101 protein-coding genes and 1 tRNA gene (2 of these 102 only partly in view) are annotated in these 115343 nt (G+C 51.7%); 52 read left to right on the plus strand and 50 right to left on the minus strand.

All coding sequences use genetic code 11. The features are described 5' to 3' along the window. A protein-coding gene (locus GOB58_RS05880; protein ID WP_173559582.1) for a S46 family peptidase crosses the window boundary here: on the minus strand, positions 1-65 show its start. It extends 2023 nt beyond the left edge of the window; the window shows 65 of its 2088 coding nt (coding positions 1-65); it begins with the start codon at positions 63-65; its stop codon lies off the left edge, out of view. A gap of 273 nt (positions 66-338) precedes the next feature. After that, positions 339-1079 (minus strand): P-loop NTPase family protein, encoded by a 741-nt coding sequence (locus GOB58_RS05885; RefSeq protein WP_173559707.1) that lies wholly within the window; start codon positions 1077-1079, stop codon positions 339-341. A gap of 205 nt (positions 1080-1284) precedes the next feature. On the opposite strand from GOB58_RS05885, the gene purM reads away from it, so the two are divergent. Genes purM through GOB58_RS05915 form a run of 6 tightly spaced genes read left to right on the plus strand, consistent with a single transcriptional unit; the run spans position 1285 to position 8327 of the window. Then, positions 1285-2364, plus strand: coding sequence for a phosphoribosylformylglycinamidine cyclo-ligase (purM, locus tag GOB58_RS05890; RefSeq protein WP_173559583.1), 1080 nt, complete (start codon positions 1285-1287; stop codon positions 2362-2364). Between the two features lie 2 nt (positions 2365-2366). After that, on the plus strand, positions 2367-2984 hold the full coding sequence (purN, locus tag GOB58_RS05895) for a phosphoribosylglycinamide formyltransferase (protein ID WP_173559584.1): 618 nt from the start codon (positions 2367-2369) through the stop codon (positions 2982-2984). 52 nt (positions 2985-3036) lie between these two features. After that, a complete protein-coding gene (locus tag GOB58_RS05900; RefSeq protein WP_173559585.1) occupies positions 3037-4371 on the plus strand; it encodes an RsmB/NOP family class I SAM-dependent RNA methyltransferase in 1335 nt (444 codons plus the stop codon). A 54-nt stretch (positions 4372-4425) separates the two neighbouring features. Next, positions 4426-5085 carry a ribulose-phosphate 3-epimerase gene (rpe, locus tag GOB58_RS05905; protein ID WP_086554441.1) on the plus strand — a complete coding sequence of 220 codons (660 nt, stop codon included), beginning with the start codon at positions 4426-4428 and terminating at the stop codon, positions 5083-5085. Positions 5086-5135: 50 nt separating this feature from the next. Further along, complete coding sequence (locus GOB58_RS05910) at positions 5136-7208, plus strand: heparinase II/III family protein (protein WP_173559586.1); 2073 nt, start codon at positions 5136-5138, stop codon at positions 7206-7208. Between the two features lie 3 nt (positions 7209-7211). Continuing rightward, positions 7212-8327: a glycosyltransferase family 4 protein gene (locus GOB58_RS05915; protein ID WP_173559587.1), complete on the plus strand. Its 1116-nt coding sequence runs from the start codon at positions 7212-7214 to the stop codon at positions 8325-8327. Between the two features lie 13 nt (positions 8328-8340). Here the strand turns inward: GOB58_RS05915 and GOB58_RS05920 are convergent, their stop codons facing one another. The 5 genes from GOB58_RS05920 to GOB58_RS05940 all read right to left on the minus strand — a co-directional run bounded on the left by GOB58_RS05920 (position 8341) and on the right by GOB58_RS05940 (position 12006). Next, complete coding sequence (locus GOB58_RS05920; protein WP_233127753.1) at positions 8341-8877, minus strand: hypothetical protein; 537 nt, start codon at positions 8875-8877, stop codon at positions 8341-8343. Positions 8878-9056: 179 nt separating this feature from the next. Next, complete coding sequence (gene dnaQ, locus GOB58_RS05925; protein WP_086635916.1) at positions 9057-9734, minus strand: DNA polymerase III subunit epsilon; 678 nt, start codon at positions 9732-9734, stop codon at positions 9057-9059. Beyond that, positions 9731-10318 (minus strand): dephospho-CoA kinase, encoded by a 588-nt coding sequence (coaE, locus tag GOB58_RS05930; protein ID WP_173559588.1) that lies wholly within the window; start codon positions 10316-10318, stop codon positions 9731-9733. Before coaE ends, dnaQ begins: the two co-directional genes overlap by 4 nt. Before the next feature lie 21 nt (positions 10319-10339). Continuing rightward, on the minus strand, positions 10340-11203 hold the full coding sequence (locus tag GOB58_RS05935) for a shikimate dehydrogenase (RefSeq protein ID WP_086554446.1): 864 nt from the start codon (positions 11201-11203) through the stop codon (positions 10340-10342). Next, positions 11203-12006, minus strand: coding sequence for an N-formylglutamate amidohydrolase (locus tag GOB58_RS05940; protein ID WP_173559589.1), 804 nt, complete (start codon positions 12004-12006; stop codon positions 11203-11205). The genes GOB58_RS05935 and GOB58_RS05940 overlap by 1 nt, the downstream gene beginning before the upstream one ends. A gap of 430 nt (positions 12007-12436) precedes the next feature. On the opposite strand from GOB58_RS05940, the gene GOB58_RS05945 reads away from it, so the two are divergent. The 6 genes from GOB58_RS05945 (at position 12437) to GOB58_RS05965 (ending at position 19937) form a co-directional block, all read left to right on the plus strand. Next, entirely contained in the window at positions 12437-13018 is a 582-nt protein-coding gene (locus GOB58_RS05945) for a GTPase family protein (RefSeq protein WP_265793000.1), read from the plus strand. Positions 13019-13336: 318 nt separating this feature from the next. Continuing rightward, positions 13337-14773 (plus strand): argininosuccinate lyase, encoded by a 1437-nt coding sequence (gene argH / locus GOB58_RS05950; RefSeq protein WP_173559590.1) that lies wholly within the window; start codon positions 13337-13339, stop codon positions 14771-14773. Beyond that, positions 14770-14910: an LPS translocon maturation chaperone LptM gene (gene lptM / locus GOB58_RS13330; protein ID WP_408736584.1), complete on the plus strand. Its 141-nt coding sequence runs from the start codon at positions 14770-14772 to the stop codon at positions 14908-14910. Before argH ends, lptM begins: the two co-directional genes overlap by 4 nt. An 81-nt stretch (positions 14911-14991) precedes the next feature. Next, positions 14992-16326, plus strand: coding sequence for a diaminopimelate decarboxylase (gene lysA / locus GOB58_RS05955; RefSeq protein ID WP_173559591.1), 1335 nt, complete (start codon positions 14992-14994; stop codon positions 16324-16326). Beyond that, entirely contained in the window at positions 16326-19091 is a 2766-nt protein-coding gene (locus GOB58_RS05960) for a DUF4175 domain-containing protein (protein ID WP_173559592.1), read from the plus strand. Before lysA ends, GOB58_RS05960 begins: the two co-directional genes overlap by 1 nt. Before the next feature lie 57 nt (positions 19092-19148). Next, positions 19149-19937, plus strand: a complete 789-nt coding sequence (locus tag GOB58_RS05965) for a trypsin-like serine peptidase (protein ID WP_242005240.1) — start codon at positions 19149-19151, stop codon at positions 19935-19937. On the opposite strand, the gene GOB58_RS13275 is transcribed toward GOB58_RS05965, so the two are convergent. Beyond that, positions 19928-20548, minus strand: a complete 621-nt coding sequence (locus tag GOB58_RS13275; RefSeq protein WP_173559593.1) for a potassium channel family protein — start codon at positions 20546-20548, stop codon at positions 19928-19930. The genes GOB58_RS05965 and GOB58_RS13275 overlap by 10 nt on opposite strands. Positions 20549-20728: 180 nt before the next feature. Then, entirely contained in the window at positions 20729-21559 is an 831-nt protein-coding gene (gene panB, locus GOB58_RS05975; RefSeq protein ID WP_212381278.1) for a 3-methyl-2-oxobutanoate hydroxymethyltransferase, read from the minus strand. A 167-nt stretch (positions 21560-21726) separates the two neighbouring features. Between panB and GOB58_RS05980 the strand changes: the two genes are divergently transcribed. The 6 genes from GOB58_RS05980 (at position 21727) to GOB58_RS13205 (ending at position 27498) form a co-directional block, all read left to right on the plus strand. Beyond that, positions 21727-21812, plus strand: a tRNA-Tyr gene (locus tag GOB58_RS05980). Between the two features lie 365 nt (positions 21813-22177). Then, positions 22178-23659 (plus strand): hypothetical protein, encoded by a 1482-nt coding sequence (locus tag GOB58_RS05985; RefSeq protein ID WP_173559595.1) that lies wholly within the window; start codon positions 22178-22180, stop codon positions 23657-23659. 213 nt (positions 23660-23872) lie between these two features. Then, positions 23873-25219, plus strand: coding sequence for an MFS transporter (gene tcuC, locus GOB58_RS05990; RefSeq protein WP_173559596.1), 1347 nt, complete (start codon positions 23873-23875; stop codon positions 25217-25219). After that, positions 25216-26901, plus strand: coding sequence for an OprO/OprP family phosphate-selective porin (locus GOB58_RS05995; RefSeq protein WP_173559597.1), 1686 nt, complete (start codon positions 25216-25218; stop codon positions 26899-26901). Before tcuC ends, GOB58_RS05995 begins: the two co-directional genes overlap by 4 nt. Before the next feature lie 181 nt (positions 26902-27082). Further along, positions 27083-27214 (plus strand): hypothetical protein, encoded by a 132-nt coding sequence (locus tag GOB58_RS13200; protein WP_265792948.1) that lies wholly within the window; start codon positions 27083-27085, stop codon positions 27212-27214. A gap of 152 nt (positions 27215-27366) precedes the next feature. After that, positions 27367-27498, plus strand: a complete 132-nt coding sequence (locus GOB58_RS13205; protein ID WP_255375970.1) for a hypothetical protein — start codon at positions 27367-27369, stop codon at positions 27496-27498. Positions 27499-27598: 100 nt separating this feature from the next. Here the strand turns inward: GOB58_RS13205 and GOB58_RS06000 are convergent, their stop codons facing one another. The 4 genes from GOB58_RS06000 to GOB58_RS06015 form a co-directional block, all read right to left on the minus strand. Further along, positions 27599-28411, minus strand: a complete 813-nt coding sequence (locus GOB58_RS06000) for an SDR family NAD(P)-dependent oxidoreductase (protein ID WP_242005241.1) — start codon at positions 28409-28411, stop codon at positions 27599-27601. A 79-nt stretch (positions 28412-28490) separates the two neighbouring features. Continuing rightward, entirely contained in the window at positions 28491-29381 is an 891-nt protein-coding gene (locus GOB58_RS06005; RefSeq protein ID WP_173559598.1) for an S-methyl-5'-thioadenosine phosphorylase, read from the minus strand. Next, on the minus strand, positions 29368-30144 hold the full coding sequence (locus GOB58_RS06010; RefSeq protein WP_265792945.1) for a cytochrome c1: 777 nt from the start codon (positions 30142-30144) through the stop codon (positions 29368-29370). The genes GOB58_RS06005 and GOB58_RS06010 overlap by 14 nt, the downstream gene beginning before the upstream one ends. Positions 30145-30153: 9 nt before the next feature. Continuing rightward, complete coding sequence (locus tag GOB58_RS06015; RefSeq protein ID WP_173559600.1) at positions 30154-31356, minus strand: cytochrome b; 1203 nt, start codon at positions 31354-31356, stop codon at positions 30154-30156. A gap of 324 nt (positions 31357-31680) precedes the next feature. Here GOB58_RS06015 and hemF point away from each other — a divergent pair, with 324 nt between their 5' ends. Both hemF and GOB58_RS06025 read left to right on the plus strand, forming a co-directional pair. Continuing rightward, entirely contained in the window at positions 31681-32595 is a 915-nt protein-coding gene (gene hemF / locus GOB58_RS06020) for an oxygen-dependent coproporphyrinogen oxidase (RefSeq protein WP_086635980.1), read from the plus strand. 108 nt (positions 32596-32703) lie between these two features. Beyond that, positions 32704-33849: a hypothetical protein gene (locus GOB58_RS06025; RefSeq protein ID WP_173559601.1), complete on the plus strand. Its 1146-nt coding sequence runs from the start codon at positions 32704-32706 to the stop codon at positions 33847-33849. Here GOB58_RS06025 and GOB58_RS06030 read toward each other — a convergent pair. From GOB58_RS06030 to GOB58_RS06040, 3 genes are all read right to left on the minus strand, one after another. Then, positions 33826-34392: a Smr/MutS family protein gene (locus GOB58_RS06030; RefSeq protein WP_173559711.1), complete on the minus strand. Its 567-nt coding sequence runs from the start codon at positions 34390-34392 to the stop codon at positions 33826-33828. The two genes, GOB58_RS06025 and GOB58_RS06030, sit on opposite strands and share 24 nt — an antisense overlap. A 117-nt stretch (positions 34393-34509) precedes the next feature. Continuing rightward, positions 34510-35931: a cytochrome-c peroxidase gene (locus GOB58_RS06035; protein ID WP_173559602.1), complete on the minus strand. Its 1422-nt coding sequence runs from the start codon at positions 35929-35931 to the stop codon at positions 34510-34512. A 240-nt stretch (positions 35932-36171) separates the two neighbouring features. After that, on the minus strand, positions 36172-36852 hold the full coding sequence (locus tag GOB58_RS06040; RefSeq protein ID WP_086635982.1) for a Tim44/TimA family putative adaptor protein: 681 nt from the start codon (positions 36850-36852) through the stop codon (positions 36172-36174). 158 nt (positions 36853-37010) lie between these two features. Between GOB58_RS06040 and GOB58_RS06045 the strand changes: the two genes are divergently transcribed. Together GOB58_RS06045 and secB are read left to right on the plus strand one after the other, a co-directional pair. Beyond that, positions 37011-37526, plus strand: coding sequence for a histidine phosphatase family protein (locus tag GOB58_RS06045; protein ID WP_173559603.1), 516 nt, complete (start codon positions 37011-37013; stop codon positions 37524-37526). A gap of 215 nt (positions 37527-37741) precedes the next feature. Continuing rightward, the gene (secB, locus tag GOB58_RS06050; RefSeq protein WP_086554464.1) at positions 37742-38239 is read left to right on the plus strand and encodes a protein-export chaperone SecB; all 498 of its coding nucleotides are present in this window, start codon (positions 37742-37744) and stop codon (positions 38237-38239) included. A 62-nt stretch (positions 38240-38301) separates the two neighbouring features. On the opposite strand, the gene GOB58_RS06055 is transcribed toward secB, so the two are convergent. Next, positions 38302-39021: a uroporphyrinogen-III synthase gene (locus GOB58_RS06055; RefSeq protein WP_194299646.1), complete on the minus strand. Its 720-nt coding sequence runs from the start codon at positions 39019-39021 to the stop codon at positions 38302-38304. Beyond that, positions 39018-40088 carry a hydroxymethylbilane synthase gene (hemC, locus tag GOB58_RS06060; protein ID WP_086554465.1) on the minus strand — a complete coding sequence of 357 codons (1071 nt, stop codon included), beginning with the start codon at positions 40086-40088 and terminating at the stop codon, positions 39018-39020. Before hemC ends, GOB58_RS06055 begins: the two co-directional genes overlap by 4 nt. A 45-nt stretch (positions 40089-40133) precedes the next feature. Here hemC and GOB58_RS06065 point away from each other — a divergent pair, with 45 nt between their 5' ends. The 4 genes from GOB58_RS06065 to GOB58_RS06080 all read left to right on the plus strand — a co-directional run bounded on the left by GOB58_RS06065 (position 40134) and on the right by GOB58_RS06080 (position 43123). Next, positions 40134-40301 carry a hypothetical protein gene (locus tag GOB58_RS06065; RefSeq protein ID WP_158092788.1) on the plus strand — a complete coding sequence of 56 codons (168 nt, stop codon included), beginning with the start codon at positions 40134-40136 and terminating at the stop codon, positions 40299-40301. A 66-nt stretch (positions 40302-40367) separates the two neighbouring features. Continuing rightward, positions 40368-41468 (plus strand): tRNA (adenosine(37)-N6)-threonylcarbamoyltransferase complex transferase subunit TsaD, encoded by a 1101-nt coding sequence (gene tsaD, locus GOB58_RS06070; RefSeq protein ID WP_173559604.1) that lies wholly within the window; start codon positions 40368-40370, stop codon positions 41466-41468. A 6-nt stretch (positions 41469-41474) separates the two neighbouring features. Continuing rightward, on the plus strand, positions 41475-42200 hold the full coding sequence (locus GOB58_RS06075; protein WP_173559605.1) for a hypothetical protein: 726 nt from the start codon (positions 41475-41477) through the stop codon (positions 42198-42200). A gap of 101 nt (positions 42201-42301) precedes the next feature. Further along, positions 42302-43123 (plus strand): 23S rRNA (adenine(2030)-N(6))-methyltransferase RlmJ, encoded by an 822-nt coding sequence (locus GOB58_RS06080; RefSeq protein ID WP_173559606.1) that lies wholly within the window; start codon positions 42302-42304, stop codon positions 43121-43123. 9 nt (positions 43124-43132) lie between these two features. On the opposite strand, the gene GOB58_RS06085 is transcribed toward GOB58_RS06080, so the two are convergent. From GOB58_RS06085 to GOB58_RS06095, 3 genes are read right to left on the minus strand one after another with little or no spacing between them, the layout of a single operon-like run. After that, on the minus strand, positions 43133-43861 hold the full coding sequence (locus tag GOB58_RS06085) for a MarC family protein (protein WP_086554469.1): 729 nt from the start codon (positions 43859-43861) through the stop codon (positions 43133-43135). 45 nt (positions 43862-43906) lie between these two features. Further along, positions 43907-45982 carry a lysylphosphatidylglycerol synthase domain-containing protein gene (locus GOB58_RS06090; protein ID WP_086635987.1) on the minus strand — a complete coding sequence of 692 codons (2076 nt, stop codon included), beginning with the start codon at positions 45980-45982 and terminating at the stop codon, positions 43907-43909. A gap of 17 nt (positions 45983-45999) precedes the next feature. Beyond that, a complete protein-coding gene (locus tag GOB58_RS06095; protein WP_173559607.1) occupies positions 46000-47628 on the minus strand; it encodes a lysine--tRNA ligase in 1629 nt (542 codons plus the stop codon). A gap of 166 nt (positions 47629-47794) precedes the next feature. On the opposite strand from GOB58_RS06095, the gene GOB58_RS06100 reads away from it, so the two are divergent. Then, positions 47795-48547: a competence/damage-inducible protein A gene (locus GOB58_RS06100; protein WP_173559608.1), complete on the plus strand. Its 753-nt coding sequence runs from the start codon at positions 47795-47797 to the stop codon at positions 48545-48547. Positions 48548-48578: 31 nt separating this feature from the next. Here GOB58_RS06100 and GOB58_RS06105 read toward each other — a convergent pair whose 3' ends face one another. From GOB58_RS06105 to GOB58_RS06115, 3 genes are all read right to left on the minus strand, one after another. Then, positions 48579-49538 (minus strand): acetyl-CoA carboxylase carboxyltransferase subunit alpha, encoded by a 960-nt coding sequence (locus tag GOB58_RS06105; RefSeq protein WP_173559609.1) that lies wholly within the window; start codon positions 49536-49538, stop codon positions 48579-48581. Positions 49539-49619: 81 nt separating this feature from the next. Continuing rightward, positions 49620-50549: a tyrosine recombinase gene (locus GOB58_RS06110; RefSeq protein WP_086554474.1), complete on the minus strand. Its 930-nt coding sequence runs from the start codon at positions 50547-50549 to the stop codon at positions 49620-49622. Then, positions 50549-50800, minus strand: coding sequence for a hypothetical protein (locus GOB58_RS06115; RefSeq protein WP_086554518.1), 252 nt, complete (start codon positions 50798-50800; stop codon positions 50549-50551). The genes GOB58_RS06110 and GOB58_RS06115 overlap by 1 nt, the downstream gene beginning before the upstream one ends. A gap of 68 nt (positions 50801-50868) precedes the next feature. On the opposite strand from GOB58_RS06115, the gene aroB reads away from it, so the two are divergent. The 6 genes from aroB to GOB58_RS06145 all read left to right on the plus strand — a co-directional run bounded on the left by aroB (position 50869) and on the right by GOB58_RS06145 (position 59357). After that, on the plus strand, positions 50869-52599 hold the full coding sequence (gene aroB, locus GOB58_RS06120) for a 3-dehydroquinate synthase (protein WP_173559610.1): 1731 nt from the start codon (positions 50869-50871) through the stop codon (positions 52597-52599). Positions 52600-52945: 346 nt separating this feature from the next. Further along, positions 52946-54088 (plus strand): OmpA family protein, encoded by a 1143-nt coding sequence (locus GOB58_RS06125; RefSeq protein ID WP_086635990.1) that lies wholly within the window; start codon positions 52946-52948, stop codon positions 54086-54088. 96 nt (positions 54089-54184) lie between these two features. After that, positions 54185-54709 carry a GtrA family protein gene (locus GOB58_RS06130; RefSeq protein ID WP_407651729.1) on the plus strand — a complete coding sequence of 175 codons (525 nt, stop codon included), beginning with the start codon at positions 54185-54187 and terminating at the stop codon, positions 54707-54709. Positions 54710-54900: 191 nt separating this feature from the next. Beyond that, positions 54901-57546, plus strand: coding sequence for an alanine--tRNA ligase (alaS, locus tag GOB58_RS06135; RefSeq protein ID WP_173559714.1), 2646 nt, complete (start codon positions 54901-54903; stop codon positions 57544-57546). A 95-nt stretch (positions 57547-57641) separates the two neighbouring features. Further along, entirely contained in the window at positions 57642-58343 is a 702-nt protein-coding gene (locus GOB58_RS06140) for a phosphatidylserine decarboxylase (RefSeq protein ID WP_086554478.1), read from the plus strand. 129 nt (positions 58344-58472) lie between these two features. Then, positions 58473-59357, plus strand: a complete 885-nt coding sequence (locus GOB58_RS06145; RefSeq protein ID WP_086554479.1) for a CDP-alcohol phosphatidyltransferase family protein — start codon at positions 58473-58475, stop codon at positions 59355-59357. Here GOB58_RS06145 and GOB58_RS06150 read toward each other — a convergent pair. From GOB58_RS06150 to GOB58_RS06180, 7 genes are all read right to left on the minus strand, one after another. Beyond that, the gene (locus GOB58_RS06150) at positions 59349-59828 is read right to left on the minus strand and encodes an NADH-quinone oxidoreductase subunit B family protein (RefSeq protein ID WP_086635993.1); all 480 of its coding nucleotides are present in this window, start codon (positions 59826-59828) and stop codon (positions 59349-59351) included. The genes GOB58_RS06145 and GOB58_RS06150 overlap by 9 nt on opposite strands. An 18-nt stretch (positions 59829-59846) precedes the next feature. Next, a complete protein-coding gene (locus GOB58_RS06155; protein WP_173559611.1) occupies positions 59847-61352 on the minus strand; it encodes an NADH-quinone oxidoreductase subunit D-related protein in 1506 nt (501 codons plus the stop codon). Beyond that, entirely contained in the window at positions 61352-62470 is a 1119-nt protein-coding gene (locus GOB58_RS06160) for a hypothetical protein (protein ID WP_086635995.1), read from the minus strand. The genes GOB58_RS06155 and GOB58_RS06160 overlap by 1 nt, the downstream gene beginning before the upstream one ends. Continuing rightward, entirely contained in the window at positions 62470-63144 is a 675-nt protein-coding gene (locus GOB58_RS06165; RefSeq protein WP_242005243.1) for a hypothetical protein, read from the minus strand. The genes GOB58_RS06160 and GOB58_RS06165 overlap by 1 nt, the downstream gene beginning before the upstream one ends. Next, positions 63141-64172, minus strand: coding sequence for a hypothetical protein (locus tag GOB58_RS06170; RefSeq protein WP_173559612.1), 1032 nt, complete (start codon positions 64170-64172; stop codon positions 63141-63143). Before GOB58_RS06170 ends, GOB58_RS06165 begins: the two co-directional genes overlap by 4 nt. After that, positions 64172-65941: a hypothetical protein gene (locus GOB58_RS06175; RefSeq protein ID WP_173559613.1), complete on the minus strand. Its 1770-nt coding sequence runs from the start codon at positions 65939-65941 to the stop codon at positions 64172-64174. Before GOB58_RS06175 ends, GOB58_RS06170 begins: the two co-directional genes overlap by 1 nt. Before the next feature lie 94 nt (positions 65942-66035). After that, the gene (locus tag GOB58_RS06180) at positions 66036-66734 is read right to left on the minus strand and encodes a class I SAM-dependent methyltransferase (protein ID WP_158092789.1); all 699 of its coding nucleotides are present in this window, start codon (positions 66732-66734) and stop codon (positions 66036-66038) included. A gap of 149 nt (positions 66735-66883) precedes the next feature. Here GOB58_RS06180 and gloB point away from each other — a divergent pair, with 149 nt between their 5' ends. Next, positions 66884-67612: a hydroxyacylglutathione hydrolase gene (gloB, locus tag GOB58_RS06185; RefSeq protein ID WP_086554486.1), complete on the plus strand. Its 729-nt coding sequence runs from the start codon at positions 66884-66886 to the stop codon at positions 67610-67612. A 10-nt stretch (positions 67613-67622) separates the two neighbouring features. On the opposite strand, the gene GOB58_RS06190 is transcribed toward gloB, so the two are convergent. Further along, positions 67623-68777: a DUF2125 domain-containing protein gene (locus tag GOB58_RS06190; protein WP_173559614.1), complete on the minus strand. Its 1155-nt coding sequence runs from the start codon at positions 68775-68777 to the stop codon at positions 67623-67625. A gap of 18 nt (positions 68778-68795) precedes the next feature. Beyond that, positions 68796-69449: a lysophospholipid acyltransferase family protein gene (locus GOB58_RS06195; RefSeq protein ID WP_173559715.1), complete on the minus strand. Its 654-nt coding sequence runs from the start codon at positions 69447-69449 to the stop codon at positions 68796-68798. A 249-nt stretch (positions 69450-69698) separates the two neighbouring features. On the opposite strand from GOB58_RS06195, the gene ahcY reads away from it, so the two are divergent. Both ahcY and GOB58_RS06205 read left to right on the plus strand, forming a co-directional pair. Continuing rightward, positions 69699-70988, plus strand: a complete 1290-nt coding sequence (ahcY, locus tag GOB58_RS06200; RefSeq protein ID WP_086554488.1) for an adenosylhomocysteinase — start codon at positions 69699-69701, stop codon at positions 70986-70988. Between the two features lie 78 nt (positions 70989-71066). Next, complete coding sequence (locus GOB58_RS06205; RefSeq protein ID WP_173559615.1) at positions 71067-71453, plus strand: DUF3597 domain-containing protein; 387 nt, start codon at positions 71067-71069, stop codon at positions 71451-71453. Positions 71454-71654: 201 nt separating this feature from the next. Here the strand turns inward: GOB58_RS06205 and dld are convergent, their stop codons facing one another. The 7 genes from dld to GOB58_RS06240 all read right to left on the minus strand — a co-directional run bounded on the left by dld (position 71655) and on the right by GOB58_RS06240 (position 84365). After that, positions 71655-73373 carry a D-lactate dehydrogenase gene (gene dld, locus GOB58_RS06210; RefSeq protein WP_086554490.1) on the minus strand — a complete coding sequence of 573 codons (1719 nt, stop codon included), beginning with the start codon at positions 73371-73373 and terminating at the stop codon, positions 71655-71657. Between the two features lie 121 nt (positions 73374-73494). Beyond that, entirely contained in the window at positions 73495-74469 is a 975-nt protein-coding gene (locus GOB58_RS13070) for a L,D-transpeptidase (RefSeq protein ID WP_407651736.1), read from the minus strand. 90 nt (positions 74470-74559) lie between these two features. Continuing rightward, positions 74560-76290 carry a dihydrolipoyl dehydrogenase gene (gene lpdA / locus GOB58_RS06220; RefSeq protein WP_173559616.1) on the minus strand — a complete coding sequence of 577 codons (1731 nt, stop codon included), beginning with the start codon at positions 76288-76290 and terminating at the stop codon, positions 74560-74562. Between the two features lie 67 nt (positions 76291-76357). Next, positions 76358-77578 carry a 2-oxoglutarate dehydrogenase complex dihydrolipoyllysine-residue succinyltransferase gene (gene odhB, locus GOB58_RS06225; RefSeq protein ID WP_173559617.1) on the minus strand — a complete coding sequence of 407 codons (1221 nt, stop codon included), beginning with the start codon at positions 77576-77578 and terminating at the stop codon, positions 76358-76360. 111 nt (positions 77579-77689) lie between these two features. Next, positions 77690-80551 carry a 2-oxoglutarate dehydrogenase E1 component gene (locus tag GOB58_RS06230; RefSeq protein WP_173559618.1) on the minus strand — a complete coding sequence of 954 codons (2862 nt, stop codon included), beginning with the start codon at positions 80549-80551 and terminating at the stop codon, positions 77690-77692. A gap of 288 nt (positions 80552-80839) precedes the next feature. Further along, the gene (gene zapE / locus GOB58_RS06235; RefSeq protein ID WP_086554028.1) at positions 80840-82030 is read right to left on the minus strand and encodes a cell division protein ZapE; all 1191 of its coding nucleotides are present in this window, start codon (positions 82028-82030) and stop codon (positions 80840-80842) included. Between the two features lie 109 nt (positions 82031-82139). Continuing rightward, on the minus strand, positions 82140-84365 hold the full coding sequence (locus GOB58_RS06240; RefSeq protein ID WP_265792929.1) for a ComEC/Rec2 family competence protein: 2226 nt from the start codon (positions 84363-84365) through the stop codon (positions 82140-82142). Positions 84366-84404: 39 nt separating this feature from the next. Between GOB58_RS06240 and gltX the strand changes: the two genes are divergently transcribed. The 11 genes from gltX (at position 84405) to GOB58_RS06295 (ending at position 99248) form a co-directional block, all read left to right on the plus strand. Next, the gene (gene gltX, locus GOB58_RS06245; RefSeq protein WP_173559619.1) at positions 84405-85811 is read left to right on the plus strand and encodes a glutamate--tRNA ligase; all 1407 of its coding nucleotides are present in this window, start codon (positions 84405-84407) and stop codon (positions 85809-85811) included. Continuing rightward, positions 85804-86745: an aspartate carbamoyltransferase catalytic subunit gene (locus tag GOB58_RS06250; protein ID WP_086554027.1), complete on the plus strand. Its 942-nt coding sequence runs from the start codon at positions 85804-85806 to the stop codon at positions 86743-86745. The genes gltX and GOB58_RS06250 overlap by 8 nt, the downstream gene beginning before the upstream one ends. Beyond that, positions 86742-88034 carry a dihydroorotase gene (locus GOB58_RS06255; RefSeq protein WP_173559620.1) on the plus strand — a complete coding sequence of 431 codons (1293 nt, stop codon included), beginning with the start codon at positions 86742-86744 and terminating at the stop codon, positions 88032-88034. The genes GOB58_RS06250 and GOB58_RS06255 overlap by 4 nt, the downstream gene beginning before the upstream one ends. Then, positions 88034-88675, plus strand: a complete 642-nt coding sequence (gene plsY, locus GOB58_RS06260; RefSeq protein WP_086554025.1) for a glycerol-3-phosphate 1-O-acyltransferase PlsY — start codon at positions 88034-88036, stop codon at positions 88673-88675. The genes GOB58_RS06255 and plsY overlap by 1 nt, the downstream gene beginning before the upstream one ends. Before the next feature lie 9 nt (positions 88676-88684). Further along, entirely contained in the window at positions 88685-89863 is a 1179-nt protein-coding gene (gene dprA, locus GOB58_RS06265) for a DNA-processing protein DprA (RefSeq protein ID WP_173559621.1), read from the plus strand. Positions 89864-89920: 57 nt separating this feature from the next. Further along, positions 89921-92590 (plus strand): type I DNA topoisomerase, encoded by a 2670-nt coding sequence (topA, locus tag GOB58_RS06270; RefSeq protein WP_173559622.1) that lies wholly within the window; start codon positions 89921-89923, stop codon positions 92588-92590. A gap of 5 nt (positions 92591-92595) precedes the next feature. Next, a complete protein-coding gene (locus GOB58_RS06275; protein WP_086554022.1) occupies positions 92596-94647 on the plus strand; it encodes an RNB domain-containing ribonuclease in 2052 nt (683 codons plus the stop codon). Positions 94648-94732: 85 nt separating this feature from the next. Further along, positions 94733-96415: a S41 family peptidase gene (locus GOB58_RS06280; RefSeq protein WP_242005245.1), complete on the plus strand. Its 1683-nt coding sequence runs from the start codon at positions 94733-94735 to the stop codon at positions 96413-96415. Continuing rightward, a complete protein-coding gene (locus GOB58_RS06285; protein WP_086636099.1) occupies positions 96415-96753 on the plus strand; it encodes a DUF1491 family protein in 339 nt (112 codons plus the stop codon). The genes GOB58_RS06280 and GOB58_RS06285 overlap by 1 nt, the downstream gene beginning before the upstream one ends. Positions 96754-96956: 203 nt before the next feature. After that, positions 96957-98114 carry an OmpA family protein gene (locus GOB58_RS06290; protein WP_086554019.1) on the plus strand — a complete coding sequence of 386 codons (1158 nt, stop codon included), beginning with the start codon at positions 96957-96959 and terminating at the stop codon, positions 98112-98114. A gap of 15 nt (positions 98115-98129) precedes the next feature. Continuing rightward, complete coding sequence (locus tag GOB58_RS06295) at positions 98130-99248, plus strand: THUMP domain-containing class I SAM-dependent RNA methyltransferase (protein WP_173559623.1); 1119 nt, start codon at positions 98130-98132, stop codon at positions 99246-99248. A 27-nt stretch (positions 99249-99275) separates the two neighbouring features. Here GOB58_RS06295 and cysK read toward each other — a convergent pair whose 3' ends face one another. Continuing rightward, a complete protein-coding gene (cysK, locus tag GOB58_RS06300; RefSeq protein ID WP_086636101.1) occupies positions 99276-100262 on the minus strand; it encodes a cysteine synthase A in 987 nt (328 codons plus the stop codon). A 153-nt stretch (positions 100263-100415) separates the two neighbouring features. Here cysK and GOB58_RS06305 point away from each other — a divergent pair, with 153 nt between their 5' ends. Beyond that, on the plus strand, positions 100416-100865 hold the full coding sequence (locus tag GOB58_RS06305; RefSeq protein WP_173559624.1) for an RrF2 family transcriptional regulator: 450 nt from the start codon (positions 100416-100418) through the stop codon (positions 100863-100865). A gap of 93 nt (positions 100866-100958) precedes the next feature. Here the strand turns inward: GOB58_RS06305 and GOB58_RS06310 are convergent, their stop codons facing one another. Beyond that, a complete protein-coding gene (locus GOB58_RS06310; protein WP_173559625.1) occupies positions 100959-101495 on the minus strand; it encodes an Ig-like domain-containing protein in 537 nt (178 codons plus the stop codon). A 457-nt stretch (positions 101496-101952) separates the two neighbouring features. Here GOB58_RS06310 and GOB58_RS06315 point away from each other — a divergent pair, with 457 nt between their 5' ends. The 3 genes from GOB58_RS06315 to GOB58_RS06325 all read left to right on the plus strand — a co-directional run bounded on the left by GOB58_RS06315 (position 101953) and on the right by GOB58_RS06325 (position 105681). After that, positions 101953-102483, plus strand: a complete 531-nt coding sequence (locus tag GOB58_RS06315) for a hypothetical protein (protein ID WP_086554014.1) — start codon at positions 101953-101955, stop codon at positions 102481-102483. 207 nt (positions 102484-102690) lie between these two features. After that, the gene (parE, locus tag GOB58_RS06320) at positions 102691-104733 is read left to right on the plus strand and encodes a DNA topoisomerase IV subunit B (RefSeq protein WP_173559626.1); all 2043 of its coding nucleotides are present in this window, start codon (positions 102691-102693) and stop codon (positions 104731-104733) included. A gap of 51 nt (positions 104734-104784) precedes the next feature. Then, on the plus strand, positions 104785-105681 hold the full coding sequence (locus GOB58_RS06325; RefSeq protein WP_086554012.1) for an EamA family transporter: 897 nt from the start codon (positions 104785-104787) through the stop codon (positions 105679-105681). 54 nt (positions 105682-105735) lie between these two features. Here the strand turns inward: GOB58_RS06325 and GOB58_RS06330 are convergent, their stop codons facing one another. From GOB58_RS06330 to ileS, 5 genes are all read right to left on the minus strand, one after another. Further along, positions 105736-107265 (minus strand): complex I subunit 4 family protein, encoded by a 1530-nt coding sequence (locus GOB58_RS06330; protein WP_086554011.1) that lies wholly within the window; start codon positions 107263-107265, stop codon positions 105736-105738. A 129-nt stretch (positions 107266-107394) separates the two neighbouring features. Continuing rightward, complete coding sequence (gene mutL / locus GOB58_RS06335; RefSeq protein ID WP_173559627.1) at positions 107395-109290, minus strand: DNA mismatch repair endonuclease MutL; 1896 nt, start codon at positions 109288-109290, stop codon at positions 107395-107397. 16 nt (positions 109291-109306) lie between these two features. After that, positions 109307-109843 (minus strand): DUF3035 domain-containing protein, encoded by a 537-nt coding sequence (locus tag GOB58_RS06340; protein WP_086554010.1) that lies wholly within the window; start codon positions 109841-109843, stop codon positions 109307-109309. A gap of 56 nt (positions 109844-109899) precedes the next feature. Next, entirely contained in the window at positions 109900-110346 is a 447-nt protein-coding gene (gene lspA, locus GOB58_RS06345; RefSeq protein ID WP_233133298.1) for a signal peptidase II, read from the minus strand. A gap of 44 nt (positions 110347-110390) precedes the next feature. Next, positions 110391-113303: an isoleucine--tRNA ligase gene (gene ileS, locus GOB58_RS06350; RefSeq protein ID WP_173559628.1), complete on the minus strand. Its 2913-nt coding sequence runs from the start codon at positions 113301-113303 to the stop codon at positions 110391-110393. On the opposite strand from ileS, the gene GOB58_RS06355 reads away from it, so the two are divergent. Beyond that, on the plus strand, positions 113302-113631 hold the full coding sequence (locus tag GOB58_RS06355; RefSeq protein ID WP_173559629.1) for a hypothetical protein: 330 nt from the start codon (positions 113302-113304) through the stop codon (positions 113629-113631). The two genes, ileS and GOB58_RS06355, sit on opposite strands and share 2 nt — an antisense overlap. A gap of 20 nt (positions 113632-113651) precedes the next feature. Here GOB58_RS06355 and GOB58_RS06360 read toward each other — a convergent pair whose 3' ends face one another. The 3 genes in view from GOB58_RS06360 to GOB58_RS06370 are tightly spaced (at most 2 nt apart) and all read right to left on the minus strand, a layout consistent with a single transcriptional unit that may run on beyond the window. Continuing rightward, complete coding sequence (locus GOB58_RS06360) at positions 113652-114596, minus strand: bifunctional riboflavin kinase/FAD synthetase (protein WP_086554007.1); 945 nt, start codon at positions 114594-114596, stop codon at positions 113652-113654. 2 nt (positions 114597-114598) lie between these two features. Next, positions 114599-115312: an acireductone synthase gene (gene mtnC, locus GOB58_RS06365; RefSeq protein ID WP_173559630.1), complete on the minus strand. Its 714-nt coding sequence runs from the start codon at positions 115310-115312 to the stop codon at positions 114599-114601. Continuing rightward, positions 115309-115343, minus strand: the final stretch of a protein-coding gene (locus tag GOB58_RS06370) for a 1,2-dihydroxy-3-keto-5-methylthiopentene dioxygenase (RefSeq protein WP_173559631.1). Its footprint extends 511 nt past the window's final position; only the last 35 of its 546 coding nucleotides appear in the window; its start codon lies off the right edge, out of view — the gene reads right to left on this strand; the stop codon is at positions 115309-115311. Before GOB58_RS06370 ends, mtnC begins: the two co-directional genes overlap by 4 nt.

Consider the following 115343-nt stretch of genomic DNA (forward strand, 5'->3'; position numbering starts at 1 on the left):
GACAGCATCACAGACCCGCAGGCCAGAATGCCGAATAACGACGCGTATTTTACAATTCCTGCCATATGCTCACCCGATTATCCTGTTTTGTACAAAATACGTTACAATATTACATTCGCGGCTATCCTGACCTGAATACCCCCTCAGAGCAAGACTACAGGCAAACCATAAAACCCCTGATTTTCACCTACAAAAGCTCCGTCCCAAAGGTGGTTTTTGCACTTCATGCGTAAAAACAGGCCGGGCTTTTACGTTTATTTCGCATTCGTAAAATTTACTGATATCTTCATTACGCAAACAGCATTACGGTCGAAGAAACCAGAAAATAAAAAAAATTCTCAGAATGTATCTGAGTGGCCATTTATCTGCTCAAGAACCTCCTGAGCCAGCTTACGGGTCACCTTCCCTCCGGATTCCAGAGCCAGATTATCCAGCCGCTCTGTCATATCTCTGATCACACCGGCATTGCGTGGCAGGCGCCTGAGCAGCCAGTCTGTAACTGACTGCCCCACCACAATTTGACGTTCAGCCAGCAAACGCAAAAATAAACGCCGCAGCAAAGCCTCTTCTGCCGGACCAATGGGCACAGAAGTCGTGGCACGCAAACGACTCACCAGGTCTGGCAGAGCGACAGACCAGCGTGCAGGAGGTGTACGGGCAGTCATTAAAAGAGAAATGCGCCGCTCACGTGACATATTAATAAGGTGCAGCAGGTCACGCTCCTGCGACACACAATCTGCATTATCAAGTGCCAGAGCACTCAGCTTTTCATGCGAAAGAGCAGCAACATCTGCATTACAGAGACTGGTTCCATCGATAACGGGTGCACCGTGCCGCCCTGACCAGACCGAAAGCAGATGCGTTTTGCCTGTACCCTCATCACCCCACAGCACCAGACGACCCTCTGGCCACTGCCACCGGGCCTCCGGATCCAGAACCCAGATACGCGCCGCTGCATTAGAGGGAGCCGCAACAAAATCAGATCGTTCGAATCGGGAATGACGCATAAATGGCAACGCTGTCTGCCCGTTTCCTCTTACTGACGATGCTGTCTGAAAAACTTCCTGAGCTGATTTCACCCCGCCTTCTTTGGCCAGTTTTTCCTTCTGATCGAAGGTTTTTCCCTGCCTTTTCAGAAATTCGGGGTTATCATGCACTGATTTTTATTCCGTTATTCCGTTTCAAGCCGCTTTGCGTGTCGCGCGACCTGCCGTAAAGACTTCCTCACAAATCTGTACACTCTGTACCATCACATCGATTCCTTAGCAAAGTAAGTGTGCCATTATGACGTCTTCTTCCAGTTCATCCTCCGGTCTGACATATCGTGACTCTGGTGTGGATATTGAAGCAGGAGAAGCCCTGATCGATGCCATCCGCCCGGCTGCCAGCGCGACCGATCGTCCTGGCACCATGGGTGGTCTTGGCGGCTTTGGTGCATTATTCGACCTGAAGGCTGCCGGCTTTAAAGACCCTGTTCTCGTTTCATGCACCGATGGTGTCGGCACGAAGCTGACCCTCGCCATTGAAACCGACCTGCATGAAACAATCGGCATTGACCTGGTTGCTATGTGCGTCAACGACCTGATTGTACAGGGTGCTGAACCTCTGTTCTTCCTTGACTATTTTGCAACAGGCCGCCTCTCCGTTGATAACGCAACACGCATTGTCAGGGGCATTGCCCAGGGCTGTAAAGATTCCGGCTGTGCGCTGGTTGGTGGCGAAACTGCTGAAATGCCAGGGATGTATGCTGATGGTCATTACGATCTCGCGGGTTTCTCAGTCGGTGCGGCAGAGCGTGATAACCTGCTGCCCCGTAGCATCGCAGCAGGCGACACACTGATTGCCCTGCCTTCATCAGGCATTCACTCCAACGGCTACTCACTTGCACGCCGTATAGTTGCTGATGCACATCTGACCTGGACAGACCCGGCGGCCTTCGCTCCCGGCCAGTCACTGGGTGAGGCACTGCTCACACCAACACGCCTGTATGTAAAACCTGTTCTGGCTTTACATCGTGCAGGCCTTCTCCACGCGGCTGCCCACATTACCGGCGGCGGCCTGCCTGGCAATCTGCCTCGTGTTCTGCCCAATGGCCTTGACGCCGTTATTACTGCAGAGTGGCCGGTTCCTGGTGTATTCAGCTGGCTTGCCCGCACAGGCAATGTCGAAAATGAAGAGATGCTGCGCGTCTTTAACTGTGGCATTGGTATGGTGCTGATTACCGACAAACCTGATGACGTTCTGGCCATGCTCAGAGAGGCAGGAGAGCCTGCCACGGTAATCGGTCATATTGAGCAGGCCGCCGACAGCACCGCTAAAGCAGGTCTGAAAATGCAGGCCTGCCCTGATTTTCACCAGGTTTAAAAATGACTAAAACACCTGTCGCATTACTTATCAGTGGCCGGGGCAGCAATGCCACGGCTCTGATTGAAGCCTGCAAAGCAGAAAATTTTCCTGCGCGGGTCTGCATTGTTATCAGCAACAACCCTGAAGCTCCCGGCCTTGAAGTTGCACGTCAGGCCGGCTTGCGCACCCAGGTTGTTGACCACCGCCCGTTTGGTAAAAACCGTGAAGCACATGAGCAGGCTTTGCATGCCTGCCTGACTGAAGCGGGAGCTGAACTGATATGCCTTGCCGGGTATATGCGTCTGCTCACCCCGTGGCTGACAAGCACCTGGGCCGGCCGGATGCTCAACATCCACCCCAGTCTTCTGCCTTCTTTCCCTGGCCTGCATACACATGAACGTGCTCTTGAAGCTGGTGTACGCTTACATGGCTGCACCGTTCATATCGTAACAGAAGGTATGGATGAAGGACCGGTTCTTGGTCAGGCGGCTGTACCTGTCCTGCCAGGCGACACGGCAGACGCTCTTGCCGCACGTGTTCTGAAGCAGGAGCACCGCCTTTACCCGGCAGTTGTGAAGCATTTTCTGGACAAAACTGCTCCGGCCTGCCAGGGCGGGGAAGCATTACTGGTAGGCTGACCGCCCGCCCTTCGACATACTTCGCGCAGTTGCGCAATCTGATAGTGAGCTGATGACAGCAGAATCCCGCCGCCCTCATGGAAAACGCCCCCCTGCGCGCAAGAAAAATATACAGCCGCAGCCTGACCCGACGCGTGATGTCGCCTTTGATATCCTTTGTGGCGTAGTCGAGCACAGACGCATGCTTGAGGGTTCTCTCTCAAAGTCTGCAACGCAACATAATGCTGAACCCCGTGACAGAGCAGCAGCCCACCGCCTGGCGGCAGCAACCTTACGCCATATGGGTACATTGCGGGCTGTGCTGGAACCCTTTTTACGCAAAGAGCCGCCTGAACCCGTACGTATTGCTCTGATGATGGGCTGCGCACAGCTTCTGTTCCTTGATGCGCCCCCTCATGCTGCTGTTGGCACAACTGTCTCTCTTCTGCGCCGTCGCAAGCTGGCTCCTTTTGCTGGTCTGGCAAATGCCGTACTACGTAAAGTTGCTGACCAGGGCAAAACGCTGCTGGATGGTATTGATCAGGAACGCCAGAACATCCCTGCGTGGCTCTGGACAGCATGGAACAAACTGGGAAAAGGTACCCCGCGTGCTATTGCCCGTGAACTGTGTGATGAGGCACCTCTCGACCTGACATTGCGCCCTGGCATAACCTCCCCGCTGACAGAGATGGGGGTTGTATTGCCAAACGGTTCTGTACGCCTGCCTGCCGGCACGCGCGTCAGCGAACTTCCTGGTTATGATGAGGGCACATTCTGGGTACAGGACGCCGCAGCAACCCTGCCCGCACGGCTGCTTAATGCACAGACCGGCGAACTGGTGGCAGATTTGTGTGCCGCACCGGGTGGTAAAACAGCTCAGCTCGCTTTTACTGGTGCAACAGTTACCGCTGTTGAACAAAACACCAGCCGCCTGAACCGCCTGCACGAAAATATGGAGCGTCTGGCATGCCCGGCAACCGTTATTCAGGCTGATGCCACCACATGGCAGCCTGACGCGTTGCAGGATGCTATTTTACTTGATGCTCCGTGCTCTGCTACCGGCACCATCCGCCGACACCCTGATGTACTGTGGGTCAAACGCCCGCAGGACCTGCCTGCCCTTACCAGGCAACAGGACCAGATGCTCGAAGCAGCCAGAACTATGCTCAAACCTGGCGGTCGCCTGATCTACGCGGTCTGCTCCCTCCAGGAAGAAGAAGGACCAGCAAGAGCACGCGCCGCCGTAGCCATGGGCTGGAAACCATCTCCGTTTACGGCTGAGGAACTCAGCTTTTTACCTGAGGCCCTGACGCCTGAAGGCTGGCTGCGCACCCACCCGGGTCTATGGGCTGATAAGGGTGGTATGGACGGATTCTTTGCCGCACGTTTTATCTGTCCTGAAAGGTAAATTCTTTATCAGCGAGAGTTGCAAGTTGTCGTTTTATTGCCAATACTTCAATGCATGACAGCACTGACACGTACTCTTATCGCACCGAGCATCCTCTCCGCTGACTTTGCCCGCCTGGGTGAGGAAGTACAAGCCGTTGATAAAGCTGGCGCAGACTGGATTCATCTTGACGTGATGGACGGGCACTTTGTGCCCAACCTGTCGTTTGGCCCGCCTGTTGTCAAAGCACTGCGCCCTCACAGCACATTGCCATTTGATGTGCACCTGATGATTGAGCCAGCTGACCCCTACCTTGAGGCCTTTGCAAAAGCCGGAGCCGATCACATTCTTGTGCATGTTGAAGCCGGTCCTCATGCGCATTACCTGCTTCAGCGCATACGAAAAATGGGCGTTAAACCAGGTATTGTTCTCTGCCCTGCGACCCCGCCTGAAGCGGTCAGTGAACTCCTCGATATTACTGATATTATTCTGGTCATGACGGTTAACCCAGGTTTTGGCGGCCAGGAATTTCTTCAGAGCCAGCTTGGGAAAATACGGCGTATACGTGACATGATCACGCACTCAGAGCGTGATATCAGACTATCTGTTGACGGTGGTATAAACCCGGAAACTGCACGACTGGCGGTGAATGCTGGCGCCGATACGCTTATTGCCGGCAGCTCCGTTTATAATCAAAGTGATTATGCTAAGGCCATCGCAGCATTACGCGTATAACTCTTATTTAAGTCTTTCTGTTCTCTAACCTCCGGAGCATATTTCCTCAGATGCCACTGCGCCGCTGGACCCGCGATACCCGCCTTGCTTTTGCCATGCGCAATCCGGTCAGGTGGAGAAAGCCAATGCCGGAGTCCCCGGCTCAGACCCTGCGCGACCCATGGCCGGGAAACCCCGCTACAGGCGAGCGTCTGGTCCATAACCAGACATATTTTGAGGGAGTAACCCGTAAGCTTCACTATGGCATCTGGGATGATTCCTCATGGCCCGAGACCTACCGCAGGTGGCTTCAGAGCTTTGAATGGCTGCGTGACCTGCGTGAACTGGGAGCCGAGTCAGCCCGTATCAAAGCGCGCAGCCTGGTCTCATCATGGATCCATATTCCTGCTGCTGAGCGCCAGGTTTCAGACCCGTCAGTTACCGGCACCCGCCTGACAGCCTGGCTTTCATATTACGATTTTTTTGCAGCGACTGCTGATGAACCTTTCCGTGAGGCTCTTATCAAAGCCCTGATTATGGAAGGGCGTTCTGTTATCGCTCTGATGCCCGAATATGCCAAAGGATGGCATGCACTCACGGCCATGAAAGGGTTACTGGGTGTTGCTATCGCTCTGCCTCAGTTTAAAGAGTTTCTCGCATGTTACCTGAAGCTAAGCCCACACCTTATTACACAACAATTTCTGGCTGATGGCACTCATATTACGCGCAACCCTGACCATCAGCTCAAAGCTGTCAAAGAAATAGCTGAAATTCTGAGCTTTCATCAGACGGCGCGCCTGTCTATCCCCCCCAATCTGACCGCCATGACAGAACGTGCCGTCGCAGCCCTGCGCACTATGCGTCATAATGACGGCGGCCTTATGCTTTTTAATGGTAGTTCAGAGCATGATTCTGCGACAATTGAGCATATTCTGAACCGTGCCTCACGCTCACGTATTATGGCATCAAGCCTGGCTGATGGCGGCTATACCCGCATGGCAAGTGGCCGTGCTTTGCTGATTGCTGATACTGCGACCTGCGCTCCTTCAGGCCATGACAAAACAGCCCATGCCGGTATGCTGTCATTCGAATTTGCATCAGGCCGCAGTCGTATCATCGTCAATTGTGGCTCCAGCACACAGCCCGGGTGGAATAAAGCGCTGCGACAGGCTGCTGCCCACTCTGTTCTTGAATTTCCGGATATCTCACCTGTCGATATCCAAAAAGATGGCAGCATTGCCCATCGCCCTAAAATTACAGCAGCCCAGGCCAGCCAGAGTGGAGCCAGCTGGCTCCACATGACGCATGATGGTTTTGAATCCCGGGGGGGTGGCATTTTTACACGCCTGCTTTATCTCAGCGCTAATGGTCAGAGTCTGCGCGGAGAAGACTCTCTACCTGGCGGCACCAGGACTGATTTCTGCGTGCGCTTTCATCTGCACCCCAATGTTACAGTTGAAAAAACCAGTCATGGGCTCCTGTTACACACAGATGAAGAAAGCTGGCTGTTTCAGTCTGATGCTCTGGCAACAGTGGAAGAAAGCGTCTACCTTGGCACGTCACAACGACAGCCGACCCTCCAGATTGTACTGACTCCTTCTGTTCCTGAAAAAACACAGCCAGAAGAAAAAACAGAAGCTGTAGAAAACAGAGAAATACTTGTCTCTGACAATACAGATCTGGCTCTTACGGAATCTGACGATACGGTCCCTGCCTTCCTGAATATGGCTCCGGTCAGTCCCGCTCCACAGGTTGCAGCAGAACAACAGGTCAGTATTCCTGAGCAGGAAGCACTTCTCTCCTTCGCAGAAAACTCAGTGCCTGAAACCGGGGAAGAGGATGATTACGCACCAATTCCGCGTGATCCACCCCCGGCAGACAGCATCCCGACACTGTTCGAAGGCGTTACACGCCTGCAGTACGACCATACCCGCGCACGCAACCATGCCGCAGCCTCTCAGACCACGCTCAGCCGGGCAGAGGCCACTGCTGCACTCCATGCTCGTCGATTAGAAAAAGAAAGACAGATTACCCCTCAGGACACACCTTTGTCGGCTGAGTTCCTGGCCCGCCGGGGCCAGCAGACACAGCCTGTGCCGTGCCCCCCCATAAAATGGGCTCTCACACTGGTGAGTGAGCCGTAGCAGATGAAAATTCTTGAAGTCACAAATGTTGATTTCGCTCTGAACCACTTTCTCCTGCCATTAATGAGACGCTTAAGAGAAGAAGGACATGAGGTGGTCGGTGTGTGTGCCGATGGGCCCCTGCTCGACAGACCTCGCGCTGAAGGCTTTCGAATTGAAACTCTCCCCTTTGTCCGCTCTTTTTCTCTGCCTGGGCAACTCAAAGCTTTCTGGAGCCTCATTCGCCTCATAAAACGCGAAAAACCCGATATGGTACATGCTCATATGCCCATTAGTGGCATACTTGCGCGACTGGCTGCTGCCATATGCCGTGTTCCTGTCGTCGCCTATACATGTCATGGCTTTCTCTTTAATCAGCCAGGGTCAAAAGCACGCCGCATGCTGGCGGTTATGCTTGAAAAATTATGCGGACATCTGACTGATATCTATCTGACAGTGTCCTCAGAAGAAGCAGAAGATGTCCGACGGCTGCGAATCCATCCGCAGCCACACGCAGTTGGAAACGGGCGGGACAGCAGCGTTTTCAGGCCAGCCCCTGAAGCAAGACAACGCATACGTGACAGTTTAATGACAACGGAAAACACACCGGTTATCATCGCAGTGTCACGCCTGGTACGCCACAAAGGTTACCCCGAGCTGCTGGCAGCTATGGCCTCTGTACCGGATGCAGAGCTCTGGATAGTTGGAGAGCGCCTCCCCTCAGATCACGGTGCTGATTTAGAGGCAAACTTTGAACAGGCACGCAATATTCTGGGAAGCAGGCTGAAATGTCTGGGATACCGCACTGACATTCCCGCTCTTCTGGCTGCAGCGGATATTTTCACACTACCCAGCCATTTTGAAGGCCTGCCAATGTCGGTTATTGAAGCTATGATGACCGGGCTGCCTGTTGTCAGCACAGACATCAGCGGCCCCCGTGAACAGGTTATTCAGAATGTTACTGGTCTTCTTGTTCCGCCAGGCACGGCAGAACCCCTGGCGAAGGCTCTGAAAACACTCTCAGAAAACAGCACGCTGCGTCATCAGATGGGACAGGCCGGCCGACACAGAGCACTGGAATATTTTGAAGAAAAAAATATCATCAGCCACACTGTCAGACTACTGCTCTCAGGAGCCTGACTATAGTGTATTATTACTGCGCAGCAGAGGCCGGCTGAGATTTATCTGTAACCGCAGCTGGTGGCGAAGCGGGTTTCTTATCACCCTCCTGCAGAGCAGGCTGTTTCAGTAATCTGACTGTAAAACGTGAAGGAGACGCCGCCAGACGCGCACCGCTGCGCGCAATATAATCGAGGCGTATTCTGACCCCGTTATCATTTTCCATCAGAAGACCGCTCACCCCGCGCCCCAGGGTTGCCTCTCCGCTCAGAGCCCAGAAGGTGCCGGCAAAATCTTCAATACGCTGAAGGTTATATACCTGCCCGACACTCTGGCCACTCGAGTAACCAACTGCCGCGGCAGAGGCTCCCTTAATACTAAAGGGGTAAGAACGGCCACCATAATTGAGAACGCCCCCACCCCAAGTGTACCCTACGCCAAGATCAGCTGATTTTGTATGAAATGTCACTTCACCCGTTTTAGGGCCAAGAGGTGACTGCGCACACGCAGAAAGAGACCATAAAGCGCAGCAAACTGCAGCAGAAAAAACATGAACAGATGCAACACGCATCAAATGGCTCCTTATATGAAAACCAGCCTGTCCATCGTTCCTGGATCACAGAACAGATTCAGACTATCCGCATTTTAACATGCGCCAACAAAAGAAAAAACTGAACTATTCCAGAGAAAGAGATAATTTATAAAAAAAAGAAAAAATCTTTTTGATTTGAAACCAATAGAATGTTGTTTTTATCTGCTCCACAAAGGATTGTCCAGCTTTTCAAGAAAGGCGTGATGTGCTGTCAGCTCCTGTTCTGACGGCACAATCCTAATCACCCGACGATGAGCAGGTCCGCTGTAGACTGCACCAGCCAGCTGCTGCTCGTCATCTGCTGTGAGCCCCAGACCACGCTGCCGCCCTCCCATAAGCTCAACATAAACATCTGCCAGAAGTTTACAGTCGAGCAGAGCGTTATGTGTTGTTCTGGCAGACAGGTCGACCCCAAAACGACGACACAGAGCATCAAGACTATTGGGCATGCCGGGAAAACGCTCACGGGCCATATCAAGCGTATCGACCATACGGCTCATATCAAGTGTCGGGTACCCTGCCTTTTTCAGCTCTGCATTCATAAACTTAAAGTCAAAGCGGGCATTATGCGCGATGAGCGAAGAATCCTTTACGAACTCAATAAAGCCCTCAGCAACAGCTGCAAATTTTGGCTTTCCGGCAAGGTCTGCCGCTGTAAAACCATGCACCCGGGTTGCTTCCTCGGGCACATCACGCTCAGGGTCAATCAGCACATGAAATGCTTCGCCCGTAGGCATATCATCAATCAGCTCAAGAGCGGCAATCTCAATAACCCGGTCGCCTTTTTCGGGGTCAAATCCTGTTGTTTCTGTATCAAACAGAACTGAGCGCTTCATTGTTTCATCATCCTGATTAACGACTGTACCTGCTGTATAGTCTGCCGCACTGTACCTCCCGTTCTGATAACACGATCAGCACGTCGCCTTTTTTGCCGGTCAGGCATTTGCCTGGCAATGAGCCTGCGGGCCTCAGCTTTAGTTATACTGCGCCGCAGAGCAACTCGCCCGGCCTGAATGCGTGCAGATGCAGAGACAACGACAATATAATCACATAATCTCCAGGCACCGGCTTCAAACAGGAGTGGAATATCTAACACTACCCAGCGGGCTCCCTGCTGCCTGTGCCTGCGCAAAAATTGCGTACGCTCAGCCCATACCATCGGATGAATTATCTTCTCAAGCTGCCGGAGAAGAGCAGGCTGCTGCACAACAGCGCGCCTTAATGCCCCCCGGTCCAGATGACCATCACTCACCGATTCAGGCACCAGCTGCGCGATAAATGGTAATGCCTTACCATGATCAGCCTGCAGGGCGCGTACCGTCGCATCAGCATCAAACACGGGAAAACCTGCACGGGACAGAAAAGCTGCCACCGTAGTTTTTCCCATCCCCATACCACCGGTCAGACCAAGAACGCGCATCGGAACCCTGTATTTTTCCTGCTACAAACTCTGACGCACAAAAGCTTCAAGCTGTTCATCAACCTGCGGGTCCTGACCAAACCACTCACGAAAACCAAGCCGCGCCTGATGAAGGAGCATACCCAGCCCGCCTGCAGTTTTCAGTCCCTGTTTTTGCGCCTGTGCCAGCAAAGGTGTCAGCAAAGGAACATAAACAATATCGGCAACAATCAGAGACGATGATGCCTGAGCCAGAGAGGGACAGAATAACGGGTCAGGCCCACCCTCCATACCAAGAGAGGTGGTGTTAACCAGCAGGTCATATGCTCCAAGCCTGCTCTCCCATTCATCCCATGCCACCCTTTCAAGCCCCGGAAGAGCCTGAGCCAGAGCTTCTGAGCGGGCCTCTGTGCGGTTTGTTACTGCGACATGCAAACCTGCATCCTGCAAAGCTGCTGCAACAGAGCGTGCAGCTCCTCCTGCCCCCAGCAGCAGAGCTTTTCCCTGCGGCGCATGACCCGCGGCTTTCATACTGGCAACGAAACCGCTGCCATCTGTTGACACCCCTCTGATACGCCCGTTCTTTTCAAAAATCAGCGTATTGACCGCCCCTGCACGTTTTGCCGAGTGATCAAGCTCATCCACCAGGGCGTAAGCTGCTTCTTTATGGGGGATAGTAACATTGGCTCCTTTGAATCCGGCGGCCTGAAGCCCCCTCACAGCTAATTCGAACTGACCAGGCTGAACAGGCAGCGGTACATAAGCACCATCAATACCATAACGGCGCAGCCAGTAATTATGCAGCAAAGGAGAGCGTGAATGCTCAACAGGCCAGCCAATGACACCGGCTATACGGCCATGACCTGTAAGGATAGCTGAGGGAATATCTGTTTTAACGCTGGACATTATGAAACCTGTTCGCATGCAGAGGCTGTTTCGCCCCCGTATTTCTGGCAAAAGATGCTCCATGCCTGCGGCAGCAGACGGGCCAGGCGCTGTGCCCATTCGAGCTGCCCCTGCGGACTGGTGATCAGATCCTGACGAATTTCAAGCTCGATATAAGGCAGGCTACGCTGCTCACCATGTTTTGGCACAGTATAGTCAGAGGTATCTGTCAGAGCATAAGGCTCATTATCCCCTACAGTCAGTCCCTCTTCACGCAAAAGCGCGATCATAATATGTGCCAGACGTGAATCGTGATTATGCAGCAAACCAGCATGCCAGGGCCGCTTTACGCCATTCATTTCAGGGGTGAAGCTATGCAGGGCAACAATAACTGAAGGCAGAGCTGCGGCCTGACGTGCATCCAGCTCGCGGGTAATACGATCATGATAAGGATGCAGGATAGTCTCTTCACGCTCTTTGCGCTGCGCGGGCGATAAATTCTGGTTCCCTGGCACCAGCGTACCATCACTAACTGTCACAACAGAAGTACGATGTCCGGGAGCACGATTACAGTCGATCACCAGGCGAGAGCACACCTGTTCTATCAGCACGCACTCTAACAAGCCTGATAAAATACGGCCGACACCATCAATGCCAATATCCCATCCGATATGCCGCGCACGCTCTGCCGCACTCAGCCCCAGATCCTGCAGATGAGACGGAATTACCTGTCCGGCATGGTCACTAAGCAGAACAAACGGTGCCCCCCCTCTTTTACCAGAGACGGCAACCCATTTGCTCTCAGCCTCTGCCGCTTTTGTCATCACCCCATACCCTCTCTGGCTGCTGTCGTGTTCTGCCAGACACTATAATGGACAAATGCAGAGAGAGCACCCTTATGCCAGGAAAAACTTTCATGACATTTGCACTGTCATTAGCATGAAAAGTGAAGAATATTACGATTAATTAAACAACCCTCGCAATCCATCCTTATTTTAACTATCAATTTGAAATATCAGATAATATAAAATATTTTTACATTATTTTATTGCAGAAAGAAACAATATTACTCAGGAGCGTGTAAATAAAGCGATTGATTTTTTAAAGGAAGCGACAGACTATTTAAAAAATCACCCTGAAAAAGTCAAAAATAATAAAGATTCATCATCAGAAACAAAATACAACGATATCGAAAGTAAAATCAAAGATTTTGTAAATTTAAAACCGTCTGAATCTATAAAATACAAACCAAAAATAGGCGTCTTCGGAAAGACCGGTGCAGGAAAATCATCTCTCTGCAATGCTGTTTTTGGTAAAAAAATATCTGAAGTATCTGATATTAAAGCCTGCACCCGGACACTTAATGAAATACCAGTCGGCAACATGACTCTGGTCGACGCGCCTGGCATTGGTGAAACCATAGAGAGACATATAGAATACAGGAATCTCTATAAAGAATTCGCTCAGCAATGTGACCTTATTTTGTGGGTTATGAAAGCTGACGACCGTGCTTATGCCGAAGCTCAGGATATATATGAAAATGATCTGAAGTCTGGGTGTCCGGTATTTATTGTTTTATCTCAGGTAGATAAAATCGCTCCCCATCGGGAGTGGAACTGGGACACATTTGAGCCCGGACCTAATCAGATTAAAAATATTGAAGAAAAAATTAACGAGGTCAAAGATGCCTTTCGCATTGATCCCTCGCACATATCGTATGTCTCGATCGATACCGAGGCGTCGGAAACAGATATCAATTTTAATCTGGAAACGTTACTTGAAAGAATAATATCTACTATACCCAACAAAAAAAAGAATCCATCTTCAGAGAGATAAAAAAAGAAATAAGAACTGAAAAATAGAAAAAAGTAGAAAACGTATTTATAGAATACGCTCTCAATACAGCTAAATAGTTTGCCTACAGGTATTTTCCTGTTCTTAAAACGCCTTTTTTAAAGAACAAATTCGCAAAATGAAAGAATATATAGAAAACGGAGCGAAATCTCTTTTTAAATCGATTTTTGGTTAAACAGACGACACATCTTCGCATCAAATCTTCAGGCATTTACATCTGCGGGAATTTGCACCACAGCCTCTGCATCAGTAAACTACATGTCCGATCAGGACTTCAGGGATACAGGCAGGGGCTGGATAATGTCTGCGGACAAGACAAACAACACAAACACCTCATCACAGGCAAACACCAACGCACAATGGGGCGGGCGGTTTGCTGGTGGTCCATCAGACATTATGCAGGCGATTAATGCCTCTGTCAGTTTTGATAAGGCCTTATGGAAACAGGATATTGAAGGCTCGCTCGCTCATGCGGCCATGCTGGCTCACACCGGCATTATCACCCGTGAGGATGAAGCTGCCATTCGTGATGGCCTGGCTGCCATTCGCGGTGATATTGAAGCGCAGCGCTTTGATTTCTCTGAAGCACTGGAAGATATTCATATGAATATTGAAGTGCGCCTGTCTGAACGTATTGGCGAAGCAGGTAAACGCCTGCACACAGCCCGCTCACGCAATGATCAGGTGGCTACGGACTTCCGCCTTTGGGTGCGCGATGCCATTGACGGTCTCGACCAGCAGGTCGCCTCGCTCATGCGTGCACTGGCAACCCGCGCTGAAGCACATGCAGCTGACCCCATGCCCGGCTTTACGCATCTGCAAACTGCACAGCCCGTTACCTTTGGCCACCATCTGATGGCCTATGTCGAAATGCTGGCCCGTGACCGGGGCCGCCTGAGTGACACACGCAAACGCCTCAACGAGTGTCCACTGGGTTCAGCGGCGCTGGCAGGAACATCCTTTCCGATTGACCGTCAGATGACAGCACGACTGCTTAAGTTTGACCGGCCTACAGCAAATTCACTCGACGCAGTCTCTGATCGCGACTTTGCTCTCGAGTATCTGTCTGCTCTCTCCATCATGGCAATGCATCTCTCACGCCTGGCCGAAGAAATCGTCATCTGGTGCTCGTCTCCCTTCTCATTCATTCGCCTTTCAGATGCTTTTACAACCGGCTCATCCATCATGCCGCAAAAGCGTAACCCTGATGCCGCAGAGCTTATTCGCGCAAAAACCGGGCGGATGACTAGCAGTCTGGTCGGCCTGCTGACCGTGATGAAAGGTCTGCCGCTGGCTTATGCAAAAGACATGCAGGAAGATAAAGAGCCTGTTTTTGCAGCAACTGACGCGGCTGTGCTGTCACTGGCTGCCTGCGATGGCATGATACGTGACATGACGGCCAATACAGAAAAAATGCGCGCACTTGCCGGCTCTGGCTTCTCAACCGCAACAGACATCGCCGACTGGCTGGTACGTGTACTTAAAGTACCTTTCCGCACAGCGCACCACATTACCGGCCGGCTGGTTGCCAGAGCGGAAGCAAAAAATATTGGCCTGTCAGAACTTTCTCTTGCTGAAATGCAGGAAGAAGAAGCCGGGATCACCGATGACATTTTCTCGGTTCTGACGGTTGAAGCCTCCATTGCCTCACGCACCAGCGAAGGCGGAACAGCAGCATCTAACGTCAGTCGTGAAGCAAAGAAATGGCTGGCTGCACTGAACAGAGTCTCAGCATGAAACGTCTCCTCTGCGGCTTAATAGCCGTGACTTTTCTGGCGCTTCCACTTAGCGGGTGCGGTAAAAAAGGTTCACCGCATCCCCCGGGGCCGGCAAAAGATGTTATATACCCCCGCATCTATCCACCCAATGATTAACCAATAATGCGAAAGACATGAGTATATGTTTTTCGCTCTCTGTGATTATATAAATTAAATTTAAGGTTTTAAGACATCTCAATGGCCGACTCTCTTTCTCACGCAGGCACATCACCTTCGGTAGCTGACCTTCTGGCTGCCCGCCCCAACCTGAAAATGGATGGTGTAAGCGGCCTTTTAATGGATGGTGTCTCACTCAGCACTATTGCTGGCAAAGTCGGCACTCCATGCTGGGTGCTTAGCGCAAACACACTGCGTACCCGTATGCAACGCCTGAGTGCAGCAATGCAGCAGATCGGCTCAGAGGTTTCTATTCACTATGCTGTTAAAGCAAATGACCATCTCGCGGTCCTGTCTCTCCTCCGTCAGGAGGGTGCAGGTGCAGACATCGTCAGCGGGGGTGAATTAACCCGCGCACTAAAAGCCGGCATAAAAGCAAGCGACATTGTTTTTTCAGGAGTTGGGAAAACTGATGCTGAGCTCGAGGCCGCTCTTGGCGCTGGTGTCGGCCAGATTAATGTTGAGAGTAAGGAGGAGCTGGAAATTCTGTCAGCTCTTGCCCGAAAAAACGGCAAAACAGCAACCATCACCCTGCGGGTTAACCCCGATGTTGATGCCAGAACGCATGCAAAAATTACGACCGGCCTGGCTGCGAATAAATTCGGCATTGCGTTTGAAGAAGCACAGGCACTTTATGCTCATGCCCTGACACTCCCCGGGCTCGCCCCTGTCGGGTTTTCAACGCATATCGGCAGTCAGATTACTTCTGCAGCGCCCTACCGTGCAGCCTATGCACGTATGGCAACCCTCATTCAGTCAGCCCGCTCTGCCGGCCTTGATGTCTCTGTTATGGACTGTGGCGGTGGCCTGGGAATCTCTTACTGCACGGAAACAGAAGGGCAGCCTGAAGCCCTGGCCGGCGCCATTAAAGCCGAGCTTGGACACCTTAACCTCAAACTGGCCATTGAACCAGGTCGCTGGCTGGCCGGGCCCGCCGGCATATTGCTGTCGACAGTTATTTTGCGCAAAGAGCATGCCTCAGGTGTGCCATTCTGCATTATTGACGCTGCGATGAATGACCTTGCACGCCCCAGCATGTATGATGCCTGGCACGGCATTATACCCCTCAGCGCACATGAAGCCGCTGGCCCGGTTGCCCCGGCTCATGTTGTCGGGCCTGTATGTGAAAGCGGTGACACATTTACACGCGACCGCGACCTTCCCTCCTTACAGCGCGGCTCACGCGTAGCGATCCTTGATGCCGGTGCTTATGGTGCCGTCATGAGCTCAACTTATAACACCCGCCCTCTGGCTGCTGAGGTGATGATTGATAACGGAACCTGGCATATCATACGCGAAAGACAGGAGACTGAAGAGCTGTGGCGTCATGAAATTGTACCCTCAGCCCTGACCTGATGCCTATGACAGGAGAAACGCAACGCCTCTCACTCAATGCTAAACTTGTCGCAGTGCGCAAGCGTGCTGCTCAGATTTTGCAAACGGAAGCATACTGGAGGGCTTTCCTGCCCACTCTGGGCCTGGTTGCGCTTTATATCCTGGCAGCCCTGCTGCGCCTGCCACACTACCTGCCTGACAGCGTAAGACTTATTTTATTAGCCGGATGGGCCATCCTCTGTGGCAGGCGGCTGTATACCGACCTTAAGCGTATCCCTCCGATATCTCCTCATGCTGCAGATCATCGTATTGAAGAGGTATCAGGCCTTAAAAATCGTCCTCTGACGACACTGACAGACAAACCAGCCGGTTTACAGGATGTCCACACCACGGCTTTATGGCATGCACATAAAGCACGGACTCTCTCTGAAATCGTGACACTCAAAGCAGGCTTTCCACGCCTGTGGCCTCACACTTTTTTCAGCCGGTTTGCCACTCTGGGCCTGATTGCCGCTCTGACCGGTGGCTTCGTGCTTGCCGGATACTCCGCTCCCGGGCGCATACTTGCAGCTTTTGTCCCTGACTGGGATGATCCTGATACTCCCATGCCACATGTGGAAGCATGGATTACTCCCCCCTCCTATACCTCAGCCATGCCTGTTTTTCTGGGGAGTGCGGCATCGAACCCCAGCGTGCCACAAAACGCAAAACTTACAGCTATCGTCACAGGCACAGATACCGCTCCGGTTCTGAGAACCGGCTATAACCAGATTAAAAACTACAAAACCACACGCCTTGATTCACAGAGCTGGAAGCTGGAAGCTTCACTTGAACGCTCAGGTCTCATTCGCCTCAGAGGGCGTGGGCGTACACTTCGCCAGTGGGCAGTCACAATTGAACCAGACGGTGTCCCCTCTGCTGAATGGGGTCCTTCTCCCGGTGCTCAGAAAAATGACTGGCGTACACGCCTGCCCTTTCAGGCCGCTCATGCTTTTGGGCTCGACTCTCTGACCGCTGAGCTGCAACTTGCCCATCCTGGCCGTGGTACACAGCGCACCCTGGCCGTTCCTCTCCCTCTGTCTGGCCATCCGAAATCTGTTAAAGGGGCGGTCTCACCTGACCTTTCCGAAGACCCATGGGCCGGAGAAACTGTAACAGGTCGCATTGTTGCGCATTCTGTCAGCGGGCAAAGCGGCACCAGCAAACCTGTTACTTTCCGCCTTGGCGCAAGAGTTTTTCACTCACCGGTAGCCCGTGCCGTTCTTGACCTGCGTAAACGTTATGCGCTCGGACAGGAAAACCGGGAAGATACTGCCAGCGACCTGGCCGTACTGGGAGATGCCCCCGGCCCGGTGCAAAACCATACCGGCATGCTGCTTAACCTTGCCGATATTGTTGCTATTCTGAACAACAGACACACAGACAATGAAACTGCACAAATCAGTGCTGTTAACCTGATGTGGGACCTGGCCCTTGATATAGAAGACAGACAAAAAGATAAAAATGAAGCTTCTGCACAGGCCTCACTGGATGTCAGGGCCGCACAGGCTGCCGTGGCTCAGCAGCTTGAGTATATGAACAAAACGGGACGTGGGGACAAAAACGCCCAGCAGGAGCTGAAAGAGCGGATGGCAACCCTCAATAATGCTCTGGCCCGTAAAATGCAGGCTCTGACAGAGCAGGCTATGCGGGATCATACGATCATCCCGGATATGCAAAATTTCTCGCAGGCTAATCAGAATGCCTTCTCAGGCCTGATGAAGCAGATGCAGAAAGACGCCATGAGTGGCAACCCTGAAGAAGCTATGAAGCGCCTGCAGCAGATGGAAGACGCTGCTGAACGCATGCGCAATGCCACACCAAAAGATATGGCTGCAATGGCGCAGCAAATGATTGCGCAGGCAAAAGCGAAAGAACAGGCCGCTGCCTTGCGTGACATGACCAGTAAACAGGCTGCTTTGCTTGACCATAGCCAGTCACGCATTGATGCTAATTCCGCTGAAGAAGCAGGCGATTCTGAAGATGAGGGGGCGAACGACAACTACCAGTCCATGCCAACCTCTGAACTTTTACGTCAACTCGGCCTGCCCGTCCCTCCTGATGCAGATAACAGCCCTGCGCCACAGACAAATAATAACAACCAGGCGAAACTGCCTGATCCGGCTAAAGCCGAAGCTCAGGCAGCAGCACGCCGTAATGACCGCGCCGTACAGCACGCCCTGCAACGCGCACTTGATGAATTACAAAATGAATTTAAGGACCTGACAGGTAAAACACCACCCGCTTTTGCTGAAGCAAAACAGAGTATGCAGAACGCGATGAAGGCTCTGGGGGATGGAGAGGACACTGTCACCGCCTCTGAACAACAGAAAACCCTTGATGCCCTGCGTAAAGGCCGCCAGCAAATGCAGCAAATCATGAAGGGTGACGGACGAAGTGCTCCCTCCAGCTTTCTGCCATCTTTTGGTATGGGCTCAGGCAAAGGCCAGGGAGACAACAATCAGAACGGAAAAGGTCAGTCCGGCAAGGGTAACGACGGCTCTTCTCCTGTCAGTGATGCAGACGGAAGCGATGGTTCGGACCCAAAACACAGTAAAAACGACCCGCTGGGACGCACAATGGGCAGCGGCAATGACCAGGGACACGATGAAAGCTCAGAAGTGCCTGATAGCGTTGCACGCCAGAGAGCCCGTGATATTGAACAGGAGCTGCGACGCAGAGATTCTGATCGTACCAGATCAAAACAGGAGCTGGACTATCTCGACCGCCTCTTAAAATCTTTTTAACGCATTTGAGGACTGTTCCTATAAGAGCAGTCGATGACATGACAGAAGGCCAGAGTGATGAAGAAGCGTAAATTTTTACCTTTGTTTCACATCATATTTCTGTCCTGTAGTCTTACTATTTCAGGTAAAACACTCTCAGAGGCCCGTGCCGATGGTCCTGATTTTCGCGATCATCTTGCGGGCGTCGGCAATAATGACCCCCGCCAGCGTGTTGATGTACGTCAGATGCCCTGGGCAGCGATAGGACGCGTTCAAACTGAACAGGGGAGCAGATGCACGGGTTTTCTGATTAGCCCGACTGTTGTTGAAACTGCAGCGCACTGCCTGTGGAATTCGGCGACACATCGCTTCGTGCCGGCTTCAATTGTTCATTTCCTTCTGGCCTATAGCGCCGGGCAATACACAGCACACGCCCGGGTTAAAGAATATATCATCCCTCCGGGTTACACTCCCTTACAGGAAGAACAAAAAGCCGGGCTGGATAAAGCCACGCTGCTGCTCGACCATCCGATTGCCCGGCCTGAAACAATTTTTCACGTTGACGCCACCCAAAATGATATCAAAGCCGGGAACCCGGTTGTTCTTGGAGGGTATGAGCAGAACAAACCTGATGTCATTACAGCTGATGTAAACTGCCAGATTACCGGCATAAGCCGGGACCTGAGCGGGCACCCTCTTCTGGCTCATAACTGCGCAGGCACACACGGCAGCAGCGGCGCACCTTTACTGACAAACACCAGAGATGGCTGGCAGGTTCTGGGCATTCAGACTCTGGCGCATGGTAACGAGGCCGGCGGTTTTGCGGTGTCACTCCTTAAAGCGCCGGATATATCCTCTCAGCCCTGAGCAGATTGTTCTGTTTTTTGCTCCAGTTCTTCGGCCACTTCTTTTGCTGCCTGTTTTTTTACGGTGCTGACATAGTCACGCAGGTAAGAAGAACTCGCCGAGAATAAAACCACGGCGTAAAACATACTGATCAAAATCTGAAATAGCACACTCAGCTTGGCAATACCCGTCTCGGGGTAAACGTCACCATAGCCAATTGTCGTTGCTGTAACTACACTAAAAAAAATACCATCAATAATAGAAAGAGGACCACCCGTCGAAAATGAATGATTATCAACATGAGAAAGAAATATATAAAAAACAGAAAATATATAATTAAAAAATATATATGACAAAATCATAGAGATCAGAGCGCCCGGAGCATCAACCCCGAGGCTTTTATCTTTTAATTTTTTTATTTTTATAAGAAATATTTTTATCTGCCTGTTTTTTTCAGCGCCGATAGAATAGAAAGCCTTCGTGCTTTCGACAGCCATGGCAACCGAAACTAAAAATAAAAAGGCCAGTACAAAAATTCCCAGAGAGACCCTGGCAACGCCATATTCATGCGGCGAAATTGCATCAATCAGAGGAAGAATAATCAGATAAAAAAGGAAAAAAACACCTATCACCAAAAGCACAAACCTGACGACATTGTAAAACGTGCTTTTTTGCATTCTTCACCCTAAAGAAAAATCGTTCATTTCATTATTCTTATTGCAGAATGCATAATGTCTTCGTCAGGAACAAGCCCCGCCCGCCACTCAGACTCTCATTGACATGGTGAGAAGCGCCTGCCTGACATGCCGAATTTATGCGCCTTCAGTTTTTGTTCCTGACGCACTGACATAATTCTCCGGCCCGGGAAACTGGCGTGTTCTGACTGCCTCAGCATAAGCAGCAACTGCTTTATCAATATCGGCAGCAAGCGTACCAAACTGTCTTACAAAGCGCGGAGTGAAATCAGTAAACAAGCCCAGCATATCCTCACCCACCAGAATTTGCCCTCCGCAGGCAGGCGATGCCCCGATACCTATAGTTGGCACAGGCAGGCGGTCACTTAACGCACGGGCCAGCGGTTCAACCGTGCTCTCGATAACGACAGCGCCGGCGCCGGCAGCCACAACAGCATCTGCATCTTTTATAATCTGGTCAGCCTCACTGCCCCGTCCTACTGTTCTGAAACCGCCATGCGTATGAACAGCCTGAGGCTTAAGGCCAATATGGCCAATAACAGGAACCCCTCGCTGAGTAAGGAAATAAATTGTCTCAGCCATTTCTTCTCCGCCCTCGAGTTTAACGCATCCGGCTTCGGTCTGCGCCATCACTCTGGCAGCGGTCTCAAACGCCTGCTGCGGGCTCTTCTGGTAGCTTCCGAAAGGTAAATCGACAGCGACACAAGCCCGACTACTCCCTCTGATGACAGCCTGACCATGGGCAATCATCATTTCTGTCGTAACACCCAGCGTGGATGGCATTCCGTAAACAACCATTCCCAGAGAATCACCGACAAGCAGCAAATCACAATGAGGGTCCATTAACCGGGCCATAGGCGTAGTATACGCAGTTAACGCAACAATTGGTGCCTCAAGCCTGGCCAGAGAGCGCAATGTATGACGTTTACCTGCTTTATGCTTACTCAAAAACCGGCTCCTTTTTCTTTTATCTGAAGATGCTCCTGGGGCACTCATACCCATAATGTGCCCTGGCAGACTGCCATATAGAATATTTTATACTAAAAGCATAAAAACCTGCTGCTTAGCCCGTTGACAAGACAGGCTCATCGCTATAGGTCTGTGCTCACCGATACGGAGAGGTGCCCGAGTGGCTAAAGGGGGCGGACTGTAAATCCGCTGGCGTACGCCTACGTTGGTTCGAATCCAACCCTCTCCACCATTTTCCCATAAAAAATAATAGTACTGCAGACATTTGATGCTCTGAATTTATCAGATGATTCTGGCATGAAAAATGCCTGAACCGCTGACTGAGCCAGAAAAATATTCTCCTTATATTTATATCACGATATCAGACTGTTACTCATGAATGGTCTTTTTTAAAAGAGTAAATTAAAATAAAATCCTCTGCTTTTTAAACGTAGCACCTAAGTGCCCCCAATATAGTCACACATAAAAAATGAATTGAAGTTAATCATTAACTAAAATATATTAACTTTAGTTAAGATTAATTCATGAATAAGATTCTGAAAGTTAAGAAAACATCTATTTCTTTCAGAGACGATCTTATAAGGACACTATATTAACATGTCTTTTTTTTCATCTCTCAGACACTCTGCGACCGATGCGGTAAAAAATGCAACGGATAAAATCCATGAAACTGAAAACAAAGCATCAGGTTTTGTCGGTAATTTAGAAGATAAACTTTCAGGAGCTTCAAAACTCAAAGACATTGGTAGCAAAATAGAGAATGAGGTATCTGACACAAAAAAGGGAATTTCTGACGCAATAGAAAATAAGATCTCTGATACAAAAGAGAGAATTTCTGATATCCCGGTAGTGAAAGATATTAACAAAGCTTATCACATCGCCTTAGACATTAAAGATGCAACAAAGTCACCTGTATCTGCCCTGAATAAGATTTTACCTAAGAACAGCGAGTTATTCTCAAAAATAGTAGATTACACCGCTGGTGGTGTGACAGACGCGCAAAATAAACTTAACAATAGTCGCGTTAACAAGGTCTTTAGTTTTCTTGCATCTATAGAGAAAAGTAAGCTTGCAGGCACAACCTATTCTAATTTGAACTATCTTAACGATCAGGTTGCCATTAAAGCACCAGTTGATCAGGATCTTAGCAAAACACCAACAGTGTCGCAGCTCCTCAATGCTGCCAACGCAGAATTTACAATTGACGGCACCCCCAAAGGACTTACCCCTTTCCTCGTTAATGGCAAGCAGCTCTATACAGTTGATGACGCAACGGGCATGTCTTCGCGCGTGTGGCTGACCGGTGATAATCAGGTTATCATCTCATATCAGAGCACCAGCGGCGGTGATAATATGAGTATCAATCCCGTAGCAGGTGTTGCCGGCATGGCTTCAAATGCTCAGATTTTTAATCAGGATGTGTCTGGAGCGCAGAAAAGTGCTCTGAAGTGGGCGAACAAGGTTGTTCAGGAAGCTGAAGCCCGTGGCATAGACACGAACAATATTTTCGTCACAGGCCACTCTCTGGGGGGCATTGAGGCCTCTTACGTAGCGCAGCAGACAGGCTTGGGCGGCATAGCCTTTTCTGCAACCGGTATTCCCTCATCATCCACAGCAAAAGGTGATGGCTCTAACTTCCTCAGCATCATGGCCTACGGTGACCCGATTGCAAGTTATGCCAGTGACACGAATGGGGGAGCCTCTTATGTCTCATGGAAAGACGAAGGTGCATCATCCAGCCTCAACCACTATGGCAAGGTTATTCAGGTTGGCTCTGAATCTGACAATGAAGCCCTTCGTAAGACTGTCGCTGGCTGGACCGATGGCACCTTCATTGATCAGATGAAAACTGTTGGTGACGTCTTTAAAGATTTTGTTAAATTTCATACGCCGATTACACTTGCCTCTGACCTTGGTGTCACACTGACAACCAAGGCAAACTCAAATGGCCTCATGACACTCAATGGTGCAAACGGCACACCGGCTAACATTGGCGGTGATACTATTGGCCAGCTCACAGGCAGCCATTCAGATGCCATGGTAGCCCAGCTGCTCAAAAATAATTCTCTTGCTGCCTGACCATCTCTCCTTATTAACACTACGCACTAACGAAAAGGCCCGAAGTTTTCTTCGGGCCTTTTTTATAAAGACTGCTGGCACTTCATAACAATCTGGTTAGATAATTAAGCATAAAAAATAATTGCTTTATTCCGGTCTATCTTCATATGCTCAAAGATAAAGACGTGTGCATCACCGATGCTGGCTCTCAATAAAATAAAAAAGATATAAATCATGCCCCACACCGGTACCAACTTTGCCCCGCCACTCGCCTCTGCGCCGGAGACTTCTAAAGTCTTACAAACTGTTAGTGCTCAGCCTAAAAGTCGTGCCAAAGCCATTATGCAGGTTGCCAGCGGCAACGTTCTTGAAATGTACGACTTTATGGTTTTCGGCTTTTATGCCGCAGCGATAGGAAAAACTTTCTTTCCTTCATCTGACCCGACAGCAAAACTGATGCTGGCGCTTGCTACATTCGGAGCAGGCTTTCTGATGCGCCCGCTGGGTGCCTTAATCCTGGGTTCATATGTTGATCGTATCGGACGTAAAAAGGGGCTTATCGTTACACTTGGCCTTATGGCAATCGGTACACTTATCGTCACTATAACACCAGGATATGCTGCCATTGGTTTTGCAGCACCACTGCTGATTCTTGCCGGGCGACTGATTCAGGGATTTTCTGCAGGTGTTGAGCTTGGCTCCACCTCAGTTTATTTATCTGAAATCGCGGGACCGCATAATAAAGGCTTTATTGTCTCTTTTCAGTCAGCATCACAGCAGCTTGCTGTTATGGCAGCCGCTGCACTTGGTGTTGGCATGACACACCTTATGTCTCACGAAGAACTCCTCTCATGGGGATGGCGCATCCCCTTTCTTATCGGGTGTCTTATTGTTCCGGTTCTTTTCCTTCTCCGCCGGAACCTGCAGGAAACAGAAGCTTTCTCTTCTGCACATTCACACCCACATTTTGCCGAAATACTACAAACGCTGTCACGTGAATGGCGCATCATTGCCGTTGGCATTCTTATGGTTCTGATGACCACAACTTCGTTTTACATTATCACTGCCTATACGCCTTCTTTTGGCACAGCAGTTTTGCATTTAACCGCTCATGACAGCCTGGTTGTTACGCTGTGTGTTGGCATGACTAACCTCATTCTTCTTCCGGTTTTTGGTGCTTTATCTGACCGTATCGGCCGAAAAAAACTCTTATTAATCGCTACAGTGAGCGGAATAGTCACTGTCTACCCTGCTATGACCTGGCTCGTATCTGATCCTTCTTTTTTCAAACTACTTGGCGTGGAGCTGTGGCTTGCTGTCATTTACAGCATGTATAACGGTGCCGCAGTTGTTTACCTGACAGAAATTGTCCCTCCGCGCATCCGCACTACAGGATTTTCTCTGGCTTACAGCCTGGCAACCTGCGTTGGAGGCTTTACACCTTTCATCTGCACCTCTCTCATTCACGCGACCGGCAACCGCGCCATGCCAGGACTGTGGTTAACTCTGGCAGCATGCAGCGGATTACTGGCCTCACTTCTCGCCCGCCCCTACTCTCATTCACAGTCGAGTTCATCATGACCAGAATTCGCTGTACCACAGATAATTCACAGCCTTTTTCTCTGAAATGCCGGCCGCTCATTACAGGAGCAGGAATCGTCGGCTCTCTTATGCTGCCGCATTATGCACAGGCTGCATCAGGTAACCCTGAAGTGCAGGAACTGATGCGTATTGTAAAAATGCAGTCACAACAGATGAAAATGCAGTCACAGCAGATTCACGAGCTGCAAACGCGCCTCTCAAAGGTTGAGAAAAAATCAGATACAAAAACTGTTAAGGTGACCTCACTGCCTGCTGCATCTCATACTGCGTATGCACATGTTACTTCAGGACCAGTTGAGCCCGTAAAATTTGCCGGAGATACCTCTCCTGGAATTCAGACTACCACTCCGGTATACCCTCTGAAGGCTGCAGCCCCCGGTTCTTATGCAGCTGTTTCGAGCATCCCAAACAATGCATCACCTGTTATGGGTGTGACATCACAAATTCCTTCAAGTGGCAGCACCACGTCTGTCGGCGGGCTTGTACTGAAATGGGGGCAGGGTCTGCCCACGTTTACAACGCCCGATAACGCCTATTCCTTTAGGGTGCGCGGCCGTATTCTCGCTGATTACGGCGGCTCATTTGGCAGCCGTTACAGCAGCCTCAATGTCTCTCGTACACTGATGCGCGCAGCCCGTCTGGGTGTTGAAGGTCACGCAAGGCAGCTTTCATGGGTTTTTGAAGCCGACTTCTCTGATAACAAACCAGAGCTCATGAGTGCTTTTATGATGTGGAGCCAAAAGGTTCAGAAAAAAACCCTGGACCTTGCACTGGGAAATATTTTTAACGAACGAAGCTTTGATGGTACCACAGGCTCAGCACAGACCGTCTTTCTTGATCGTGACCTGGTCGCGACCACTCTGTTGCCGGTGCGTGGATGGTACGGCATGGGGGGCATGTTCAAAACCATTGGTAAAAACTGGCACGTAGCGGCACAGATAGCCGGCAATAACGTCAATTCCTCCAATGCGACCAACAATATTCGTGATGATATGACCTATGAAATACGTTCTCACTATATTCCATGGCGCAACAATAATGCTCTGATTCATCTTGGCATCTGGGGTTTCTATGAAGATGTCAAACCCGCAGCAAACTTCTCACAGTCAGTGCGCCTTCTCGCCCGTACTAACGACGCATTTGCAATGCAGTTTGGCCCTACGACTCCAATTTCCAATTCTTTTGCCGGCGGCCTGGAACTGTTTGGTATTTATAAAACCGGCTGGGCTCTTATTGAATATGGCGCACGACATCTGCAGTTTCGTAATACACTTCCTGTAGCTTCGTCCTATACAGACAAACTCGGCGGTTCAGGCACGATTCAGGCTTTAAGTCTGCAAACAGGCCTGTTCCTCACCGGTGAAACTCCAAACTATTTTGCACGAACAGGCGTATGGTCCTCACCTCGTGTACTGCGTCCCGTCACCGAAGGTGGCTGGGGAGCATGGGAACTTGCAGCAAGATGGGACTGGGCCGATTCCTCCAACATTCCAACCGGTGCACGTGCCTGGACTGCTACAGTTGGTGTGAACTGGTATCTGCTTAATTTTGCACGAATTATGGTCAACTACACTCATGCTGATGTAACAAACAGAGCCGGAAACTATATTGGAACCAATACCGGCAATACATTTGGCGTAAGATCAGGAATTACATTCTGATTTTTATTGTAAAAATATTATTTTTTTAAAAACGATATCCTCATCATCCCTTTGATATGGATATCGTTTGTTTTAACAAAACAAAAAGCAATCTTATAAATGTATTGATTTTAATTTAATTTATAACTATAAGTTAATTTATAGTCTCGAGACTGTTTAGTTAAGAAAGGAGGTCCAGAATATGAAAAAATCTACCATTGCTAAGCTTGCAGTTGCTCTTTTTGCTTACCCGCATCTGACAACCTGCTCTGTTCCAGCTGTTAAAGCAGCACCGGTACAGCACGTCGTCGCTCATTCGACGCACGTAAAATAATAATAGTTTTTATTAAAAAAATATAGAGAAAATATTATTTTATAAACATATATAGTAAGTAATTATTTTATATATGAGTATAGATAAATTAATTTAATTAACGCTATTTATTTAATTTTTAATCAAACTGTTTTCTAAAAAGGAATCAAATCATGAAAAAATCTACCCTGGCTAAACTTGCTGTTGTTCTTTTTGCTTACCCAAACCTGACGACCTGCTCTGTTCCGGCTGTTAAAGCAGCACCGGTACAGCATGTCGTTGCTCACACAACAACGGCACATTGATCGTCAGATCAGTCTGACCTGAAGCCTGGCGATGTCGGGCTTCAGGAGATGGGCTCTGTATTTTAAAAGTAACCCGGAATTATATTATAGTAATTTTTATCTAAACTTTTCCGCGCGCCAGGTATTTCTTTTTTCCTTTCAGTCCTTTTTTCATAAGGACCGGAAGAATCATTCGCCAGACACGCGGCATAATTAACATAAGCTGCGCCAGCACGCCGTCTGAACTCGGACAAAAAATCTCTGCTTTCGGACGCAAAAGAAGGCGCTGAACAATGCAGGCTATTTCATCCGGTGACGAGGGCGCCGTTACAAAATTTAAAGGAGAACCGCCACTATCAATTTCTTTTTGCAGCATCGGTGTATCAACGGCACCAGGAAACACTGAAGATACACGTAAACCGAGTGGCTGCACATCCTGAGCCAGAGCCAGAGCATATCCACGCAAACCAAATTTACTAGCAGTATAAATGCTGCTCCCCGCCAGAGGCACAAGAGCTGCCATAGAGTTAATAAAGATAATGTGCCCGGCTGCTGGCATAAGCGGCAACAAGAGAGTTGTTAAAAAAACCGGTGCTTCGAGATTAACCCGCAGCTGCCAGGAGGCGCTTTCGATATCGTAATCCCCTGCTCTCTGAGGATTAATAACGCCTGCACAGTGAATTAATGCAGCAAGCGTAACACCAGCCTGACGCAAGCCATCAGTCAGTGCTTCTATCTGCTGATTCTGTGCAATATCGCAGGCAACTGGCGTAACGTGATCCCGCGGCTGAAAATCACCGGCACGGTTGACCGCCAGAATGTGATACCCCTGACTGACAAGACGCTGCACAAGGTGGACACCAATCCCACCTGTTGCTCCGGTTAACAAAGCAACAGGGCGATTAATATCAGAAGGTAACTTCATAAAAGACATAGAGAGCAAAGCCAGAGTTGTTCCTTGCTCCTATATGAACGCTCTCTATCTCTTTGTCACGTATGGTAACAATTTATTATCATACTGTAAGGACACGACCTGCAATCGTTTTCAGCCTGGCCAGTAAAGCAGGGTCACGCGCTTCAGGTGCTGTAATCAGTGCGTGCTCAAGTGCACGGTCACACCCGGCAAAACACAGGTCACGCCGCTGACCAAGCGCAGGAATAACGGCTTTAACCAGTGCCTTCGCATTTGCAGAGTTTTTTTGCATAATTTTGATAACGCTATCTACCGTCACATTATCATGCTCTTCATGCCAGCAGTCATAATCTGTAACCATGGCAACCGTCGCGTAGCACATTTCAGCTTCACGCGCTAAAGACGCTTCCGGCATATTGGTCATACCAATGACAGAACACCCCCATGAACGATAAAGTTCACTTTCCGCACGCGTCGAAAACTGCGGGCCTTCCATCACCAGGTAAGTACCGCCACGCACAACATTCAGGTCCAGCGCTCTGGCCTGGGTTTCGAGCACACTGCCTATACGAGGGCAAAGCGGGTCTGCCATAGAGATATGAGCAACACATCCTGTGTCAAAGAAGCTTTTTTCACGCCAGATCGTACGGTCAATAAACTGATCAACAATAACAAAATGACCAGGAGGCAGCTCCTCCTTCAGGGAGCCAACAGCCGACAGAGAAACAATGTCTGTGACCCCGGACATTTTCATCGCAGCGATATTTGCCCGGTAGTTGAGACGTGAAGGCGGGATAGGATGCCCACGCCCGTGACGGGGCAAAAATACACATTTCACGCCGTCGAAACGCCCGAACAGCAGCTGGTCAGATGGTGCTCCCCATGGCGTCTCCACTGTACGCCACTCTTTGTTCTCAAGACCATCAATATCATAGAGGCCTGAACCACCGATAAGACCAATAACAGGCTCTACACTCTTATTTTCTGACATGAGACCAGATTCTCCGCTTCAGGATAACAAATATAATGATGAGAAAACACAGATAGAGCACAACGCCAACACCCAGCCGGCGTTTACTGTCACGATGCGGCTCAGAAACCCACTCCAGAAAGGTCGTCACATCATGCGCCTGCTGCTGTACAGTAGCAGGATGACCGTCCGTGAATGAGACAGCATTGTCATGAAGTGGCGGTGGCATAGCCGTAATATGCCCTATCATATAAGGGTTAGCGTATCGCGGCGCTTTCTCCCCCCCAACAGGCTCACCATAGCTTGTCAACATAGCATAAATACGGTCTGCCCCGCCGGGATGAATCAGACCTATACGTGACAGATCAGGAGGAACAGCCCCTCCGTTCGCTGCACGGGCCGCAGCAGGGCTACTATACGGTGAAGGCAGAAAATCGTCGGGCAACCCTTTACGAAACTTAAAATGTCCTGCTTCATCATGACCCGCAGCGATCTGCCAGGATTCAGCTAAAGCAATTGTCTGCTCAGGTGTCAGACCCATCTGACTCAGGTCGGAGAAGTGAACCTGTTTAAGGCTGTGACAGGCTGAACATACTTTTACAAAAACTGCGTAGCCTCTCTGCACAGCGCTGAGATCGAAATGCCCGACAGGCCCCTCAAACGACCAGTGCTGAGGCGGGGCTTTCTGAGGCAGTAAAGAGGACTGTGCGTCAGCACTCTTTACACAGCCTGCACCCTGTACGGCTGCAAAGAACACAGATGCGATAACGAGATATTTTTTCACAAACATCGCTCAGTCTTCCACTTCATCAGGCAGATCAGCTTTCTGAGAACGAGCTGCCAGAGGCAGAAAAATGAGAAAATAACCATAATACCCGGCCATAGCGATACGCTCGACCAGCAACCAGTCACCCTGCACATGGTGCTTACCGGCAAGGCCAGACACAACAAAACATGCAATAAGCATACACAGGGCAATGCGCGACTGAACATGCATGCGCCCCCACGGCCTTCCGTCAACAGGCGCATCGTCCAGGGACGGAACAAAAAACAAAATCAGTACAGCCCCTGCTGAGAGCACAAGACCGCCAAATTTTGAAGGAATAGCCTGCAACATCCCGTAAAACGGCAGGAAATACCATTCAGGCTCAATGCTGGCAGGAGTGTGCAGCGGGTTAGCAGGGCGATAATTCTCTGGCTCTGTCACCAGACCAGGCCAGAAGCACATTACAGCTACAAAAGCCAGTGCACAGACAAGGATACTTAATACGTCTTTCACAGTGAAATAGGGGTGAAAAGACAGCATACGCTCACGGCCCTGCCCTTTGCTGCCTGACGGGCTGCTACTGCCCTTAAAGTGGACAATAGCGATATGCAAAGCCACAAGACCGGCAATGCTGAATGCGATAGTAAAATGCAGCACAAACATACGGCGCAATGTAGGAGAACCGGGGCTATCCCCTCCCAGAAAAATCGATTCAAGCAATGGCCCGACACCAGGAACCGCCCCTGCGGCCTTACCTGCGATGTCGGCACCCCAGTAGGACATCTGCCCCCATGGCAGCACATAACCAGCAAAAGCTGTCATCATCGCCATGAGCAACAACGTCACACCACTATGCCATATCGCCCGGCGTGGTGCGGCATAAGAGCGATAACACAACCCCCGAAACATATGGATATAGAGAGCTGCCATAAAAAAACTGGCTCCGGTGGTATGAATAGCCCTGAGCAGCCAGCCTGCTGCACCCCGGCGCTCAAGGGCTTCAACCGAACTAAATGCCAGAGACGCATCAGGCGTGTAAGACGTTGCCAGCAATAAACCGCTTGCTATCATCAGTGCCAGCACCACCAGCAGCACAGCACCAAGAGTCCAGAGCAGGTTAAGGTCACCTGGCACAGGAAAACTCATATAATTTCTGATAAAACCAGACAGACTATGCGCGTCTTTGCGCTCTGTATTCTCTGAAGACTGCGCAGATTGTTCGCCGGACATTTTCTTCTCTGCCAGAGTGGTCGGGCTTTTCAGCCCTTATTAATGCCGCAAACAGATACCATGTCTTGCCCTGTTGCGTCAGACCTTTACTTCATCAGGCCTGAAATACCTGCCGTCCTGCTCAGAAATCAGCCTGACATAAAAGCGGATATGACGATAAACTCTGCCAGAAATGAGACATAAAAATATTTTCAAAAATAGCGATACAAAAAACGAAAAGAAAAACAAATCTTTACAAAATGATGACAGACCGCGATGAAACAAACATAACCCTTAGCGGGAAGCTTCTCATCTCTGCACTCAAAAGAGCAAAAGAACACCGGCATGACCTCAGACACACAACATTCAGCCTCCGGGCATATTGCCCTCAAAACGGAAGCCCGACTGTGGTTTGAATCCCTCCGCGATAAAATCTGTACAGCCTTTGAGCAGATCGAACAGGAGAGCTGTGAACGCAAAACACCTGTGCTCAGGGAACGTACAGCAGCCGGGCAGTTCAAAAGAAAAACCTGGCAGCGTCAGAATGAAGATGGCTCGCCCGGCGGCGGTGGCACTATGAGTCTGATGTCAGGGCGTGTGTTTGAAAAAGTAGGCGTGAATGTCTCAACAGTTGAGGGAACATTTACCCCGGCTTTCGCTCAGACTATTCCCGGGGCAGCAGAAGACCCCCGCTTTTTTGCTACCGGCATAAGCCTGGTTGCTCATATGTGCAGCCCGCTGGTGCCGGCTGTGCACTTTAACACCCGTATGATTATTACCACACAGGGCTGGTTTGGCGGTGGTGGCGATATCACTCCGATGTTCCCTGCCTCTGATGAGGCCGCTCATGATGCTGAACTCTTTCACAATGCCCTGAAAAATGCCTGTGAGAAACACGACCCCGGTTATTATCCCCGCTTTAAAAAATGGTGTGATGAATATTTCTTCCTGCCTCACCGCGATGAGCCCAGAGGTCTTGGAGGTATTTTCTATGACCGTCTCAACAGTGGTGATGTCGCGGCAGACTTCGCTTTTACAAAAGACGTTGGCCTTGCCTTCCTTGAGAGTTATCCGGCCATCGTGCAGCAACGCATGACACTCCCATGGAGTGAAGAACAACGCGAGGCACAGCTCATTCGCCGCGGGCGCTATGTCGAATTTAACCTTTTGCATGACCGCGGCACATTATTTGGCCTGAAAACAGGCGGCCACACCGAAGCAATTCTGATGAGCATGCCACCAGAAGTGAAATGGCCATAACCCTAAAAAACGTTCAGAAAAATTATGCTCTTTCATTTAAAAAAAACTTTATAAGAATACATCTCAGGCAGAATTGACGTTCACCCCTGATAAAGGAGAATTGCCCTCGTGCCGTGTAACACTACGCAGCATAATGCACCCCGGACTTTTTCACGCCGACGTTTGCTGAAAAATACCTCGGCCGGTCTCTGTGCTGCATCTGTTAACGCTCTGCTGCCGGAGAAAAGACACACAGCCTATGCCGCAACCACCGGAGCACAATGCCTCGTTGTCGCAGGCATGGCAGATAGCATATGCGGGCAATGGGCTGATCTTCTTGCACCCTCCCTGGCTGAGAGACTACGCTTACCTGCTTTCAAACTCAAAAACACTCTGGGGTGGGACGGCATTACCGCAGCCAACCTGTTTGAAGTTCAGCAGATGCAGATACAACCTCCTGCCGGGCTGGTTGTGCCGGGTACGGTTATTCTTGCTGAGCTTGGAGGCGACTCGCGGGTTCACTATGATTATCAGCGCTGGATTCCGACCTTTCTGAGCTACCAGCCAACCGTTACTGTTGGTCGTATCTCTCTGCACCGCTCTTTCTCTGCTATACTGAAAGAGCACCCTTTGCGTGTTGCAGTTTCAGGATATACCGGCAGAGAACTCCCCTCCCTTCTGGCACTTGAGCTACTTAAGCTCCACCCTTTACCCCTGACAGGGTTTGGCACACCAGAATCAGCTATTGCAGCTCTGCTGTCAGGCGCAGTTGATATCATTCAGTTACCCGTTGATTCTGCTTACGCTGAACGTATCGCCAGCCTGAAAGAAAAAGGCTTCAGGCCTCTTTTTACAAATTGTCTTTATAAAAATAATCTGCCTGACACCGAGCTGCCGCCTGTTTTCGGCAGCATCTGCATGCAGGAACGCCCGCGCGCCTTTACCAGCCCGCTTTATAAAGTCTGGAGCACAGCAACAACGGCAAGTACATTATGCGCCGGTTTAATGATGCCTTTTCTGTCTGCACCGGAAACAGTCGCACACTGGCGACAGGCCTGTCAGGAACTGGCGGCCTTACCTGACATCAGAAATCACGCCAGAGCAGAAAATGAAGTCATTAAAACAGGTGCTGACTGTATGGCACTTTATGCTGCGACAAAAGCCGACACTTTAACAACCATAACTCTGCGACGCTGGCTGGCACTCAATATACCACGCTGGCGCGATGCTCAGGCGAGTAACAAACCTGCACTAAACACGACGACGACGCAGTAATATTTTTACGGCTCCCCGGTTTGCTGCATGGGGATACACCACACCAAGCATACGGGCCCGCAGCTCAGGGCGGTCAAGCCAGAATGGCAGCTCACGCCGCAGGATGCCGCCTTCTCCACCTGAACCAAGCCCGGTAATAATTTCTACACAGCGCAGGCCCTGGCGATAAGAAACATCCATAAACTCAAGCAGGCGATGATAAGCCTCCTGCGCAACCAGACCGTGCAGATCAAGGCGACGCTGAACGCGTGTCTTACCCTGCTCAAAGTTGCGCCAGCTCTGATCATCTATACCAGGACTCCGGCGCCCGATTTTATCAGCCGGGTGTATCTGCCGCTGCACCTGTGCCGAGGCAGGAGAAACAGGTGCAAAAAAAGCCGGGAAAGTATGGTCGCGCGAAAGTACCTCAGATGGAAAATAAGGTGCCCCGGTGTGGCTTTTACCCTGGCGGGCGGGTTTCTTTTCAGGCTCTGAAATCTGCGTGGCAGTACAGTCCTTAACAGCATCATCAGCAGCGTTACGCAAAGGCACAACGTCGCTCATCACGCGGCCCCATAACACTTTTTCTTCTTCAGCTAACTGCCGCCACCTCGCCACAACCTGTTCTCTCCCTTACCTGCTCCCGCACTGACGCGACTGTGCGGGAGACCTCATGCTTTATCAGTTATGGCCCATCCCGGCCAGTGACTTGCCCTGATAACGCCCTGTCAGCGTTTTGAGAAAGGCAACGATATCAGCCACATCCTGATCTGAGATGTGAGTATCTGGTGTCTGATACCGTGCCATCTGACGAACAGCTTCCTCAAGGGTCTTCACACTGCCATCATGGAAATATGGCGCTGTCTGATCAATGTTCCTCAGTGTTGGCACAACGAAACGCGACCGGTCCTCTTCCTTATGCGTTACAGTATAACGCCCCAGATCAGCATCAGTCATCGGGCCGCCTCGATCTTTAAAGTAATCCCCTTCAAGACCCATAATCTCATAGGCACCACCACCAAGTGCAACTCCGTTATGACAGCCGGAACAGCCAACAGACTTAAACTTAGCATACCCACGCCGGGCCTGCTCGCTAATGGCTGACTCATTGCCCTTAAGGTAAGCATCAAAAGGACTATCGGGGGTCAGTAATGTTTTTTCAAATTCAGCAATTGCCCCTGTTATCGTATTCTCATCGACTTCTGCATCAGGGCCATAAGCTTCATGGAACAGATCCATGTAGTGTGGGTCAGCCATTACCTTTGCGGCAACTTCTTTCCAGTCATGCGAACCCATCTCAAGCGGATTCATAACCGGACCGGCGGCCTGTGCCGCGAGGTCTGGCGCACGGCCGTTCCAGAACTGCGCAATTTTGAAATAGGCATTATACACCGTTGGCACATTGATTGGCCCCTTCTGCCCTCCAATGCCGGTTGCTGTAACCAGATTGTCAACCCCGCCATGGTTAAGATCATGGCAGCTTGCACAGCTGATTGTGCCATCACCTGAAAGCTTTTTATCAAAAAAGAGCTGCTGACCCAGAGCAACCTTTGCCTGATCTGTCAGCACTGCAGCCGGAATTGGACGCACAGGCTGCCCTTCAAATTTACTGACAGCACCTGTGTCAGAATAATATTTACGCCGTGTATCTTCGATCCAGCGCAGAATTGACTGACGCTCAACATCAGAAAGGTGGGCATGCCAGTGCATCAGAAGGTAGAGCGTTGGAGGCATACGATTTTGCGTAATAACTTCTTCAATACGCGACAGCTGCTCCTCTGTCGGAGGCTTGCCCTGCTGCATAGCGGCAAGAACCGGCTCTATGCGGAAATGACGCAGCCCCTCTCTGAGGTCTTTGCTCATCAGCTGCTTTGCCACCGGCAGATGAAAATAAAATGGCAGATTGCGATTTGTTGCATGACAATAGTCACAGCGCGCCTCGGCCAGAGCATTAAACGCAGCCTGCGCAACGAGATCTTTCGATGAAGGAGAAGAAGCCGAAAGCTTTGGGGCCGTCTCACGATCAAAATGTGTGAGATATGCGACCGTACCGCCATAAGCCAGCACGCCAACACCCACCAAAACTGCAATAGCTCTACGCAAAACCTGAACTCCTGAAAAATACTACATTCTGTCTGACGTATTTGCGTTCACCGCATGAAAACCGTCAAACAGATTATTTTTGAAATTTTCATTGATAAAAACGATCATACAAAACGATCAGATAACGACCATTAATGTTCTGAACTTTTAAACATTATACTATTTTTTACGCATAAACCACAATAAAAACCACAGGCACAGCCATAAGCGCCTGTGGTTCATTTAAAGTGTTATTAAATATCAGGCGCTACGTGCTGCGGCCAGACGCCACGTGCTGCCAGGAGAGCCAAGCAAACGCTCAAAAGTCCAGAGGTCAGAAAACTCTGTTACGGCATCTGTGCCAGCAACAGGCAAAGCGTCCGCTCCTGTGATCATACTAACCTGATCAGAAATGATCCTTACATCTATCGAAGCCAGCGTCCCGCCGTCCTGGTTATTCAGACGCACATCCTCAATACCCATAGAGAAAATCGCTTTAATCAGGGTTGTCTGCTTCTCCGAAGCGGCGTCACGCGCTGTAATAGCCTTATCAAAAGACGCATAGGCCGCCGGGGTCAGACGCAGCTGTAAAACATCCCGGTTACCTGTAGCATAAGCCTCAACAACCTGCGCAAACACAGCCTGTGCCCCGGTCAAAAACTGCTGAGGGGTGAACTCGCTATCATACTGACGCACATTACCAAGCAACTGGCCGACCCGCGTATTATCTGCCGGAATCTGATAAGCCACACGCGGCACAACAGGCTCAGGCGCAGGCCCGGCTGGTGTATTTTTTACATCGGTCCGTAAAGCAGGTGGTACAGGCGCAGGCTGTATCCCCGTGCGTCGCCCCAGAACACTGCGCAGACGCAACACCAGAAATACCGCTACAAGAGCAAAAAATATGAGATCGACCGGCAAACGATCGAAAGAAAAATTCATTTTTTACACGCCCGTTTCTGTGCACTTACAAACCTGATTAATGCAGCAAGCATAACCAGGGCGATCAATTGACACAATCTTAAAGCATACATCAGCTATACGCTTTTCTCCGACAAGCCCCTTGCAGAGCAGCATCTTATGTTTCTAATCTGACAGCCATGATTGTTTTGCGACATTGTGAAAGCGAATTCAACCAGCTTTACAGCATGACAGGCCGTGACCCCGGAACGCCCGACCCCTCTCTTTCCACTCAGGGCAAAGAGCATGCCCTCAGACTTGTCAGTGAGCTGCAGGGATCTGTCACGCGTATTCTGGTCTCACCCTTTACCCGCACTTTACAAACCGCAGCACCTCTGGCGCAGGCTCTGAACATAACGCCCGAGATTATGCCTCTGCTACGCGAACGCAACCTTTACTCATGCGACGCAGGCTCACCAGCCTCGACGCTTTCAAAAGCCTGGCCCGGTCTTGATTTCAGTCAACTCGATGAAAAATGGTGGTCTGGCCACCCTGAGAGTGACCACCAGCTGCAGGACCGGGTGCGCCAGTTCAAAGCGTTTATGCGCACACAACCCGATACATCACAGACACTGGTTGTATCACACTGGTGGTTTTTACTGGCACTTAGTGGTGACAGCCTTGAAAATGGCGACTGGCAGCATCAGTCTCTGTAAAACAGCCGTTTTCTCAGCTACATTGAAAGGGCTCATGCGGTATATACAGGAAACGAGGCCTGAAGGCTTTTTCTTTGCTCCTCCCCCTTGCAGATGCAGACGGAGCATGTCCTCATAAGCACATAGCCTGAACCGGCTCCGCTTTAAGGAGCGGGAGCGGGTGTTCATTGTGGTCTTAATTTTTATTATAAACTACCAAGAAAGTTGCTTTTTTTATGTCCGACTCTCAACAGGTAACACCTCCTGCACTACCTCTGGCAATTAACCTGCAATACACAAAAGACCTCTCTTTCGAGGTCCCTGCAGGTGCAGAAATTTTTGCAACCCTGAGATCTCAGCCCAACATTTCAGTGAATATTGACGTTCAGGCTAACCGCCTGCAGAACGACCAGGCGATTTACGAAGTTATTCTGACAATTAAAGCTGATGCAAAAGAAGCTCCTGAAGGTGCTAATGCTCCTGCCGGGCGCACAGTCTTCATTGTAGATCTGACATATGCCGCCGTTGTAACCCTGACCGATGCACCTGATGACCTGGTAGAACCTATTCTGCTGGTTGAAGTGCCTCGTCTGATCTTCCCATATGCACGCAACATCATCAGTGATGTAACACGTGATGGTGGCTTCCCGCCTATCGTACTGCAGCCAATCGACTTCGTTGCTCTGTGGCAGAGCAAACGCGCAGAATTCCCACAGACCGCAGGCAACGCCTGAGTCGTGGTATGAATGCCACCTCCGGGACTACGTGTTCCGGAGGTTATTCTGACACTGAGCTTTTACTTATGCTCAAGTAATGACAAAACAGACTGTGCATCAGGCCGCAAAGCGACCCTGACATGCTGCCAGCCGGCAGCCAGAAGCACCTCTGCCGTTTTTTCAGAAATAACCAGAGCCGTTGTTTTTCTTGCCTGCACCAATGCCGCACCGGGAGACAGAGCACGGATCCATCCTCTGGCACTCTCAGCTGAAAAAAACAGAATATTGCTGATCCCCTCTTTTATAAGAGCCAGCTGAACCGCTTCATCTATATTTTCTGCAGGCAGGGCGGCGTATGTCACGTACCTGACCACATCGAAACCCTCCGCCTGCAGGCGTGCAAGCAATGCATTTCCCTGCCCGTCACCGGCCAGTAACAGCAAAGTTCCGGCAGACGGAGCGACCTGTTTTTTTAGCAAAGCCACGAGAGATTCAGCATTACCCTGTGCGCTGTAAACACGATGAAAGCCTGCAGCCTGCGCGCGCTGTGCTGTACGGTCACCAACGGCATAAACCGGCAGCCATCTGTCAGCTGTTATCGCTTGTGCCCCGCAAACAGCCTGACCACTGGTAAGAATAATACCTGCCGGATTAGCAACGGAAGACAATACCGTTTCGTACTGAATAACATGCAGCGCGGGTGAGGCATAAGCGCGCCAGCCGGCCTGCTCAACAGCCCGCATCGTTTCAGACAGACCGGGCTCAGGCCGGGTAACGATAACCCCGCCTGCTTTTATCATTCTTCAAAAATAGAAGCGGGACTATCGGCACGCAGGCTTTTACCAAGCTCCCGCCCCAGACGCTCTGCATCTGCCGGTGCCCCGCTGATATCACGCTTAAGCAGGAAGGTTCCGTCCTCACTGGCGACGAGACCTGTCAGATGCAGCTGGGGCTCCTCACCGGCGACAAGAGGAATCAACTGTGCATATCCACCAATAGGGGTGCGACAGGAACCATCAAGCTCAGCCAGCAAAGCGCGCTCTGCGGTGGAGACTGCACGGGCTTCATAGTCTTCAATCGCAGCCAGCAGCTCGCGCAGCTCAACATTATCCTCACGCACCGTTACACCAACAATACCCTGCCCGGCGGCTGGCACCATAACTGTGGGGTCAAACACTATGTCAGCGCGTTCAGCCATTCCCAGGCGGCGCAGGCCAGCGAGCGCCAGCAGGGTCGCATCACACTGACGACCGGCTAACTTATCGATACGAGTCTGTACGTTGCCACGCAGCAAACCAAATTTAAGATCAGGCCTGGCATGAAGCATCTGCGCCTGACGACGCACTGAAGCACACCCCACGAGTGCGCCATGTGGCAAAGCAGAATAAGGATCCTCCGGGTCAGCCTGACGTAACTCAGGACCAAGGATCAGAGCATCACGAGCATCTTCACGTTTAAGAGTACAGGCCAGCACCAGACCGGGCGGCAGGTCCGTTTCGAGATCTTTAAGGCTGTGAACAGCAAAATCGATACGACCGTCGGACAGAGCTTCGTGAATTTCTTTAGAAAATAATCCCTTACCGCCAATTTCTGCCAGGCGGCGGTTTTGAACCTGGTCACCGGTGGTGTTAATCTGGTGCTCCTGAAATGCGTTCATATCACGCAAAACCGGGCAAAACCGGGTCAGCATCGTAAGGAAAGCCCTCGTCTGCACCAGCGCCAGCGGCGAACCGCGTGTACCAACCCGCAAAGGCAGCTGGCTGCGCGAAGCATGTCCGGTTGTCTTTTTCTGGCGGGCAGCTGCTTCTGCTGCAATTTTCTGCAGAGCGGGCGAAAGGGCTGGTGAGGAGGGTGAGGCTGAATCCATGAGTCCTGTCTATTACCAGAAAGAATGAAAAGACAAGCAGCCATAATGCCCGGCAGGATTGAAAAATTTGTAACCCAGCCAGCCAGCCGCACCGCCACACATCATCTGACCCACGACATGCCCCGGCGTTTGCCTTATACAGGCCACGCCCGCACAATACGAGAGAGCAGAAGGCAGATAATGACAGCTGACAGCTTTTTTTCTGTCGTATAGAAAGCCTGCTATGAACATCTGGCATAACGGGGCACAGACCCGCCCTCACACTAAAGGCGCAGAATAATGTCGATACAGCACACCGGCATTGCTGGCCCGGTTCTGGCCATAGAATCCTCCTGCGATGAAACCGCCTGCGCCATTCTGGCCCCTGACGGTACCTGCCTTGCGCAACGTCTTATCTCGCAGGATGGCCATGCAGATTTTGGCGGAGTTGTGCCCGAAATTGCTGCCCGCGCGCATCTGGCACTCCTGCCCGGCCTTGTCAGCCAGACGCTGAAAGACGCTGCCATGGCCCCTGAGGATATCGGCTTTATTGCAGCCAGCACCGGCCCGGGCCTTATTGGCGGGCTGATTGTTGGTACGGGCTTTGCCAAAGGTCTGGCACTTGCCCTGAATAAGCCCTTCGTTGCAGTGAACCATGTTGAAGCCCATGCCCTGACGGCACGCCTGCCCGGGCTGGTACCTGGTGGTGCGCCATTCCCCTACCTGTTGCTGCTCGTCTCGGGCGGGCACTGCCAGTGCATTGCCGTTGAGGGTGTGGGGCAGTACCGCAAACTGGGCGGCACCATTGACGATGCAGCAGGTGAGGCCTTTGACAAAGTCGCTAAAATGCTTGGCCTGAGCTGGCCCGGCGGCCCTGCACTTGAAAAACTGGCACGTGATGGCAACCCTGACGCTATTGCTCTGCCACGCCCGCTTGCCGGACGTGCGGGATGTGACTTTTCTTTTTCCGGCCTGAAAACTGCCGTGTCACAAAAACTTGCCCCTTATGGGCAGACAGCTCTGCCCTACCGGTTCGCGGCTGATCTCGCGGCATCTTTTCAGCAGGCTGTGGCTGATGTGGTAGCCAACCGCATACAGCAGGCCTTTGATATGATGCCCGAGGCCACATTGCTGGTGTGTGCCGGTGGTGTAGCTGCCAACACTGTGCTGCGCGCACGCCTTGAAGAAGTTGCTGCCAGCCGCGGACTGCGTTTTGCAGCTCCCCCGCTCAAACTCTGCACTGATAATGCCGTTATGGTCGGCTGGGCGGCGCTTGAAACCTGCCAGGAGGCCGCACGCCGTGGCCTGCCCCCCCCTGACGACAGCACAACGCGCCCCCGCCCCCGCTGGCCACTGGAAGAAATGACACAGCGGTTTGAAACTGAAACGCAGGCGGAGTAGACTTGGATGTCAGATCTCGTTGTTCATTGCGCAAACTCTGACCTGAACAGCATAGCAACGGCTCTTCAGACTGCCAAAATCCATCTGATTGATGACACCAGACATGGGTGGCCCTGGAAAGAGATTCTTCAGGGGGCCGTGACCCTCTGCGTTGGACTTTTCGCCGGCTGGATTGCCTGGCAGCAAAAAGAAATTGCCAAAGAGAACAAAGAAATATCCAGAGAAAATAAAGAAATCACAAAACAAAAATTAAAATTAGAAATTTTTGAAAAAAGAATGGAAATTGTAGAAATAATAAAAAATTTTTATAAAAATCAAACCGAAACATCCTTATTCGAGATACCACGACATACACTCAACGAAATATCGTTGTATAACTTAAAACCACCTTTAGACCGCCCCCCTTCAAAAACATCTCTTATAGAAAATACTCTCTTAAAGCCTAAAAAAATGCATTCAATTCTCCAAAAAAAAAATGAAGAAATAAACGTATTTTTCTCACCAAAAACATCAAATATTTTATATAAACAAATTAATATACTGAATGATGTCTATCATTTAAACATGATGTATATCCATAATCAACATTCACTTCTTGATGAATGTTTTAACGAACGAAGAATATCAGATAAAAATAACTTTTTAATATTAAAACAAGATGCAGCCAAAACATATAAACTCATGTGGGAGAGCCTTCGCAAGAACGAATTTAAAGGTCTCAGCGACTGGTAAACATCCCCCCTGCCTGGCGGCAGCACGCGCAACATGATGAAAAACCTGCCCCGCACATAATCTCTGTTTTCAATTCTCAGCAGCTCGATTATGCACAGAGCATGAACTACAGACATGCCTATCACGCCGGAAACTTTGCTGACTGCATGAAGCACGCGCTTCTGGTCTCTTTGCTTAGCCATTTTTTGCGCAAGCCCGCTCCTTTCATGGTGCTCGACACTCACGCCGGTCTTGGCCGTTATGACCTGCTCAGCACCGAAGCCGAAAAAACCCAGGAGTGGCACAGCGGCATAGGCCTGCTGGCTGACGAGCCGCATGACAGCCCGCTTACCCCCTGGCTGGAGCAGGTTAAAAAAACCCGCAACCCGCATGTCTACCCAGGTTCACCGCTGCTCATTTCTTATCTGCTGCGCGAGCAGGACAGGCTGATCTGCTGTGAAAAGCACCCTGATGATAAGCGTAAGCTTTATGGTGTTTTTGCCCGCAACCCCGCGGTAGCTGTGCATGAGCGCGACGGATACGAGGCCCTGCGTGCCCTGCTGCCCCCCAAAGATATTAAGCGCGGACTTGTACTGATTGACCCGCCGTTTGAAGAGCTGAATGAGTTTGCCCGTCTGGCCCAGGCTGTCAGCACCATTCAGGCACGTTTTCCCGCTGCTATTATTGCCATCTGGTATCCCATTAAGCACCGTACACCAGTGCGTAACTTTATGACCGGTCTGCAGGATGCCGGCGTGCGTGATATTCTGACCGCAGAACTGCTGATGAAGCCCGCCACTGACCCTGATCAGCTTAACGGCTCAGGGCTTATGGTCATTAAACCACCCTATGGCTTTGCTGAGCAGGCAAGCCAGCAGCTGGCCCGCCTGAAAACCGTATTTCATGCTTTTAGTGCTGAGGTTGTGCAGTCAGTCGCGCAATAAAGCGCGACCTCACTGAACGGCTTTAAGGTGCAGCCATATATCTGTGACAAAGCCCTGCACACCGGCTTCGAGAATCTGCACGCCAATACACAACAAAACAAGGGCTGCCATCCGGCTGACAATACGGGTGCCGGTTGTGCCCAGCATGCCCACAAATTTGTCAGCACCGGCATAAACCGCCCAGACAATCAGCACCACACAGGTCGCTGCAAGACTCAGGGCAATCTCATAGGGCAAAAAAGGCTCATCCGGCGGGCAGCCTGACCCGAGGGCAATGGCAACAGCAATTGTACCCGGCCCGACGGTAAAGGGCATTGCCAGCGGAAAAAACGCGGTATCTGCCCAGTTGGGGGCCATAACGGTTTTACCGTCCTGCAGTGCCTGCTGCTCTTTTTTAGCCTCCATCACCTCGGGCCGCTGCAGCAAAAACCAGGCACGTACGGCAACAACCAGACCACCTGCCACACGCAGTGCATTGACTGTTACGCCAAAGAACACCAGCACTTTGCCGCCAAACCAGATCGAGACCATCACGATAATAAAAGAGTAAAAAGCGACCAGCCGGCTGAGTGCCCTGATTTCACCTGGTGAGCGACCAGCTGTTGCCTGCGCAAAGATTAAGGACGCCCCAAAGGGGTTCACAATTGAGAACAAGGCCGGAAAAGCCAGAAGAAAAGCTGATATCGCCGTGGACACACTATTCCCGTGCAAAAACGACGCCACAAACGGTAATGACATCTGCAATACTCACGATCAACTACAAAACCACTCTGTCACAGTGCGCTATGAAGCCGATAAAGGCACTAACGACTCCTGCTCTCTGTATGCTGCAACAAAGCGTGAGGCGAGCACAATATCCTCTGCCGGGTAGCAAAAATGAAAACGATCATTCTCAAGGGGCCATACGCTCAGGCCGATATCGTCATAAACCCTGAGAAATGATTTTTCCACTTTCCAGAAAACCGGCTTCAGACCGCGCTGAACAGCCAGATCGCGAAAACGCCAGATCGCTGACACACTGTCACTCTCAGGGCCGGCCGGGTCACCAATCGCAACCAGAAATTTACCACGACGAAAGAAAGGAATAACCGCCTCTTTTGTCTCACCGGTCACATAACCCTGTGGAGTGATCTTCGAACTGACTATATTCGTAAGAGCGTGTGGTAATGTCAGGTAACGTGCCTGTGCTTCAGCACTCCAGCGTGTCACGGCTATGCGACCAGGCCACATCAGGCTGCCGGTTACAACCAGCCCAAGAAAAACAGCCAGTGCTATGCCACCACGTGTCGTATCAGAAAAAGAAAGCTCAAAAACAATCTGCCACCAGCTTCCGGCAGCATGATGACTGACCAGAATAAACATGCAGCCACACAGCAGCACCATACACAACAGTGTCGAAGGTGCCAGCGGCTCACTCATCAGCCGTGCACGCCGGTAGTAACATGAACGAAATGGTGCGATCAGAAATGCAGAGAACCCCAGCATGATAGGCACAATAAACGTGTCACCACGCATAAAGGTCATAACAGCAGAAAACAGTAATGCCCCGAGAGTCAGGCGCCAGGCGAGCGTAACCCGCTGTGACAGCCCGACCGCAAGCCCTATAAAACCAACCCCCATCAGCGAAAGAACATAAGCACTGATTTTATTCAGCCAGAGCAGCAGGTGCCCTTCAGCAACGGGATATTTTGCAACCGGATCAAGCAATGTCAGACAAATAAGCATAATGCCGCAGATCGAGACCGTGCCGGTCGAAACAGCGACAGAAAAATCAGCTTCACTTTCACGCACAAGCTGGCTGGGCCTGATGCGGCGTGGCTGCAATGGCTGGGAAGCCTGCCGTAATCTGCGCCGCTTTTTTGCCTCAAGCGCATCATCACTGCGCATAAAAACTTCATGCGCGGCAAACATTCCGCCAGCCAGAAAAAGAGGAATAATATAATAATACAGACGAAAAATAAGAATAACGCCCATAATCTGAGGCGTAGACATATAAGGCCCGAGGGCGAGCAGCATCGCCCCGTCAAAAACACCCAGCCCACCCGGAACACTGGCAATAAGCCCTGCGCTGTATGATGCAATATAGACTGCAAGAAATGTAGGGTAATCAATCGCCACGCCTGCTGGCAGCAAGACATAAGCAATAGCCGCAGTTGCCGCTACGTCAGCCGCAGCAACCACAGTCTGCATAACCCCCATGGCAGGAGAAGGCAGGTCAACCTGCCATTTGCCTATTTTGATCTGCCTGAGCCTGAAAGCAAGGCCAATATACGCTACAACCAGCGCCCAGAGTGCAATACCAGCAAAAGTGAGCAGAAAGCCCGGCACATGCTTACCGGCAAGGGGAATAACCTGAGGCTCCCATACCAGGACACCACCAATAAGAACCGATGCCCCCAGCAGATAAGTAACTGAACAAAATGCTATAATCTGTGCGATGGAGAAGGAATCCACCCCCCAGTTACGGTACAGGCGGTACCGGACAGCTGCGCCGGAAACAGCTGAAAATCCCAGGTTGTGAGACAAAACATAAGAACAAAAAGCCGCAAAGGCCGTACGTTTATACGACACTTTCTTATAACCAACCTGAACAACGGCAAGCCGGTCGTAAAAAGAAAGTATAAAATAAGAAAGAAACGTACACCCCACTCCCAGAAACAGTTTTTTCTGAGAAATAGATGTCATAGCCTGTTTAATGTCAGAAAATCTAAGATCTCTGACCTCATGCTGAACGACCACTATCGCTGCAACCATCAGAAGCAGGCCAAGAGCGTGAGGCAAATGCCTTAACCAGCGCCGCTTCTGACACGCCGCTGGCTTGTTCTGCCCCTGCAAATCTGACAGATTTTTACTGTCCATTGAAAATAATGCCTGATTTATTCCTGAGGCTCTCGTAACAGGGCCGTTTCAATCAGTGCTACGGTTTCACTCACACCATACAGGGCAACAAAACCACCAAAACGTGGCCCCTCTTTTTGCCCGAGCAGCACTTCATACAAACAACTGAACCAGCTTCTCAGCGGGTCAAACTCATGGCGTTTACCAATCTCAAATACGAGATTTTGCAACACCGAAGCATCGGTGCTCTCACCTTCATAGCCCCGCAGAGATACTGCCAGATCAACCAGAGCGGCACGCTCCTTATCTGTCGGCACACGAAAAACTTTAGAAGGTCTCACGAAGTCAATATAATATGCGACCGCATACCGGACAAGGCCAGCCAGCATAGGATGTGTCTCAGGCGAGACATCTGCATCGTAACGGCGGATAAACCCCCACAACACTTCAGGCGTTTCTGCATTAGCAACCGAAGCAAGGTTAAGCAGCATGCTAAAGAATACAGGTGAGCCTGACTGAGCCTCGACCTTCCCTTTACCAAAGAACCATGCCGGGTTCGCACGCAGGTCCCCCTCCGGAGCGTCAGAGGCCTGCAACGCCAGGGCCTTATCAACATGAGTCAGATAATCATCTGCAGCTTTAGGGATGACATCAAAATACAACCGCTTTGCACGCTGCGGCTGATTAAACATGAACTGCTCAAGGCTTTGCTGAGGGGCATATCGCAACCACTCCTCAACCGAGAGACCATTGCCCTTCGACTTGGATATTTTTTGCCCCTGCTCATCAAGGAAGAGTTCATACGTCAGACCAGCCGGCGGCTCCCCTCCCAGAATACGGCAGATTTTACCTGAGAGACGCACACTATCAATCAGGTCCTTACCTGACATTTCATAGTCGACACCCAGAGCATACCAGCGCATAGCCCAGTCAGCTTTCCACTGCATTTTAGCGTGGCCACCGGTCACCGGCGTTTCGAAAACCTCACCTGTTGCCGGGTCCGTCCAGCGCACTGTGCCCTCAGCCGGGTTTACTGCATCCATCTTAACCTGCATCACCTCACCTGTGCGTGGATGCAGGGGCAGAACAGGAGAATAGGTTGCACGTCGGTCTGCACCAAGTGTTGGCGCGATAACCCCGACAATCTCCTCATGCACTTCAAGAACACGCCTCAGTGCAGCGTCAAAACGGCCACCTGTATAATAGAGCGTTGAGGAAGCGAATTCGTAATCAAAACCAAACTGGTCAAGGAAATTGCAAAGACGGGCGTTATTATGCGCGGCAAACGATTCGTGGGTTCCAAACGGATCAGGCACACGCGAGAGCGGCTGACCAATAAACTTTGCCAGCATGTCGCGCTGTGGCACGTTATCGGGCACTTTACGCAGAGCATCCATGTCGTCAGAAAAAGCCAGAAGCTGCGCAGGCTGCCCCGTCAGCTCAGTATAAGCCTGACGCACCCACGATGTGCGGGCGACCTCTCCAAATGTGCCAATATGCGGCAGGCCTGACGGGCCATAACCGGTCTCGAGCAACGCAGGCCGTGCAGCCTTGCCGTCACCTTTGACACGACCCTGACGTGCCTGAACATGATCGGCTAATTTACGGGCCTCTTCAAAAGGCCACGCACGCGGAAGAGGGGGTTGGGGTGTATTTGGATCTGACATTTTGCGGAAGCTATGAACTGTGCAGACTTAGGTCAATAAAAAACAATAAGGTCACGCACTTTACTGCTATTTTTTTACAGCTCTTGACCATAAACAGCACACGCTACATCCTGCTGCGGCACTATTAAGCGTATTGTCACATTACTTGTGTCAAAAGAGGTAACCCATGACCCGCACAGCCGCTCTGATTCTGATCGGTAATGAAATTCTCTCTGGCCGCACACGCGATGACAACATCCAGTTTCTGGCAACCGGCCTCGGCGAGCTGGGCATTCCTCTGCGTGAAATCCGGGTTATCCCTGATGTACAGGCAACAATTGTCACGACAGTTACCGAAATGCGTGCGCGCTATGATGAAGTGTTCACCACGGGTGGCATCGGACCAACCCATGACGATATTACGGCTGCCTGTGTTGCTGAAGCATTCGGTGTGCCGTGGGAATTTCATCAGCCAACATTTGAGCTGCTCAGCAAACAGTTTGGAGAGAACTTCAACGCCGCCCGCCAGCGCATGGCCAAATTTCCACGTGGCGCGACCCCTATTCCTAACTCAGTCTCAGGCGCCCCTGGTTTTACAATAGGGAATGTGCATGTCATGGCCGGTGTACCCCGTATTATGCGGGCGATGTTCACTGCTCTGGCACCGACACTGCAGCGTGGCCTGCCTGTCATGTCACGAACCTGGCACACCACAACATTATTTGAGGGCTCTCTGGCTGAAGAGCTTGAGCATATTCAGACTAGTTACCCGCACCTTGATATCGGCTCATACCCTTTTCACCGTCAGGATGGCCGACGCGGTGTTGCTCTCGTTGCCAAAGGCCAGGATGAAGACGCCGTTATTAAAGCGGCAGAAGCAATTTATGAGCTGATTATTAAAAAAGGCGGGTCTCCTGTTGAAGGAGAAGCCCCGCCCTGATCGGTTTTTTAATTTTGTAGCCTGTGAGAAATTACTTAGACAGCACTTCACGGCCCATCGCGAGGAATTTCTCACGCCGCAGCTCTTTAAGACGCGATGACGACAGCTTCTGCAAAGGCTGTAACTCTTCTGCAATTGCCTGGCGCACTGTATTAAATACGGCCTGCGAGTCGCGCTGTGCTCCGCCAACCGGCTCCGGAATGATACGATCAACCAGCTTAAGGCGCAGCAGATCCCGCGCTGTAAGGCGCAGTGTTTCAGCTGCAACGCTCGCCTGCTTAGGGTCACGCCACAAAATTGAAGCACAGGCCTCTGGTGAAATAACAGAGTAGATCGCGTGCTCAAGCATAAGCACCCTGTCACCGGCACCTAAAGCAACAGCACCACCTGAGCCACCTTCACCAATCACTGTTGCGATCAGAGGCACAGGGGCTTCAAGGCATACATCAATTGAGCGTGCAATAGCTTCAGCCTGCCCGCGCTCTTCCGCATCAATACCAGGCCATGCACCTGCAGTATCAATAAATGTAAGAACTGGCAGCTTAAACTGACCTGCCAGTTTCACCAGACGCTGTGCCTTACGATATCCTTCGGGGCGGGCCATACCAAAATTACAGGCCAGGCGGCTGTCAAGATCAGAGCCACGCTCAGTGCCGATCACCACAACAGGGGTGCCATTGAAACGACCGATGCCACCAATAACGGCACTGTCGTCAGCATAGAGCCTGTCACCCGCCAGAGGTGTAAATTCAGTCAGCAGAGCGGCCACATAATCTTTGACATGCGGGCGCTGCGGATGTCGCGCAACCTGCACTTTCTGCCACGGTGTCAGCCTGGCATAGATAGCTCGCAGGTGCTTCTCTGCCTTCTCCTGAAGACGAGCAGTTTCCTCTGCGATATTTACCCCATTGGGGTCACTCATCTGCCGCAGTTCATCGATCTTGTTACCAAGTTCGGCGACGGGCTTTTCGAAATCAAGATACTGATGCATGCGATGCGCATAGCATATCCGCGTATAAAACAAAATTAATTCATGAGCTCACAGAGACAAAATACACACAGAGAAAATGCCCTAATTTCCTTTTCTGCCGCCGCCTTCGGCTAAAGGATGGCAACTCTCTACGACGCGCCGCAAATGCTCTGTTTGCACATGCGTATATATTTGAGTCGTAGAAATATCTGCATGCCCCAGCAGCATCTGCAAAGCCCGCAGGTCAGCCCCCCTGGCAAGCAGGTGCGTAGCAAAAGAATGCCTCAGCACATGAGGGGAAAGACATGTCGGATCAAGCCCGGCTCTGACACCAGCCTCGTGCAGAATTTTATCAAAAGCCTGACGGGTCAGAGCACGCTTTGGGTCACGCCCGGGAAACAGCCACGGGCTTTCAAGCCAGGCATCACAGGCATACAGCTCTTTGACCGCCTGCCAGGCCGTGACTGAAACCGGGACCAGACGCTCACGCCCGCCTTTACCGCGAATCAGCAACATAGGCCGTTCGCCCCTCAGCGCCTCTCTGGGCAAAGACAACAGTTCAGAAATTCGCAACCCGGAACTATAAAGTAGCTCCAGAGCCGCACGCGCAACGAGCATACGGCGCTTCTGCGCTACCGTATTATCACTCTCCTGCACATGACAGGCCTCTATAAGAGCCTCGACCTCTGCCTCAGAGAGAAAGTGAGGCAGTGCCAGCTCAGGGCGTGGCGAATCAAGAGTCGCAGCAGGATTATCCTTCCTTATCCCCTCACGCAGCAGGAAGAGATAAAACTGCCTGATGCATGACAGCCGCCGCGCAATTGTACGACGCGCCTGCCCATCTGCACCAAGGTCAGCCAGCCAGGCAGCCAGCTCGTCTGTTTTTGCATCAACAGGCAATATTCCACGCATGGCCAGGAAATCAGAGCACGACTCGAGATCTGCTGCATAGGCAGCAAGTGTACGCGCTGAAGCCGCACGCTCTGCTACCAGCATTTCAAGAAACAGTTCTGCCTCGTGCCCTTTGATCATCACTGTGCCGGAGCGGCCTGAACAGCTGGTGCGGCAGGCGCCACCGGAGCCGCCAGAGGCACAGGCGGAGGAGGTGCCGGCGGCATAGCCTCAGCTGGCATGACAGCCATTGGAGCAGGAGCAGCCTGAACAGCAACGGTGCCGTGTACTGCCTGCTGTGCAGGCGGGTGAACAGAGCCACCCAGAGCGAAAATACCACCGGCAAGAGCCAGGCAGATGACAGCAATACCAATCAGTAGCTTACGATTCATTTTTCTTTTTCCCGACATAAGCAGAGAACATAGATGTGTTCCTGCAGCTCTATGGTAAGCTGAGCATCATGTCATCACGTATCTTATCATCACATCAGACGGCAGACCCGCCTCCGCTTCCACTTAACCTGGAAAAAATTACTCACCAGCATAATGCAGGCGCCCCTCCTTCGCGACGCAGCATCGTTCTGGTGGGGCTTATGGGAGCCGGGAAAACCACTATAGGCCGCAGGCTTGCTGACCGCCTGCGCCTTCCCTTTATTGATGCTGACGTTGAAATAGAACGCGCAGCAGGCTGCTCTATCGCTGAAGTTTTTCGCCTCTACGGTGAGGCTGCCTTCCGTGACGGAGAGCGCCGTGTCATTCGTCGCCTGCTCGAAGGCCCGCCTATGGTGCTGGCAACTGGTGGTGGTGCCTATATGGATGCCCAGACACGCGCCCTTGTACGCGAGCGCTCTGTTTCTGTCTGGCTGCGCTGCTCACTGCCGGTTCTTCTCAGTCGGGTTATCGGCCGGACACACCGCCCGCTCCTGAACACGGAGAGCCCTCATATTGTGCTGTCACGCCTTATGGACGCACGTCACCCGATTTATGCCGAAGCTGATATTATCGTCGATTGCGGAGAATATAACGTGGATCACAGTACAACCAGAGTGATCGAGGCTCTGGCTCATTCACGCCGGCCAGTCAGCCTGCCCGTCGCTTTATCACACACCTCATATGACATTCTGATCGGCACAGACCTGCTTAAACGTGCCGGCGCTCTCCTCGCCCCGCTGCTACCGCAGAAAAAAGCAGTTATTATCACGGACAGTAATGTCGAGACTCTTTATCTGGAAAGACTCCAGAACTCTCTGAGTGAAACCGGCATCACCTTTCGCACACATGTGGTCATGCCCGGAGAAGCGTCGAAAAGTTTTAAAACATTTGAAAGCATTATCGATTCCATCCTTGAGGATGGCATTGAGCGTAAAACCGCCATCATTGCCCTGGGCGGCGGGGTTGTAGGTGATCTGGCCGGCTTTATCGCCGCATCGACTCTGAGGGGGCTGCCATTTGTACAGATTCCGACAACGCTGCTTTCACAGGTCGACTCCTCAGTTGGTGGTAAAACCGGCATTAACACCCGGTGGGGTAAAAATCTGGTCGGAGCTTTTTGTCAGCCTCTGACCGTACTGGCTGACGTTTCAACCCTTCAGACTCTGCCAGCAAGAGAACTGAAAGCCGGATATGCCGAAATCGTCAAAGCAGGGCTTATTGGCAGCCGCAGGCTGTTCAGATGGTGCGAGCTGAACGGAAAAGCTGTTCTTGAAGGCAACACAGAAGCACAGACCGAAGCTGTGCGGCAGGCCTGTGCCTTTAAAACTGAGGTCGTGGCAGCTGATGAACGTGAACAGCAGGCCAGCAACGGGCGGGCTCTGCTCAACCTTGGCCACACCTTTGGTCACGCACTCGAAGCTGAAATGGGATATGACGGACGCCTGCTTCACGGTGAAGCCGTCTCTGTTGGCATGCAGCTTGCGTGCGCACTCTCTGTCAGACTGGGCCTCTGCTCCGCTGCTGACTATGAGCGGCTGACAGCACATTTGCATGCTCTTGAGATGCCGGCACACGTTCGTGATCTGCCATACAGCTTCAGCGCCCGGACACTCATCACTCATATGCAGCGCGACAAAAAAATGCAGGACGGCAAACTTTCTTTTGTTCTGTTACGCGGAATCGGAGAAGCCTTCACCAGTCGCGATATTGACGACCATCTTGTGCATGAGGTCCTGACCGAAGACGGCTGCACATCTTAAAAAAAGATTTTTTAAACCTTTCAGATTTATTATGGCAGACCTCGTCAGGCCTGCCATAATCCTGCCGTGTTTAACGGCGAGATAACTGCACAGACTGCCTGATATGAAGCCTGCGACTTGAAATCACTGCCTTATTCTTCAAACAGTTGCATCAATAATTGTTTGTGAGAGCGAAACAAACTGTTGCACCCAGGACACAATTGTGTTTTGTAATGGCAGTAAGGATGCAGCTACGGGTTTCTATTTTAGAACTAATCGTTTTATTAGAACTTCAGGCATCTAAAGTAACTTGGTCCGCCGAATGGTTGGCGGCATAATTAACAGATGAATTATTGAGGGCGAAAAAATGCGTCTCCGCACGGCGTTACTTGCAACCACACTAATGGCAGCGGCTCCTGCGGCCGCATCTGCCACCACCATTACCGGACCTTACGTCAACGTTGGTGGCGGCTACAACCTGGTCCAGAGCCAGCATGCTCACATCTCCGGCTTTGCCGGTGGCGCATCAAGCGATGAGAACGTCAGTTCTTCACGCTACCGCCACCAGAACGGCTTCACCGGTTTTGGTGCATTTGGCTGGGGCTTCGGCAACGGTCTCCGCGCTGAAGTAGAAGGTGTTTACAACTACTCAGAAATCAATCACCGCACGGCATCTGTTGCTAACAAAACACGCAGCAGTGATCAGTCTTACGGTGGTTTCGTTAATGTTCTTTACGACATTGACCTGAAGCAGTTTGGCCTTGATGTGCCTGTTACACCATTCGTTGGTGTTGGTGCCGGCTACCTGTGGCAGCATTACAACCCAACCTACTCTTATTTCTCTAACAAAAACACAAGCCATCTTGGCGGCACAAACGGTGGCTTTGCTTACCAGGGCATCATCGGTGCAGCTTATGACACCGGCATTCCTGGCCTGCAGGTTACAACTGAATACCGTATGATTGGCCAGCCTGGCTCATTCGTTGATGGAGCTTTCTCTTCATCAGCTAATTATGCCAACGGCAGCACAGGTCGCGGTCACGTTAACTTTGACCAGCGCTTCAATCATCAGTTTATCCTGAGCCTGCGTTACGCTTTCGATACAGCTCCACCAGCACCACCAGCTGTTGCTCCTGTTCCGGCAGTGCCAGTACACGCACCAGCTCGTTCTTACCTGGTGTTCTTCGACTGGGATAAAGCAACACTCAGCGCACGCGCTCGTCAGATCGTAGCTGAAGCTGCACAGGCTTCAACACACGTTCAGACAACACGCATCGAAGTTAACGGCTACACCGATAACTCAGCAGCACACCCTGGCCCACGCGGTGAAAAATACAACCTGGGTCTTTCTGTTCGTCGTGCAGACAGCGTAAAAGCTGAACTGATCCGCGATGGCGTTCCTGCTGCTGCAATCGACGTTCATGGTTATGGTGAAGCTCACCCACTGGTCCCAACAGGCCCAGATACACGTGAGCCTCAGAACCGTCGTGTGGAAATCATCCTCCACTAATACGACTGGTCTTTATGACAAGGAAAAGAGGTGTCTCACGACACCTCTTTTTTTTTGCTATCCTTCTTCTGTGCTCACACAGGGGCGTAAAATATAGTGTCTGAAAAGCTTACAATTTTCCTTTCCCGATTCACTACAGCGGAAAATACCGCAATGGTGATCAGGCTTTTCAAATTTGGAAGTATCGGCTGCCTGGGCTTTATATGGGATTCTGCAACCGTTTATGGTCTGCGCCCTTTTACTGGCCTGACAGCTGCCACTCTTATTGCATATTTTGTCGCGGCCACCCTTAACTGGCTGCTCAATCGCCTCTGGACATTCAGAGAAGTCGAATCCTTTGACCATCCGCTCCGTCAGTGGGCTCGTTTTCTTGTCGCAAACAGCCTTGGTTTTCTGCTTAATCGCAGTACGGTTTATACGCTATTTTACTTCTTCCCTCTGTGCAGGGATTATCCGGTTATTGCGCTGGCAGCCGGCTCCCTCGCTGGCCTCATCGCCAATTTTAACCTGAGCGAAAAAATCGTTTTTCGAAAAACCATATCCTCTGCTCCATCTCCGGATCAGACGAGTAACGTACAACCAGAGCCGGAAAAAACATCTCCCACCAAAGATGCTGCATGATGCATTTACCATGCTGAATAACACCGCCTCTTTCAGTAAAGAGCGGAGTGCGCTACATAGAACGATGGGTTAAGGAAGTTTCTTTGTTTTCCTGCCTGGCCGTGACTGGTGTTTTATGGATTTTTTCTGCAAAGAATACCGCTTAACACTCTCATGTGCCCAACCAGTTTCAGGACCGTCTGCCTCAAGCCATGCTAACAACAAACGATATCCGCACTACATTTCTGGATTACTTTGCCGGAACAGGGCACCAGATTGTCCCCTCTTCTTCGCTGGTACCACGTAATGACCCTACTCTGCTGTTTACCAATGCAGGCATGGTTCAGTTTAAAAATGTCTTCACCAGACAGGAAACACGACCTTACTCACGTGCAACAACAGCGCAGAAGGTTGTAAGAGCAGGCGGCAAGCATAACGATCTCGATAATGTTGGCTATACAGCCCGTCATCATACCTTTTTTGAAATGATGGGGAACTTCTCGTTTGGGGATTATTTCAAACCTGAAGCAATTGAGCTTGCCTGGACACTGGTAACAAAAAATTTCGGCCTGCCCAAAGAAAAGCTGCTCGTCACAGTTTATGCTGAAGACGAAGAGGCTGCCAGCCTCTGGCGCAAAATTGCAGGACTTGATGACAGCCGTATCATCCGCATCCCTACAGCTGACAATTTCTGGCGTATGGGTGATGTCGGCCCGTGCGGTCCGTGCTCTGAGATTTTCTACGATCATGGCCCTGACGTTTTTGGTGGCCCTCCTGGCTCCCCCGACGAAGATGGTGACCGGTTTGTAGAAATCTGGAACCTCGTCTTCATGCAGTATTTTGAAGATCCGCCAGGCACACGCTCACCATTACCAAGCCCGTCTATTGATACAGGCCTGGGGCTTGAACGCTTTGCGGCTATTTTGCAGGGCAAGCGCGACAACTACGATACAGATATTTTCCAGGCTCTGATCCATGCATCATCTGAGCTGACACATCAGGCCGCAGATGGCGCTTTCAAAGCCAGTCATCGTGTTGTAGCTGATCACCTGCGTTCATCAGCCTTTCTGATCGCTGATGGTGTGCTGCCCGCCAAAGATGGTCGTGGCTATGTCCTTCGCCGCATCATGCGCCGCGCTATGCGTCACCTGCACATGATGGGTACGAAGGACCCTTCATTCCACAAGCTGCTCCCTGTTCTGCTCCAGCAGATGGGCCAGGCGTACCCTGAACTCACACACAGCGAGAGCCTGATCCGCGAAACTATGCGTGGTGAAGAAGAGCGCTTTAAGGCTATGCTTGACCGTGGTCTGGCTCTTCTGACGGAAGAAACTGATAAGCTGCCTTCCGGCGCACCCCTGCCAGGTGATGTGGCCTTCCGTCTTTATGACACTTTTGGCTTTCCCCTCGACCTGACACAGGATGCCCTGCGCAGCAGCGGTCATACCGTTGATGTCAGTGGCTTTGATGCTGCTATGGCTGTGCAGCGTGAGCGTGCCCGTGCCTCCTGGGTTGGCTCGGGCGATACCGCGCTTGAAACGATCTGGTTTGAAGCACGGGATAAGTTCGGCTCATCCGAGTTCCTTGGTTACTCTACCCGTCAGGCAGATGGTGAAGTGCAGGCCGTAGTTTCAGGCAACGTCTTCGTCAAAGAAGCCTCGGCCGGTGACGAAGTTGCTGTTCTGCTCAATCAGACTCCGTTCTATGGCGAAAGTGGTGGTCAGGTTGGTGACACCGGCACACTGACAGGCAAAGACCTGCAAATTGCCATCACCGGCACGCAGAAAAAAGCTGGTGATCTGATCGTTCATTACGGCACCATCATTAAAGGTACGCTGCGCCCGGGTACGGCTGTGACAGCAACGGTTGATCATGAACGCCGCTCAGCTATCAGCGCTCACCATTCAGCAACCCACCTGCTTCATGAAGCGCTGCGCCGTATTCTTGGTACGCATGTGACACAAAAAGGCAGCCTGAACGGGCCAGACCGCCTGCGTTTTGACATCAGCCAGCCCCGCCCTGTCACAGCTGAAGAGCTTGCGCAGGTCGAAGCTGAGGTAAACCGCCTGATCAGAGAAAACTCACAGGTCGTTACCCGTTCAATGACACCGGATGAAGCGGTTGCCGAAGGTGCAATGGCTCTGTTTGGTGAAAAATATGGCGATGAAGTACGCGTAGTTTCTATGGGCGCATCTGACGGCAGCAAAGCCGCATGGTCTGTTGAGCTGTGTGGTGGCACGCATGTTAACCGCACCGGTGACATAGGGCTGTTCCACATTACGTCAGAAAGCGGTGTATCTGCCGGTATCCGCCGTATTGAAGCTTTGGCTGGTAAAGCCGCTGAGGACTTCTCACTTGCAAACGAACAGCGTCTGCAGCAGATGGCCGGCATGATGAAGGTCAGTGTATCTGATGCGCCTGAACGCCTGGCAACTTTGCTTGAAGAACGTCGCATTATGGAGAAGCAGATTTCGCAGCTCCAGCGCCAGCTGGCCGCGGGTAATGCGGTTTCAGCCGGAACGGAAACGGTAGCTGGTGTACGTCTTGCTGTTCGTAATGTTGGTGACACCGCCCCCCGCGAGCTCAAGGGACTTGCTGAAACCATTCTGAAACAGGGTGAAACGGATGTCGTCGTTCTGATTTCTACCGCCGGAGGCAAGGGCAGTGTCGTTGCAGCTGTAGCAGCCGACAAAACCGAGGAGCTTGATGCGGTAGCTCTTGTAAAAGCTGCAAGCATTGCCATGGGCGGCAAAGGTGGTGGCGGACGACGCGATATGGCTCAGGCCGGCGGTCCGGATGCTGACGCTGCTGATGCTGCATTTGAAGCTGTTCGTCAGATTCTGTCTGAAAAGAACTAAGAGCACCATTTGCCAGCGGGAAACTATATTGCTTTTTTTTACCCGCTGGCGTTCTTAAGCCCTTGCTTTATTTTATGCCGACAAGGAAAAACGTCATGTCTCTGATTGCTTCCATCCTGAAAGTGATGGCTCCCCCTCACCCTGAGGCACGACCTTTTCTTCTCGCGTCTGGCGCGACGACACTCGTGAGCCGTTTTCTGAGCCGTAAAATCTCTAACCGCCATCTGAAAACGACAGCAAAGTTGCTGGGTACCACCAGTGCACTGTTTTTCGGCTTTTGCCTGTATTTCTTCCGTGATCCTAAGCGGCACACACCCGCACGCAACGATGTTGCCGTTGCCCCGGCTGACGGACGTATTGTATCGATTGAAAAAATTGCACCACCGGCTGAACTCAACATGGGCACAGCACCGGTATGGCGCATTGCAACCTTTCTGTCAGTGCTCGACGTGCATGTGAATCGTGTCCCTGCGGCCGGCACTGTAACCTGCATTGCCTATCACCCAGGCCAGTTTCTCAACGCCAGCCTTGACAAAGCTTCAGACCTGAATGAACGCAATGCCATGAGTCTGCGCCTTCCCGATGGCCGTATGCTGGCAGTTGTACAGATTGCAGGCCTTATTGCACGTCGTATCGTCTGCAGTGTTTCTGAAGGGATGCAGGTTGAAGCCGGAGAGCGCTTCGGGCTTATTCGCTTTGGTTCGCGCACAGACCTATACCTGCCACCCGGTGTAGAGCCTCTGGTATCTGTTGGTCAGACAATGATCGGCGGCGAAACTGTTATGGCGCGCCTTTAGGAAGAATGAGTGTGCCGGGGTTTTTAATGCTGCGTTTTATGACCAGAGGTTTGTCCCGCTCGCCTGAAGAACAAACCATTCGGCATAATGACCGATAATGCGAACACAGCGGGCATAACGGAGCGAGAAATGCATAAAGATGATTTTGAGGCAGAGCCTCAGTTTCGAGCAAAAAAACCCCCGGCAAGACGGTTAAAACGCCGTGTTCGTAAAAAAATGACCGGCATTTCCTTTAACCGTCTTATCCCTAATCTTCTGACTATGCTGGGTTTGTGTGCCGGGCTGACCGGCATGCATTTTGCAACCAACGGAGATTTTCAGCACGCTGTCATCTCTCTGCTGATCGCTGCTTTTCTTGACGGGCTCGACGGGCGCATTGCCCGTATGCTGGGCGGGTCAACACGGTTTGGTGCCGAATTTGACAGTCTTTCAGATTTTGTGTGCTTTGGCGTGACTCCCGCTTTTATTCTTTATTTCTGGGCCCTGAAAGATGGAGGATATAACGCTTTTCTCCCCTGTCTTTTCTTTATCGTCTGCATGGCACTGCGTCTGGCACGCTTTAACTCTATGCTTGATGATGAAAACACGAAACCAAAATATACGAGCGGGTTTTTTACCGGTGTCCCGGCTCCTGCCGGAGCATTTATTGTTTTATTTCCACTTCTTACAGGCCTGGAAGCGGAAAGATTGAATCTTCACGGGCTGCTGAATATCTCCCGTAACCCTTATGTTGTCTCTGCAACATTAATTGCTATCGCGCTGCTTCTGGTATCCACTTTACCGGTCTGGTCATTTAAAAACTTCAAAGTCCCTAAATATTATGCACTCCCCATCATGCTTGGTACGGGTATTTTTGCTGTTTTAATGGTCGCTAACACGTGGGCAACACTGGCAGCAGGTGATCTGATGTATCTGTCACTGATACCCATGAGCTTAGCCAGCTACAAACGCCTTAAACATGAAGCCGAAAATCTGCATATCACTTCAGAGGAAGATGATCTGCTCTCAGAGTGATGCTTCAGCCTCAGACTGACTAAAAAGCGAACACAGGCCATCAAGAACAGCCTGTGGCGGCGGCGGGCACCCGGGGATGGTCAGATCAATCTGTACTTTGCGCTGCACCCCCCCCATAACAGCATAATTTTCTGTAAAAAAACCGCCATCAAAAGCGCAGTCACCAACACAGATCAGCCCCTTAGGCAGAGGCATGCTTTTCCAGGCGGCCTCAATAACCGGTGCCATGGCTCGTGTCAGTGCACCGGTTATCAGCAAAACATCAGCACCCTGAGGCGCCTTTACAAAACCAAAACCAGCACCACGCATATCACAGGCTCCGGCAGCCAGGGCCTCCAGCTCCATACCGCAGCCACCGCACCCTCCTGTATCCACATGAAAAAGGAGCAGCGGCCAGCGTGGGCCGGCAGGTTTAAGACGTGTCCCGCCGCCTGTAAAACAGGCATCAAAAACTGCACGCATCAAACTCATACTATCAGGCCTTTTTGTTTAACCATCATACGCGGCAGCATTTACACCTAAAGAGGCACGCCCCAGTTCAAGGTCTGAAATATCCTGACCAGACAAAGCCGCCTCAAAAACCATCAGCGCCGCAGCGGCAGGGTCTCTGACATACACCCGTTCAACCCGTCCGCTACGCAGGGTAACCCAGTAGAGCACCATACCCCATGGGCCTTCTGAAACACCGATACCCTCACTGTCTGTAACAGCAAGCTCAGTCCGCCCTCCGGCAGTCAGACCAAGGCGGGGGCCAAGGTCGCGTAACATCCGCAGGCTTTCGCCTGTTTCTGCGACCATCACAGCAACACGGTCCTCAGCACATCCGCCTTCGCGTCCGGTTGTAAAACGCCATACTCCGTCATAGGCCCATAAAAGACGCCTGAAATCTCCCTCTCCGCCAGCTGCGCGCAGAACAGGACCATCAACACCAAGGCGATCACACATACTGCGATCAACACATAAAATGTCAGACAAACGTGCGGAAAGACCGGGGTAGTTGCGCCACAATGCCGCCAGAGAAGGATAAAACTCCTCACCAAGCTCAGAGAGATGGCGACATAACTCTCCGGCCTCAGCAGCCTGCTGCAGGCTGACGCCGCCAGGTACAATATGATCCATCAGCAGGCGTGAGCCCAGAACAGGAGTTGCAACAGCGAGCAGCTTTTCGCGAAACATCATACACTGAGAGGCAACAAGTGACGCACCCGCATGACGGGCTATAGCGGCAAGCGCGAACAAATGATGCGTAATACGCTCAAACTCAAGCAACACAACGCGCAGCAGCTCAACTTCTTCTTCAACACTCTGCCCGCAGGCCGCCTCTACCGCCTGACAAAAAGCCAGTTGATGCGCGACAGAAGAGCCTGCTGCGACACGCCCGCTTAAACGGCATGCCTCCTCTATACGCGACATGTGCCAGCGCTGTGCAAGACCACGATGCGCATAACCATTAACTGCTTCGGCACGGCGTATCTGCCCGCCATTATCTGTCGCCAGAGCAATATAAACCGGCGTTTCAAGGCCGCCTGTTGCAGGGCCTGATGATGCCTTTACCCCACCGGCCTGCATAATCTCATCCGAGGGCTGAAACACTAAATGTCTTTCTGGCAACTTTTCAGACGTGTCTGTAGTACCGCTCAGCGGCCCCCTGACAGACCATAACCCATGATCAACCAGGGGACGCTCATCCTGACACCACATCGCTTCGGCACCATAGAGATCAAAAATCATCCGCTCATAATATGCTGAAACAGGACGCGCAGATGACAGAGCAGGATAACGATTATTTTCTAATAACAGGCTGGCTGCCAGAGGCTGCATATCAGGCTGCATAAAGAGCGCATGAACATACGTGCCATCGCACCACAGGCCGGTAAAAGACAAAGGATGTTCTTTAAGGCTTTCTATCAGGTCCCGCCATAACATCTCTCCCAGCACATAACGCCACGATGTTTCTGTCACAGTACCTGACTGAATATAACTTACAGGATCCATCAGAAAACCCCCAGCATCATAGCCAAAGGCACCATAAAACCCGTTGCAACCAGCACAACACAGGCGACACGCCCTGCACTGTCATGTGGCCAGAAAGAAAGGTCTCCCGAATTTTTAGGAAACACGCGTAAAATCACACCCAGAATACCGCCTATTGTCAGTATAGTCAGCATCCATGACATGTCGCTGAGCACAGAAAATAAGAGCAGGCAGCCAACAAACGGTGCTCCGGGTGGCTGGCAGGCCAGGGCACGGGCCGCCCATGCGTACTTAGCCATTTCAGTTCCTCCGGCCAGGCACCATCCACACAAAAATAAAAGAGCGGCGACATCAGCTCTGGCACCCACCGCAATAAAAGCCAGCGCGAGTGGAAAAGAGTAAAAGCGATACCACTTATCGTCACCACGTGTACTGACAGCCGTAAACCAGAGAGAAACAAGCCCTGCTATAATCAGTGTTGTGTGAAAGGCATCCCCTCCTGCTGCACGAAAATGTAAAGACAGAAGGATGACAGCCCCCACAAAGGGACGAAAGAAAGCGAGATCGACATTCTCTGCCCAGATCATGCTGAATGGCACCAGTCCGGCAAGAACAATGCTGCCACAGGCAAGCATAATGCCTGCCTCGGTTTTTCCTGGCGGCAGTAAAAGTCCGGCCAGGACAAGAAACAGACCAACCGCCATGCTACGCAAAATACGCCAGCCCACCATGGCTTTGCCCGCAGCATGGCCAATAACGAACACCCCGTAAACAAGGGATAAGCCAAGCAGACCAAGCCCCACAACCGGCTCTGGTGTAATACATGCCAGGTCCGCAAGTCCGACAGAAACATAAGGCAGGCTGCGTAATAAACGTGTCTGAAAACTCTTTTGCTCCAGCACCGTCATCAACAGGCCAAAGGCCAGCATAACACGCCCTGCCCTCTGCACGGGGTCATCGTCCCACCCTGAGGCAACAGTACCGGGATTAAGAAACACTACGACAGAGAGAAGGCAGGCTATACCTGCTGCCCACAAAGAAAGCCGGCGATTCTGTGCTTTTCCGGTCATAGCAACGAGAACAGCACCCAGAAAGGGCCAGACAAACGAAAGGGCTGCAAAAAAAAGAGAAGCCGTCATCAGGAAGCAGGTCCCCTATCTGACGCACCAGAGCGCTGAGGCACATAGTCAGGGTGTGGTGCACCAGCGGCATGATCCAGCGCATCACCATCATCCTGCTGGCTGCGTTGCCATTTTTTATTTTTACGCTCCTGACGTACAGGAGCACGAACGACATGCACGCGCGGCATCACCCGGTGCACACAGGCCCCACCCAGTATAGCAATGCAACAGCCGATCAGTGCGGTAACCGCAAATGCCGTCACCTGCCTGTACATCACGGCAGATAATAAAACACCCTCTGCACAGGTAAGAAGGCCAGCCCACTGCCAGACCATCGTCTGGCGAACACTCACTGTGACCAACCCTGCCATAACAACACATATACCTGCGGGAAAAACCGTGCCATCGGGGTATAAATTCATCAGCATGAGCAAAATCATCACACCAGGAAGTAAAAAAGGTGCTGCGATCACCTTACGTTCTCTCACCTCGTCATACTGATAGAAATTAAGAAACAAAACAGGGCCGACACCCAGTATTACAGCAAAGGCAGCCCCTGCCTCCTGCAGCGGTGTCAGGCCATCAATAAGCATGGCAACGGCCGTCATGATGCCCAGAGCCGGCAGAAAAGCTATGCTGCGCGCTGCAACACAAAGAGCAAGGAACGGAACGATTACAGCGGCCAGTGTCATGGCGCAAACCCTCCTTCTTCCTCGTTGTACCATGATGTTTTATGCGAAGGCGGCGTGCCTTTCTCGTTTTTATCAGATACCGGAAGGAAAAGAGGCGTTGCAATCTGCCAGGCGACCAGCCCTGCCAGAAAAACAGATAAAAAACGTACACGCCCGCGCTTTATCACCGACAAAAGAACGAGCCGGATCAGCACCAGAAAAAACATCGCACAGACCAGTTTAAGGACCCAGCCTCCGGTACCGTAAAAACAATTTACCATCCATGCTGTGGCACCCTCCTCAGGGAGCGGCAAAGCCAGAACCCCCGACCAGACAATATCACCGGCGAGCGTTATCCAGCACAACTGAAGAATGTCATGAGTCCAGAGCCATAATCCCCGGTCTGCGCCAGAAAGAGGACACTGAGCCTCGTCCGCAACGCTGCCACCCTGCCCGAGAGCACCAAGGAATATAGCAGCCCCGGCCAGCACAAAAGGTGCTCCCTCCCCTGAAGGAGAATAGGCTCTTGTGTGAATAAGAAAATTGCTGAGGTCCTGACCGCCGGTCATCAGCAATATTGGCGTAAGCGCGGGTAAAAGCAGTATATCGCTGACACCGCTCAGATATCCGTCTGAAGCAGACTGCCCCGCCTGAATCATTACAGGGAGCATCAGCAACACAGACACCAGCACAAGCAATGCACAGATGAGCAGCAAACCAGGAGCAGGAAAGCCGGGAGGACTTAAAGAAAAAACAGGCACCATGCCACAGACAGCGATGGCAAGAACAAAAGCAACCCGCGTTACAATGCACCCGACCTGCTGACCCGGAGCCATGATACCAAGACGCTTTAACTGATGCCTTATATTCTGCCACCTGCCACCGGGCCAGTAACGCAACTGCCCTGTTATTCTGCCAGCCAGCAGATCAACAAACCCGCGAAAATAAGGGGCCGCATACATCATCAGAATAATCTGAAAAAATAACGCGATTACAATAAGCAGATACCATTGCCATGTCAGGATCAGCGGGGGAGAAAACGACGTCATTATCCTGCAAATAATCCTAAAAACAGCCCGGCGCCAAGAAACAGTAAAACAAGAACACCACTCTGTGCTTCACACACCGCGCAAAATCTAAGGACAAACTGCCATAACGGACTGACTGCCGCGACACATTTCTGCCAGCCGGTATGAACCGAAACTTTGTATGTCTGCCACCCCAGAAAAGTATCAACCTGAGCATTAAACTGTCTGTCAGAAGGGACAGGAGAGATGGAATTCAGCTCCTTTTTTTCTGCCTGTATGAAGGGTGCCCCCTGCTGCCAGAAAGAAGCCTGAAACTGCGCCTGAGGGAGAGGGGATATTTTAAAAAGTGTACTGAACATCTGAAGGCAGCCAGCACACAGTAACAAAGCCATTACACAATAAAGAGGGGTGTAACTTTCAGATGAACTGATAAACCAGACTGTAATGCTTTTTGACCACAGGAACGGACGTTCAAAAGTACCGGCGAGAAGATTATCTGCAAAGGCAAGCCACCCTCCCGGAAAGAATGCAACGACAGCAGCCGCTGCGACACAAACCAGTGCGGGCAGCAAAGTAAAAATACTCTGCGCTATATCTTTATCTTCCTGTGCGGAACGAGAACGCACAACGGCAAGAACCAGGCGCAGCAAAGCCAGAATATTAATGACCATAACGCAGGAGGTTATTACAGTAAGAACAATCACTGCCAGCGCCTGTAACGGAGGTACTGCGCGGGCAGCCTGCTCAGCTGCACCAATAAAACACCATAAGACTGAAAAACTGCCCAGCGGCGGCAGGCCAGACAGAAAAAGCAAAGCGCATGCCATAATGCCCTGAGCGTAGCGTCCTTTTAGACGGGAGGGTAAAATCAGCGAGCTGGCGCCCTCTTCCTGCTCCGGAGATGCGTCTTTTGTGTCCTGACAGAGCCATAAAAGGACAAGAGCTGATAAAAAAGGTGCTCCGGCCGCCAGCAGAGCTGCTGTTCTGAACTGCTCTCCGCCCTCAAGTGTCGTGCCAAATGCCAGCACAAGAATAACGACCAGCAGGCCGAAACCTGATGTGACCAGACCCGACATCAGCTGACCGGCAGAAGACGAACGACGTAAAGCCTGCATGCTGCCAGACAAAGCGACGCCGCAGCCGCAACAAAGCAGAAAAAACTGACAAACCGAAGGTAACACACCTGATTCAGTGAGTAATCGCCCAAGCAGAAACAAACCTGTCGCGCCGGGCAGCAGGGCAGAAGGACCAGTTTGTACAGATGTCGCCTTGCCCAGCAGCAGGACCATAACACACAAGGCCGGCGTAAAAAGAAGGCTGTCAACAGGCACTGTAGCCGGCACCACGGCCACAGGCAGACAAAGACCAATCCACCCTTTTCTCACCAGAAGAATCAAAGCTGTGCCCACAAGGAGGCCAAAAATAAGCGGCGAAAGCGCAAGGAAAGCAAAACCACTCAGCACACAGGCAACACCATAACGCCCCGAGCCACTGACCCCTCCGGTAAAAGACAGCAGTACCATCATAGGTAAAACCGGGCCATCCATGCCAAAAACCGGGCACCAGCTCAGCTCACCTTCAATACGCAGCACTGTACCGACCGCAGACAAAAGACCGGTCAGCACCCAGAATGCGACCAGTATTTCAGCACGCCACGGCTCTGCCCGCCCAAACCTCGCTGCCGGCAGAACCGTAACGATACCGCAACCGGCCAGGCAGATCAGAAGGCCACAAAGAAAAAATGAAACCGGAATGGTCTTACCCCCGAAACATATCTGACAAGAAACCACACCATATGCGGGACAGAGGACCCGAATAACCTTAAACCTGCAGGTGAGATCTTTTTTTAACTCTCCTGCAGATACGCAGAGTATACCGAAACCATCACCTTATAAAAGAACGTAAAAAAGCCGGCCGGTGACTTATATACCGCCGCCACCGCCGTTGCCAGACCGGAAGAGGTAATGTGAGAGGAGCATTGATATTTTTCACAACCTCAATAACGCACAGGCTACCCAGACCAGGTACGAACATTTTACCTGCAATATCGCTCACAAAATTAATATGAGCGTTTTTACATTCCCAGGTCAGGGGGAGAAAAAACATCTTCTCCTGGCGCTCTGCTTTCAGGCAGGCAAGATCAAGTAAACGCTTTATCGTATAAGATGAAAAAGCCAGTTCTCTGGCAAACGGGGTGTGCTTCAGACGGCTGCGCCCCGTCAGAGCTGCGGGGAAAATTAAAATCATACGCCCGTCATCCCGCAAAACCTGGGCGGCCTCCCGCAATAGCCTGACAGCCTGGCGTTGCGTCTGAAAAGCATGCATCAGGACAACACGGTCAAAACTTTCGCTTTGAAACGGTAAAACACCTGCTTCGCCAACAAGCGTATGCACCATGCTGTCACGCAGACCCGCCCCTCCACGCTTCACACCATCATAATGCGGCAAAACAACTGAAACAGGATTCATCTGCAGCCCCGGCCAGGCGCGCAGGCAAGGGGAAGCATAGCCCACTCCAAGCACTTTCTGCCCGGCAGTCAGATCTGGCCAGAAAACTCTGACCTGACGATGCAACAGCGACATACATCTCTGGCCGGTCCCGGTTGCATAAAAATCAGACAACGCTGAAAAAGTGACGTTTTGCATAGTTCATGTCTATCATGATCCTTTGATCCTGTGACACTACAGATCATATAGTCTTTTACGACTTACGCTATACAGGAGCCCCCGTAATGTCTCTTTCAGTGCACCCCATCCCTGTCATGTCAGACAACTATGTCTGGGTTTTAACCGACACAAAAACTGGCATAACAGCCATTGTTGACCCGGGAGTCGCAGAACCGGTTGAAAAAGCACTTGATGCTGCAAACCTTAAACCTGACCTGATTTTGCTTACACATCACCACCCTGACCATACAGATGGCACAGAGGCCCTGAGAAAGCGCTACAATGCAAAAGTCGCAGGGGCTGCTAACGATGCCAGCCGCCTGCCAAAGCTTGATATTGCATTGCGTGAGGGTGACACAGTAGCCGTAGGTGACTCTGTTGCGAAGGTGCTGGATGTACCGGGACACACAATCGGGCATATCGCTTTTTATTTTGACGGTGCTCCTCCTGCCCTTTTCTGCGGTGACACACTCTTTAGCATGGGCTGTGGCCGCCTTTTTGAGGGTACGCCGGCACAGATGTTTGACTCTCTGAGCAAATTTAACAGTCTGCCTGACGAGACCCGTGTTTATTGTGGCCATGAATATACACTAAGCAACGCGGCTTTTGCGCATCATACAAACCCCGACAACAAAGCTCTGCAGGCTCGCATTGAAGAGGTAAAGAAGCTGCGGGCTGAAAATCTGCCAACCCTGCCAACAACACTTGGCACAGAACGGGCTACCAACCCCTTTCTGCTGGCGAAAGATGTAGCCACCTTTACAAAATGGCGTCAGGAAAAAGATAACTTTTAAACAACCTCTCTTAATGAGAAACAGTTGTATCAGCCTGCCTGCCCTGCATCAGCCCTTCGGCGGTATGCAGGGCAGAAAGCAGAGAGCCCGCACTGTAACCGGCAAACACAATCTCACTATGACGAACGGGAACAAACAGCGTCACAGAGCGCGGCTTTGTTTTCTCATTACGAGATAAAACGGCATCAAGCTTTGTCATAATTTCCTGTTGCTGCTCCGGCACTATATTATCATGCCTCAGCTGCTCAAAAAACGGTCGGAAACTCGTCAGAGTCAGCCAGCTGTCACCACTCAGCCCTTCATGCTCAAGCACAAAGAGTTTTGCAGCCCAGGTCATATGCAGACCCTGCCAGTTTGCCTCAGCCTGAGGAATAAGAATATCAGGTAAAGCCTGGGCCGCCGTTACCGGCTCAGAACCAGAATTGCCTTCTTTCTGCTCTGCCACATCACCGGTGCTGCGTAACAAACGCTGCCAGCTTTGCCGGCGCTCAGATAAAGGACCGGGAATTGTCACAACGACAGAAACATTGGTTAACACGTGCTGACCGGGCGCGATGTTAAGCTTCTGCGCAGTGATGTGCAAACCCGCTATCCGCTTATCAGCCTCAGCCTTTGGGTTAATAAGCATACGCCCTTTTACCTGGCGCAGTGACAGAGCGTGTTGCGCCAGTACACCCTGCCGGGAGGAAAGCGTGATAAAATCTGCAGAAAACGCTATATCCTGAGCAGAAAGAGGAAATACCCCCCGCAACGGAAGCAAAAGCTCAACAGGAGCACCTGCCATTTGCCAGACATCGCTCTGCTTTGAGGATAAAGACAGCCCCAGCTTTTCTCCGCCTTCAAGCCTCAGAACAGCTGAAAAAGGATGAAAAGGTGAAAAACCCAGCCGGACGTTCTCAGCAAAAAAAAGTGCTTTCTCCGAGCATCTTACCGAAGCACCTGAAAGCTGCACTGAAGGATTAAAAAAAATACCGGGGTAGCTTGTCTGCTTTGTCGCTCTGAGCGTACACCCGCTTTGCTGCTGAAAGGCGACAAGCTGGCGCTTTAAATAAAACTGACCAGACAAACTTAATATAAAATCCGCCATACCGCATAACAGGATGCCGCACAGCGCGAGCACAACAGAGCGATATAAAATCTTTCTGCGCGTTTTAAGCCCTGTCATGCCGTCACAACCAATACATCAGGGAGAAAATGTCTCCTCCATATCTCTCCAGGCCTGCTGAATGTCAGAAATCATCACTTTACCAGGCGCAGGCTGCACTGGCTTGCCAATGACCACATATAAATCCCCTGATTTTTTCAGAAAAGCATTCCGCCCCCAGAACACACCGGAGTTTGTGGCTACAGGAATAACCGGTTGTTTTGTATGGTTTGCCATAGCCGTAATACCAGGCTTGAGCGGCACCCTCTCCCCCGGAGCTGTTCTTGTTCCTTCAGGGAAAATAATCACCTGCTTGCCAACATCCATCGCCTTGCTGGTTTCCTGCAACAAAACACGTAAAGCCCTGGCCCCGGCAGAACGGTTAATGGGCATCATGCCGGCGAGAATAAGCATTGGCCCGACAAGAGGTATTTTGCGCAGTTCCCCTTTCATGACGTAACAAGGCCTGGAAACAAGTAACATCCAGATAAGAGTGTCAAACGCTGACTGATGCTGAGAGGCAATCAGCAAAGGGCCTTCAGCCGGCAGGTTTTCCCGCCCGACAATATGAACTTTAACCCCGCATACAGACTGAAAAAGCGCAAGCACCAGCCGTGACCACAGCTTTGCATATGGTAACGCATAGCCCCGCGCAAACCAGCGCACAGAAAATGCCCCCACACCCATGAGCATTGTCAAAGAAAAGGAGGTGACATTAAAAATAACAGAACGGATAATAGCTACAATCACAACAATATCTCTTTAAAAGCGGTCCGTAAGCCCGCTCAAAAATCAGCCCGTGGCTCTCTCCATGCTCTTAAAAGCTTACCTGTTGCAAGTCATTATAACATTAAAATAAGAAAAACTCTCCTTCTCTCTGGCCTGCGCGGAGTTCGGGATGTATAAAAATCCACCTTATCTCAAGAGGATTAGAGAACCACGATGAGCGACTTTAAAGTAAAAGACATTTCTCTGGCTGAATGGGGCCGCAAGGAAATTTCCATTGCAGAAGGCGAAATGCCAGGCCTGATGGCGCTCCGTGAAGAGTATGGCAAAAGCCAGCCTCTTAAAGGAGCACGCATTGCAGGCTGCCTGCACATGACCATTCAGACTGCTGTTCTGATGGAAACCCTGGTAGCTCTCGGTGCGACTGTGCGCTGGTCTTCATGCAACATCTTCTCCACCCAGGATCACGCAGCGGCAGCTATGGCCGCAGCTGGCATTCCGGTTTTTGCATGGAAAGGCCTTAGCGAAGAAGAATTCGTATGGTGTATCGAGCAGACGGTTAAAGGCCCTGATGGCTGGACCCCGAACATGATTCTCGATGACGGCGGTGACCTGACCGTGCTGATGCACGACAAATACCCTGAGCTGCTCGCCGATGTTAAAGGACTTTCTGAAGAAACAACAACAGGTGTGCACCGCCTGTGGAAAATGCAGAAAACCGGTGAACTCAAAGTTCCTGCAATCAATGTTAACGACAGCGTAACCAAGTCAAAATTCGACAATCTTTATGGCTGCCGCGAAAGCCTGGTCGATGCGATCCGCCGTGGTACTGACGTGATGATGGCTGGTAAAATTGCTGTCGTTGCCGGTTATGGTGATGTTGGCAAAGGCTCTGCTGCCTCTCTGCGTAACGCAGGCTGTCGCGTGCTGGTAACCGAGGCTGACCCGATCTGCGCCCTGCAGGCCGCTATGGAAGGCTATGAAGTTGTTACCATGGAAAACGCTGCATCACGTGGCGATATTTTCGTGACAGCTACCGGCAATGTTGACGTCATTACCCTTGAGCACATGCGCGCCATGAAAAACCGCGCCATTGTGTGCAACATCGGTCACTTTGACTCTGAAATTCAGATCGAAGCCCTGCGTAACTTCACGTGGGACAATATCAAACCACAGGTTGATGAAGTTGTTTTCCCTGATGGTAAACGTCTGATCGTCCTTTCAGAAGGCCGCCTGGTAAACCTTGGCAACGCAACAGGTCACCCCTCTTTCGTGATGTCTGCGTCTTTCACCAACCAGACTCTGGCACAGATCGAACTGTGGACTGCTCCGGCTGGCAAATACGAAGCCAAAGTTTACACCCTGCCTAAAAAGCTCGACGAAAAAGTTGCTGCTCTGCACCTTGCTAAAGTTGGAGCACAGCTCACACAGCTCAGCCAGGCACAGGCTGATTATATTGACGTACCGGTTCATGGTCCGTTCAAAAGCGAAGAATATCGCTACTAAGAGCATACAGACTAAACGGATCGCAACCTGCGGGTTGTGATCTGCTCTGTTTTTTCTCTTCACACAGGAGATTCTCTGATGAGTATTTTCGGCTCAATTCTCTCAGCTATTTTCCATCACGCTAAAGCCGCGACACCTGATGCACCGGCAGCTACCGGGAGTGCACCTGCACAGACAGGCGCTGCATCTGCCACGGCACCCGCAGCTGCCGCACCGGTAGATGTCAATGCTGTGCTAAATGCGCTGGCAGAAAAGAACCCCCAGAAACTCAACTGGCAGGAATCTATTGTCGATCTGCTTAAGCTGCTTGACCTGGACAGCTCTCTCGATGCCCGCAAAAAGCTGGCTGGCGAACTGGGTTTTACCGGGGACACCAACGATTCAGCCTCTATGAACGTCTGGCTGATTAAAGCTGTGCGTCAGAAACTGGCTGAAAACGACGGCAAGCTGCCTGCAAGCCTCTGATACTCTGCTAAACATTCTACAGAGTATACAGATATCATTATGCCTGATTGCTAAGGCCATCAGGCATAATGTCGGCCGTTAATGCTTTTGAGCTACCTTTGCAGCCTCAGCTAACGAAACAGGCATACTTCATATTGCTGGCAATGCTGGAATAGCGCCAATAAACGTCATTAATAATCGAATAGCTTTACCATTATAAAACTAAACGCTCTCAGCAACCCATTTTCGTTTTTTAGTCGCCTGACCAATGCCCGGGTTGAGACAATTGCACGGATCAAGCGTGCGATAATGCGCCAGCATTTCATCTGGTGCCTGGTACAAATGTCCTACATTATGCTCAGCAGGGTAGCGCGCACCACGCGCATCAAGGCCAGGCAACATGCTGTGTTCAACGGCCATGACATCATAGCCTTTTTTCACAACATAATCCTGATGCATCACATGGCACAGAAAATGACCATAATAGAGCTTAACAATCAGCTTTTCTTCAATTTCGGCTGGCAGCTTTTCAAACCAGTCCTGGTCATTACGACGCAGAGCCACGTCGAGAGCCACAATATTTTCAGCCTCCCGGTGATGCACCGCACGATAGCGCACCGCTGCACCGGCAGCAGCAAAACGATGCAGAAAAGCACGCTTACCTTCGTCTGTCGTGCACTCAAAAAATGAGCCACTGGCCTTGCTGAAATACTCCTGCAAATAAACTCTTACAGCGGGCATCAGCTTCTCTGAAACTTTAAGCATCAGGTGATGTTCAAAGCGATTTCTGTACTCAAGCATCCTTTTAGGCAACTGACCTGGTAAAAATTTACTGGCAAATTGTAAAAAACGGTCACTGGGGCTGTCAGGTAAAAAGCGGAATTTTTTAACAAAGCCATCAAAGTGCAATTTCCAGGCAAAAAACCGGGGCAAAAATCCTGTACCCAGATAGCGAATAACTGCAAACGTATCTTTGCCGTATTTCTCAGCAATATCAAATGCATCCCGGTGCATATATTCACCAGCAACCGGCAGCTCATCAAAGCCTGTCAGTAAATGACGCCTCAGATCTTCAAGCTCCTGCGTGTCATTTGTCCCAATATAAAAAACATGGGAACGTTTCTCAGCAGGGAATGTGTCCAGTCTGACAGCGAACACCACAAGCTTACCGGCACAACCGGCAGCTTCATGCCAGCGTGCAGGATCAGCATTATACCGTGCCGGAGTGTCTGCATCCACGTCACGAACATGCTGAATATAGCGGTCATCATGCCCACGGGCTGCATCCCACGTGACATCAGCATCACTAAAATCACCATTTTGCACCCGTGTCAGAACAGCCTCCGGGTCATCCCCCAGGTTAATACCCAGGTGGTTAACCAGGCGCAGCTGTCCGTCTTCCCCAACCTGGCCAAAAATAGCCATTTCCGTATAAGCCGGGCCACGCTGTACCAAAGCACCGCCTGAGTTATTACTTACACCACCAAGAACGGATGCCCCGATGCAGGATGAACCAATAACTGAATGAGGCTCACGCCCCAGCGGAGCCAGTTTATTTTCAAGCTCATACAATGTAGAGCCTGGCAGGCAGACAACCTGGCGCCCCTCACCGATGAGGTGAATACCTGTAAGCCGCAAAGTGCTGATCAGCACTATCTCACGGTCGTAATTATCGCCATCAGGTGTTGAGCCACCGGTCAGACCGGTATTAGCTGCCTGCATAATAATAATTTTATCAGCCTGCACAGCAGCCTGAGCAACCCGCCAGAGCTCTGTAAGGGTACCCGGCCTTACAACAGCAAGCACCTGACCTGACCCAAAACGAAACCCATGCCGGAACTGATACGTGTCAGCATCTCCACTCAGCACATGCTCTTTACCAACAATCGCTTTAAGACCGGATACAAGCGCGTGATCTGGCTGAGATTGTACATGCGCCATGGGATATTAATCTCCTGAATGTTTGTTATTTTTTATCTAATGTTAAGCTATTTGAAAATAGCAAAGAGAAGCTATACACAAAACCATTTTATCTAATAATATCTGCAGGTAATATTAAAACTCACCTGATCATATTATGTTGTTTCTGAACAGACTGAGCCACCTTACTCGGATGAGCCGCTTTCAGCGCATCCGTTGAATCAACCACAACGAGAAGAGACCCTGCTAAAGGCGACTGATTACGATCTTTGCGCAGCAAGGCACTAAAACGCCTGTCAATTGCGGCAGTACGCTCATATTCAGCATCAATCAGACCATGTTTATCAATGAAAATATTTAATGCTGCAGGGATGCGCACACATCCTTCTGACGCAGTATGCCCCAGGCGCGGCTCAAGATAAACAGGGTCAGTCGCATGCATCTCAAGGCGAATTTGCCCTTTCTCACGTGAGGGCAGCCAGCCTTTTTCAGCCCACTGCCAGCCAAAGTCCCACACGCGCATATCTTTGACACCGTTCCCTTTGATACCATGCTCGTTTTTCGTACCTAAAGCCCTGTAGCCCAGAATATCTGATGTATTCGCAAAAACACCTGTCGGGGTAATATAGTAATATTTACGACCAGTTGTACCACTTGATATTTTGGTCACGCCGATAACCTGCCAGTCCTCAGCATCGCCAGGAAGTGCTGCAATAAGTGCAAGGCGCTGAACCCCGGGGTTACGGTCTACAACAACCAGCACCTGCGGACGTGTCAGCGGATGGTCTGCTGAATGCTCTGCCAGTTCTTTCTGTGCAAGGCTGATCCAGAGCGCTTTCTTCTCGGCTGAAATATTTTTTTCACCGCCAACCTCTTTGTTAAAAGCGAGAGTAAGGCGATGCACTTCTGCTGGCACATCCTCAACAGCAAGTGTCGGATAATCCGGCATAGCTGGCACTTCAGGAAGAGTTTCACTACCGGCCGTATGCTGGTCAGAGGTTATTTTATCTGCCGGAGCTGGACTGGTTTGTTCCGACTGAGGTGTTTCACTACCAGAAACGAGAGGAGAGACAGCCCGCTCCTGCGCATGCGCCAGGAGCGGAACAGGAAACACCATGCATGCCAGAATAAAAATTTTTGCTCTGTGCAAATCAAACTCTCCGGTCACTGACGACGGAAAGTTCTGGTGCTCCCTTCGTCAAAAATTTTAAATATTCAGAGAACGGCCATCTGCACCCAGAGCCGCTTCTTTCACTGCTTCACTCAATGTCGGGTGTGCATGGCAAACGCGCCCGATGTCTTCAGCAGAAGCACCAAACTCTATAGCCATTGTTGCTTCTGCAATCAGCTCACCGGCAGAAGGGCCAATAATATGCACACCAAGAACACGATCTGTTTTTTTACAGGCGAGAACTTTCACAAACCCATCAGTCATACCCAAAGCACGTGCACGACCATTTGCAAGGAAAGGGAACTTACCTGTTTTATACTCTACACCTTTTTCCTTTAGTGCTTCTTCTGTAAATCCAACAGCAGCAACTTCAGGCCATGTATAAATAACGCCTGGAATGGCATCATAATTTACATGACCAGCCTGACCTGCCAGCAATTCTGCCAGAGCCACGCCTTCTTCTTCTGCTTTATGTGCCAGCATCGGACCAGCAATAACATCACCAATCGCATAAATACCGGGAACACTGGTAGAAAAATGTGCATCCGTGACAATACGGCCACGCTTATCCAGTTCAATACCGGCTTCTTCCAGCCCCATATTTTTGCTGGCAGCAGTACGGCCAACAGCAACCAGAACAACATCTGCCTCAATCGTTTCAGCAGCGCCACCGGCAGCAGGCTCAACAGTCAGCACAACACCTGACTTTGTTTTTTCTGCTTTGGTTACCTTATGACCCAGTTTCATTTTAAAGCCCTGTTTTACCAGGAGTTTCTGAAACTGAGATGCCACTTCGCTATCAATACCCGGAACCAGATGGTTCATGAACTCAACGACTGTAACATCTGCACCCAGACGATTCCAGACACTGCCCAGCTCAAGACCGATAACGCCACCACCAATCACGACAAGCCGTTTAGGCACTGAAGACAGTTCAAGCGCGCCTGTTGACGTAACAATAACTTTTTCGTCAATCTCGATGCCAGGCAGGTTCGCACTATCACTGCCTGAAGCAATGATGATGTGCTTTGCTGTAACCGGCTTGCCATCAACAGTAATGCGACCCGTACCTTCAACCTTACCGTGACCTTTAAGCCAGGTAATGCCATTTTTCTTGAAAAGGAACTCAACACCTTTGGTATTGGCTGTCACAATCTCGCTTTTACGAGCCTGCATTTTAGCAAGGTCAAGACCAACTTTTTCAAGCACAACACCATGAGCTGCAAAATCATGTGCCGCAGCATGATAATTTTCAGATGACTGCAGCAATGCCTTTGAAGGGATACAGCCAACATTAAGGCAGGTACCACCAAGGGTTGCGCGTTTTTCTACACAGGCGACCTTAAAGCCAAGCTGTGCTGCCCGAATTGCGCATACATACCCACCCGGGCCTGAACCAATAACAATGACATCATAATCAACGTTTTCAGCTTCAGCAGGTGCAGCCGCTTTTACTTCCGGGGCTGAGGCAGCCGCCTTTGCCGGAGCTGGCGCAGAGGCCGCTTTAGCAGGAGCAGCACCACCGGCTTTACCTTTTTCAAACAGGGCCAGAACCGCACCGACTTCAACCTCGTCACCTTCTTTCACGACGTGGCTTTCAAGACAGCCATCAGCCGGAGCAGGCACTTCAACGCTGACCTTATCGGTTTCAAGCTCAACTATACCCTCATCAGCCTTAACCGCTTCACCTGGCTGCTTCAGCCATTTACCAACAGTAGCGGTCGTAACACTCTCACCAAGGGCAGGAACTTTAATTTCAACTGGCATAAATTTTGCCTTTCTTATTCATTCACAAAAAAAATCGGCAGGGCTGAACCCTGCCGATCACAGACGATCAGACGTCAATAAGAAGGCGGCGCGGATCTTCAACATTTTGTTTGATACGCACCAGGAAGCTGACTGCCTCTTTACCATCAACAATACGATGATCGTAAGACAGAGCTGTATACATCATCGGACGGATCACAACCTGACCATTCACAGCAACCGGACGCTCCTGGATTGCGTGCATACCCAGAATACCTGACTGCGGCGAGTTAAGAATAGGTGTTGAAAGCAGTGAACCGTAAATACCACCATTGGTGATAGAGAAAGTACCACCTGACAGATCATCGATCTTCAGCGTCCCTTCACGGGCTGCTTTGCCATAACCTGCAATGGTTTTTTCAATCTGAGCAAAGCTCATTTTATCCGCATCGCGAATAACCGGGACGACAAGACCGTTAGGCCCGCCAACAGCAATACCCAGGTTCACGAAATCACGGTAAATGACGTCTTCACCATCAATTTCTGCGTTAATAGCAGGGAACTCTTTCAGGGCCGCAATCACGGCACGAGAGAAAATGGACATAAAGCCCAGCTTTACGCCATGCTTTTTAACAAAAAAGTCCTGATATTCCTTACGCAGTTCCATAGCAGCTGACAGGTCAACCTCATTAAAGGTTGTCAGCATAGCTGCTGTATTCTGCGCATCTTTAAGGCGACGTGCAATGGTGCGACGCAGGCGCGTCATTTTTACACGTTCTTCACGCGGGTCATCTTTACGTGGGGGACGAGGTGCTGCCTGCTGCTGGCTAACAGGTGGCTGAGACAGGAACCCAAGCACGTCACCTTTTGTAATACGACCACCAAGACCTGAACCCTGACCAACCTGATTTGCGCTCAGATTATTTTCGGTCATAAGTTTCTGGGCTGCCGGCAGTGCAAATGGTGCTCCTGCTGCTACTGGCTGCGGTGCTTTTTCAGCAGCGACCGGAGCTACCGCCTTTGCCGGAGCTGGCGCAGAAGCCGCTTTAGCAGGAGCAGCACCACCGGCTTTACCTTTTTCAAACAGGGCCAGAACCGCACCGACTTCAACCTCGTCACCTTCTTTCACGACGTGACTTTCAAGACAGCCATCAGCCGGAGCAGGCACTTCAACGCTGACCTTATCGGTTTCAAGCTCAACTATACCCTCGTCAGCCTTAACCGCTTCACCTGGCTGCTTCAGCCATTTACCAACAGTGGCAGTCGTAACACTCTCACCAAGGGCAGGAACTTTAATTTCAACTGGCATCTTCAATCCTTACCTTCTTCAACCTCAGACCAGCAGGTTATTGCCCCTGCCGGTTGTTTTCGCGCCGCTATAATACGGCAGGCAATGTCATCAGCTTAACCACTAAGACCTTTATTTTTTAAGGCCCAGCGCTCTTTCCACCAGGTCAGTCTGCTCAGCCGCATGTATACGGGCGAGGCCTGTAGCAGGGCTGGCAGCAGCGGCACGCCCGACATAAACAGGACGACCGGCTTTATGTTTTACCAGAGTAAGAGCACTCTCTATCCGACGGTCAGCAAAGAGCCATGCTCCACCGTTCTCTGTTTCTTCCTGACACCAGATAACCTCTGCGTTCGGATAACGCTTAAGCTCTTTTGCCAGTGCTGTCTCAGGGAAAGGATAGAGCTGCTCAAGGCGTACGATGGCAACGTTATCAAGCTCTTTGTCACGGCGTTCGGCCAGCAGGTCATAATAAACCTTACCTGAACACAGAACAACGCGCTCAATATCTTTGTCAGCGGCGAGTTTATCCACCTCGCCAAGCACAGCCTCAAAGCGTGTACCCGGGCCAAAGTCAGCCAGCTCAGAAACTGCAAGTTTATGCCGCAGCAGAGATTTAGGCTCCATCAGGATCATCGGCTTACGATAATCCAGCTTCAGCTGACGACGCAGGGCATGGAAGTAATTTGCCGGGGTCGTTATATTGCAGACAAACATATTATTTTCTGCACAGAGCTGAAGATAACGCTCAAGCCTTGCAGAAGAATGTTCTGGCCCCTGCCCTTCATACCCGTGAGGCAGCAGCATAATGAGACCAGACATACGCAGCCACTTTGTCTCGCCTGATGCAATAAACTGGTCAATAATCACCTGAGCACAGTTTGCAAAGTCACCGAACTGAGCTTCCCACAGCACCAGAGCCTGAGGGTTTCGCAGCGAATAACCATACTCAAAGCCCAGAACACCATATTCTGAGAGGAAAGAGTTCCATATCTCAATCTGCGCCTGATCATCGCAAATATTATTGAGCGGGGTATAGGTTGTCTGGTTATCCTGGTCGGTTAATACAGCATGACGCTGACTGAAGGTACCACGCTGGCAATCTTCACCGGAGAGACGCACACGATGTTTTTCAAGCAGAAGAGAGCCAAAGCCCAGAGCCTCGCCGGTTGCCCAGTCAAAACCCGTACCATTTTCAAACATATCCGCTTTTGCACGAAGCTGACGGGCAATTTTTGAGTTAACGTCAAAACTCTCAGGCGTTGTCGACAGTGCCGCACCGATAGTTTTCAGCGTATCAAGAGCAATACCGGTTTCAGGATATACATCCTCAGCTTTACCAGAGGGAGCATGCAGCCCGAGCCATGATCCTTCAAGCCAGTCAGCCTTATTCACTTTATAGGACTGAGCAGCCTGATAGTCGGCATCAAGCTTGCCTGCAAAAGCATCCCACTGCGCTTTTACTTCATCATCTGTAACAACGCCGGCAGCAACCAGACGCTTTGCATAAAGCGCATGAGGCGTTTCATGCTCAGCTATGGCTTTATACATAACCGGCTGCGTAAATGTCGGCTCATCGATCTCGTTATGACCGTGACGACGGTAACAGACGATATCAAGCACGATATCGCTGGCAAAAGCCTGACGGTAATCTTCAGCCAGGCGAGACGCATAAATAACCGCTTCGGCGTCATCGCCGTTCACATGCAGGACCGGAGCCTGAATAGCTTTTGCAACGTCTGTATTATAGATACCTGAGTGAGCATTTTCCTGATTAGTTGTGAAACCAATCTGGTTATTCACGACCATATGAATGGTACCACCGGTGCGGTACCCTTTCAGGCGGGACATGGAGAGGGTTTCGTAAACTATACCCTGACCCGCAAAAGCCGCATCACCATGAATCACGATACCCATATGGGCAGAACGATGTTCTGTATCGCCGGTATCATCCTGAATAGCGCGGACCTTGCCACAGACAACCGGATCAACGGCCTCAAGATGAGAAGGATTAGGCTGGAGCGTAATATGAACGGAATGACCATCAACTTCGATATCAGTTGATGAGCCCAGATGATATTTTACGTCACCCGAACCGGCGACATCATCAGGTTTAAACGCACCGCCAGAGAACTCATTAAAAATGGCAACATATGGCTTACGCACGATATTCGCCAGCGTATTCAGACGACCACGATGCGCCATACCGATCGTGACAGACTTAACACCCTTGCCTGCAGCACGATTAATGATGGCATGGAGTGACGGGATAGAAACCTCACCCCCTTCAAGGCCAAAGCGTTTAGCACCGACATAACGTTTCTGGCAGAATGCCTCAAAGCCTTCTGCTTCTGTCAGATCTTTCAGGATGAGCTTCTGCTCATCAGCTCCGGGGCCACTTTGCCAGTTATCACCTTCAAAGCGCTTGCGAAACCACTCACGTTCTTCATGGCTGCGTGCATAGGTGTATTCGGCACCAATGCTATGGCAGTAAACAGAGCGTAAAGCTGCAACGACATCACCAACTTTAGCAGATGGTCCCTTCAGCAGGGGTTCGAGCAAGGCACCAACATAAACCACAAGGCTCATGTCTTTTTTGCTAAAGCCATAGGTCGCAGGGTCGAGCTCTTCATGTGGCTGAGGCACCTTCAGACCCAGCGGGTCAAGGTTTGCCTCCATGTGGCCATAAGTGCGGTAAGCACGTACCAGGCGGGCAAGAGCCAGACTATGCTGCGCTGAAAGACCATCGGCCGCACCGGCACCTTTTGCAGGTGCTTCAGGCTCTTCGCCCGTAATCATAGAAGCATGAGGGGCCCATGAGGCTCCCGCTGCATCTTTCAGAACCGCAGCTTCTTCCTCTTCAAGAGAATCAAACAGCTGCGCGAAAGAAACATCCACACTTTTATGATCCTGAACCCACCGTGCATATAAATCCGCAAGGTAAGCAATATTAGCCCCGTTAAGAGCCGATGCCAGTGTATCTGAAGCTGTCATATCACTCTGACTCCTGCCAGCCTGAATTGTACCTCACCAGGCGGCTTCGTAATGTTTTCTTCACAGACATAATACAGAGTGCCATCGCCTTCACATCGCCACAGCTCCACAGAGGAACTGCCGCACTATAATCACGCGACACCCTCTGACTGACTGTTTTCTCCGACATCATGCCCTGTGCACTCTCTCATCTCTGTGACGTCATATTTTTAGCTGAACAAACTCAGCCCACATGTGGTTTTGCTAAACCGCGGCCGCAGCAGGGACAAGATACCTGGCTGTCACGCTCTAGAGAGCACTATGTGCTGCACGCGCAGCCTGAGCGCCCCGTTCAAGCCAGCTTTCGCTGCCCATCTCAGCAAGACGTGATGCAGTACGGGCAAACGCATCAGCGCCCTCACCTGTCGTGAACAGTTCATCGGGGGACGCTTCAGCCGACACAAACAGCAGATTTCCGTTGTCGTACAAGGCATCTATCACTGTAATGAAGCGCCTGGCGAGATTCGTTTCCTCATCTCCGATCACACGCACATCATCTATGAGAATAACGGGGAACTGCTTTGCAAGAGCGATATAATCACCCGGTCCACGCGGCTGTTCACACAAAGAAGTGAAGGAGAAACGGGCCACTGAACCAGCCGCCTGATCCACCTCAAACGTACGCCCGCTCAGCTGAATGGTATACGGTCTGGCTTCCTGCCCGGCTGCATATTTTTCAAAAATTTCATCAAGACATTTTTTTGCCTGAGAGTCGGCCGGTGTAATCCAGGTCGTCTGCTCCTGCTGCCGGCCCCTGCGATAATCACGTGGAGAATCAAGCTCGACCGTATCCAGCTCGCGATGAATAATGGCAATGAAAGGTTTAAAGGCATCCGCACCGGGACGATTCTGAAACAGCTCACCAGGCACTGTGTTCGAAGTGGTGACAATTATCACACCTTCGGCAAATAATGCCTCAAACAAACGCCCCAGAATCATAGCATCAGCGATGTCATTAATCTGGAACTCGTCAAAACATAAAAGATCAACGCGCGAAGCAATATTTTTTGCAAGAGGTGGTATAGGGTCAGCCATATTGGGGTGGCTGCGCTTCATGTCATAAAGCGTTTTGTGTACGTCCTGCATGAAACGCAGAAAGTGAATACGCTCTTTACGCTGCAGGGGCACACACTCAAAAAACAGATCCATCAGCATCGTCTTGCCCCGGCCAACACGCCCGACAAGGTATAAACCGCGCGGACGTTTAACCTGTGGCTCAGGCTTAACGCGGCGCAGCAGACCTGTCAGCAGCCCGGGCCTGGGTGCAGAGCGCCTGGGCGGCAGATTGCCCAGCTGCATCCACAACTGATTAAAGGATTTAACAACCCGCTCCTGATCCGGGTCAAACCTGAGCTCACCTGACGCGAGACGCGCCTGATAAGCTGCCAGAGGCCCCTGTCTTTGCAAAACTGAGGAATCAATTACATTTGAGTCATTCATACCCAACGCCGATAGCTGGGAGAGGGCCTGTTCTGCAAGGGGACAAATAGGACCTAACTATGTCGTGACCGGTTTTTTCTCCCGCATACCTCAGCTTATCCACTTCTCCTTATTCTGAGGGCGCTAAAGGCAGGTCAGGTAACCCGTGCCCGCCAGGAGCCATAACCCAGGGGCGCTTACCCTGAGCATCACGCCCTGAGCGTACCCTCAGAGTATGAAACCCGATGAAAATGGTTTGTGCGCCCTGCCGCCAGGCCGTAAAACGATCAAGCCTGACAGGCACATCAGGGCAGTTACCCCTGAGTGGTGCTGCGCTGATAATAACATCCATTCCGCCACATGCTGCAGCGGTCAGCTGCGCACTATTCGCTGCACTGCGCAGGTCTATAAGAATCGCCTTATCATGCGCCATCAGCACGCACACACCAGGCCCGCTATCCTCACCGCATATAAGCCTGCCTCCCGCCCCCTCCCCCTGCTGAGGGAAAGAATGTACCGCGCTGACAGCAAGCTGCTGTCGCCAGGCCCGGCTCACCCATGCAGCATCATGCGCCTGCCCGCCCAGCCATAAAGCACTGCCAGACCTGACCCCCACCATCCCTCCGTCGGGGCTGATCAGAATATCAGGCTTTGCCACAAACAATGATGATAACAGCCCGACACACAAGGGCAGACACCCCAGTAAGCGCCAGCGCTGCCGCCACAGGCACAGCCAGCATAACCCGAGCAGCACAAGGCACAGCCCCCGGACGGGCATACCAGAAAAAGTCATATGCGCTGCCGGCCATGATGCCACCACCCTGGCAATCAGCATTGTCAGCTTTATACCCCACCCCATGGGTACCAGGGCCAGCCCCTCAAGATGAAAAGGCAGCAGCACAAAGGTAACGAGCCCCCAGGGCATAATCCAGACCGCCATCAAAGGTACGACTATAAGATTTGCGATCAGAAAATAGGGCTGAATTTCACCAAAATGTGCCATTACAACAGGCAGGGCCGATAACCCGGCCAGTAAGCTGGTAATGCAAAGAGCCATACCGTGCCCGGCCAGTCTGTGCCCGATACGTGCCAGATTATTGCTGACATAACGTGCACGATAAGCAGATAGCTCTGGCCCCAGCACTTCATAACCTGCAATAAGTGCCATCACAGCCATAAATGACATCTGAAAAGCCGCTGTCAGTAAAAATTCAGGATGCCAGACAAGCAGAATGGCAGCTGCCAGAGCCAGCCCGCGCATCGACATAACCCGTCTGCCCAGACACAACCCTGCCACAGCAACTGACGCCATTATCAGGCTGCGCATAACCGGCACATGTAACCCGGTTATCACAGCATAGGCCCCGCCACCCGCCAGGGCGATGCATGCGGCAATTGCCTTACAGGGCCAGTACAGCGCGGCTCTCTCCAATAACACCAGAGCAAAACGTGACAGCCAGAACAGCACCATCATCACCAGGCCAAGATGCAGGCCCGCAACAGAGAGAATATGAGCGAGCCCGGCTGCGGCAAACTGCTCCCTGACCACGGAAGGAATACTACCGGATTCGCCGACAAGCAGTGTTGCTGCAACAGCCCCGGCACTGCCAGGCAGAGCTGCGCGAATACGCGCGCTCCACGCCACACGCAAAACCTGAATCGCTTCTCCTTCATGCAACAAAGACACTGAACTGTGCCCCAGACGCTCTGTCTGGCGCAGTGCACGCCCCGTTCCTGCCACATCAGCAAACCAGAACTCACGCTGCATATCCCTGCCACCAGGAAAAGAAGGGAACGGTGGCGGCAAAAGCAAAGCCTTCACCCGCACCTGATCACCCGCAGCAAGGACAACAGGATCATCTTCACGCAGTTTGAGACGTATAATACGCTGTAACGGAGGCATTCCGTCATCATAGAATGTGTCAAAACGTGCCTCTGCCAGTTCGACACTGCGTATGTAATGACCATCACGCTGCATGTCACTCACATGCCTGACGACGGCGGTTATCTCTGTTGCGCGACGGGGAAGCTCAGGCATGGGCGTATGCGCATGCCCGGCACTCCACGCAGCCATAAACCCTGCCGCCACTGACGCACAGACACCACCTGACAGACGGCACCACACATTCAGCCAGCCTCGCCACATTAACACCCACCCGCTCAGAATAACGGCAAGCGGCACCCACACGCCCGGCAACGCAGCAGGTTCATAGCTCAGAGAAAAATACCACGCGATGCCCAGAGCCAGACAAACGGGCACCCACACAATAAAACGACGCTGTTCAGCCAGCAGACATTCTGTCACTCTGCCTTTCATCGCTGCCATAGTGCAGAATGCGCGATAAGCTGTCAGCACATATGGCTCCTTTTGCCTGCTCATGATACGGGTGACATCATGACGACTATCCGCACACGATTTGCTCCGAGTCCAACAGGCCTGCTGCATATTGGCAATGCCCGCGCAGCCCTGTTCAACTTCCTCTTTGCCCGCCATCACGGTGGCAAGTTCCTCCTTCGTATAGAGGATACTGACCGTGAGCGCTCGACCCAAAAGGCTGTCGACGTCATTTTTGACGGTCTGGCCTGGATGGGCATCACACCTGATGAAGAGCCGGTCTTTCAGTCCACCCGTCAGGCACGCCATACAGAAGTCGCCCTTGAGCTGCTCGAAAAAGGCCTGGCCTATAAATGCTACTGCACACCTGAAGAGCTCAAGCAGATGCGTGAAGACGCCATGGCGCAGAGCAAACCACCTCGCTATAATGGCCTGTGGCGCGACCGTGACCCGTCAGAAGCACCTGAAGGCGCACCTTATGCCGTACGTATTAAAGCACCGCGTGAAGGTGAAACCACCATTACTGACCTTGTTCAGGGTGAAGTACGCGTAGCCAACGCTGAGCTGGATGACATGATCATCCTGCGTTCTGATGGCACACCAACTTATCAGCATGCCGTTGTGGTTGATGACCATGACATGAATATTACGCACGTTATCCGTGGTGATGACCACCTGACAAATACCTTCCGCCAGGCCATGATTTATCGCGCCATGGGATGGGAGCTGCCAGAATTTGCTCATCTGCCTCTGATTCACGGGCCAGACGGCGCCAAACTCTCAAAACGTCATGGTGCACAGTCTGTCGTTGAATTCCGCGATATGGGATATCTGCCAGAAGCACTGTGTAACTATCTGCTGCGTCTGGGCTGGGGACATGGTGATGCTGAAATTCTCTCCCGCGAGGAACAGATAAAACTGTTTGACCTTGATGGTGTGGGTCGTGCGCCATCGCGCATGGATTATGCCAAGCTGTTACACATCAACGCTGTATGGATGCGCCAGGCGGACGATGAACGTCTGACTGATGATGTTCTTGAGCGCCTGAAAGCTGTTGACGGCGTGCAGGTGAATGACACAACCCGTACACGCCTGCTTGCTCTGATGCCAGGCCTGAAAGAACGGGCACGTACACTGGTTGAGCTGACTGAAAATGCGCAGTTTCTGGGGCGGCAGGTACCTTTGCCTTTTACCGAAAAAGCAAAGAAACTGCTGACACCCGAAGCACTGCAGATTCTTGACGGCATTTCACGCGATCTGGCAGCAGCTCCTGACTTCACAGCAGAGACAATCGACAGCACACTGCGACAGTTTGCCGAACGTGAAGGGCATAAACTGGGCCAGGTTGCTCAGCCGCTGCGCGCAGCAGTGACCGGGTCAACCAGCTCACCGGGCATTGATGCCACCCTGGCCGCTCTCGGACGGGATGAAACTCTGGCCAGAACAGGAGCAGTGCTGCATGGCTAGTTCTTCGGACACCCCTATCCGGCATCTGCTTGGTCTGGAGGGTATGCCTCCCGACCAGATTGAGCCCCTGCTTGATCTGGCCGAGAACTACGCGTTGCTTAACCGCTCCCGCAAAGTCTCCCGCGATGTACTGCGCGGGCGTACTTTGATTAATCTGTTTTTTGAAGACAGTACCCGCACCCGCACGTCTTTCGAGCTGGCCGGCCGGCGTCTTGGCGCTGATGTGATTAACATGTCCGTCGCTCAGTCTTCGGTCAATAAAGGTGAAACGCTGCTCGACACAGCAGCGACGCTTAATGCCATGCAGGCTGATCTGCTGGTCGTGCGTCACTCACAGTCTGGCGCACCAGCTCTGCTGGCGCGCAAGGTTGATGCCAGCGTCGTTAATGCTGGTGACGGCATGCACGAGCACCCTACCCAGGCACTGCTCGATGCCCTGACCATTCGCCGCCATTATGGCCACCTGGCCGGGCTGACCGTGGCTATCTGCGGTGATGTCGCACACTCACGCGTGGCGCGCTCCAACATTCACCTCCTGACCACAATGGGCAGCAAAGTGAGAGTTGTCGGACCACCAACTCTTGTGCCTGGTGCTATCAGGCACCTTGGTGTTGAGATCTTTCATACCATGGAAGACGGTCTGAAAGATGCAGACGTTGTTATGATGCTACGCCTGCAGCATGAGCGGATGTCCTCCGGGCTTATCCCCAGCCCGCGCGAATATTTCCGCTTTTATGGTCTCAACCAGAAACGCCTGGCTCTGGCCAGACCCAAAGCACTTGTCATGCACCCGGGCCCGATGAACCGCGGCGTGGAGATTGACAGTCAGGTCGCTGATTCAGATCAGAGCGTTATTCAGGAACAGGTCGAAATGGGTGTAGCTGTGCGTATGGCTGTACTCGATCGGCTGACACGCAGCAGGCATTCAGTATGAGCACCCTTCTTTTTGAAAATGTCCGCCTTATTGACCCGGCAGCCTCTCTCGACCAGCCAGGCCGCCTGCTTGTGCGCAACGGTATTATTGAAGCCATTGATCAGGCCGGCGCTGAAGGCCGCCCGGAAGAGGCCGTAAGCATTGATGGCCGCGGGGCGGTGCTTTGCCCCGGCCTCGTTGATATGCGCGTTGAAATTGGTGAACCAGGTTATGAGTACCGTGAAACCGTAGCCTCTGCCGCACGGGCCGCCTCTGCCGGTGGCATCACGACCATCGCAGTTCTGCCCACCTGCAAACCCGCTATCGACAACCCTGCGCTTGTGCGCCTGCTGCGCAGCCGGGGGGAAGAAACCGGTGCGATTACCATTCTGCCCTATGGTGCGCTGACCAAAGGCTGTGAAGGTAAAGAACTGGCAGAAATTGGCCTGCTGCATGAAGCCGGTGCCATTGCCTTTACTGACGGGGCACGGGCTGTTGACCCGGCCCGCCTGATGCGCCTGGCACTTTCATACGCCGGCGGGTTTAACGCTCTTGTTGTACAGCACCCTGAAGAACCATCACTGGCAGGTTCAGGCTGTGCAACAGCCGGCAACCTGGCCACACGCCTTGGGCTTGGTGGCATTCCCTCCGCTGCCGAAGCCATCATGATCGCCAGAGATATCCGCCTGGCAGAAATGACCGGTGGAAAACTTCATTTTGCCCATGTCTCAACGGCTGAAGGGCTTGAGCTGATCCGTCAGGCCAAAAAACGCGGGCTGGCCATTACCTGTGACACAGCCCCACATTATTTTGACCTGAATGAAAACGCTATTGAGGGTTTTCGTACTTACGCAAAATTCTCCCCTCCCCTTCGCCCCGAGTCAGACAGACTGGCAGTCTGTGCAGCACTGGCTGACGGCACGATTGATGCTATTGCCTCTGACCATATGCCACGTGATGCTGATGACAAGCGCCTGCCTTTTGCTCAGGCAGCAACCGGCGGGGCTGGTATGGCTACCCTTCTGGGCGTTACTCTGACACGCGTGCATGATGGCACGCTGTCCCTCTCTGATGCTCTGGCTCTGCTGACCAGCAAGCCTGCAGCTTTACTGAAATCTTCAGCCGGTACTCTGACTAAAGGTGCAGCTGCTGATCTGTGCCTTTTCTCACCTGAGCAGAGCTGGCTTGTGGAGGCAGGTAAGCTGCCCGGCCGCGGGCAGAACACAGCTTTTGATGGCCGTGCTCTTGAAGGTCTGGTTCTGGGCACCTGGAAAGCCGGGGTGCCTGTGTATCGAAAGACCGAAAAATAATGCAGGACTTCCCTTCCTATGCGCTGTGGCTTTTAGCAGCTCTGGCTTTTCTGGGGTACGTCCTGGGCAGTGTTCCCTTTGGTCTGATACTGACCAGTCTCGCAGGTGAAGGCGATCTGCGCAAAATTGGTTCAGGCAATATTGGTGCAACTAATGTGCTGCGCACCGGTAATAAAAAGCTGGCAGCAGCAACATTACTGCTGGACATGGGTAAAGGCCTGATTGCCGTGCTGATTGCATGGATCATGACGCCACCCGTTTTTAGCACCCGCATTGCCGCAGCCACTGCCGTTGCAGCTGTAGTGGGGCACTGCTTTCCTGTTTTTCTCGGGTTTAAGGGCGGCAAAGGCGTTGCCACAGGGCTGGGAGTGACTCTTGGTCTCTCCCCCCTGACAGCTCTGACCGGAGGGATTGTCTGGCTGATTACAGCCAAACTCACCCGCATTTCATCAGCGGGTGCTCTTGCCGGGTTTATCGCCATTCCCCTGACCGCCCTGGCACTCAATGGCTTTAAAATTAACCACGACCCAAAAGTTCTGGCTCTTTTGCTTATCAGCATTCTGATCATCGCGCGTCATCATGCGAATATTGTCCGCCTGCTAAGCGGCACAGAACCTCGTGTTGAACGGAAGAAAAAATAATTTCCTGTAATGGATAACCTGGTTGCCTGCCTCCGCCTGGCCCGCACGGATTTCATCGGGCCACATCGGTGGCAGCAACTTATCGCACGCTACCATACACCTCAGGCCGCTCTGGATGCTCTGCCTTCTCTTCGCATCCGCGGCACGGCACCCCCCGCACCACCTGGAACAGACCAGGTTATGCGCGAAATTGATGCGACATTAAAACTGGGCGGGCAATTTATCACTCTGCTTGATGCATCTTACCCCCGTCTCCTGCGGGAGTGTCCTGATGCCCCTCCGGTTCTGATCTGCCTTGGAAACCCGGCTTACCTCAATCAGCAGAGTATCGGCATTGTCGGTGCCCGCAATGCCTCAGCGCAGGGAATGAAAATAGCAGAAAATCTGGCTACAGACCTGGTCGAATCCGGGCTAAGTGTGGTCTCAGGCCTGGCGCGCGGAATCGACCGTGCCGCACATCTTGGCAGCCTGCACCGCACGGGGCGTGCAATTGCTGCCATCGCAGGAGGGCTGGACTGCCCTTACCCCCCTGAAAATATAAAACTACAAAATGAAATCGGAGAAAAAGGCGTCGTCATCACTGAAGCGCCTGCCGGTACTTTTCCAACAGCCAGACATTTTCCCCGCCGCAACAGACTTATTGCCGGGTTAAGCGCGGGGTGTGTTGTCATTGAAGCCTCAATGCAGTCTGGCACACTGATTACAGCGCGTCTGGCCGCCGGCTACGGACGTGAAATTTTTGCTGTTCCTGGCACACCCCTCGACCCACGTAATAAAGGCAGCAACGACCTCCTGCGTCAGGGAGCTGTTCTGACAGAAAGTGCAGCAGATGTTCTGGCCGCGCTTCCACCCTTTCCCTGCCAGGAAAGTAGCTCTGAAGCTTCTCTGCGGGGGACACATTCACCTTCTCAGTCTTTTTTTTCTTTTTCTGCCATGGAGGCAGAAAAAATGACTACACCGCCGGAAAACAGGACTAAATCAGCCTCTGAGCCTGAAAATGAAGCTGACGAAAATAAAAAGATCAAAGAAAAAATACTTGATCTCCTGTCATATACGCCCCTACCTGTTGACGATCTTGTCCGGCACTGTCAGTTCTCACCTTCTATGGTCCTTACCGCGCTGACGGAACTGGAGCTCGAAGGAGATATCACAGTTCTTCCCGGAGGGCGGGTTGTTCTGGCAGCCTGATAACCTGTGAAATAATTAACTGAGTACTCCTGCCACGCTGGGCAGGTCGGAGAGAGTATGACTGACGTTGTTGTGGTCGAATCGCCTGCAAAGGCGAAAACAATCAACAAATATCTGGGCGACGGTTATATCGTTCTCGCCTCTTTCGGCCATGTCCGCGACCTGCCTCCTAAAGATGGCTCGGTTCGACCTGACGAAAACTTTGCGATGTCATGGCAGTCTGATGAGCGCGGATCAAAACAGATTGCGGCCATCATCAAAGCACTGCGTGGTGCTGACACCCTCTACCTTGCCACTGACCCTGACCGCGAAGGGGAAGCCATTTCATGGCATGTGCGCTCTATGCTCGAAGAGAAAAAAGCTCTCAAAGGCATTGAAGTACAGCGTGTCACCTTTAACGAAATTACCAAAAGTGCCGTCAGGCACGCTATGGCTCACCCGCGTGACCTCGACTTCCCCCTGATTGAGGCTTACCTAGCACGCCGCGCACTTGATTACCTGGTGGGCTTTACCCTTTCCCCTGTTCTGTGGCGCAAACTTCCTGGCTCGCGCAGCGCGGGACGTGTGCAGTCTGTCGCTCTGCGTCTTATCTGTGAACGCGAAGCAGAGATCGAAGTGTTCCAGCCACGTGAGTACTGGACAGTCACCGCAGCTCTCTCGACTGTCTCAGGTGCCCCCTTTACCGCACGCCTGACACATCTCGACGGCAAAAAACTTGATCAGTTTGATCTGAATAATGCGGTTCTGGCTGAGGCTGCCCGCAAAGCTGTTGAAACAGCGACTCTGTCTGTTCATGCTATTGAACGCCGCAAAACCCGCCGCAACCCACAGCCACCTTTTACAACCTCGACACTGCAGCAGGAAGCCTCACGCAAGCTGGGCATGGGCGCACAGGCAACCATGCGCACAGCGCAGCAGCTTTATGAGGGTATTGACCTGGGCGGTGAAACCGTTGGTCTGATCACCTATATGCGAACCGATGGTGTGCAGATGGCTGCTGAAGCCATCAATGCTATCCGCCAGCACATCAGCAAAGATATCGGTGCTGATTATCTGCCTGAGCAGCCACGTCATTATGCTTCAAAAGCGAAAAATGCACAGGAGGCTCACGAGGCTGTTCGTCCGACCAATGTCTCTCTCTCTCCGGCAACTGTCGCGCCTCATCTGACATCTGATCAGCGCCGTTTATATGAGCTGATCTGGAAACGTGCTGTTGCCAGCCAGATGGCATCTGCAACACTTGACCAGGTTGCTGTAGACATTGCTGATCCCGCTGCAAAAACCATTCTGCGCGCTAATGGCTCTGTTATTACCTTTGATGGCTTTCTGCGTCTCTATACCGAAAGCTACGATGACAACGATAAAGCTGCCGATGATGAGAGCCGCATGCTGCCTGCCATGCAGGAGCGTGACAAAACAGCCCTGAGCAACGCTGATGCCGAGCAGCATTTCACTCAGCCACCGCCACGTTTTTCTGAGGCCTCACTGGTGAAGAAAATGGAAGAGATTGGCATTGGCCGTCCTTCCACCTACGCCTCTATTCTGACCGTTCTGCGTGACCGCAACTATGTCATGCTTGAAAATAAACGCTTCGTGCCTGAAGCCCGGGGACGGCTGGTTACAGCTTTCCTCGTGTCCTTCTTCGAGCGTTATGTCGACCCGCAGTTCACTGCCAGCCTTGAAGAGCTGCTTGATGATATTTCAGATGGCCGGGCAGAATGGAAAGAGGTTCTGTCCTCTTTCTGGGCCAGCTTCTCTAAAGCAGTTGAAGATACCCGCGAACTCACCATCACTGATGTACTCAATGCACTTGATGCTGACCTTGGACCTTTCTTCTTCCCGCCCCGCACTGACGGGTCAGACCCGCGTCACTGCACATCATGTGGTACGGGACGCCTTGGCCTCAAACTCGGCCGTTACGGGGCATTTATTGGCTGCTCCAACTATCCTGAGTGCCAGTTTACACGTCGTCTCTCAGCTGAAAGCGCTGAAGAAGACGAAGGTGGAGCCGCTCTTAAAGATGGCATGAAAATTCTGGGGCAGCACCCTGTAACAGGAGAAGATATTACTGTTCGCCAGGGCCCCTGGGGGCTTTATGTGCAGCAGGGCGAACCTGACCCGGCAGATAAAAAAGCCAAGCCCAGGCGCGCTTCTCTGCCTAAAAATACCGATGGTGATAAAATTACACTCGACCAGGCTGTGGGGCTCCTCTCTCTGCCGCGCCTGATCGGCCCTCATCCGGAAACAGGTGAGCCTATTGAGGCTGGTCTTGGCCGTTTTGGACCTTACGTCAAAATGGGTAAAGTTTTTGGCTCACTGGATAAAGATGATGACGTTCTGACCATTGGTCTGAACCGTGCTGTTGATGCGCTGGCCAAAAAGCTGGCGTCTATCCGCACGCTGGGTGCTCATCCAAAAGATGGTGAGCCCGTGATGGTGCGCAAAGGCCGTTTTGGCCCCTATGTGCAGCATGATCAGATGGTAGCCACATTACCACGTGGCACAGATATGGACGTTGTCACGCTGGAGGAGGCTCTCACGCTTCTGACAGAAAAAGGCAAACCACTGAAGAAAAAAGCCACAGCAACTAAAAAGAAAACCACGACCAAAAAAACGGCTGAGAAAAAAACAAAAGATACGGAAGAGAAAGAAAAAACGCCTAAAAAAGCCCCCGCGGCTAAAAAACCCCGTGCTACAGCCACGCGAAAAAAAAAGGCTGAAGAATAAGCCTGATGGGCAGAAGCCACGGGGCTTCAGCCCTTCCTGACAGCGAAGCACTCCGTACTTTTCTGGAGCAGGAAGGCACACCGGTTGGTGTTGCTGAAATTCTGCGTGCTTTTGGTCTGCCTCTGCACCTCAAACGGGCTCTGCGTGTCATGCTGCATGACATGGCCCTGTGTGGTGCGCTGGCCTGGCTACCGGCAGGGCGTCTTAAATCTATCCCAGATATGCCAGACACAGCACGCGTACGTGTTACCCGGCGCCGCGAGGATGGCTGTGTTTTTGCGTACCTTGCCTCTGACCCCAATACTGGTGTCAGGCTGATATCTGATCTGCCAGACGGCACACTGGTTCTGCCTGGTGACCTTGTCAGTGTCAGACTTCGCCCGTCATCACCACCCCGCAACCTGCGTGAAGGGCGACCTCTGGCACTTCTTGCACCCGTGAGCCGTGACCTTCCTGCCTGTGTCGACACAATTACCAGCAACGGGCCGTCAGTCTGTATAGAGCTTTACCCCTGCGATAAACGTCTCTCCCTGCGACTGCAGCTGTCAACAGACCAGAACGACTCTCTTTTAGCGCATATGAAAGTGGGGGCACTCATGATGGTGCGCCTGCTCTCTCATAATAAAAATGGTCTGGCACAGGTTAGTTTCTGCTCCTTTCTGCAGGCCACATCAGCACAGGACCAGGCCGCGCAGCTGAGTATTATCACTCATAATTTGCCTGAAAAATTCCCGTCCGACGCTCTGAACGAAGCACAGGAGGTACGGAAAAAACCTCTGCCGGAAGCAGAATTGCAGCAGCGCAGAGACCTCAGAACAGTTCCTCTGATTACTATTGATGATGAAACAGCTCAGGACTTTGATGACGCACTCTGGGCTGAACGCACGGAGAAAGGTTTTCACCTTATCGTCGCCATTGCAGATGTTGCCTGCTACGTACCGGCCGGCTCGGCGCTGGACAATGAAGCACGGGAGCGAGGCACCTCTGTTTATCTGCCTGGTCGTACCATCCCTATGCTGCCAGCAACACTCTCTGCTGACCTGTGCTCTTTAAAACCCGGAGAAGACCGGCTCTGCATTGCCCTCGACCTGCATATCGCTCCCGACGGTACTTTACTATCAGGCACCATTGACCGTGCGATTATGCGCAGTGCGGCACGGCTGACCTATAAACAGGTGCAACATTGCCTCGACACGTCTGAACCCCCGGCGCCTCATATTCCGACCCGTCAGATTTTAACACTGTCTGACACATCCAGGGCTCTGAGGACGAAAATCAGCCAGAATGGTGCTGACAGCAGTTATGAGAATAACAGCCTGAACTGGCATGTCATATGTGATGATGCTGGCAGCCCTGTCTCCTTTATGCCGCGTCAGAGGCTGCCTGCTCACGACCTTGTTGCCAGTTGTATGATTACGGCTAACCAGTTCATCGCACAGAAAATGCAGCACCTCTCTGCCCCCGGGCTGTTCAGGGTGCACAGCAGGAGCTCACATAATAAATACAGCTCTGATAAGATAATGGCCCGGTACACTCCCCTGCCTGGCGGGCATCATGGGCTGGGCCTGTCTGTATACACGCACTTCACCAGCCCAATCAGACGATATACTGACCTGATCAACCACCGGGCTCTGACTAAAATACTTGATCAAAAAGCACAGATCAGAGATGATGATACGGCACATCCGGGCATTCTGGCTGAACATCTTAACTATACAGAAACCCGCTCATCTTCTGCGGTGCAGGACTGCCTGAGCCGCCTTGCCTCGGCTTACCTGAGACCCTGCTGTGGCACTCTACTCACAGCGACAGTGACCAGAATGACACAGAAGGGGCTTGGGCTTATATTGACGAAAACGGGAACTCCGTCTTTTCTTTCCTCTGGTGTCTTGCTGAATTATTCAGGGTTTTATGACGACTCGCACTCCTTACGCGCCACATTATATTCCCGGTCTGCGCTTCAGCCTGGCAGTGTGCTCTCCGTGGTGCTCAAAGCAACAAACCAGGCAACGGGAGTGCTCTCTCTTCTCCCTGATACGTCAGATATCCCCCGGTGACAGCGAAAGCTGTCATGCTCACCTGGCACGAAAAATACCTTTATTTCTTATTGTCGCGCTGGCCTGTACCAGGCCCTCGCCACTCATGGCGCAAACCAGCGACGACGGACATAACCTGCCTTACACCCTCGGGTCAGCAATTCAGACATCATCGCTGATACATAATACTTCAGGCGCAAACCTGTCTGTAATGCCTCCTGGTACAGAACACTCTGCCATGCAAAATTCTGCTAACAGCATGGACTCTCTGTCCGGTGGGGCAAAACCCCCTTTCGTAATAACCGCCGCCCCGTCAGCCGATAACGCTATGCTCCGCGCTGTCATGGCAACGGCACTTGAGTTTCTGACCCCCCGCACGCTTGAATATCATTCAGCCAGGGAGTTCACTCTGTGGGGGCTGGGGGCACTAACAGCCCTTGACCCGACATTGTCCCTGCATACTGATAAAAAAGAAATCAGTCTCATGGACGGGCAAAAAACGCTTTTTACTCAGCCTGCACCACCTGCCGCAGACAGTGCCGCATGGGTAGAGCTGGCTGTGCATTTTATAACGGCGGCACAGACCCATTCAGAAACTTTTCGTAAAATCAGCCAGGATGATCTCCTTCAAACCTTTTTTGATGAGCTGTTTAATCATCTTGACCCTTACTCACGCTATATCGGACCATCCCCTGCCAGCTCAGACCGGATAGCCCGTACCGGCGGTGAGGCCGATGCCGGTGTTACGCTTACTCACAAGGGCGGACATATCCTCATTAAAACGGTAAATGCCAACGGCCCGGCCTGGACAGCCTCTGTTGATGCAGGTGACAGACTGGTTGCCGTAGATGGCCGCTCAACAGCCGGCCAGAGTGTAAAAACTGTTTCAGAATGGCTCAAAGGGAGTGAAGATTCCCTTGTACATCTACGCCTTCTCTCTCCAGGTCGTAAACGCAGCCACGTTGTGTCTGTACGCAGGGCACGGGTACCGCCTGAAACAGTGTTTGCTTTTACCAGTGGCTCACTGCTTATTTTACGTATCACAGCTTTCTCCTCTGATACTGCAGAAGAGATGAGCCAGTATCTCGACCAGGCGATGCAGGATACACATCTGCGCGGCATCATCATCGACCTCAGAGGAAACAGGGGTGGTGTACTGCAGCAGGCTGTCACGGCGTCTGCCCTTCTGCTCGATCACGGCGTTGCTGCAGTAACTGATGGCCGTGACCCGGAGGCTAATCATATCTGGGCGGTACAGGGTGGCGACATGACCAGCGGCCTGCCTATTGCAGTACTGGTGGATGGGCACACCGCCAGCGCGGCAGAAATTCTGGCTGCAGCCCTCGCAGACCATCACAGAGCCGTAATTATAGGCAGCTCAACCCTGGGGAAAGGCCTGGTACAAACCGTAGCCCAGCTGCCTAATAAAAGTGAGCTGTTCGTGACCTGGAGCCGCGTCATGGCTCCGCTGGACTGGCCATTGCAGGGACTCGGCGTCATGCCACATATCTGCACAAGCCTCGGCGCCAGTGCCATTGCCCGGCAGGTGCATGCCCTGTCTCAGGGGCACCTTGAAAATAAACCAGCTCTTGAAGCCTCTCGATCAGCACGTTTCCCTATTTCGACATCAAACATCCTTTCCATTCGTAAAGCCTGCCCGGCAGCTCTGGGCAGAGACGAAGATACTGAGACCGCACAGATGATTCTCAATAATAAAGCCTGGTATAAAGCTGCCATTTCCGCTACCCCGGAGGATGCATCTCAGCAGGCAACGGCGACACATCAGTAATGTCTGCACCACGACTACGAGCTGATATCGCTGCTAAAGCCATTCTGCGCGAAGCTGGCAGGGACGGACAATCAGCGATGCTCATCCACAAAGGGGCATCCGAAGCTGGCAGTCTGCTGGTTGTTTTACTCGAACGTGATGGATCTGCTATGATTCTGTCTCAGACCCGTACAACAAATGGTGATCCGGCATGGTTTTTTTCCAGCGGAGAAATACCTCTTACAGTTGAGGAGACAGGGCAGTACATTGACAGACAGAGACGGTATGACCCCGATTTATGGGTACTGGAACTCGAAGCGCCCGGTTTCAGATTACCATTTGAAGCAACTCTGGTATGAAAATAATCGTTAAGAGTATATCATTTCAGCCACACATGGAGGAACAACAGGGCAGATAATGAGAGTGTATCATAAAACAATTCCTCTCACCTGTTGCAGATCATGCAAGTTTACAGCAAGAAAGGCATAGCGGTTCTACAGACCGTATGCATACACTATTGTTATAGGCCACTGAACAGTCAGTGCCAGTGCGGGAGAAAAAGATGAAGCGGCGCCAAGATCTTCTCGGGCGGACATTGCTTTCTGCGCCGCTGGCTGCTGCTGGCCTGTATCTGCTTAGCCTGGCTCCGGCCTGCGCACAGCCAGTGCAGGGCATTTATATTGGCGGCGAAGGCGGTGCGACTTTCAACCAGGATCAGCGCGTCCGCTCCTCACCTATGTTCCCCACCGGCCGGGATCGCTGGCGCACGGGCGGAACAGGCATTGGCTCACTCGGCTATGGACTGGGTAACGGCTTCCGTGTCGAGGTCGAGGGCGACTATCGCAGCATGGCTTATGAAAAATTCATATCGAGTGCTGTCAGCAGCAAAGCCGGCGGGCGCAGACAGACCTATGGCGTGATGGCCAATGCTTTCTTTGACATGGATGTCGGCCGTCCCTGGATTTTCCCATATTTTGGTGCCGGTATCGGCTATGGCTGGACCAACATGCGCACCTCAGTGACAGCACCAGGGAACCAGTTCCGTCAGGGTATTGGCGGTACCTTTGGTAATTTTGCTTATCAGGGCATGTTCGGTCTGTCCTTCCCGTCACCCTGGGTTGTGGGACTTTCCCTCACAGCTGAATATCGTTTCTGGACTATGCTGGGTCCGCAATCGCACCATGCTGTTTCTATCGGAACAGTAGGAGCCGATCAGACCAAGGCTTATAGTCTGGCTACAGGCAACAGGGACACCAAAACCGACTTCAATCACTCACTGATGCTCGGGCTGCGGTATGAATTTAACCCTGCACCGCCACCACCACCTCCGCCGGAAGAGGCGACTCCTGCTGCACCGGCACCTCAGGCAACCCGTAGCTACCTGATCTTTTTTGACTGGGATCGGGCAACTCTGACTGATAAAGCACGTTCAATCGTTTCTACTGCCGCGCAGGCCTCTACTCATACCAGCCTGACCCGGATTGTGGTTTCTGGTTATACGGATAATTCATCTGCTTTCCCGGGCCAGAAACGCGGAGCAGAGTACAACATGGCTCTCTCCATCCGTCGTGCAAATGCAGTCAAAGCTGAACTGATGCGCGATGGCGTACCTGGCGCTACAATTGATGTCCACGGCTATGGTCAGGCAGACCCTCTCGTTCATACAGGCCCGAACACAAGGGAACCTCAGAATCGTCGGGTTGAGATCCTGCTCCGTTAGGCGCAACGGAATTTTATGACATACCCTTCAGAGTTTGATATTTTTCTTGCCACAACACCAGGGCTCGAGCCGGTGTTGTGCAATGAAGTGCGCCTTAAAGGTTTTAAACAGGCACGCATTGTGCCCGGTGGCGTCACTATAAAAGGTGGCTGGCCAGAGGTGTGGCGTGCGAATTTATGGATCAGAGGAACCAGTAAAATACTGGCTCGTGTGCTGTCTTTTCCTGCACGTCATCTGAGCCAGCTTGAACGCAGAGCGCAAACCTTCGAGTGGGGGAAGCTACTTCCTGCTGACAAACCTTTCCGTGTTGAGGCGACCTGTGCAAGATCGCGCATTTATCATGCTGGTGCTGCCAGTGAGCGTATTGCACGGGCTATCACAGCAAGTATGGGAGCTCCCGGCGCCGAAACGGCAGAAATTACCGTAAAAGCCCGTATTGAGGACGATATCTGCACGATCAGTATAGATACATCAGGAGAGCTTTTACATCGTCGGGGATCAAAAGAAGCTGTAAATCGTGCTCCGCTACGCGAAACACTGGCTTCTCTTTTCCTGATGCAATGCGGCTACACCGGTGCTGAACCGGTATTTGACCCGATGTGTGGGTCCGGCACTTTTATAATCGAAGCAGCAGAAATTGCCGCACGCCTGAACCCGGGACGCGCACGACATTTTGCCTTCGAACAGCTCGTGCCTTTTGACAAAGAGGCCTGGGAGAAAATGCGCGCTGTTAAAAGCGCACGTCTTCCTTCCTGCCGTTTTTATGGCAGCGACCGGGATGCGGGTGCCATTGTCATGAGTGAGGCTAATGCAAAAAGAGCTGGCGTTGACAGCTATACAGCCTTTGCCTGCCAGCCTGTGAGCGAGATCTCTCCACCTGAGGGAGAGGCTCCTGGCCTGGTAATCTGTAACCCGCCTTATGGCACAAGGCTGGGTGACAAGACACAGCTGGCCGCACTTTACCGGGCTTTTGGCAACACGATGAAAGCCCGCTTTTCAGGATGGCGTGTCGCTATAATCACCAGCGAATCCAGCCTAGCGCATGCAACAGCTCTGCCATTTTTGCCGGTAACGGCTCCGGTTCCTCATGGTGGCCTGAGAATCTCTCTCTACCAGACCAGGCCTCTGCCCTGAACAGAGCTGAGGCCTGTATGATAGTTTTCAGAGCCCGTTAAACAAAGACGTTGAGAGATAACGCTCTGCAAAAGAGGGTGCAATAGCAACGATTGTTTTGCCTTTGTACTCATCTTTTTTCGCAAGCTGCAAAGCAGCATGCAGACTTGCACCAGAGGAAATACCAACAGGAATGCCATCAAGACGGGCACAGCGCCGGGCTGCCGCAATTGCCTCACGCTCTGAGGTTGTCAGCACACCATCAAGCGACTTTGTATGCAGCGTTGCAGGACAAAAACCAGGGCCAATGCCCTGAATACCGTGAGGTCCGGGCTCATCCCCATTCAGGATAGCGCTTTCTGTGGGCTCAACACCAAAAACCTGAAGACCTTTTTTACGTGGTTTCAGGCATTCTGCGATACCTGTAGCAGTACCTCCGGTACCTACACCAGCCACCACAACATCTACCGCACCATCGGTATCTGCCCAGATCTCCTCAGCTGTTGTGAGAGCATGAATATGCGGGTTAACCGGGTTATCAAACTGCCCGGGCATCCAGGCATCCGGCATTTCCTCAATAATTTCATGAGCACGCGCTATAGCGCCCGCCATGCCTAAACGTGAGGGGGTCAGCTCAACCTGAGCGTCCATAAGGCGCAACATGCGGCGGCGCTCAATGGATGCTCCCTCCGGCATGGTTACCACCAGGCGGTAACCACGCGCAGCTGCAACAAAAGCCAGAGAAATACCGGTATTGCCTGATGTCGGCTCGACAAGAACCGTCCGTCCAGGGCTGATGCGCCCTTCTTTCTCGGCCGCGAGTATCATAGCTGCCCCGATACGATCCTTAACGGAGCCGAGAGGATTGAAAAACTCGAGCTTGAGAAGAAGACGCGCCTGAAGTTCGTCCTCTTTTGTCAGATGCGGAACAGCGACCAGTGGTGTTCCGCCCGTAACATCAACAATAGACTCGTAAACCCGGCCACGAGGAGCTGCAAAACCATATTTTGCGGCATCAAGATCGGAAACGCTCATATCACTGCCTTATTATTGTTGCCTGAATAAACCTGTTCTAATGAATATAATACGAAATAAGTTCGTAGATAAACAGAGCATCCCCTGCTATAGGGGGGTTAGAGCAGCTTTTAACATTTTATTTCCTTTTTTACAGTGGAAGGATACCGGAACATGATTTTGCGCCGAGACCGGGCCATAACAGCAATTCTGATTATGCTGGATGTGGCTTTTTACGCCGGCCGTTCCGGCACTGTGAGTGCGGCTGATATTGCCGAGCGCTCAAGCCTGGCCCGCAGAGGAATTGAGCCTTTGCTACAGTCCCTCTCCCGTACAGGATTGCTTGAAAGCATACGCGGACCACGCGGCGGCTACAGACTCGGTCGTCCCCGGCGTGATATCTCACTGGTTGATATCATTGCAGCCGTCACTCAGGATGAACCAGGTCATGAAGATGGCCCACAGGGGCCACTCTTTGCAAAGGTCATAGACCCGACCTGGAAACAGCTTGATAAAGAAGTCACGACACAAATGAAAAAAACCAGCCTTGATGATCTGGTTAAAAAGACCGAAAGCGCAGGGCTCAAGCGGCCTTTAAATGAGCCTATTACTTTTTCCATCTGAAAACTAAGACCCGCGCCCTGTTTTCACAATAAAACGCAAAAGGCCCGGCTTCCTCAGACCTGAGAATAAGGAAGCCGGTTAATTGTACCTGATTTATTTCTTAACCGGTGCATGACGGCGCACAGGAGCTTTTGCTTTAACCGGTGCTTTCTCTGCCTGGGCCGGAACTACCGGCTTAGCTGCGACGACACCTGTCGCATCAACTTTCACTGAAACTTTCAGATGCTGGCGGGCGCCACCTGCTGTCGGAATAAGAGTGACAACAAATTCGTCTGTACCGGCATAACCCAGAGTCGGTGTGTAGGTGATATGTGTATCGCTATCCAGATCATAGATCAGCGCTTTACCGTGTTCTGGCACAGGATCAACACCAAAAGAGGCGTAAGCACCACCACCTGGCTGGGAGACTTTCAGTTCACACAGCCCGTCATCAGAGCGCACCGTCATGGTCGTTGAGAGCTGACCATCAGCACCAGCCGTTACTGGCGTTGTCGTACACACAGCTGATGTTTTCAGATACCCGAACGGATTAGGAGACCCGGCAGGCGCAGAAACAGAACCCGTGGTCGTCGCACAACCGGCAAGCATAGTACCCGACACTGCCAGCACAGCAAATTCTCGCAAGCGCACTCGTCAACTCCACTTAATTTTTTATCAGTTGTTAAAAATGCAGCCGCAACCATCCTGACATAACGCTTCAAATGATTGCCAGTCCAATTACAGAATACATAACTATTATGACCTCTGCACTTAGAACATCCGGAGCCAGGAAGAAAGAGCTTAAAAAAGCACTACCAGTATGAAACTGGCTGTTTTTGTTATTTATGACATAATTTAGTCATAGCTGTTCTCTGTTTTCGTTCTGTTTTTCCCTGACAGCTATAAATGGGTTACTTTAAAAAAAACTTACAATGCGCACCAAACACCATAGAAATAGAGTTAAAACATCTGTATGTTCCCCGACTAAATGCGCTATTCCGCGTCACCTGAAATTTTTAAAAAAACCATTTGTATGCTGAAACAGATCTGTGCATCCCCTGTCAGACACGACAGAAATGCTGGTTCCAGTATATACCGGAGGAACCATATGTCTCGTTTTTCCCGTCTCCTGGCTGCCTGTGCTCTTACAGCTGGCATTCTGCACAGCTCTGGCAGCAGTTTTGCTGCAAACGCCTGCGGGCACTCTCCTGCTCATGAAGCATTTAACGTCCAGGCCCTGAAAAGTGAGCTGATGGTTACAGCACTCTCCTGCAGTGCTCAGGATAAATACAACTCATTTGTTGCAAAATTCCGCGGTAACCTGCTGGAAGAAGAAAAAAAGCTGAACACCTATTTCCGCGCGACCTATGGTCGCAACGCACAGCGCCAGCATGACGATTATATTACACAGCTGGCCAATGTTCAGTCAGAAAAAGGTCTGTCAGCAGGTACAATCTTCTGCATGCAGCGCGTTCCCATGTTTGACGAAGTCAATGCTCTGAGCAGCGCAGCCGACCTCGCTGCCTATACAGATGCAAAAGATATCACACAGCCAGCATCTTTCGAAACCTGTGCAGCACCTGCCTCAACCAAAGGTAAACGCCCGGTTCGCCGCGCAACCCGTACTGCTAAAAAATAAGATCTGTACCCACAGCCTTCGGCCTCATAATTACAGAGCACCGGAGGCGTGGTGACCTGCATTACCTTCCCCTGGGAAATGCATTTTTGTCAGAAACCTTCTGATTATAGTGAAAATTTATTTCAGTTCACTTTTTGTTCCCGAATATTCCCCTTATACTCCCCCGACCTGACACCCTACGTTATTAATGCTGGACAGACCCCGACCATGAGTGACCTGTTTTCCGGGCTTCCCCGTCCCCCCCGCAAGCCGACAGGCAAAGCACCTGCCACGGCAACCGGAACAGATAATGCGGGCAAAACAGCAGATTATAATGCTGATGCGATTGAAGTTCTTGAAGGGCTTGAACCAGTCCGCCGCAGACCGGGCATGTATATTGGCGGCACAGATGAAACCGCCCTGCATCACCTGGCGGCAGAAGTGCTTGATAACGCAATGGATGAAGCCGTTGCCGGGCATGCTTCCACTATTGATGTCACACTGGAACCAGGTGACAGACTGGTTATTCGCGATAATGGCCGTGGCATCCCCGTTGATGCACACCCCCGCTTTCCTGACCGCTCAGCTCTTGAGGTTATTCTCACAACACTGCACGCCGGTGGCAAATTCTCCGGTAAGGCCTATGCCACATCAGGTGGCCTGCATGGTGTAGGTTCATCCGTCGTCAATGCATTGTCATCACGGATGGATGTCGAAATAGCCCGCGACCGCACCATCTGGCAGCAAAGCTACGAACGCGGCATCCCCGTGACGCCACTGGAGAAGGCCGGCGTTACACAAAACCGTCGTGGTACGCAGATCGCTTTTGTACCTGACACACAAATTTTTGGTACACATCACTTCTCGCCGGCCCGCCTTTATAAACTCTGCCGTTCAAAAGCATTTTTGTTTCGTGGGGTGACTATTCGCTGGGCCTGCGACCCCTCGTTACTAAAATCTGGGGACGAGACACCTACTGAAGCCGTATTGCACTTTCCAGGCGGGCTGGCAGACAGCCTGACAGACGAGCTGGGAACCAACCCGGCGCTGCTCACCCCGTTATGGACAGATGTCGCCTCCCTCCCCCCCACACATGACGGTCAGGATAACGGACGAGTCGAGTGGGCTGTTGCTTTTCTCGACAGCGGTACAGCCGCTCTGGCCTCCTACTGTAATACGATCCCGACATCACAGGGCGGCACACACGAAACTGGTTTTCGTAATGCTCTGGTCAAAGGTCTTCGCACCTGGGGTGATCAGCGTTCAACAAAAAAAGCTTCGGCCATTACGGCTGAAGATATTCTTGGCGCCATTGCGGCAAAGCTCTCGGTATTTATCCGTGACCCGCAGTTTCAGGGCCAGACCAAAGAAAAACTGACATCACCCGAAGCCAGTAAACTGGTTGAAACGGCCCTGCGTGACCGTTTTGATCACTGGCTGGCACAAAACCCGCCTCAGGCTGATGCGCTTCTGGCATTTGTTATTGACCGTGCTGAGGAACGCCTTCGGCGGCGTGAACAAAAAGATACACCCCGTAAAAGTGCTACGCGCCGCCTGCGCCTTCCAGGCAAGCTGACTGACTGCACCAGGGAACAGGCGCAGGATACTGAAATTTTTCTGGTTGAAGGCGACTCCGCTGGTGGATCAGCTAAACAGGCCCGTAACCGTGAAACCCAGGCTATTCTGCCGCTCAGAGGCAAAATTCTTAACGTCGCCAGCGCAACGACTGAAAAACTTCGGGCGAACCAGGAACTGCGTGACCTGATTGAAGCTCTGGGCTGTGGATCAGGTGACCGCTGCGATATTACAAAACTGCGCTATGGCCGTGTTATCATCATGACCGATGCTGACGTAGACGGTGCACACATAGCCTCGCTGCTGATGACCTTCTTTTACCGCGAGCTGCCAGAAATTATTCAGGGCGGTCATCTCTACCTGGCGCAGCCCCCTCTCTACCGGCTGACACAGGGCACACGCACCGTCTACGCAATGGATGACGATGACCGTGAAAAGAAACTTAAAACCGTCTTTAAGTCACGTGGCAAAGTAGACGTCTCTCGTTTTAAAGGGCTCGGAGAAATGCCACCCGCTGACCTTAAAGAAACAACTATGGACCCACGTAAGCGCACTCTGCTACGCGTAGTTATCCCCGCTGAAGACAGACTCCTGACACGTGAACGCGTTGAAAGCCTGATGGGGCGAAAACCTGAGCTGCGTTTTGCGTTCATTCAGGAGCATGCCTCATCAGCTGATGAACTTCTGGATGTCTGAGCCTATGCCTGCCCTGACCTTTTCTCTCTCTGCACATCCTGTGCGGTATACATGAGCACTGACCACAAGCAGACAACAACCAAAGAACGCACAACCGCTGTTATGCAGTTACTGGGGGGAATGATCTCCCTGCAATTTGGCTCATCTGCTGCTAAAACTATGTTTCCCATTTTCGGTGCGACAGGCATGGTTGGCTTACGTGCCTGCTTTGCTGCCGTGATCCTGGTCATATTTTTTCGCAGCTGGACTATATTGTCGTGGAAAACCCTGCGTATGGCCATGCCGTATGGTCTGGTCACCGCCCTGATGAATGTGTTTTTCTATCTGGCACTTCAGCGCATCCCTCTGGGCATGACGGTTGCTATCGAATTTACCGGCCCGCTTTTCCTGGCCTTTCTTCACTCACAGCGTCTGGCAGATGTCGGATGGCTTTTGCTGACTGTTACAGGTCTGGTTCTCTTACTCAGGCCATCACATACAACCTCCCCCGATACACTTGGTGTTCTTTTTGCGCTTGGGGCAGCCACCTGCTGGGCATTTTACGTTGTCTTTGGAAAACGGCTGATTGGTAAAATGGCACCCGGTCACGCCTGCGCCCTGGGGCAGCTTTGCGGCGGCATCAGTCTTTTCTTTCCCTGCTTTGTACCCGCACTTATTACAGGCTCATCACACCCCTCTCTGCTGGCACTGGGCTTTATAGTTGCACTCTGCTCTTCTGCCATACCTTACGCACTGGAGATGCGTGCCATGCACACGCTCTCAGCGCGTGAGCTGGGCATTTTCTATAGCCTTGAACCTGTCTGCGCTGTGCTGGCCGGGGTTCTCATCCTGCATGAGCATCTCGAACTTTTACGTTTTTGCGGTATTCTCCTGGTCGCAGCAGCTTCGGCTGGCACCGTAATCATGCCTGAGAAAAAAGACCGGCCCACTTCATCATCTCACACATAAAAAAAGCCAGACACTCAGGTCTGGCTTTTATCATCAGCAAAACTTTTACAGGCCTTACCGGTAAACGGCATGCTCATGTGGGGCCTGCAACATCGCGGTATGATCAGCAGCGGCTCTGTTCATAAGTTCAGCCTGTACACTCTGCGTCACGACCGGATCGAAAAGACGGGTAAAAGTACCGGGGTAAATACCCATCCACAAAATAATAACAGCCAGAGGAGCAAGCACAGCAACCTCTGTCATCGTCAGGTCACGCAAGGCACTTGTGGTTTCTCTGACTGTGCCAAACAACACGCCTTTGTATAGATAAAGCATATAGACAGCGCCCATGATCATGGTGGTGCCTGCCAGTAAGGCAACCCACAAAGACACATGTACTGCACCCATAATCACCAGTAACTCACCGGCAAAAGAGCTGGTACCTGGCAGACCAACATTCGCCATTGTGAAAAGCATGGCAAATGTCGCCAGCAAAGGCATCTGTCGCGCAACACCACCAAGCTGCCCGATCTCTCTGGTCCCGGCTCTTACGGCAATAACTGACACACAAAAGAACAATGCAGCAATCACGATACCATGTGAGAGCATTTGCAGAATAGCACCATCAATCCCCTCTGCGGTCAGCGTGAACAGACCAACAGCAATCATACCCATATGAGAGAATGAGGAATATGCGATAACCCGCTTCATATCGGTCTGTGCAAAGGCAATATAGGCCGCATAAATGATCGCCACAACGCCCAGCGCAAGAACGTAAGGAGCGAAGGCATGGGCTGCTTCAGGGAACATCAGGATACCAAAGCGCAGCAACCCATAAGCACCGGCCTTAGACAAAATGCCCGACAGCATAGCAGACGCAGGAGCCGGTGCCTCGGTATACGCATCAGGCAGCCAGGCATGCAGCGGAAACAGCGGGAGTTTCACACCAAAAGCAAGAATGAAAGCAAGCAGCAGCCAGCCCTGAACCTGATGCGAGAACCCTGCGTTCATCAGAGCCTGTATATCAGTCGTCCCTGTTTTCAGCCACATTGCGACCAGTGCAAGCAACATGAACAGCGAGCCACCAAAAGTGAACAGAAAGAACTGCAAAGAGGCCCAGATTCTGCGGCGACCACCCCAGACACCAATCATAAGACTGGCAGGGATAAGCGTTGCTTCATAGAAAATATAAAACAGGATGAGATCCTGCGCTGAAAACAGGCCAAACAGAGCTGTTTCAAGCAAAAGGACTGTCACAGTAAAGGTGCTGATCTGCGTTTTGACAGAATTCCAGCTCACCATGAGTGTCAGCGGTGTCACCACAGCTGTCAGCAGGATAAAGACCAGGGAAATACCATCAAGGCCGGTATGGTAGGACATACCATAATCTGTCATCCAGCCCAGACGCTGCTCAAACTGTAGCCCGGGTGTTTTAGGGTCGAACCCACACCACAACATAACGCTCAGGACGAGGACAGCAAGGCTGGTTGCAAACCCAACCCATTTGGCTGCCAGTTGTTTGGTATTGCCTCTTCCCATAAGAATGACCAGCAGGACGCCGGCTAAAGGAAGATACGTGATTATGGAAAGCAGGCTGGAGTACACGGCGTTCTCACCATCCGGGTTACACTAAATAAGTGAGCTCTATTGTGCTCCCTTTTCTTGCAGCCGACCAGAGAAATAGTGTTCACATTCAGCCGACCTGCAGGAATTTTTATAAAATACTCTGAAACACTACCTGCGGCCAAAAAGCTTTTCGAGATCTTTTTTACTAAATTTCAACCATGTCGGACGTCCATGTGAGCAGGTACCTGCCCTGGGCGTCTGCTCCATCTGACGAAGCAAAGCATCCATCTCTTCGCGGGTCAGGCGACGACCGGCCCGAATACTGCCATGACAGGCCATACGGGCAATGACAGCATCAAGCCTGCTATCCAGAGAAGGCATTTCATCAGGTCTGCCGCTGTCATCTGCCTCAAGCTCTTCTGCCAGATCACGCAAAATACCTCTCGAGTCGCTGGTATTCAGCAAAGCTGGCAACCCTCTGACCAGAACAGCATCTGCACCAAAGGCCTCAAGCTCTATACCAAGTTGTGAGAGCAGAGCCTGTCTGGCGACAAGCAGCTCCACCTGGGCAGGTGGCAGATCAATGACATCAGGCACAAGTAAACGCTGCGCCTTTACCTGACCACTCAGAAACTGCTCACGCATGCGTTCATGGGTCAGGCGCTCATGAGCTGCATGCTGGTCAACCAGCACCAGGCCGCCATCAGAAGCAACAGCAATCACATACGTATCCAGAACCTGCGCAACAGCACCACCCAGAGGGTAATCTGTCTCATCCTCAACATGAACAGTGACAGGCTCGGGATGATGCAACGGTGCCCGGACACCCTCTGAAAATCTGTGCTCCTGCGGAGGCAAAACCCGGACAGAAGGAGAGTCAGGCAATGCCAGACGTCCTTCAGCAGGACGATGTAAGGTGCTCTGTGCCGGATAGGGCGCTGTTGCAGCCTGCGCTAAAGCAGTCTGCTCGGGTGGATACCAGATACGAGCCGGACGACCGGCTGGCGGTAAAGAGGGCCTGACACCGACATAGCCTGCCCCTCCTTCTAATGCCCTGCTCAGCGTGCCGATAACCAGTGACCTGACGGCAGCCTCATCAGCAAAACGGAGCTCTGTTTTAGCGGGATGAACATTCACATCAACTTTTTCTGGCGGGATATCAAGCATCAGCACCAGTACAGGGTGCCGACCCACCTCCATAACCCGGCGGTATGCCACACTCACAGCCGTTTTCAGCACAGGGTCAACAACCGGCCGGTTATTCACCAGCATAAACTGCCCGGCTCCTGTTGCCCGGTGTACAGAGGCGCCACAGGCAAAACCTGACAGCACCATTCCATCGCGTTCACCATGAATATTTAGAAAACCATCAGCATCCTGCACGCCCAGCACAGCTGAGGCACGGGCGGCCATATCCTGCGCAGGCAGGTCAAGCCGTTCACGCCCATCCATCGTGAAACGGAAAGCGGTACCCGGCACTGAGAGCGCAAGCCGGCGAATAGCAGCCTCAGCGTGATTACCTTCTACCCTGGCACTTTTAAGAAATTTACGACGAGCCGGTGTTGCAAAAAAAAGGTCTTCAACAACAACGCTGGTACCCGGCACACCCGCTACAGGTTCAGGAGGTGTAATTTTACCTCCGGCCACATGTATACGCCAGGCTGTACTATCCTGCGCAGTACGTGACGTAATGGTCAGACGCGCCGCAGCACCAATGGAAGGAAGAGCTTCACCACGAAACCCAAGCGTTGTAATGCGCACGAGGGTTTCATCATTAAGCTTTGAGGTGCAGTGCCGTTCAACAGCCAGCAGCAACTCATCGGGGGTCATGCCACAGCCATCGTCTGTAACAATTATCCGGTCAGTGCCGCCACCTTCCAGACGAATATCAAGACGCTGCGCACCCGAATCGATGGCATTTTCAACCAGCTCTTTTAAGGCCGCTGCAGGCCTCTCAATCACCTCACCTGCCGCGATGCGGTTGACCAGCACCTCTGGCAGGCGGCGCAGCCTGGGCCGGAGCGGCACTGCACCCGGCCCCTCTGGTATTATGTCAGCTGACACGGGTCAGGCGGCCATCTTACCAGGGCTGATACCAGCTCTTTTTGTTAGCCGGTTTCGTTGGGGTTGCCCCTGAAGTCAAAGGCTTACCAAGAGCTGCATTCTTTTTCAGGCGATCATTTTCTTTGTCAGCATCAACGACTGAGCCGGCTGTACCACCGTGCCAGAACATGATCTGATCAACAAAACCTGAATCATTCGGCTCAAGCCCGCCTTCATCTGATGCATCGGATGCGGCTGTTGCTGACTGAACCAGAATTGTCTGCCCTGAGCTGGAAGCACCACTTTCACCATGCAGAGCAACATCAGGAGACAAAGTTTCAAGAGCCTGCAGGCGCTCGCTCTCATCCTGAGGGCGCTCAGCGCCACTGACAGGCCTGGCCAGTTCGTTCATGGGCGGCATAGAAAGTGGTGCGCGTGTTGTCACCGTATATTCATCAGGCATACTGCGCTCAAGACCAAAGGCACGTGCAGCTTCAGACCCTGTGCAGCCAGACAGCAGCGTTAACCCGCATAACAAGAAAGAAGAAGTCAGTCCTACAACACAGCGTGACATTTTTTGCCTTTTACCCTTTTCAGACCAGTCAGCACACCACAGACTGGTTTTCTTGTTTAAGTGGCCTGCGGCTTATTGCCTGCACGCATATTATGCAACAACAAAACGCCTACTGCACAGACAATAGCTGAGTCAGCAATATTAAACACGTACCATGAATGACCAAAAGCGTGAGCGTGCAGAAAATCAACCACTGCCCCATAACGCAGACGGTCAATCACATTACCTATCGCGCCGCCAATAATTGCTCCGACACAAACCGCTATCAGGCGGCTGGATGTTTTAAACATCCACACCAGCAAACCACATACCACAGCCAGCGCCACTGCGGAAAAAACAAACGGCCCTGCAACCCCGCCAAGCAGGCCAAAGGTCACGGCATGATTCCACACCATCGAGAAATTAAGGAACGGTAAAACATAGACCGAACCTTTCTCTGGCAGGTCAAGACCGTAGAGAATCCAGAATTTGCTTAGCTGGTCAGCTGAAAGCACCAGAAACATAACCAGCAGACCCAGCCCCGCTGAGCGCAGCAAAAAAGGTTTGCTCACGCTCCCTCCTGCATATCAGGGGCTAAGGTTGCGCCGACCACAGACACACAGCGCAGGCACAGCCCCGGGTAGTCAGGACGGGAGCCTGTCTCTGGCAGTACTTTCCAGCAACGCACACATTTTTCACCCTCAGCCGCACGTACAACAGGCGCACCATGCAACAGGCCACCCTCAGAGCCCTCGACATAAACTGAGCTGCTCTGAGGGTCGATCATGATATCAACATGAGAAACAATACACAGCTCAGACCAGTCAACACCGGCAAACAGACCGGCTTCCTCTTCTGACAAGGTCAGCTCAACCTGCGCCTGTAATGAAGATCCGATTGTACCATTACGGCGGGCATCTTCAATTTCGGTTGTAATAATACGTCTTACACCACGCAGTTTGACCCAGCGTTCATCAAGCTCAGGGTTATTCCACTCAGCGGGCAGCTCAGGGAACGCCTGCAGATGCACGCTTGAACCCTCACCAAAGCGAGCGGTCCAGGCCTCCTCAGCTGTAAACACCAGCACTGGAGCAAGCCACGTGGTCAGGCAACGATGCAGAATATCAAGCACCGTGCGGGTTGCGCGACGTGTCAGCGTATCAGGAGCATCACAGTAGAGCGTATCTTTACGAATATCGAAATAAAATGCTGACAGGTCGGTCGTGCAGAAACCATGCAGAGCCGGATAAACGCCAACCCACTGATGAGTTTCTACCGCGCTGTTAACCAGGCCGCCCAGATCAGTCAGTCTGTGCAGCACCCAGCGCTCAAGTTCGGGCAGTTCGTTATACGGTACAGCCTCATCAGCCTCAAACCCTTCGAGAGCACCCAGCACCCAGCGCAGAGTGTTGCGCAAACGCCGGTACAGCTCACCCTGCTGCTTAAGGATTTCTTTGCCGATACGCAAATCTTCATGCGTATCTGAGTTCATCACCCACAGACGCAGAATATCAGCACCAAGACTGTCATTTACCTCCTGCGGGGCAATAACATTACCCAGGGATTTTGACATCTTACGGCCCTGCTCATCAAGCACAAAGCCATTTGTCACGAGCGTTCTGAAAGGTGAAACACCCCGGGTACCAACGCTCTCAAGCAGAGAGGACTGGAACCAGCCACGATGCTGATCTGAGCCTTCGAGATAAACATCGGCCGGGAATGTCAGGCCTGGCTGCCCAAGAACGAAAGCATGTGTTGAACCACTTTCAAACCAGACATCGACGATATCAAACACCTGCTCATAATCGTCAGGGTTACGATCAGCTCCAAGGAAGCGCGAAGCCGGCGCACTATACCAGACATCAGCCCCCTCTTCACGAAAAGCCTCAACAATGCGCTGCATCACTGCCGGGTCACGCAACACCTCACCTGAGCGTTTTTCGACAAACACAGCAATAGGCACACCCCAGGCACGCTGACGGCTGATACACCAGTCAGGACGGTTACGCACCATTGAGGTCAGTCGGTTACGTGCCTGAGCCGGGACAAAATTTACACCGTCAAGCGCGTTGAGAGCTTTCTCACGCAGATCCCCCTCACCATCCATCCGGATAAACCACTGAGGTGTTGCACGATAAATGACCGGAGCACGTGAACGCCATGAATGCGGATAAGAGTGAACCAGCTCACCACGGGCAACAAGACCAGCAGGAGACTGCTTTTGGGCTATTCTCTGCTGCATGCTGTCAGTCAGTGCGGCACAAACGACATCGGCAGCCTTAAAAACATGTACACCGGCAAAGCCAGGCACCCATGGCGCATAAAGACCGTCATCCTGCACAATTTCTGGCACTTCAATGCCATACGAACGACAAAGGCGGAAATCATCCTCACCATGTGAAGGCGCCATGTGAACGAGGCCGGTACCCGCATCGGTCGTTACAAAGTCGCCTGGCAGCATGGGCACATCATACTCATAGCCAGAGCCACGCAGCGGATGTGCACAGACAACGCCCTCAAGCGCGCTGCCTGGCAGCGTATACACCACATGATGAGCTGTGATGTGCGCATCACGACAGAAAGCACCTATCAGTGATTCAGCAACCAGAACCCTTGATCCGGGCGCCAGCAGCGCATCGGGAGCTGTCTCGTCAATACGCAGAACGACATAGGTGATCTCAGGGCCATAGGCCAGAGCACGGTTAGCTGGCAGCGTCCAGGGTGTTGTTGTCCAGATAACGACAGAGACATCCTGCAGCGCCTGAGCAGCGGTCGGGTCTCTGACAACAGGGAAAGCAACCAGAACAGTTGTCGATTTATGATCGCGATATTCGATTTCAGCTTCAGCCAGGGCAGTTTTTTCAACCGGGCTCCACATGACAGGGCGAAGACCACGATATAACCCGCCATTCAGCAGAAAACGGCCGATCTCCTGCACAATGGCTGCCTCAGAAGAGAAGTCCATCGTTGCATAACGATTCGTCCACTCTGCCTGAACACCCAGGCGTTTGAACTCCTCCATCTGCACATTCAGCCATTTTGCGGCATAGGCGCGACATTCGGCCCTGAACTCAAGGACCGGAACACTCTCTTTGTTACGCTTACTCTTGCTGTACTCTTCTTCAACCTTCCATTCGATCGGAAGGCCATGACAGTCCCAGCCTGGAATATAGCGTACAGCGTAACCCGACATGCGACGCGCACGATTGATAACATCTTTACCAATTTTATTGAGCGCATGGCCAATATGCAGGTGACCGTTTGCATAGGGAGGGCCATCATGCAGCGTAAAAGGCTGGCGCCCTTCACTCTGTATTTTAATCTGATCATCCAGCCCGTTTTCTTCCCATTTTTTCAGCCACTCAGGCTCGCGTACAGGCAGACTGCCTCGCATGGGGAAAGAAGTACGCGGTAAAAAAACCGTATCGCGATAAAGATCGGCGGGAGAGGTTTTTTCCGTATCGCTGCTGGATTTAGACATGGAACGGCAGACGTCACTCTTATTGGGGTTCAGCACACAACGTGACAGGCAGGCTCTGCCGTCACACATATCTCTTCAGGTTATCCTGACGAAGGCCCTGCGGGTCAAGCAATTACAGTGCAGAAAACGCTCTGCCGCACAAAAGAAGGCCCGAAAAACGTCAAAATCAGGAAATACGATGGTTTTTTTGCCTGAAAAGCAGATCATCTATCAAATAGATCGACACGATATAGGTAAAAAATGCCGCAACGACCGTTCTCAGATACTGCTCGGGCGGGACAAGAAACCAGAGCAGAACTCCGAGAAACGGCAGCCCTATCACATATAACAGAATACCAAGCAGCCTTTTCATAAGCTCCCTCTTTCCTGATCAATGACCTGACGGGCCTCGTCTGCGTCACGGGTGATCTGCTGCCTCAGCGCATCGAGGCCGTCAAACCGTTTTTCAGGACGCAGCATACGGTGCAATGCCACAGAGACTTCCTGACCGTACAAATCGCCCTCATAGTCAAATAAATGCACTTCGAGGCGACTTTCAAGCCCGTCATCAATCGTGGGGCGAATGCCAATATTGGCGACACCAGCATAAGCAGAACCATTTGTCAGGCGCACTGTGACAGCATAAACACCGCGCGCAGGCTCAAGATGGCGACCAAGCGCAATATTTGCGGTCGGAAAACCCAGTAGTCGCCCGCGCTTTGCTCCGTGCTGCACAACACCATGCACCGACCATAAACGTCCAAGCTCCTCAGCTGCTCTTTCAGGCTGACCGGCTTTAAGAAGTTTACGAATACGAGTGGAGGAATAAGGGCCGGCTTCATCTGTCAGGGCCGAAACGGCTATAAAGCCCATATTCAGTTCGCCGCACCGCTCTGCCAGAAACTCGGCATTACCTGAGCGTTTGAACCCGAAACAAAAATCAGCCCCGCAGGCGACATGCTTCAGCCCAAGAGCCTCGCTCAGAACATCTTCAGCGAAACGTTCTGCCGGCATGTGGGAAAAAGCTTCATCGAAGCGAATCTGGAAAACATGCTTCACACCAAGAGCAGACAAAGCTGCAAGCCGCTCAGCAGACAAAGTGAGCCGGAAGGGTGGCTCAGTCGGGCGGAACAACTCACCCGGGTGGGGTTCAAACGCAACAACGGCCAGAGGCAAATCAGGCCGGGCACTATGCAATGTCCGGACAAGGTGCGCATGGCCGCGATGCACCCCATCAAAATTCCCCAGCGCTGCCGCACATCCCCGCACCTCATCCGGAACTGATTTCCAGTCTTTGTGCAGCCGTGCTGTCATACTTACGCGCCCTCCTGACCAGGCAGGGCAAAGTGGCGGGCAGCCTCTGGCAGGCTGGCTGCGACAGGGTGCGACGTGCCGGCAACTGTACCATCTTCAGGCCGCACAACCTGACACACTTTCAGCCCGGCTTCAGCCGCGGCATCAAGCTCAGCAGTTACATCAGAAAGGAACAAAACATCAGCAGCCTGCCAGCCGGCTTCCTTCACGATCGCCCGGTAACTGTCAGCTTCTTTCTTACCACCCACTCTGAGATCAAAAAAATGACTGAAAAGCGGTGTCAGATCACCCTGCTCTGTATGGCCATAAATCAACCTCTGAGCCGCTTCAGAACCTGAGGAGTAAACAGCCAGTGTCAGACCATTTTCAGACCATTTTTGCAGCACAGGCGCAACATCAGGGTAAAGGCGGGCTGTCAGCTCACCCTGCTGGTACCCTCTGGCCCAGATCAGCCCCTGCAGCTCTTTCAGCGGAGCAACTTTTGCATCCTCATCAATCCAGCTGATCAGCTGCTCTGCCGGTGACTTATCAGGAGCAATTTTTCTGACATCCGCGACGATTTTCTGCACGGCTGCATCATCAGCATGCTCATCAAGGTAGTCTTTCAGACACCCGCGGGCGTAGGGAAAAAGAATCTGGTGCACAAAAGACACCGGTGCTGTTGTTCCCTCAATGTCGAGCAGAACAACGCGGGGAGCTGAAACAGAAGATTTCACTGTGGATACACCAGAAAACGTTGTGCCAGAT

Source organism: Acetobacter thailandicus (genome assembly GCF_011516655.1).
GTDB lineage: Bacteria > Pseudomonadota > Alphaproteobacteria > Acetobacterales > Acetobacteraceae > Acetobacter > Acetobacter thailandicus.

What these genes read in the sequence shown, in the direction of transcription:
- purM (WP_173559583.1), top strand. Translation starts at nt 1,285, where the DNA reads ATGACGTCTTCTTCCAGTTCATCCTCCGGTCTGACATATCGTGACTCT.
- purN (WP_173559584.1), top strand. Translation starts at nt 2,367, where the DNA reads ATGACTAAAACACCTGTCGCATTACTTATCAGTGGCCGGGGCAGCAAT.
- GOB58_RS05900 (WP_173559585.1), top strand. Translation starts at nt 3,037, where the DNA reads ATGACAGCAGAATCCCGCCGCCCTCATGGAAAACGCCCCCCTGCGCGC.
- rpe (WP_086554441.1), top strand. Translation starts at nt 4,426, where the DNA reads ATGACAGCACTGACACGTACTCTTATCGCACCGAGCATCCTCTCCGCT.
- GOB58_RS05910 (WP_173559586.1), top strand. Translation starts at nt 5,136, where the DNA reads ATGCCACTGCGCCGCTGGACCCGCGATACCCGCCTTGCTTTTGCCATG.
- GOB58_RS05915 (WP_173559587.1), top strand. Translation starts at nt 7,212, where the DNA reads ATGAAAATTCTTGAAGTCACAAATGTTGATTTCGCTCTGAACCACTTT.
- GOB58_RS05920 (WP_233127753.1), bottom strand. Translation starts at nt 8,877, where the DNA reads ATGCGTGTTGCATCTGTTCATGTTTTTTCTGCTGCAGTTTGCTGCGCT.
- dnaQ (WP_086635916.1), bottom strand. Translation starts at nt 9,734, where the DNA reads ATGAAGCGCTCAGTTCTGTTTGATACAGAAACAACAGGATTTGACCCC.
- coaE (WP_173559588.1), bottom strand. Translation starts at nt 10,318, where the DNA reads ATGCGCGTTCTTGGTCTGACCGGTGGTATGGGGATGGGAAAAACTACG.
- GOB58_RS05935 (WP_086554446.1), bottom strand. Translation starts at nt 11,203, where the DNA reads ATGTCCAGCGTTAAAACAGATATTCCCTCAGCTATCCTTACAGGTCAT.
- GOB58_RS05940 (WP_173559589.1), bottom strand. Translation starts at nt 12,006, where the DNA reads ATGACAAAAGCGGCAGAGGCTGAGAGCAAATGGGTTGCCGTCTCTGGT.
- argH (WP_173559590.1), top strand. Translation starts at nt 13,337, where the DNA reads ATGTCTGCGGACAAGACAAACAACACAAACACCTCATCACAGGCAAAC.
- lptM (WP_408736584.1), top strand. Translation starts at nt 14,770, where the DNA reads ATGAAACGTCTCCTCTGCGGCTTAATAGCCGTGACTTTTCTGGCGCTT.
- lysA (WP_173559591.1), top strand. Translation starts at nt 14,992, where the DNA reads ATGGCCGACTCTCTTTCTCACGCAGGCACATCACCTTCGGTAGCTGAC.
- GOB58_RS05960 (WP_173559592.1), top strand. Translation starts at nt 16,326, where the DNA reads ATGCCTATGACAGGAGAAACGCAACGCCTCTCACTCAATGCTAAACTT.
- GOB58_RS05965 (WP_242005240.1), top strand. Translation starts at nt 19,149, where the DNA reads ATGAAGAAGCGTAAATTTTTACCTTTGTTTCACATCATATTTCTGTCC.
- GOB58_RS05985 (WP_173559595.1), top strand. Translation starts at nt 22,178, where the DNA reads ATGTCTTTTTTTTCATCTCTCAGACACTCTGCGACCGATGCGGTAAAA.
- tcuC (WP_173559596.1), top strand. Translation starts at nt 23,873, where the DNA reads ATGCCCCACACCGGTACCAACTTTGCCCCGCCACTCGCCTCTGCGCCG.
- GOB58_RS05995 (WP_173559597.1), top strand. Translation starts at nt 25,216, where the DNA reads ATGACCAGAATTCGCTGTACCACAGATAATTCACAGCCTTTTTCTCTG.
- GOB58_RS13200 (WP_265792948.1), top strand. Translation starts at nt 27,083, where the DNA reads ATGAAAAAATCTACCATTGCTAAGCTTGCAGTTGCTCTTTTTGCTTAC.
- GOB58_RS13205 (WP_255375970.1), top strand. Translation starts at nt 27,367, where the DNA reads ATGAAAAAATCTACCCTGGCTAAACTTGCTGTTGTTCTTTTTGCTTAC.
- GOB58_RS06000 (WP_242005241.1), bottom strand. Translation starts at nt 28,411, where the DNA reads ATGTCTTTTATGAAGTTACCTTCTGATATTAATCGCCCTGTTGCTTTG.
- GOB58_RS06005 (WP_173559598.1), bottom strand. Translation starts at nt 29,381, where the DNA reads ATGTCAGAAAATAAGAGTGTAGAGCCTGTTATTGGTCTTATCGGTGGT.
- GOB58_RS06015 (WP_173559600.1), bottom strand. Translation starts at nt 31,356, where the DNA reads ATGTCCGGCGAACAATCTGCGCAGTCTTCAGAGAATACAGAGCGCAAA.
- hemF (WP_086635980.1), top strand. Translation starts at nt 31,681, where the DNA reads ATGACCTCAGACACACAACATTCAGCCTCCGGGCATATTGCCCTCAAA.
- GOB58_RS06030 (WP_173559711.1), bottom strand. Translation starts at nt 34,392, where the DNA reads ATGAGCGACGTTGTGCCTTTGCGTAACGCTGCTGATGATGCTGTTAAG.
- GOB58_RS06040 (WP_086635982.1), bottom strand. Translation starts at nt 36,852, where the DNA reads ATGAATTTTTCTTTCGATCGTTTGCCGGTCGATCTCATATTTTTTGCT.
- GOB58_RS06045 (WP_173559603.1), top strand. Translation starts at nt 37,011, where the DNA reads ATGATTGTTTTGCGACATTGTGAAAGCGAATTCAACCAGCTTTACAGC.
- secB (WP_086554464.1), top strand. Translation starts at nt 37,742, where the DNA reads ATGTCCGACTCTCAACAGGTAACACCTCCTGCACTACCTCTGGCAATT.
- GOB58_RS06055 (WP_194299646.1), bottom strand. Translation starts at nt 39,021, where the DNA reads ATGATAAAAGCAGGCGGGGTTATCGTTACCCGGCCTGAGCCCGGTCTG.
- hemC (WP_086554465.1), bottom strand. Translation starts at nt 40,088, where the DNA reads ATGGATTCAGCCTCACCCTCCTCACCAGCCCTTTCGCCCGCTCTGCAG.
- GOB58_RS06065 (WP_158092788.1), top strand. Translation starts at nt 40,134, where the DNA reads ATGCCCGGCAGGATTGAAAAATTTGTAACCCAGCCAGCCAGCCGCACC.
- tsaD (WP_173559604.1), top strand. Translation starts at nt 40,368, where the DNA reads ATGTCGATACAGCACACCGGCATTGCTGGCCCGGTTCTGGCCATAGAA.
- GOB58_RS06075 (WP_173559605.1), top strand. Translation starts at nt 41,475, where the DNA reads ATGTCAGATCTCGTTGTTCATTGCGCAAACTCTGACCTGAACAGCATA.
- GOB58_RS06080 (WP_173559606.1), top strand. Translation starts at nt 42,302, where the DNA reads ATGAACTACAGACATGCCTATCACGCCGGAAACTTTGCTGACTGCATG.
- GOB58_RS06085 (WP_086554469.1), bottom strand. Translation starts at nt 43,861, where the DNA reads ATGTCATTACCGTTTGTGGCGTCGTTTTTGCACGGGAATAGTGTGTCC.
- GOB58_RS06090 (WP_086635987.1), bottom strand. Translation starts at nt 45,982, where the DNA reads ATGGACAGTAAAAATCTGTCAGATTTGCAGGGGCAGAACAAGCCAGCG.
- GOB58_RS06095 (WP_173559607.1), bottom strand. Translation starts at nt 47,628, where the DNA reads ATGTCAGATCCAAATACACCCCAACCCCCTCTTCCGCGTGCGTGGCCT.
- GOB58_RS06100 (WP_173559608.1), top strand. Translation starts at nt 47,795, where the DNA reads ATGACCCGCACAGCCGCTCTGATTCTGATCGGTAATGAAATTCTCTCT.
- GOB58_RS06105 (WP_173559609.1), bottom strand. Translation starts at nt 49,538, where the DNA reads ATGCATCAGTATCTTGATTTCGAAAAGCCCGTCGCCGAACTTGGTAAC.
- GOB58_RS06110 (WP_086554474.1), bottom strand. Translation starts at nt 50,549, where the DNA reads ATGATCAAAGGGCACGAGGCAGAACTGTTTCTTGAAATGCTGGTAGCA.
- GOB58_RS06115 (WP_086554518.1), bottom strand. Translation starts at nt 50,800, where the DNA reads ATGAATCGTAAGCTACTGATTGGTATTGCTGTCATCTGCCTGGCTCTT.
- aroB (WP_173559610.1), top strand. Translation starts at nt 50,869, where the DNA reads ATGTCATCACGTATCTTATCATCACATCAGACGGCAGACCCGCCTCCG.
- GOB58_RS06125 (WP_086635990.1), top strand. Translation starts at nt 52,946, where the DNA reads ATGCGTCTCCGCACGGCGTTACTTGCAACCACACTAATGGCAGCGGCT.
- alaS (WP_173559714.1), top strand. Translation starts at nt 54,901, where the DNA reads ATGCTAACAACAAACGATATCCGCACTACATTTCTGGATTACTTTGCC.
- GOB58_RS06140 (WP_086554478.1), top strand. Translation starts at nt 57,642, where the DNA reads ATGTCTCTGATTGCTTCCATCCTGAAAGTGATGGCTCCCCCTCACCCT.
- GOB58_RS06145 (WP_086554479.1), top strand. Translation starts at nt 58,473, where the DNA reads ATGCATAAAGATGATTTTGAGGCAGAGCCTCAGTTTCGAGCAAAAAAA.
- GOB58_RS06150 (WP_086635993.1), bottom strand. Translation starts at nt 59,828, where the DNA reads ATGAGTTTGATGCGTGCAGTTTTTGATGCCTGTTTTACAGGCGGCGGG.
- GOB58_RS06155 (WP_173559611.1), bottom strand. Translation starts at nt 61,352, where the DNA reads ATGGATCCTGTAAGTTATATTCAGTCAGGTACTGTGACAGAAACATCG.
- GOB58_RS06160 (WP_086635995.1), bottom strand. Translation starts at nt 62,470, where the DNA reads ATGACGGCTTCTCTTTTTTTTGCAGCCCTTTCGTTTGTCTGGCCCTTT.
- GOB58_RS06165 (WP_242005243.1), bottom strand. Translation starts at nt 63,144, where the DNA reads ATGACACTGGCCGCTGTAATCGTTCCGTTCCTTGCTCTTTGTGTTGCA.
- GOB58_RS06170 (WP_173559612.1), bottom strand. Translation starts at nt 64,172, where the DNA reads ATGACGTCGTTTTCTCCCCCGCTGATCCTGACATGGCAATGGTATCTG.
- GOB58_RS06180 (WP_158092789.1), bottom strand. Translation starts at nt 66,734, where the DNA reads ATGTCGCTGTTGCATCGTCAGGTCAGAGTTTTCTGGCCAGATCTGACT.
- gloB (WP_086554486.1), top strand. Translation starts at nt 66,884, where the DNA reads ATGTCTCTTTCAGTGCACCCCATCCCTGTCATGTCAGACAACTATGTC.
- GOB58_RS06190 (WP_173559614.1), bottom strand. Translation starts at nt 68,777, where the DNA reads ATGACAGGGCTTAAAACGCGCAGAAAGATTTTATATCGCTCTGTTGTG.
- GOB58_RS06195 (WP_173559715.1), bottom strand. Translation starts at nt 69,449, where the DNA reads ATGCTCATGGGTGTGGGGGCATTTTCTGTGCGCTGGTTTGCGCGGGGC.
- ahcY (WP_086554488.1), top strand. Translation starts at nt 69,699, where the DNA reads ATGAGCGACTTTAAAGTAAAAGACATTTCTCTGGCTGAATGGGGCCGC.
- GOB58_RS06205 (WP_173559615.1), top strand. Translation starts at nt 71,067, where the DNA reads ATGAGTATTTTCGGCTCAATTCTCTCAGCTATTTTCCATCACGCTAAA.
- dld (WP_086554490.1), bottom strand. Translation starts at nt 73,373, where the DNA reads ATGGCGCATGTACAATCTCAGCCAGATCACGCGCTTGTATCCGGTCTT.
- GOB58_RS13070 (WP_407651736.1), bottom strand. Translation starts at nt 74,469, where the DNA reads ATGGTGTTTCCTGTTCCGCTCCTGGCGCATGCGCAGGAGCGGGCTGTC.
- lpdA (WP_173559616.1), bottom strand. Translation starts at nt 76,290, where the DNA reads ATGCCAGTTGAAATTAAAGTTCCTGCCCTTGGTGAGAGTGTTACGACC.
- odhB (WP_173559617.1), bottom strand. Translation starts at nt 77,578, where the DNA reads ATGCCAGTTGAAATTAAAGTTCCTGCCCTTGGTGAGAGTGTTACGACT.
- GOB58_RS06230 (WP_173559618.1), bottom strand. Translation starts at nt 80,551, where the DNA reads ATGACAGCTTCAGATACACTGGCATCGGCTCTTAACGGGGCTAATATT.
- zapE (WP_086554028.1), bottom strand. Translation starts at nt 82,030, where the DNA reads ATGAATGACTCAAATGTAATTGATTCCTCAGTTTTGCAAAGACAGGGG.
- gltX (WP_173559619.1), top strand. Translation starts at nt 84,405, where the DNA reads ATGACGACTATCCGCACACGATTTGCTCCGAGTCCAACAGGCCTGCTG.
- GOB58_RS06250 (WP_086554027.1), top strand. Translation starts at nt 85,804, where the DNA reads ATGGCTAGTTCTTCGGACACCCCTATCCGGCATCTGCTTGGTCTGGAG.
- GOB58_RS06255 (WP_173559620.1), top strand. Translation starts at nt 86,742, where the DNA reads ATGAGCACCCTTCTTTTTGAAAATGTCCGCCTTATTGACCCGGCAGCC.
- plsY (WP_086554025.1), top strand. Translation starts at nt 88,034, where the DNA reads ATGCAGGACTTCCCTTCCTATGCGCTGTGGCTTTTAGCAGCTCTGGCT.
- dprA (WP_173559621.1), top strand. Translation starts at nt 88,685, where the DNA reads ATGGATAACCTGGTTGCCTGCCTCCGCCTGGCCCGCACGGATTTCATC.
- topA (WP_173559622.1), top strand. Translation starts at nt 89,921, where the DNA reads ATGACTGACGTTGTTGTGGTCGAATCGCCTGCAAAGGCGAAAACAATC.
- GOB58_RS06275 (WP_086554022.1), top strand. Translation starts at nt 92,596, where the DNA reads ATGGGCAGAAGCCACGGGGCTTCAGCCCTTCCTGACAGCGAAGCACTC.
- GOB58_RS06280 (WP_242005245.1), top strand. Translation starts at nt 94,733, where the DNA reads ATGGCGCAAACCAGCGACGACGGACATAACCTGCCTTACACCCTCGGG.
- GOB58_RS06285 (WP_086636099.1), top strand. Translation starts at nt 96,415, where the DNA reads ATGTCTGCACCACGACTACGAGCTGATATCGCTGCTAAAGCCATTCTG.
- GOB58_RS06290 (WP_086554019.1), top strand. Translation starts at nt 96,957, where the DNA reads ATGAAGCGGCGCCAAGATCTTCTCGGGCGGACATTGCTTTCTGCGCCG.
- GOB58_RS06295 (WP_173559623.1), top strand. Translation starts at nt 98,130, where the DNA reads ATGACATACCCTTCAGAGTTTGATATTTTTCTTGCCACAACACCAGGG.
- cysK (WP_086636101.1), bottom strand. Translation starts at nt 100,262, where the DNA reads ATGAGCGTTTCCGATCTTGATGCCGCAAAATATGGTTTTGCAGCTCCT.
- GOB58_RS06305 (WP_173559624.1), top strand. Translation starts at nt 100,416, where the DNA reads ATGATTTTGCGCCGAGACCGGGCCATAACAGCAATTCTGATTATGCTG.
- GOB58_RS06315 (WP_086554014.1), top strand. Translation starts at nt 101,953, where the DNA reads ATGTCTCGTTTTTCCCGTCTCCTGGCTGCCTGTGCTCTTACAGCTGGC.
- parE (WP_173559626.1), top strand. Translation starts at nt 102,691, where the DNA reads ATGAGTGACCTGTTTTCCGGGCTTCCCCGTCCCCCCCGCAAGCCGACA.
- GOB58_RS06325 (WP_086554012.1), top strand. Translation starts at nt 104,785, where the DNA reads ATGAGCACTGACCACAAGCAGACAACAACCAAAGAACGCACAACCGCT.
- GOB58_RS06340 (WP_086554010.1), bottom strand. Translation starts at nt 109,843, where the DNA reads ATGTCACGCTGTGTTGTAGGACTGACTTCTTCTTTCTTGTTATGCGGG.
- lspA (WP_233133298.1), bottom strand. Translation starts at nt 110,346, where the DNA reads ATGTTTCTGGTGCTTTCAGCTGACCAGCTAAGCAAATTCTGGATTCTC.
- GOB58_RS06355 (WP_173559629.1), top strand. Translation starts at nt 113,302, where the DNA reads ATGGAACGGCAGACGTCACTCTTATTGGGGTTCAGCACACAACGTGAC.
- ileS (WP_173559628.1), bottom strand. Translation starts at nt 113,303, where the DNA reads ATGTCTAAATCCAGCAGCGATACGGAAAAAACCTCTCCCGCCGATCTT.
- GOB58_RS06360 (WP_086554007.1), bottom strand. Translation starts at nt 114,596, where the DNA reads ATGACAGCACGGCTGCACAAAGACTGGAAATCAGTTCCGGATGAGGTG.